We start from the raw sequence: 112,047 nt of genomic DNA, 5'->3' as shown, positions 1-112,047 counted from the left end.
CTACATCAAGCCGAACCAGGCCGGCGACAAGCTGAAGGACGGCTCGCTCGACGCCTTCTTCTTCGTGGGCGGCGCGCCCGCCGGTGCCATCGCCGAACTGGCCTCCAGCGGCGTGGGCATCGAACTGGTGCCGCTGACCGGCGCGCCGGCCGACGCGCTGCGCAAGCAGAACCCGTACTTCGCCGTCGACACCATCGCCGCCAACACCTACAAGGACGTTGCGCAGGTGCAGACCCTGGCCGTCGGCGCCCAGCTGGTGACGAGCGCGAAGATCCCGGCGGAGACCGTCTACGAGATCACCAAGGCCATGTACAGCGAGCAGGCGCAGAAGGCGCTGCAGGCCGGCCATGCCAAGGGCAAGTTCATCACCCGCGAGAACGCCGTGCAGGGCGTCGGCATCCCGTTCCACCCGGGCGCCGAGAAGTTCTACAAGGAAGCCGGCCTGATCAAGTAAGGCCGCCGCGCGTGCACCGGCAACAGGGAGGCCCGCCTCCCTGTTTTCGTTGGGAGGAGGACAAGGCATGACGACGCTGACCGCGCTCGACGAGCGCAAGCTGCTGGAGCTGGAAGAGAAGTTCGACCCGGAGATGCGCTTCCGGCGCACCGTGTCGCCCGCCACCTGGATCGTGGTGGGGCTGCTGATCGCGCTGTCCCTCTTCCACTACTACACCGCGGGCTTCGGCCTGCTGCGCGAGACCACGCACCGCGGCGTGCACATGGCGTTCGTGCTGGGGCTGATCTTCCTCGTCTTCCCGCGCACCAAGACGGCGTACGAGGCCCACCCCGTCGCGCGCTGGTACGCGCCGGGCGCCGTGCCGCTCACCGACTGGCTGCTCGCCCTCGGCTGCGCCGCGAGCGTGCTGTACATCCCGTACGTGTTCGACGACCTCGCGTTCCGCGTCGGCAACCCGAGCACCATGGACGTGGTGATGGGGTCCGTGCTGTTCGTCACGCTGCTCGAGGCGACGCGCCGCTCCATGGGATGGCCGCTGCCGCTGATCGCGATCGGCTTCACCGCGTATGCGCTGGCGGGACCCGTGTTCCCCGGCCTGCTGAAGCACGCGGGCGCCACGTGGTCGCAGATGATCAACCACCAGTACCTCACCAGCCAGGGCATCTACGGCGTGGCGATCGGCGTGGTGGCGACCTACGTCTTCCACTTCGTGCTGTTCGGGGTGATGGCCACGCGCATCGGGCTGGGGCAGCTGTTCCTCGACATCGCCTCCACCGTCGCCGGGCGTTACGCGGGCGGGCCCGCCAAGGTGAGCGTGTTCGGCTCCGCGATGTTCGGCATGCTTTCCGGCTCCTCGGTCGCGAACGCGGTGACCGTCGGCTCGCTGACCATCCCGGCGATGATCCGGGTAGGCTACCGGCGCGAGTTCGCGGGCGCCGTGGAAGCCGCTTCGTCCACGGGCGGGCAGATCACGCCGCCGGTGCTGGGCGCGGCGGCCTTCCTGATGGTGGAGTTCCTCAACGTCTCCTACCAGACGATCATCGCCGCCGCGGTGGTGCCGGCCTTCATGCACTTCTTCGGCGTCTTCATGCAGGTGCACTTCGAGGCCAAGCGCTACGGGCTGCGCGGCCTCACCGCGGAGGAGATGCCGAAGCTGCGCGAGTCGCTGAAGCAGCGCTGGCCGACGCTCATCCCCCTGGTGCTCCTGGTCGGCATCCTCGTGTCGGGCCGCACGCCCTACCTCGCCGCCTTCACCGGCATCAGCTCGTGCGCCATCGTCGGCCTGACCACGCGCGTCGCCGGCAACCGCGCGGCGAACTGGCTGCTCTGCGCCGTGCTGCATGCGCTGCTCGCCGGCATTGCCTTCGTCGACTACGGCAACGCGAGCGAGCAGGTCAAGCTGGGGCTGTTCGCGGCGGCGATCGTGATCGCCATCGCCGGCTGGAAGCTCGCCGGCATCACCGGACGCATCGGCCACGGCGTGCTGGTGGAAGCCCTCGAGACCGGCGCCAAGTACGCGCTGGCCGTCGGCGCCGCCGCGGCCACGGTCGGCATCGTCATCGGCGTGGTCACGCTCACCGGCGTGGGCTTCAAGATCAGCTACATCATCACGGGCTGGGCGCAGGCGATCGCCGGCGGGCTGGCTGCCGTGCTGCCCGCGTTCATGGCCGACACGAAGGCGCTCACCCTCCTGGCGGCCCTCGTGATGACGGGAGTCGTGTGCGTGCTCATGGGCTGCGGCATCCCGACCACGGCCAACTACATCATCATGGTGACGGTCGCGGCCCCCACGCTCGTGCAGCTGGGCGTGCAGCCCCTCGTGGCCCACTTCTTCGTCTTCTACTACGGCGTGCTCGCGGACATCACGCCGCCGGTGGCGCTGGCCGCGTACGCGGCGGCGGGCATGGCGGGCAGCGACCCGTTCAAGACCGGCAACACGGCGTTCCGCCTCGGGATGGCGAAGGCGCTGGTGCCCTTCGTCTTCGTCTTCTCGCCCTCGCTGCTGCTCGTGGCGAAGGGCTTCACCTGGGCGGACTTCGCCATCACCTTCACCGGCTGCGTGCTGGGCATCGTGGTGCTCGCCGCGGCGCTCAGCCGCTTCATGCTGGTCGAGCTGAGGCGGTGGGAGCAGCTGCTGTGCCTCGCCTCGGCGCTGCTGCTGATCGCTCCCGGGCTGTGGGTCACGCTCGCCGGCGCGGGCCTCGTCGTCCCCGTCCTCGTGCGGCAGTTCGCTGCGCGCAGGCGTGCCGTGGCTCTCCCCGCGGCCGAGCTGGATGTCAGATACCGCTGACCTCGCGTGACGCACCCCACTGGCAGAGTCCCGACGGGCCTCCGTCCATACTCCCTGCGTTGCGTCACACAAGCACAGCGAAGCAGTACAGGGAAAAGAAGAAGATGAGCGAAACGAAAACGGCATCCATGCTGCAGCGGGTCCCCGTCATCCTGGCGGTCACCGCGCAGTCCTACGGCCTGGAGTTGCGGGCCGGCGGATCGCGCAGGCCCCATGCCGCCGGAGAACGCCACCGCCATGCAGGGCACAAGGACGGCGACAAGCCGTCCGCGCAGAGATAACGCGAAGAACGTCTCCAGGGAGTGGAAAGCCGCCGCAAGGCGGCTTTCCTATTTGTGCTGGCGCCGCTCGCGGGCGCGGCGCACCTGGCGGCTCTCGCCGGCGCGCTTCGCCGCCTCTTCCTTCTCGCGGCGCTTCTCGCGCCACTTGCGCCCGAGGACGCGCGCCGCCGTGAAGGTGATGGCACAGCTCACGACGAGGACGAGGATGCTGGCGAAATCGGTCGGCATGGCAGCGGCAAAAAGGAAAGCCCGCCGGGAGGCGGGCCTGTTTGGCGGAGCGAGAGGGATTCGAACCCTCGATGCAGGTTTTGGCCCGCATACTCCCTTAGCAGGGGAGCACCTTCGGCCTCTCGGTCATCGCTCCGAAGGCTGGGATGATACCCGAAGCCGGCTCGACGGGAGCCGGCCGGCCGGGTTTTTTCCTTACTTCTGGTCCAGGTCGAAGGCGCGGTGCAGCGCGCGCACCGCGAGCTCCATGTACTTCTCGTCGATCACGACGGAGGTCTTGATCTCGCTGGTGGAGATCATCTGGATGTTGATGCCCTCTTCCGACAGCGCGCGGAACATCTTGGCCGCGATGCCCACGTGGCTGCGCATGCCGATGCCGACGATGGACACCTTGCAGATGCGCGTGTCGCCCTCGATGCGGTCGGTGCCCAGCGCGGGCAGCACCTTGGTCTTGAGCACGTCCTGCGCGCGCGCATAGTCGTTGCGGTGCACGGTGAAGCTGAAGTCCGTCTTGCCGTCGTGCGAGACGTTCTGGATGATCACGTCCACCTCGATGTTGGCGTCGGCCACGGCGCCCAGGATCTGGAACGCGATGCCGGGGCGGTCGGGCACGCCCAGGATGGAGATCTTGGCTTCGTCGCGGTTGAACGCAATGCCGGAGACAACGGCTTGTTCCATTTTCTCGTCTTCCTCAAAAGTGATCAGCGTGCCGGAGACCGCTTCCTCCTCGATGGGGATGTCCCACGGGGTGAAGCTGGAGAGCACGCGCATCGGGACGTGGTACTTGCCCGCGAATTCGACCGAACGGATCTGCAGGACCTTGGACCCCATGGAGGCCATTTCCAGCATTTCCTCGAAGCTCACCGTCTGCAGGCGGCGCGCTTCCGGCACCACGCGCGGGTCGGTGGTGTACACGCCGTCCACGTCGGTGTAGATCAGGCACTCGGCGGCCTTCAGCGCCGCGGCCACGGCCACCGCGGAGGTGTCGCTGCCGCCGCGGCCGAGCGTCGTGATGTGGCCCAGGTCGTCGATGCCCTGGAAGCCCGTGATGATCACCACCTTGCCCGCGTCGAGGTCCTTGCGCACGCGCACGTCGTCGATCGATTCGATGCGGGCCTTGGTGTACGCGCTGTTGGTGCGCACGGGCACCTGCCAGCCTGCGTAGCTGACGGCGGGCACGCCTTCGGCCTGCAGCGCCAGCGCGAGCAGGCCCACGGAGACCTGTTCGCCGGTGGAGGCCAGCATGTCCAGCTCGCGCAGCACGGCGTCGTCCGGCTTGGCGGGCTGCAGCTCCTTGGCGAGGCCCAGCAGGCGGTTGGTCTCGCCGCTCATGGCGCTGGGCACCACGACCATCTGGTGGCCGGCGCGAGCCCACTTGGCGACGCGCTTGGCGACGTTGCGGATGCGCTCGGTCGAGCCCATCGACGTGCCGCCGTACTTGTGAACGATCAATGCCATCGGAACGGGGGGTGGGTTGGGGCCGCTTGCGGCGGCCGGAGGCGGAAAGGTCCGCGGGGGGCGGACCTGTGACGCGCAGAACCTAGGGATTATACCGACGGGCGTGAAGGGGGTTCCATCGCTGGGGCGCGCTGCGCGCAACCCAGCCTACGGGGCCGCGCGGCGCGAAGGAGGATGCCGACACGTTCGTAGGCTGGGTTGCGCGCAGCGCACCCCAGCAAGTCAAGCGGATTCGTCGCGATACGCCAGCCGCTCCCCGCTCCTCTCCACGAACCCGCCCCCCACCTTGATCCGGATCTTGTGCCCGCGGGTCCTGCAGTCCGCCACCTGGTCCAGCAACTCCTCGAGCTGCGCCGCGCTCGCCTGCGCCTGGTGGGCGCTGCGCAGCCAGTGCCGCAGCACGTTGCCCTGGCGCGCGCGCGGCAGCACCTGCAGCGCCGTCAACGCCGGCGTACCGCCCATGCGCGCCAGGTCTTCCACCGCCACGCTTTCCAGCAGTTCCTGCGCCTGTGCCGCGTGGCGCGACGTGCGCGCGAAAGTCTCGCGGTACTGCGGGAAGCATTCCTCCAGCGCCGGCAGCACCACGCGCCGGATGCGGTTGCGGGTGAAGGAGGTGTCCGTGTTCGTCGGGTCCTCCACCACCAGCACGCCCTGCTCCGCGATCCACTCGCGGATGGCGCGCGCGGACAGCGCCAGCAGCGGCCGCACGAACACCATGCCTTCGCGCTGGAACACCGGCGGCATCGCGGCCAGCCCCGGCAGCCCGGCGCCACGGCTCAATGCGAGCAGCAGCGTCTCGACCTGGTCGTCCGCGTGCTGCCCGAGCAGCACCGCCTTCAGTTCCGCATCGCGTGCCGCGCGGGCGAGCGCCTGGTAGCGGGCGTTGCGTGCCGCGTCTTCCGGGCTTTCGCCCAGGGCGTTGCGCGCATGCACGCGCCGCACGTGCAAGGGGATGCCGAGTTCGGCGCACACATGCTTGCAGTGCTGCTCGAAGGCGTCCGCCGCCTCCTGCAGCCCGTGGTGCACGTGGATGGCCTGCACCTGCCCCGGCCAGCGCGCGGCCGCGGCGAGGAGCAGGACGGTGGAATCGGCGCCGCCGCTGAAGGCGACGGCGAGGGGCAGGGGCAACTCCAGGCCGGCGAGCGCGGCGACGGCGGGGTTGCCCGCGGGATCAGCTGGCTTCAGCCTTGGTGTCTGAGAAGCGGCCATAGCTTTGCAGCCGCTCGTAGCGCCGCTCGAGGAGCTCGCGCACCTTGAGGTCGCTCACCTGGCGCCAGGCGTCGTTGAGCGCGCGCTTGAGGAAGGCAGCCATCTGCTTGTGGTCGCGGTGGCCGCCGCCGACCGGCTCGTTCACGATCTTGTCGACGAGGCCCAGCGCCTTCAGGCGGTGCGCCGTGATGCCCATGGCATCGGCCGCGTCCTGCGCCTTCTCGGAGGTCTTCCAGAGGATCGACGCGCAGCCCTCGGGGGAGATCACCGAATAGATCGAGTACTGCAGCATCAGCACCTGGTCGGCCACCGAGATCGCCAGCGCGCCGCCGGAGCCGCCCTCGCCGATGATGGTGGTGATGATCGGCACCTCGAGCTGCGCCATCTCGTAGATGTTGCGGCCGATGGCCTCGGACTGGCCGCGCTCCTCGGCGTCGATGCCGGGATAGGCGCCGGGCGTGTCGACGAAGGTGAAGACCGGCAGCTTGAACTTCTCCGCCGTCTTCATCAGGCGCAGCGCCTTGCGGTAGCCCTCGGGGCGGCTCATGCCGAAGTTGCGCGCGGCGCGCTCCTTCGTATCGCGGCCCTTCTGGTGGCCCAGGACCACGCAGGCGTTGCCGTTGAAGCGGGCGAGGCCGCCGACGATGGACTGGTCGTCCGCGAAGTGGCGGTCGCCATGCATCTCGACGAAATCCGTGAAGATTTCGTTGATGTAGTCCATGGTGTACGGCCGCTCCGGGTGCCGGGCGATCTTGGTGATCTGCCACGGCGTGAGCTGGCTGTAGATGTCCTTCGTGAGCTGCTGGCTCTTCTTGCCGAGCTGCTCGATCTCCTCGGAGATGTCGACGGCGGACTCGGTCTGTACGTAGCGCAGCTCCTCGATCTTCGTTTCCAGCTCCGCGATGGGCTGCTCGAAGTCCAGGAAGGTTCGTTTCGCCAAGGTTGCTCCTCTGAAGTGGCCGCCCGCGTTGGTCTGGCTCGTCAGTAGGCGACGGGCAGCGGGTCGAGCGACCGCCAAATATACCAAGTCGCCACCGAGCAATAGGGGTTCCAGGCGGCCGCGACCTCCCGTGCGTCGCTTCGGGACACCGGATCGCCGGAAAAGTAGTTCTTGCTGATGCCGGTGATGAGGCCCACGTCGTCCAGCGGCAGCACGTTCGGCCGCATGAGGTGGAAGATCAGGAACATCTCCGCGGTCCAGCGGCCGATGCCGCGGATGCCCACGAGCTCCGCGATGATGTCCTCGTCGCCCATCTCGCGCCAGGCGTCCACGTGGATGGCGCCCGAGTCGAAGTGCAGGGCCAGGTCCACGAGGTATTCGATCTTGCGCGCGGACAGGCCCGCGCCGCGCATGTCGTCCACCTTGAGCTTCAGCACGTTGGCCGGCGTCATGCGCTTGGGCAGCGCGGCGAAGCGGTCCCACACGCTCTGGGCGGCCTTCACCGAGATCTGCTGGCCGACGATGCTGCGCGCGAGCGTCGTGAAGGCGTCGCCGCGCGACTGCAGGCAGGCCTCGCCGAACTGCGGGATGAGGCGCTTCATGACGCGGTCGCGCCGGGTCAGGTACTTGCAGGCCTCGTCCCAATACTCCGGGGTGACCAGTTGGACCACGCCATCCGTCACTGCTTGGCTTCCCAAGTCGTTCCGGAGGGGGAGTCTTTCAGCACGATGCCCTGTTCGAGAAGCTCCTTGCGGATGCGGTCCGCCTCGGCGAAGTCCTTCGCCTGCTTGGCGGCGGCGCGGGCGTCGATCCGCGCCTGGATGGTGGCGTCGTCCAGCGTCGCACCCGCGCGCAGGAAGGCCTTGGGGTCGCCCTGCAGGATGCCCAGCGTGCCGCCCAGCGCCTTGAGCAGGCCGGCGCGTTCGGCCGACTTCGTGCGGTTCACTTCCGCCGCCAGGTCGAACAGCACCGCGACCGCTTCGGGCGTGCCGAAGTCGTTGTCCATCGCGGCCCGGAAGCGCGCCGCGTGCGGCTCCTTCCAGTCCACCTGCACGTCCGCCGGCGGCACGGCGTCGAGCGCCGTGTAGAGGCGCTTGAGCGCGCCGCGCGCGTCCTCGAGGTGCACGTCGCTGTAGTTCAGGGGGCTGCGGTAGTGCGCGCGGACGATGAAGAACCGGATCGTCTCGGCGTCGAACTGCTTCAGCACCTCGCGGATGGTGAAGAAGTTGCCCAGCGACTTCGACATCTTCTCGTTGTCGATGTTGACGAAGCCGTTGTGCATCCACACCTTCGCGAGCGGCACGCCGTTGGCGCCCTCGCTCTGCGCGATCTCGTTCTCGTGGTGCGGGAACTGCAGGTCGGCGCCGCCGCCGTGGATGTCGAAGGTGTCCCCGAGCAGCGCGCAGGACATCGCGGAGCACTCGATGTGCCAGCCGGGGCGGCCGCGCCCGTAGGCGCTGTCCCATTGCGCGTCCGCCGGTTCGTCCGCCTTGGCGGCCTTCCACAGCACGAAGTCGAGCGGGTCCTCCTTGCCTTCGAGGACGGCCACGCGTTCGCCCGCATGCAGTTCGTCGAGGGACTTGCCCGAGAGCTTGCCGTAGCCGGGGAAGCGGCGCACCGCGTAGTTCACGTCGCCGCCCGCGCGGTAGGCGAGGCCCTTGTCTTCGAGCTTGCGGACGATGTCCAGCATCTGGGGCACGTAGTCGGTGGCGCGGGGTTCGTGGGTGGCCCGGGCGATGCCCAGGGCGTCGAAGTCCCGGTACATCTCGGCGATCATGCGGTCGGTGAGGGAGCGCACAGTCTCCCCGTTTTCGACGGACCTGCGAATGATCTTGTCCTCGATGTCCGTGATGTTTCGCACGAAGGTCACGCGGTGGCCCGACGCCTCCAGCCAGCGTCGCACCACATCGAAGGAGACGTAGGCGCGCGCGTGCCCCACGTGGCACAGGTCGTAGACGGTGATGCCGCACACGTACATCCGGACGTGCCCCGGCTCGATCGGGGAAAAGTCCTCCAGAGCACGCGTGAGCGTGTTGTAGATGCGCTGGCTCATTGAAATCGGTGGGTGCGCCGCCGGCGCTGCGGCCGCGGGCAAGGTGTTGTTCTGAGGCGAGGACATGCGCCGTGGCGCGGCCCCACGGCTACAATCGGCCCGCAGTATATAGCCCCGTCCGGGCGCATTGTCGTAAGCGTTGGAACAAGAGGCCTCATGAAGCTCGCCCGCACCCGCATCCCGAAATCACTGGGTCTCGCCGTCCTCACCGCCGCCCTGCTGGCGGGCGGCGCCGCCCGCGCCGACGAGTACGCCGACGTGAACCAGCTGATGCGCACCGGGAAGCTGACGGAGGCGCTCACCAAGGCGGACCAGTACCTGGCCGGCAAGCCCAAGGACCCGCAGATGCGCTTCCTCAAGGGCGTGGTGCTCACCGAGGCGGGCCGCACCAACGAAGCGATCACCACGTTCCAGAAGCTCACCGAAGACTACCCCGAGCTGCCGGAACCCTACAACAACCTCGCCGTGCTGTACGCGGGCCAGGCGCAGTTCGACAAGGCGCGCGCCGCCCTCGAGATGGCGATCCGCACGAATCCCAGCTACGCCACGGCGCACGAGAACCTCGGCGACGTCTACGCCAAGCTCGCGAGCCAGGCGTACAGCCGCGCGCTGCAGCTGGACGCGGGCAACACCGCGGTGCAACCGAAGCTGGCGCTGATCCGCGACCTGTTCTCCACCGGCGGCCGCAACGTCGCCGTCAACACGCGCCCCGGCACGGCGGTGGCCGCCGCACCGGCGCCCGCGCCTGCAGCGGCGCCCGCGGCGCGCCCGGCCGCTCCGGCGCCCGCGCCCGCCGTCGCAGCCGCACCGGCTCCTGCGCCGGCGCCGGCGCCGGCGCTGGCCGCGCGCCCGGCCACTCCCACTCCCGCACCCGCACCGGCACCCGCGCCCGCAGCCGCTCCGGCCCCTGCGCCGGCGGTGACCGCCGCAGCCCCCGCTGCCGCTCCCCGCGCCGCTGCACCGGCCCCCGCGCCCGCGGCGGCACCGTCCGCCTCCGGCAACGCCGACGTCGAGGCCGCCGTGCGCGCCTGGGCGAACGCGTGGGCCGCCAAGGACATGACCGCCTACCTCGCCGCCTACGGCAAGGAGTTCGACCCGCCCGGCAAGCAGTCGCGCGCCGCCTGGGAATCGGAGCGCCGCGCGCGCATCGTCGGCAAGAGCAAGATCAGCGTGCAGATCAGCGACCTGTCGGTCACGGTCAACGGCAACAAGGCGACCGCGAAGTTCCACCAGGCCTACAGCGCCGACGCGCTGAAGGTGAACAGCCGCAAGACGCTCGACCTCGTGAAGACGGGCGACCGCTGGGCGATCGTGCGGGAGAGCACCGGCGCCTGACGGCGTCGATGCAAGGACTGGCGAAGGTTGTGCAGTTGAACCTCACCCACGGCTTCCTCCCGGCTTCCCGTTTCGTCGCGGCCCTGTGCTGCGCAGCCACCCTCCTCGCCCCCGCCGTGGCCGCCGGCAACGGCAAGCACGCCCCCGCGCGCAAGGCGGCGGCCGCCACGCCGCGCGACGGCGAGGCCGAGGGCCGGCTGATCGAGATCTACAAGCTCATCGGCCAGGCCCAGAGCCGCGCGGCGCTGCACAAGGCCGAAGCCCTGGTGCGCGACCATCCCAACTTCGCCCTCGCCCAGCTGGTGTACGGCGACCTGCTCACCACGCAGACGCGCCCGCTGAAAGCGTTCGGCGACGTGCCGGACGGCACCCTGCCCGCCGGCGCGCAGGCCCTGTCCGAGCTGCGCGAGGAATCGCAGCTGCGCATGCGCGCGCTGCGCGAGCGGCCACCGGCTGGCGCCATCCCCGCGCAGTTCCTGCAGCTGTCGCCCAAGAACCGGCACGCGATCGCCATCGACTCTTCGCGCGCGCGCCTGTACCTGTTCCAGAACGGCCCCGAGGGCCTGAAGCTGATCGCCGACTACTACATCTCGGTCGGCAAGTCGGGCATCGAGAAGGTCGCCGAGGGCGACCTGCGCACCCCGCTCGGCGTCTACTTCATCACCAGCAACCTCGACCCGAAGTCGCTCAAGGACTTCTACGGCGTCGGCGCGCTGCCCATCAACTACCCCAACCCGTACGACGCCCGCCGCGGCAAGACGGGGCGCGGCATCTGGCTGCATGGCACGCCGCCCGACCAGTTCTCGCGCGCCCCCAAGGCCACGGACGGCTGCGTGGTGCTGGCGAACCCCGACCTGGACCGCATCATCAAGACCGTGGAAGTGCGCACGACGCCCGTCGTGATCGCTCCCACGCTGCGCTGGGTGCCGCCGTCCAGCGTGCAGGCCGAGAACCGCCATTTCAACGACGTGCTCCAGGCGTGGCGCAATGCCAAGGCCAGCGGCGACATCAACCGCCTGATGGCCTTCTACACGCCGGACTTCAAGGTCGACGGCAAGTCCATCGCCGAATTCGCGCCCGTGATGAAGGTGGAGCTCAGCAAGATGCGCGGCAAGGACATCGAGCTGAAGGACCTCTCGCTCCTGCGCTGGAGCGACAGCGCGGACACCATGGTGGTAACCTTCGGCGAGGTCGCCACCGGCGCCCGCACCGGCCCCGTCAAGCGCCAGTACTGGGTGCGCCAGGGGCCGCAATGGAAGATCTTTTTCGAAGGAGTGATCGGTTGATGCTGTCCGTGACGCGCCGCCTGGCTGCCGCCACCATCCTGATCGGCTGCCTGGCGGGAAGCGCCTGGTCTGCCGATGCCCCCAAGGTCAAGCTGGTCACCAGTGCGGGTGACATCGTCGTCGAGGTCTATCCCGACAAGGCGCCGAAGACGGCGGAGAACTTCCTGCAGTACGTGCGCGACAGGCACTACGACGGCACGATCTTCCACCGCGTGATCAACGGCTTCATGATCCAGGGCGGCGGCATGGACGCGAAGATGGTCGAGAAGAAGACCCGCGCCCCCGTCGCGCACGAAGGCCGCGACGCCTACGCCAAGGGCCTGCGCAACGAGGTCGGCACGATCGCCATGGCGCGCACGAGCGACCCGAACTCGGCCACGTCCCAGTTCTTCATCAACGTCGCGGACAACACCCGCACGCTCGATCCCCCGGGCCCCAACGCGCCCGGCTACACCGTGTTCGGCCGCGTCGTGAGCGGCATGGACGTGGTGAACAAGATCAAGGCGGTGCCCACGGGCAGCGCCGGAATGCACGGCGACGTGCCGCTCACCCCGGTGGTGATCCAGTCGGCGACGATCGTCCAGTAAGAGAGGCTCTCCCCATGAATCCCAAGGTCGAACTGCACATCGCGGGCGAAGGCGTCATCACGCTGGAGCTGGACGAACAGAAGGCGCCGAAGACTGTCGCCAACTTCCTGAACTACGTGAAGAAGGGCCACTACGACGGCACCATCTTCCACCGCGTCATCGACGGCTTCATGATCCAGGGCGGCGGCTTCGCCCCCGGCATGAGCCAGAAGCCCACCGACGCGCCGATCGAGAACGAGGCCAACAACGGCCTGAAGAACGACCGCTACACCGTCGCCATGGCGCGCACGTCCGCGCCCCACTCCGCCTCCGCGCAGTTCTTCATCAACGTCGCCGACAACGAGTTCCTGAACCACAAGTCGCCCACGCCGCAAGGCTGGGGCTACGCCGTGTTCGGCAAGGTCGTCTCCGGCCAGGACGTGGTGGACCGCCTCAAGGGCGTGCAGACCGGCAACCGCGGCGGCCACGGCGACGTGCCGAAGACGGACGTCGTGATCGAAAAGGCAGTGGTCGTCTGAGCGCGGTGGCCCTCCCCGCGGCGCAGGAACTGCGCGCCGCCCCGGGGTGGCGCTGCGTCGAACTCATCTCCGACCTGCACCTGCAGGCGGCCGAACCCGCGACCTTCGAAGCCTGGCGGCGCTACATGGGCGCCGTGCAGGCCGATGCCTTGTTCATCCTCGGCGACCTGTTCGAGGCGTGGGTGGGCGACGACGCCGCGGCGGAGCCCGGCTTCGAGCGCGAGTGCGCGCAGGTGCTGCGCGCCACGGCGGCGCGCCTGCCGGTCTTCTTCCTCGCGGGCAACCGCGACTTCCTCGTCGGCAGCGGGCTCGCGCAGTCGACCGGCTTCACGCTGCTGGCCGATCCCACCGTCTTCGTGTTCGGCGCGCAGCGCTGGCTGCTGTCGCACGGCGACGCGCTCTGCATCGGCGACACCGAGTACCTCGCGTTCCGCGCGCAGGTGCGCGACCCGGCGTGGCAGCAGGGCTTCCTGGCGCAGCCGCTCGCGCGGCGGCAGCAGGTCGCGCGCGGCATGCGCACGGAGAGCGAGCAGCTGAAACGCACCGGCCGCGACTATGCGGACGTGGACACCGCCACGGCCCTGGCCTGGCTCGATGCCGCGGGTGCGCCCGTGCTCGTGCACGGGCACACGCACAAGCCGGCGGAGCACGCCCTCGATGCGACGCACCGCCGCATCGTCCTGAGCGACTGGGACGCGGCCGCCACGCCGCCCCGCCTCGAAGCGCTGCGCCTGCACGCGGACGGCCGCAGCGAGCGCATCGCCCTCGCCTGATGTGGGGCTGGCTCAAGCGCAGCCGCGCGCCGGAACTGCCGGAGCCGCTGTGGCGCGCGACGCTGGCGCGCTATCCCTTCCTCGCCGAGCGTCCTGACGACGAGGTCGCGGGCCTGCGCACGATGGCCGCGCAGTTCCTGGGCCGGAAGGAATTCCACGGTGCCGGCGGACTGGAGATCACCGACGAGATCGCGCTCGCGATCGCGGCGCAGGCGGTGCTGCCCGTGCTGCACCTGGGCCTGGGCTGGTACGACGATTTCGTGACGATCGTCGTGCATCCCGACGAGGTCGTGGCCCGGCGCAGCCAGGTCGACGAGACCGGCGTGGTGCACGACTGGGACGAGGTGCTCGCCGGCGAGACCATGGAGGGCGGGCCGGTCATGCTGAACTGGCACGACGTGGCGCACGCCGGCGCGACCGCCGATACCGGCTTCAACGTGGTGATCCACGAGTTCGTCCACAAGATCGACCTGCGCGACGGGGCGCCCGACGGCTGCCCGCCCATGCCTTCGCGCGCTGCGCGCGAAGGCTGGCTGGGCGTGCTGCAGCCGCAGTACGAACGCTTCGTGGAGCAGGTGAAGATCGCCGAGCGCTTCGGCGGAGAGATGCCCTGGCTCGACGACTACGGCGCGACGGCGATCGACGAGTTCTTCGCGGTGGCGTGCGAGGCGTATTTCGTGAACCGGGGGAGGTTCGCGCAGGAGTTTGCGGAGTTGACGGCGCTGTTCGACGGGTTTTTCCTGGCGAAGCGCTGAAAGCTGGGGTTCGCCTGCGGCGAAACCCAGCCTACGGGCGGGTTCCAAGCCGCGGCCCGGTGGTGCGCACGTGCGTAGGCTAGGTTGCGCGAAGCGCCCCGTAGGCTGGGTTGCGCGAAGCGCACCCCGGCGTTCCCCTCACCGCCGCAACAAATTCTTCAACGCGTTCTGCAACCTGCGCGCCGCCCCCGCGTCGTACCCACTCGCCAGCACCTTCCCCACGTCCGCGCCCCAGGTCTCCTGCGGGCCCGGCTCGTGGCGCTTGGTGAGCAGCTGCAGTTGCATCTGGCGCCGCGCGGCGATCTGCTCCGCGGGCGTCGGCACGTCGGCGGCGATCTCCAGGCGCAGCAGCGCCTCGGACGCATCGCCCGACGGCCCCTGCCCCAGGGCCTGCACCCAGCCCTGGCGCACCTGCGGGTTCACGACCTTGCCCAGCTCCTGGTGGCTGGGCACCTGCTCGCCCGAACGCTGCTCCCACGCGGTCATCAACTGCGTGAGCGCCTCGCCGTGCGCCTGCGCGGCGAGCTTGCGCAGCGCCTGCTGCGCATGGTCCAGCGCGTCGCGCTGCGCGCGGAAGGCGGCGTCGCCCAGGCGCGGCCCGCGGTCTTCGCGGCGATCGTCGCGGTCGCGGCCGAAGCCACCCCGGCGGTCGTCCCGCGCATCGCGGCCACCCGGTCCCGGGCGGCGGCTGTCGCCGAACTTGCCGCGGCCGGCGGGCACCTGCGTCTCCGGCCGCTTCTGGCCGGGGCGGTCGTCGCCGCGCCGCGCGATGACGGGTTTCGGCGCAGCCTTCGCGGGCGCGGCGGGTGCCGCGGCCGCAGCCTCGCCTTCCCCCTCGCCCCCGGCGGGTGCAGCCGCAGCTTCGGTCTCCGTGGCTTCGGCCGCGGGTGCCGCGGCGGCTTCCGGCGCCGCGGCAGCAGGGGCCGCCGCGGCCTGCGCGTCATCGCGCGCCTTGAGGGCCTGCTCCAGCGCAGCCATCGCCGAGCGGATCTTCTGCGCATCGCCGCTGGCGGTCGCTTCTTCCACCGAACGCGATGCGTCCAGCACCGCGCGGTCGCGCGCGCTCATGGACGCGGCGGCCTTCTCGCGCTCCTGCGTCTTGCGGTTGAAGGCTTCGTCGATCGGCTTGCGGAACGCGTCCCACAGCTTCTGTTCCTGCTTGCGGTCCAGCGGCACGGACTGCGCCTCGGCCTGCCAGCGTTGCTGCAGCGACTTGACCGCGTCGATGCGCAGCATCGGCGCTTCGCCGAGCGCCTTCGCTTCCTCGATCAGCGCGTTGCGGCGCTCGATGCTTGCCTTCTGCGCGCGGTCCAGGGGCGCGGCGGCCTGGCCGATCGCTTCCTTCCACTGCGGCTGCAGTTCGGCGAACGCCTTCTCGCTCAGGTGCCCCGCCTCGCGCCAGCGGTCGGAGAACTGGTGCAGCGCGCGGTTGAACGACTTCCAGTCGCCGTTGGGCGCATCCGCGTGCGCGGCGGCCCAGGCTTTCACTTCCTCGATCAGCCCCACGCGCGCGGCACGGTGTTCGGCCGCCTCGGTCTTGACCTTGTCCAGCCACTCCTGCACCACCTTGTAGGCTTCGTTGCAGGCTTCGTCGAAACGCTTCCACAGCGCGTGGTTCGGCGGGCCGCCCTGGTCCACCTGCTTCCACTGCTCGCGCAGGCTGCGCAGCGTCTCCTGCATCTTGCGGCCGCCGTAGCGCGGCTTGCGCGCGGGGGGCGGCTCGGGCGCGGCGGCGGGCGACACGGCCTCCGCTTCGGCGGTCGCGGCCGCATCGGTGTTCGCGGTGGCCGCAGCCGGCGGCGTGGCGGGCGCCACGGGTTCGAACAGCGCTTCGGCCTTGGCGACGAGTTCCTGGCGCAACTGGTCGGCGCGCCAGCGTTGCCAGCCTTCCAGTTCGGTGGCGGCCGCGAGCGCGGCATGGGCGTGCTGCTCCAGCTTGTCGTCGACCAGCTTGCCGTGTTCCTTCAGCGCATTGCGCAGCGCGTTGGCCGCGCCCGCACTCGCCTTGCCGTGGCCCTGCGCGACCTCCTGCTCCACTTTCGAGAGCGCGTCCTGCACGGCCTGGTTGGCTTTCGCACGGACTTCCGGGTCGACCTTCGGCTTCGCGGCCTTCGGCGTGGGCGCCGCTTCCGGCGGCAGGCCGCGGGCCTGGCGCAGTTCGTCGGCCCACACGGGCACCGGCGGCAGCGGCGCGGTCGCATCCGTCGCGGCGGCACTCGCCTGCGCCAGCGCGCTCTGGAAGGCGTCCCACACCACCTGCAGCTGGCCGCGCGATGCGTCCAGCAGCGGCGGGAACTTCGCGTCCACGCTCGCCCAGTTCGGGTCGTCCAGCAGGCCCTGCGCCTGGGACTGCCACTGCGGCACGTCGGCGCGCAGCGCCTCCGCGGCGGCTTCCGCGTCCTTCCAGGACTTCGTGGACAGGACCTCGATGCGCTGCGCGAGCAGCACTGCCGCCTCGCGCTGCACCTGCACGCGGGTCTGCAGGTCCTCGATGCCCTTGACGCGGTCGGCGAGCTGCGTCTTCACGCCGGCGAGCGGCTCGCGACTGAGGGGGGCGCCGGCCTTCGCGGCGTCGCGCTGCCAAGCCATCGCATCGGCGATGTTCAACCGGGGCTGGGCGAGCAGCTGGCGCGCCTTCTCGGCCCACTCCGCCGCGATCGCCTCCTGCCCCTTGGCGCGCTTGATCTCGTCGAGCTTCTCGCGCAGCAGGCGGGCGGCGCCCTTGTCGCGGGCGCTCAGCTCGCGGAACACCTCCTGCATCTGCTCGGCGCTCGGGTCGCGGGCCAGCCAGTCGCGCACGCGCGCGGCGCGCTCGCCGGAGGTCGGCGCGGAAAAGGCACCCCCGGTCAGCGTGTCCAGCGCCTGGGTGTCGTGGGTCTTCAAGGTGCTCACTGCGGATTCGTTCGTTGGAATGCAAAACCCCCGGCGATGGGGGCAAGGTGCGTATTCTCGCCGCGATTGAAACACGCCGGGCGCGGGTGTTGGATCGCAAAGGGGAGGCGCCAATGAGAAAGCCCGGCCAGGAGCCTGAAGCTGCCTGCCGGGCTGGACGGACCGACCCGATGTCGCTGCCGTCTGGGTCCGCAACGCAGGCCTGGTGCCCGCATTGCGCCGGAAGCAAAGATTGCTTCCAAGAGGGGCCGGGGCTACCACGGATGTGGCCCTACCGGCTGATGCCCGATTCCTCGGGCCCCACCAAGTTAGACGAGGCCGGCGTCCTTTTCCAATGCGCCTTTTCAATAGGGCTCCGGCGCCCCATTGCCACGCGCTGGACCGTGGTGCGGCCAGCCCGTCCGTCCGCCCGGCTTTCCTGACAGGCGGCGGGGCGCCGGCGGGGAGCCCGACGAGCGGCGGCCGAGCTCCTGATCGCGACGGGGCGCTACAGTTTTGGAAGCACCGGCGCCGTGTCAGCCAGCGCCTGACAGCGGCCGACGCCGACTGCCTACGGAACTCGCGGCTGGCTCAGCCCTAAAGTGGAGCCCGTCTTACAACCTGTATAGAATAAGGCTTGAACGAAACATCCTTGACCTGGCATTAGGCGGCTTCCTAGAATCCGCCCCGTTCCCGGACCTGCCGTCCGGGATTGACCAGAACCCGCTGCCGAACCCGGCGAGTCGGATGGCGTGACAGGCCCCAGCAGGACCGGGCCTCCGCACCGACAGCGTACCAATCCAAACGAGGCAACGACGGTGACGTGCCCCCGAGGGCGCAACCCCGCAGAGCCCCGCGTAGAAAGGAAGTGCTATGACAGCGTTAGGAAAACTGGCCCAGGGCGTGCAGACCTTCGTCTGCGATGTCGCCCAAGGGTTCTTCGAGATCACGCACAACGGCTTCGCAGTGGTGGGGCTGGCGGTGGTGTTCTCCATCCTGACCCTCCTCGCCCGGCCCGACCTCCGTCAGGCCGGGGAATCGCAACTCATGTCCTGGCTGCATGCGCGCCAGGTGCAGGCGCTCGGCGTCGTGCCGGAGCTCGATGCCATCGACCGGGCCACGGCCCTGAACCCGAAGGACCTGCCCAAGCAGCAGGCCGCCGTCGCGTATTGGCTCAGCAAGAAGTACCGGGTCGCCCCGGAGCCCCTGAGCGCCCTGGTGGCCGAAGCCTACGAAGTGGGCGAGCGCACCCGCATCGACCCGCTGCTGCTGCTGTCGGTGATGGCCATCGAGTCCAGCTTCAACCCGTTCGCCCAGAGTCCCGTGGGCGCGCAGGGCCTGATGCAGGTCATGACCGGCATCCACAGCGACAAGTACGAGAACTTCGGCGGCAAGCTCGCCGCCTTCGACCCGGTCACCAACCTCCGCGTCGGGGCCAAGGTGCTGCAGGAGTGCATCCAGCGCGCCGGCTCGGTCGAGGCGGGCCTGAAGTTCTACGTCGGCGCCGCGCTCCACCCGGACGACGGCGGCTACGGCGGCAAGGTGCTCGCCGAGTACGCCCGCCTGAAGGAAGTGGCCACGGGCAAGGCGGTGCCGCTGCTGCCCCCGCAGCCGCTGCGCACGGTCGCGCCGATCGAGACGCCCCCGGCGACCAAGATCGAGGAACCGGCCCCGGCGGTCTGATCCGCCCCTGCGTTAAACTCTCCGTCGTACGCGACTGGCGATAGGCGCCCCGGCCCCAGCGGCCCGGGCGCTGACGTGGATTCTCGAACCACTGGGGAGCGTACCGTGCATGTGCGCGCAAGCGGCCACTGGCCGCTGCGGTCATCCTGACCGCGACGGCGTGCACATGCGCGTTCAGCCGTTCGCCTGGGCAGCCCTTGTCAGAGCACAGGGACCACGCAGGACTGCCATGTACGACCGCAACATCCTCATCGAACAGACCGACCCCGAACTCTGGGCCGCCATCCAGGCCGAGAACCGCCGCCAGGAAGAGCACATCGAGCTGATCGCGAGCGAGAACTACGCCTCGCCCGCCGTCATGGCCGCCCAGGGCACCCAGCTGACCAACAAGTACGCCGAGGGCTATCCCGGCAAGCGCTACTACGGCGGCTGCGAGAACGTCGACGTCGCCGAGCAGCTGGCCATCGACCGCATCAAGCAGCTGTTCGGGGCCGCCGCCGCCAACGTCCAGCCGCACTCCGGCGCCCAGGCCAACGAGGCGGTGTTCCTCGCCTTCCTGAAGCCCGGCGACACCATCATGGGCATGAGCCTGGCCGAAGGCGGCCACCTCACCCACGGCATGCCGCTGAACATGTCCGGCAAGTGGTTCAACGTGGTGAGCTACGGCCTGAACAAGGAAGAAGCCATCGACTACGACGCGATGGAACGCAAGGCGCACGAGCACAAGCCGAAGCTGATCATCGCCGGCGCCTCCGCCTATTCCCTGCGCATCGACTTCGCCCGCTTCGCCAAGGTCGCGAAGGACGTCGGCGCCATCTTCATGGTGGACATGGCCCACTACGCCGGCCTGATCGCCGCGGGCGTGTACCCCAACCCGGTGCCGCACGCCGACGTGGTGACCTCCACCACGCACAAGAGCCTGCGCGGCCCGCGCGGCGGCTTCATCCTGATGAAGCCCGAGCACGAAAAGGCGATCAACAGCGCCATCTTCCCCGGCCTGCAGGGCGGCCCGCTGATGCACGTGATCGCCGCCAAGGCGGTGGCCTTCAAGGAGGCGCTGTCGCCCGAGTTCAAGGCCTACCAGCAGCAGGTGGTGAAGAACGCCCAGGTCGTGGCCGAGACGCTGACGAAGCGCGGCCTGCGCATCGTGAGCGGCGGCACCGAGAGCCACGTCATGCTGGTGGACCTGCGTTCCAAGGGCATCACGGGCAAGGAAGCCGAAGCCGTGCTGGGCGACGCCCACATGACCATCAACAAGAACGCGATCCCCAACGACCCCGAGAAGCCGATGGTCACCAGCGGCGTGCGCATCGGCACGCCGGCGATGACCACCCGCGGCTTCAAGGAGGAAGAGGCGCGGATCACGGCCAACCTGGTCGCGGACGTCCTGGACAACCCGCGCGACGCGGCCAACATCGCGAAGGTGCGCGAGCAGGTGAATGCCCTGACGCGCCGCTTCCCGGTCTACAAGTAAGCCGGCGATGAAGTGCCCCTTCTGCGGCCACGGCGACACCCAGGTGGTGGAGACGCGCATGGCCGAGGACGGGGACTTCATCCGCCGCCGGCGCCAGTGCGCGCACTGCGAGAAGCGCTTCACCACCTACGAGCGGCCGGACGTGACGTTCCCCGCGGTGGTGAAGAAGGACGGCCGGCGCATCGAGTACGACCGCGCGAAGCTGCTCGGCTCGTTCAACCTCGCGCTGCGCAAGCGGCCCGTCAGCACCGACCAGATCGACAGCGCCGTGGAGCGCATCGAGGAGAAGCTGCTGAACCTCGGCGTGCGCGAGATCCCCAGCTCGCGCATCGGCGAGCTCGTCATGCGCGAGCTGAAGAAGCTGGACAAGGTCGCCTACGTCCGCTTCGCGAGCGTCTACCGCAGCTTCGAGGACATCGACGAATTCAGGACGGTGATCGACGAGATCCGGCGGTGACCCCGCTGCGCCTCAGCCGCAGCTGAGCACCTTGAGCCGCCGGATGTCCGCGCGGCCCCCGCTCGAAACGACGATCTGGCGCCCGCCGCCCTCCTCCGCGAAGCGGCGGCACACGGTGAGCGTCCCCGCCTGCATCGCCCCGGTGCCCGTGCGCGAGGCGGCCTGCCCCACGAAAGTGAAGGACCGCGCGACCGGCGCATTGCCCGTCAGCACCACGTCCCGGTCGAGCGCCTGGGTCTGCTGGATCAGGGTCTCGTTCGCTTCGTGCGCGCCATTGGCGTTGTTGTCCTGGAAGATGATCCAGCCCTGGTCCCACCCGCCCGTGTCGGCGCAGGTGGTGCCGTTGGCGGACTTGCACATGACCACCCGCCCGCCGCGTTTCACCGCCTCGCTGCGCGCGAGGCGCAGGCTTTCGAGGAAGCCGCGCGCGATGGTGGAGAGCTGCGCCGACGCGTGCAGCCGCGCCAGTGATGGCACCGCGACCGAAAGCAGGACGGACGCGACGCACAGCGTCACGAGCAGTTCGAGGAGGGTGAAGGCGCGGGCACCGTGCATGGCACGGCAATGTAGGCACCCCGCGCGGCGGCGGGCCGTGAATACGGACCCGCGCCGGGTGACAAAGTGGCTCGGGCGAGCCTCAGGCCATTACTTCCAGCACTGCGCGTCGCTGAAGCCGCCGCCCTCGCGGGTCTTCATGCCCGTGTGCGTCAGCACGAGGGTGCCGCAGTCGTTGTCGGTCCACATGGGCAGCGCCTTGAGCGTGTAGCCGCTGCCGCCGCCGGTCAGTTCCACGGTGATCTCGTACGCCATGTCGCCGTTCTGGGGCGAGCGCTTCAGCCGGTCCGGCAGGCTGGCCTCGTACTTGTTCTTGGCGGAGTAGTTCCGCTCCATGTACTGCGAAGCCTCGAGCAGCGTGGCGCGGGCGTCCGCCCGCTTGCCCCGCGCGATGTGCTTCGTGTACGAGGGCAACGCGACCGCCGCGATGATCCCGACGATCGCCACCACGATCATCAGCTCGATCAGCGTGAAGCCGCCGGCCCTCCCTTGCAGTCTCTTCATGGCTTGTCCTCTCAACGGATCGGCGGGTTGACGATGCGGCGCCAGACGCGGTCCTTGGCGGTGTGCGGCTTCTCTTCCGGCTTGTCGCAGTCCACCGTGCACTCTTCCTTGAACTTCTTCTGCCACTTGATGAAGCGGCCTCCGGTGGTGTTCTGGATGCTGAAGCGCGTTTCCTCGGTGCAATCCCCGTCCTTGCAGGTCTTGACCGTGTTCCTGCTGCGGAGCACCGCGTCGATACCGTCCGCGCTGGTCGCGTAGCCGGCCACGTCGCAGTTGTCCGAGCTGTCGATCTTGCCGTCGCCGTTCGTGTCCAGGATGCACTGCGTCGGGCTCAGGCCCGTCTCGAGCGGGAAGATCAGGTTCACGCCGCGGCCCGTCGCCTGCTCGCACTCGGCCACGTTCTGCGCCGGCGCGATCAGGCTGAAGAACGCCAGTTCGTCGGCGATGGTCTGCGGTGCATAGGACACCCTCAGCCCGCTGTAGCCCGCGACCGTGAGGTCGATCGACCAGCCCTTGTACGTGGTGTTCTTCCAGTCGACCGCGGTGCCGTTCAGGTCGAAGTAGGTCGAGTTGTCCGCGCCGGTGACGACCGCGATCGTGCGCGCCACCAGGTTGCTCTTGGTGAGGGTGGTACCGGAAACGTCCGAGGTCTTCAGGCGCAGGCCGTAGAGCGCCTGCAGCTGCGAGGAATCGGCGTCGCCGACGGTGAGCAGGCGCCCGGTGCCGAAGATCACCCAGTCACCGTCGGCATGCGCCGTGACGATCGGCGGTTGCACGATCGGCTGGTTGCTCGGCGTCGTGAACAGCGGCTTGCCGCTGTTCGACACCTCGAACTTGCCGCTGGACTTGTTCCAGTTGATCTTCCACAGGTTGCCGCGCAGGTCGCCCGCGAAGAGCGACTCGATCTGGCCGAAGCTGTTGCGCTTGAGCGTGACGCCGCCCAGGCCGTTCTTGGTCGCGGCGTCGACCTCCAGCTTGGTGACGGCGCCGTCCTGCAGGCCGACGACGAACAGGGTCGCCTTGGTCGTGTTGTTGTCCACGTAGCCGTTGCCGAAGAGCGCAACCCACTTGCCCGTGGTGCTGCCGTCGTCCACCACGCCCACTTCGATCGGGGTGGTGATGTAGCCCAGTTCGGGATGCGCGTCGGAGGACACCTCCCAGCGCACGGTGGAAGCGCCGAGCGTGTTCGGGTCGGTCACGTCGAGCGCGAACACGGCCCGGCCGCCGGCGCCGAGCGCGCCGAGGAGGTAGTTGCGCCAGCTGGGCACCCCGGCACCGGGCGCCCGGACATAGGCGTCCCGCTCGGACAGCGCGCCGTCCACGAAGAACTGGTGGTACTTGGTCGGGCCGCCGTAGTCCTGGTCGGTCAGGGTGCCGAGGTTCGGGTACACCGCACGCGGCACGTAGGCGAACACTTCGGTGCCGTCGGTCGCGGGCGTCGCGCCCTTGGAATCCACGAAGCCGTGCAGCATGCCGCCGTTGCCGCCCACGTACAGCACGCCGGTGCGGGCCGCCTTCTGTTCCTGGAAGGTCGCGTAGGCGGTGCCGATGTTCGGCAGCTTGGAATACGGCTCGACGATGCCGTCCTTGGCGAACACCGGCGTGGAGTTCACGATGTCCGCGATGACGGCGTCACGCTTGCGGTAGGTACCGCTGGTCGTGCCTTCGTTGCTGCGGTCGCCGCGGATGAAGTTGACGAGCGTCTGGGAGCCCTTGGCCCCCATGGCCGTCTTGCTCGCGGTGGTCAGCGCCGCCCAGTCGAAGGCCACGCCCTTGGGCGACGCCAGGCCGCTGTCCCAGGTGAAGATCTTGCGGTTCTGCCACGCCGGCAGGTGCTCGCTCGCGGACCAGAGCTTGGCGCCGGTCTGGCCGTTCGCATCGAGCTGATACGCGTCCACGTCGCCCGACCACACGCCCGTGCGGTACTTCGGAATGTACTTGCGGTTGCCGTCTTCCAGCACGGTGGCAGCGGCGGCCACGCCGGCTTCCTTCAATTCGCGTTCGACCGCGCTGTTCAGCGACGTGCGGATCGCATCCGCCAGTTCCGACGCGTTCGTCGCGCTGAAGTACTGGCCGCGCGAGTTCACGGCGGCGTGCCACAGGTCGTCGATCTTGTCGTCCGTCCAGGCCTTGGTGCCGTCGGACAGCTTGGGCAGGTCGGTCGCCGGATCGAGCTTGCCCTTCACGCCGAAGCCCACGGTGAAGTTCACCATGTGCTGCCAGTAGGCCGGGTTGTCGGCGGTCGGCAGGACCTTGTTGTCCAGGTCGGGCCGCAGGTCGCGCTTCCAGAAGTGCATGGCGACGTCGGCCAGCATCACATCGCTGTTGCTGTCCTGGTAGGGACGCGTGGGCAGGTACTGGTAGCCGTTGGGCGCGATGATCGTGCCCTTCGTGTTGTCGCTGTTGCCGACGCCGGACGGCGGATCCTGGTCGTTCCAGTAGCCGTCCGTCACGAACACGTTGTAGGCGCGGCGGCAGGTCTTGTGCGGCCCGCTGGTGGTGCTGCCGGGGTTGTCGCCCCAGGGCCCGGCGTTGTCCGAGCGGCTGTAGTACTCGCCGACGCCGTACATGGCGTTGCGCAGCGGCGTGCCGCCCGACACGCTCATGCTGCGCATCCAGGTGAAGAGGCCGGTCTTGGTCGTGCCGTCGAAAGGCCGCACGCCCTTCTCCACGATCGAAGTCGCCTTGCCGTCGACGGTGGTCGAGCCCTTCTTGATGTCACCCCAGCCCACGCGCAGGCGCTTCTCGTCGAAGCTCTGGAAGGCTTCCGGCACGCCGGCCTGCGCGGCGTGCAGGCGAGAGCGGTGGTACTGGTACCAGTTGGCGAAGTTCTGCTTTTCCTGCGCCAGCGTGCAGGTGGTGCCGCAGTCCGTCCGCGCCGGGTAGCTGTCCTTGCCCCAGGTGATCGAAGGCGAGCCGTTCAGGTTGTACAGCGTGTAATTGCTGCTGGTGGCGGGATTCAGGTACGCGCCGGCGTTGTCCTTCTTGAGCCGGTAGAAGATGCCCGGGTTGAACGGCCGCTGGCTCGTGTCGAAACACTCGTTGTTCCGGCCAGCCGTCGTGTCCGCCGTAGAGTTGCACCACTCGGCCTCGTCGTTGGCACCGCGCGGTGACTTCTTGGTGAACGTGGTGCTCAGGTTCAGCGTGGGCGTCGAGTTCAGCGGGTTCGTGCGGACCGCCGTATAGGTCGCGTCCGCCATCCGGGTCCCGTCCTCCTTGATCCACGGCAGGTAGCGCACTTCCGGGTTGTAGTAGACCTTGTTGAGGTCCGGGGACCGCATCTGCTTCTGGAACACGCTCTCGTTAGTGAGGTCCGCCGGGACGATGCCCGTCCAGGTGTTGTTGTTCCCCATGCGCGGGTCGTCCGGGTGCATCACCAGCGTGTACGAGGGAAACTCCACCGTGTACGAGCCGACCTTGAACGTTCCTTCCGGCAGGAACTGGAAGGCCATCGACCCCGACTCGTCCATCGTAAGGACGATGTTCGGGATCGTGCTGCCCCCTTCGCGGCTGGTCAATGGCTTCTGCGCCGGCGCCTCCTGGGCCTGCGCCGCGAATGGCAGCCCTGCCGCCAGGCAGGCTGCCAGCAGCACGCCGGCGGCGCCCGTCATGCGCCTGGTCCCGTCGACGTTCTTCCTTGTTTTCATTGGATCTCTCCGGTCAACTAGTTGAACGCTGATGTGGACTGCAGCCACACCACCGAACCTGCTGTCGTCTTGCCATCGGCGTCCGCCGCGTAGTCGGGGCTGAAGCCGCGCGCCGTCACCACCACCGCGACGCTCGTGCCATCCGCGAGCTTCTGCTTCTCGGCCATGCACTGGGGCGCCACGCTCGGCGAGAAGGAGCTGTCGGTGTTCTTGAACTGCTCGTTGGGCACGATCACGCGCGCCGGCGTGCCACCCACCCAGCTGGTCGTCGTTTCCCATTTCGTGGCGGCGCCGTAGTCGATCGTCGCGATCTGGTCGTCCTGAAGCTTGGCCACCCGGCTGACCGAGGGCAGCGCCATCTGCTGCTCGCAGTACCGCAGCGCGGCTTCCGCGTACTGCTGCGCGAGCGCCTCGGAACGCATGTTGTTGATGACCTTCTCGGACGAGATGGCCGACCGCATGGCGGCCGCCGCCGTCAGGCCGATGATCACCAGCATCACCATGGTGATGATCAGGGACACGCCGCGCTGCGCGCGGGCCAGGGGGGTGTGGGCTGGGACTCGCATGTTCAGAACGCCGTCTTGTTGCGCAGGGCGACCGTCGAATAGAACGCGCGCCGCAGCCTGCCGTCGGCGGAGGCCACCTCCGCGCCGGAACAGTCGATGTACTTGTTGTCGTCTTCCGCGGCGAGCAGCTTCTCCGAACTGCGCATCAGCAGGCAGATCCGCACGGCCACCACGGTGCCCCAGTCGCCGCCGACGAGCTGGTCGGGCGCGACGTAGCGCACCGGCCGGCGGGGGTTGGCCGCATCGGCCTGGCCCAGCGAGATCCGCATGGCCTCCACGTTCTCGATCAGCGGCTGGCCGTCCTCGCCGGGCGCGGCGCACTTGAGCTCCGGGCGGCCGGTGGTGCCGCTCGTGTCGACGTAATACCGGTTGCTGACGAAGCGGTAGTTGTAGACCGGAGGGCCGACGGTCGTCATCGCGATCGCCTCGGACCCGAGGCAGTTGGTCGGGACGTTCGCCGCGTTCAGGACGGCGTTGGCGTTGGTTCCCTGGTAGTTGACGACCAGGGCATGGGTCGCGGTGCTCACGCTCGGGCCGGCCGCGGTGCAGGTGACCCCGTCCTCCTTGGACCCGGACAGCGCCACCTTGGGGTTCACCATGGGCGTCGCGCACGCGAACATGGGACGACCGCTGTAGATCTTGGTGAACGTCGTGGCCGCGGCGTCGATCTTGGTCGGCTCCGAGTACCCCGCCATCTGCAGGTCCCGCGCGAGCAGGTTGAAGGCGAGCTGGGCGTCCTCGCCCATCTGGCCCAGGGCGGTCTGGCGGGCGCTGGTCGCGCCCGTGCTGGTGTAGTTGACGACGATGGCGCCCACGACCACCAGGCCGATGACCATGGACACCAGCAGCTCGATCAGCGAGACGCCGCGCTGGGAACGGAAAGTCTTCATCGTGGCGCCCCTCACAGCTTCACCCGGAAATACATGCAGCGCACCCCGTCCTCGCTGTCGACGCCCAGGTCGTTCGGGCATTCCTTGGCCACCTCCTTGGACTCGCCCGTCGCCAGCGTCGGGTCGCGCCAGGCCAGCCAGAGGTCGAAGGCGCCGAGCACGGCCGCGTCCCTCTGCAGGAACACGGACCCTTCCGGCAGGAGCTTGCGCGCGGCCTGCTGCCATTCGTACAGGTCCATGGCCGCGATCTCGGCCACGCTGCAGGTGTCCGCCGCGGCCTGGCAGGTCTTGGCCGGCAGGGTCGGCGCCGTCGCCTGCGAGGAGAAGCTCCCCAGGAACTCGTAGGCCGTCACGTTGCCGTCCACGATGTTGGCGCGGGCGCGCTCCGCGATGTCCTGCGCCAGCTGCGTCGCCGTCGCCCGGTACTGGGACATCTTCGTGTAGCGCACCGAAGACGCGGTGAGGCCGGCGAACGCCAGCAGGCCCAGCGACGCGATCAGGATCGCCACCAGCACCTCGATCAGGCTCGCGCCGCGCAGCGTGGACCGGCGCGCGGGCTGCCGCACCGGGCGGCGCAGGTTCATGGGGCTCAGCATGCCGTCGCTCCCGGTTCGCGCAGGGTCAGGCGGCCCTGGCTGGAGATGCACATCAGGCGGGTGGTTCCCGGCTTGCTGGACGCGAGCGGGGTGACCATCCAAGTGTCATTGATCCCGACCCCCAGCCCGTTCGGGCGGAAAGTCAATGCAGCCTTGGTCGTGGACGGATCGGTGTTCCCCATGGACTGGATCCCGGACACTTCCTGGTGCACCCGCAGGATCGTGTCCCCGGCGCCGTCGATCGCGCCGTTGCCGTTGAGGTCCAGGAAGACGACCCAACCGGTGTGCCAGCTGCCCGCCGCCGCGCACGTGGACGCGTCCGTGGACCGGCAGACCGTCACGTAGTTGGAGCGCTTCACCGCTTCCGAGCGCGCCAGGCGCAGGTCGGAAGCGACGTCCGACGCCGCCGCCTGGACGGCGCGCTTGGCCAGCAGCACGGAGAACGAGGGGATCACGAGCATCGAGAGGATGCCCATGACCGCCAGCGTGACGAGCAGCTCGATCAGGGTGAGACCGCGGCTGTTTGATTTCATAATGGCCGCAAGTATCGGAGGCAGGTGGCGGACCTCTCCACGGGCCTGCGACCGGCGGCAGGCGTCCCTTGACGAGTGGGCATGGCTCATGCATGTGCGCGCTGGACCTTGTCGCCACTGCCGACAGACGAACACGGAACGACGACCAACGCAATGACCCGGAAGATGGAGCTCGCCCTGCAGCACGCGCGCAAGGCCGTGGGCATCAGCGAGCCGAACCCGCGGGTGGGCTGCGTGCTCGAGGACGCCGCGGGGCGCATCCTCGGCGAAGGCCACACGCAGGAAGCAGGCGGCCCGCACGCCGAGATCGCCGCGCTGCAGGACGCTGCCCGGCGCGGCAACCCTGTCGCAGGCGCGACCGCCTACGTGACGCTCGAGCCCTGCTCCCACCACGGCCGCACCGGGCCCTGCTGCGATGCGCTGGTGGCTGCCGGCATCGCCCGGGTGGTCGCCTCGGCGCAGGATCCCAATCCGCTCGTGGCCGGCCAGGGCTTCGCACGGCTGCGCGCCGCCGGCGTCGCGGTGGAGGTCGGCCCTGGCGCCGAGGCCACGCGGGAACTGAACATCGGCTTCTTCAGCCGCATGGTGCGCGGCACGCCATGGGTGCGCATGAAGGTCGCCGCGTCGCTCGACGGGCAGACGGCGCTCGCGGACGGGCAGAGCCAGTGGATCACGGCCGAGGCGGCACGCGCCGATGGGCATGCCTGGCGTGCCCGCGCGGGGGCCATCCTGACCGGCATCGGCACGGTGCTGGAGGACGACCCGCGGCTGGACGTGCGCCTGGCGCCGGTCGGCAGACAGCCGCCGCTGGTGGTCGTCGACAGCCGACTGCAGACGCCCGCCGATGCCGCCCTGTTCGCCGTGCCGGGGCGCCCGGTCTGGATCTATGCCGCGGCACGCGAGCCGGAGGCACAGCAGCGGCTGGAGGCCCGCGGCGCCACGGTCACCCACTTGCCGGGCGCCGGCGGGAAGGTCGACCTCGCCGCCCTGCTGAAGGACCTGGGCGGCCGCGGCGTCAACGAACTGCACGTGGAGTCCGGCTTCAAGCTCAACGGCTCCCTGCTGCGCGAAGGCCTGGTCGACGAGTTCCTGGTCTACCTCGCCCCCAGGCTGCTCGGGGCCGGCCGGGGCATGGTGAACATCGGTCCGCTGGCTGGCCTGGACGACGCCGTGCCGCTGGAGTTCACCGACGTGCAACGGGTGGGCGTGGACCTGCGGGTCGTCGCGCGCATCCCCGGACGCGACCGCTTCTAGGTTCTTTGCGGGAGCGCAGGGAGGGCGGGGTCCCGAACCTGCGGCAAAGCAGAGGGACTCTGCGTGCTGGCAGGGAGGCGTCCGCCGTACCTGTCAAAATGCGCGGATGTTCACCGGCATCATCACCGGCGTCGGGCGTATCGCCGCCATCGACGACCTCGGCTCTTCCCGGCAGCACGGCAAGCGCCTCACCGTGAGCGCCCCGGCCGGCTACCTGGACGACGTCGGGCTCGGGGACAGCATCGCCCTCAACGGCGCCTGCATGACGGTGACCTCCATGGACGCCAACGCCAGCCGCTTCACCATCGACATCTCCGCCGAGTCCCTGGACAAGACGGCCGGCCTGGACCGCCCCGGCGCCGTGAACCTGGAAAAGGCCTTGCGCCCGCAGGACCGGCTCGGCGGCCACCTCGTCTCCGGCCACGTCGACGGCGTCGGCACCGTGCTGAAGATGGAGGCCGTGGGCGAAAGCTGGGAGCTGCGCATCCTGGCCCCGCAGGCGCTGGGCAAGTACCTCGCCTACAAGGGCTCCATCACCGTCAATGGCGTGAGCCTCACCGTCAACGCGGTGGCCGACACGCGCGAAGGCACCGAACTGAGCATCAACCTCATCCCCCATACCGTGCAGAACACGGCGCTGCACGCCCTCCAGCCCGGCACCCGGGTCAACCTGGAGATCGACCTGATCGCCCGTTACGTCGAGCGCATGCTGAGCGCCGGAAAGACCATTGCATGAACGCGCGCGCACCGCTGCAGCCGGTGGCCATTTCGCCGGTCGAGGAGATCGTGGCCGAGATGAAGGCCGGCCGTATCGTCATCCTCGTCGATGAGGAAGACCGCGAGAACGAGGGCGACCTCGTGCTCGCCGCCGACCACGTGAGCCCCGAGGCCATCAACTTCATGGCCCGGTTCGGGCGCGGCCTCATCTGCCTGACGCTTACGCGCGACCGCTGCGAGCGGCTGCAGCTGCCGCCGATGGTCGCCCGCAACGGCACGAAGATGGGCACGGCCTTCACCGTCTCGATCGAGGCGGCCGAAGGCGTCACGACGGGCATCTCCGCCGCGGACCGCGCCCGCACCGTGCAGGCCGCGGTCGCGCGCAACGCGCAGGCCGAAGACCTCGTGCAGCCCGGGCACATCTTCCCTCTGCAGGCCGTGGACGGCGGCGTGCTGATGCGCGCCGGCCATACGGAAGCCGGCTGCGACCTGGCCGCCATGGCGGGCCTGACGCCCGCCGCCGTGATCTGCGAGATCATGAAGGACGACGGCACGATGGCCCGGCTGCCGGACCTGCAGCTGTTCGCCGCCGAACACGGGCTGAAGATCGGCACCATCGCCGACCTGATCCACTACCGCAGCCGCAACGAGAGCCTCGTCGAGAAGGTCGGCGAGCGGCCGCTGGTCACCGCCTACGGCGAGTTCATGGTCCATGCCTGGCGCGACAAGCCCAGCCAGGGCCTGCACCTCGCGCTCGTCAAGGGCGAGTGGCAGCCGACGCAGGACGTCCCCGTGCGCGTGCACGAGCCGCTGTCGGTGCTCGACGCCCTGGAAGTGAACCGCGGCATGCATTCCTGGAGCCTCGACGCGAGCCTCAAGCACATCGCCGACACCGGCTTCGGCGTCGCCGTGCTCCTCAACTGCGGCGAGACCGCCGACCAGCTCTTCGCGCAGTTCGAAGGCACCGCGCGAGCCTCGCACGCGCCGGAGCGCGGCCGCATGGACCTGCGCACCTACGGCGTCGGCGCCCAGATCCTGCGCGAGCTGGGCGTGCAGAAGATGAACGTGATGGGCACGCCGCGCCGGCTGCCCAGCATGGCCGGCTACGGCCTCGAGATCGCGGGCTATACCCCGCGATCCAACGCATAACAACAAAGGACTTTCATGTTTGGTGCAGACAAGGGCAAGGCCGATCGCCTGGACGGCAAGGACCTCGTCATCGGCATCGTGCAGGCCCGCTTCAACCAGGACGTGACGAACACGCTGGCGCAGGCCTGCCGCGAGGAGCTGCTGGCGCACGGCGTCGCCGAGAAGGACATCGAGCACGTGCTGGTGCCCGGCGCGCTGGAAGTACCGGTGGCCCTGCAGGCGATGGCGGAAAAAGGCGGCTACGACGCGCTGGTCGCGCTCGGCTGCATCATCCGCGGCGAGACCTACCACTTCGAGCTGGTCGCCAACGAATCGGCCGCCGGCGTGACGCGCGTGGCGCTGGACTACCAGCTGCCCATCGCGAACGCGATCCTCACCACCGAGGACATGGCGCAGGCCGTGGCGCGCCAGGTGGACAAGGGCCGCGATGCGGCGCAGGTCGCCATCGAGATGGCCAACCTGCTGGAGGACATCGGGTGAGCACCGAACCGCGCAAGTCCTCGACCAAGCCGCCCCGCAGCCGCGCCCGCGAGTTCGCCGTGCAGGCGCTGTACCAGCACCTCGTGGGCCGCCAGGATGCCGAGTCCATCGACCAGTTCACCCGCGGGCTCTCGGGCTTCCACAAGGCGGACGCCGTCCACTACGACGCCCTGCTCCACGGCTGCATCCGCGAGTCGGCGGAGCTCGACGCCCTGATCGTGCCGCTGCTCGATCGCAAGCTGGAGGAGATCTCCCCGATCGAGCACGCCGTGATGTGGATCGGCGCCTACGAGTTCCTGCACGCGCCCGACGTGCCCTGGCGCGTGGTGCTCAACGAATGCATCGAGCTCGCCAAGGAGTTCGGCGGCACCGACGGCCACAAGTACGTCAACGGCGTGCTGAACGGCCTGGCGCCCAAGCTGCGCTCGGTGGAAGTCGAGGCGGACCGCGCCGCCGGCAAGGCCAGGCCCTGATGAAGATCGCGCGGCGCGCCGAACGCATCGAGCCGTTCTACGTGATGGAGGTCGGCAAGGCCGCCTCGCAGCTCGCGCGCGAGTACGCGGGCAGCGACCGGCCGATGATCTTCCTCAACATCGGCGAGCCGGACTTCACCGCCCCGCCGCTGGTGCAGGACGCGGCGGCGCGCGCCATCCGCGACGGCCGCACGCAGTACACGCACGCACTCGGCCTCGACCGCCTGCGCGAACGCATCAGCGGCTGGTATGCCCAGCGCTTCGGCGTCGACGTGCCCGCGCGCCGCATCGTCGTGACGGCGGGCGCCTCCGCGGCGCTGCAGCTGGCGTGCCTCGCGCTGATCGAGGCCGGCGACGAGATCCTGATGCCGGACCCCAGCTACCCCTGCAACCGCCACTTCGTGAGCGCGGCGGAAGGCGATGCGGTGCTGATCCCGACCACGGCCGAAGAGCGGTACCAGCTCAGCGCCGCCAAGGTGCAGGAGCACTGGGGTCCGAAGACGCGGGGCGTGCTGCTCGCCTCGCCGTCCAATCCCACGGGCACCTCGATCCACCCGGACGAACTGCGGCGCATCCACGCCTTCGTGCAGGCGCAGGGCGGCATCACGCTGCTGGACGAGATCTACCTGGGCCTGTCGTACGAAGACACCTTCGGCCACACGGCGCTCGCCATCGACGACCAGGTGGTGAGCATCAACAGCTTCTCCAAGTACTTCAACATGACCGGCTGGCGCCTCGGCTGGCTGGTCGTGCCCGAGGTGCTGGTGCCGGCGCTGGAGCGGCTCGCGCAGAACCTCTTCATCTGCCCGAGCACGGTGGCGCAGTACGCGGCGCTCGCCTGCTTCGAGGACGAGAGCATCGCGGAATACGAGCGGCGCCGCGCCGAATTCAAGGCGCGCCGCGACTGGTTCGTGCCGCAGCTGCAGGAGATGGGGCTGCAGGTGCCGGTGATGCCCGACGGCGCGTTCTATGCGTGGGCGGACTGCGGCGACGCGGCCCGCCGGCTCGGCGTGCAGGGCAGCTGGGACTTCGCCTTCGAGGTGATGAAGAAGGCCCACGTGGCGATCACGCCCGGCCGGGACTTCGGCCAGGCCGAGACCAGCCGCTTCGTGCGCTTCTCGACCGCCAACTCGATGCAGCAGCTGCAGGAAGCCGCCGCGCGGCTGAAGGGCCTGTTGCAATGACGCAGCATCCGGTCTTTACGTGGCCGGTCCGCGTCTACTGGGAAGACACCGACGCCGGCGGCATCGTCTTCTACGCGAACTACCTGAAGTTCTTCGAGCGCGCGCGCACCGAGTGGCTGCGCTCGCTGGGCGTGGCGCAAGGCACGCTGAAGGAAGAAGGCGGCGGGATGTTCGTGGTCAGCGAGACGTCCGTGCGCCATCTCGCCCCCGCGCGCCTGGACGATGAACTTCTTGTTACGGCCCAGCTCGAAGCCAGTGGACGCGCGTCTCTCATAATTGCCCAGGAAGCACGGCGGGGTGGCACCCTGCTGGCGGTTGGGACGATCCGCATCGGGTGGGTCGACGCGGCAACGCTGCGGCCGGGACGCATCCCGGACGCGATCCTTGCAGTGCTGAAAAACAAAGAGGCATGAACCAGGACCTTTCGATCCTCCAGCTGGTGCTCGGAGCCAGCTTCGTCGTGCAGCTCGTGATGCTGCTCCTGCTCGTCGTCTCCGTGACCAGCTGGGCGGCCATCTTCGGCAAGCTGTTCGCGCTGCGCCGCGTGAAGTCGCTCAACGATGACTTCGAGCGCGAGTTCTGGTCCGGCACCAGCCTCAACGACCTGTTCTCCTCGGCGGCGCAGAACGCCAAGATGGCAGGGCCCATGGAACGCATCTTCGCCTCCGGCATGCGCGAATACCAGAAGCTGCGCGAGCGCCGCATCGGCGACGCCGGCACGCTGCTGGATGGCGCGCGCCGCGCCATGCGCGCGAGCTTCCAGCGCGAGATGGACGCGGTGGAGACGCACCTGTCCTTCCTGGCCTCGGTGGGCTCGGTGTCGCCTTACGTGGGCCTGTTCGGCACCGTGTGGGGCATCATGCATGCCTTCACCGGCCTGGGCGCGCTGCAGCAGGTGACGCTCGCGACCGTCGCGCCCGGCATCGCGGAAGCGCTGGTCGCCACCGCGCTCGGCCTGTTCGCCGCCATCCCCGCGGTCGTCGCGTACAACCGCTTCGCGCGCGACATCGACCGGGTGGCGATCCGCATGGAGACCTTCATCGAGGAGTTCTCCAACATCCTGCAGCGCAACCTGGGCGCCCTGAGCGCCACGCCCTCCGGGCACTAGGCCATGCCGCACGTCGCACACCGCGGACGCGGGCGCCGCACGATGAACGAGATCAACATGGTCCCGTTCATCGACGTGATGCTGGTGCTGCTGATCATCTTCATGGTGACGGCGCCGCTGATCACGCCCAGCCTCATCGACCTGCCCACCGTGGGCAAGGCCGCCCGCCAGCCGGACAAGGTGGTGCAGGTGATCGTGGGCAAGGACGAACGCCTGGAGCTGAAGAACGGCGACAAGACGCAGGGAATGACCTTGCAGCAGATCGCGCCGGCCGTCCTGCAGGCGCAGAGCGGCCACCCGCCCGGCAGCGTGGCGGTGGTGATCAGCGCGGACCGCAACGTGAAGTACGAGGCCGTGGTGCAGGTGATGGACACGCTGCAGAAGGCGGGCGTGCAGCGCGTCGGCCTCTCGGTGCAGACCACCCGTTAGGTCCCCATGGACGCTTCCGCCGACCGTCCCGAGTTCGCGCCGCCGCCCGAGCGCAGCATGCTGCGCGGCTTCGCGCTGGCGGTGCTCGCGCACGCGCTGCTGATCGCCGGCCTCACCCACGGGCTGCGCTGGCAGCGCGACGCGCAGGATGCGGCGGTGGAAGCGGAGCTCTGGTCCGCCCTCCCGCAGCAGGCCGCGCCCAAGGAAGTGGTCCCCCCCGCCCCCCCTCCTCCGCCGCCGGTGGTGAAGGCACCTCCCGCTCCCGAGCCCCCGGTGAAGAGCCAGGCCGACATCGCGCTGGAGCGCGAGAAGCAGAAGCGCCTGGAGCAGCAGAAGCGCGAAGCGGAGCTGGAGAAGCAGCGCGCGCTCGCCGAGGCGAAGAAGAAGCGCGAGGAAGAACTCGCGAAGCAGAAGAAGCTGGAGCAGCAGAAGCTGCTGGCCGAGGCGAAGAAGAAGGAAGAAGAGAAGAAGCGCAGGCAGCAGGAGCAGGAGGCGCGCGAGGCGGAGCGCGTCGCGAAGCAGCGCGAGGAGAACCTCAAGCGGATCCAGGGCATGGCCGGCGGCACGGGCGCGCCCACGTCGCAAGGCACGGCGGCGCGTTCCGCGGGCCCCTCCGAGAGCTGGGCCGGCCGCGTGCAGGCGCGCGTGCGGCCCAACATCGTGTTCACCGAGGCGGTGACCGGCAACCCGAAGGCGGAGGTCGAAGTGCGCACCTCGCCGGACGGCACCATCGTCGGCAAGCGCCTCGTGCGCTCCAGCGGCGTGAAGTCGTGGGACGACGCGGTGCTGCGCGCGCTGGACAAGACCGAAGTGCTGCCGCGCGACATCGACGGGCGCGTGCCCTCTCCCGTCGTCATCGAATTCCGCCCCCGCGGCTGACCGCCGGTCCGCGATGCGCGGACACGCCTGTTGCACACGGCTTAGCCCCGATTCCCCATGCCGTTCTAAGCAGCGCGCTTACCGGAGCGCGCAACAGCGCATCCGCGAAGGCCAGTCTGCTACCAAATGTGTAGCCCTGTTTGCAACCGCCCGTAAGTTGCCGCAGCCCTAGCCGATTCCCTCTAGTCATCCGCAAGCACCGTTCGTGACACTCGCGCAGCGCGGTCCCCGCGCGGGAGGGAGTCACAACAATGAAGCGTCGTCACCTGCTGGCGCAGGGGCTCGGCATCGCTGCCGCCACCCTGGCCTCGCCGGCCGCCATCCGCACGGCTCTTGCCGCTGCCCCCATCGTGGTCGGCCAGTCCGCCGCGCTCACCGGCCCGCAGGCCGGGTTCGGTACCGCCATGCGCGACGGCATCCTCGCCGCGCTGCTGCACGCCAACCGCAACGGCGGCATCGACGGGCGCAACCTGCAGCTCATGTCGCTCGACGACCAGGGCGACAAGGCGAAGACGGAAGCCAACGTCGAACTGCTCACGGGCAACCCCAAGGTGCTCGCGCTCACCGGGTTCACCACGCGTCCCTGCTCCGAGGCGGGCGCGGTGCTCGCGGCGAAGGAGGGCATCGCGCTCGTCGGCGCGTTCTCCGGCACGCCGCTGCTCTATGGCGACAAGGCCGCCACGACCTTCACCACGCGCGCCAGCTACGAGCGCGAGATGGACGCGATCGTGCAGCACTACCGCCTGCTGGGCCTCACCCGCTTCGGCTTCCTGCACCTGGAAGACGCGCGGGCCACCAACGTGCCGCTGCTGGAGAAGATCCTCGCCAAGCACGGGGGCCAGCTGACGGTGACCGCGGGCGTCGACCGCAAGGGCCCGGGCCTGAACGCCGCCGCCATCAAGACGCTGGAGAGGAACCAGCCCGAGGTGCTGATCGCGCTCGCCAACAACGCACCCCTGACCAGCCTGATGCGCGAGTACGCGCCGCGCACCCTGGTGCTGCCCAAGGTGGTGATCTCCTTCGTGGACCGCGAGAAGATGCTCGCGGACCTGGGCAAGGACGCCGCCGGCGTCGGCTTCAGCGTGGTGGTGCCCGAGTACACCCGCGAGAAGTACTGGGTGGTGCGCGAGTTCGTCGCGCTGGCGAAGGAGATGAAGGTGGCGGTCACGCCGGTGTCGCTCGAGGGCTTCATCACCGGCCTGGCGCTCGCCGAAGGCATGCGCAACGCCCGCAGCGAAACCCGGGCTTCCATCATCGAAGGCATGGGCCGCGTCGGCGGCCTGGACCTGGGCTACACCAACATGCGCTTCAGCCGCAGCGAGCGCACCGGTTCGCGTTTCGTGGACCTGTCGCTGGCGTCGCGCACCGCGGGAATCGTCTAGAGGAACGAAGGGAGAAGAATGGCCATCCGCCACACCCCCATCACGCCCGCGCTGGGCGCCACCATCGAAGGCGTGGACCTCGCGGAGATCACCCCCGCCGAATTCCGGCAGGTGCACGAGATCTGGAAGAAGCACCACGTCGTGGTGCTGCGCGGCCAGCGCCTCACGAACGCGCAGTTCGAGCGCTTCTCCGCCATGATCGGCGAGCTCGACCCGCCGCCCAATCAGGGCGCGGGCCGCAAGAGCGTGCCGGGCTACCCCAACCTGTACGTCGTCTCCAACCGGAAGAACGCGCAAGGCGAGCCCATCGGCGCGCTGGGCGACGGCGAGGCGTCCTGGCACACGGACATGTCCTACCTGGAGCGGCCGCCGCTCGCGTCCATGCTGTGGTCGGTGGAGCTCCCCAGCACCGGCGGCGATACGTGGTTCGCCAGCATGCCCGCGGCCCTGCGCGCGATGCCCGCGGACCTGGTGGCGCGCGTGCGCCGCCTGGCGATCAAGCATGACGGCACCTACGACAGCGGCGGCAACCTGCGCAAGGGCATGGTCGCCAACGACGACCCGCGCGAGTCCGTCGGCACGCTGCATCCCATCGTGATCGTGCAGCCCGAGACCGGCGAACACACGCTGTACCTCGGGCGCCGCCGCAATGCGTGGATCGCGGGGCTGCCGGTCGACGAATCGGAGCGCCTGCTGAACATCATCTGGAGCTACGCCACGATGCCGGAGATCACGCTGCGCCACCAGTGGAAGCTCGGCGACGTGGTGCTCTGGAACAACCTCACCACCATGCACCGGCGCGACGCCTTCCCGGCCGACGAAGTGCGCACGCTGCACCGCTCCCAGATCAAGGGCAAGTACGTCCTTGCCTCGCCCATCCAGCAGGAGGCCGCATGATCACCCGCCGCACCTTCACCCAGGGACTCGTCGCTTCGTCCGTGGCCGCCGTTCCGGCGGTCCGCGCCGACGACTACCCGTCCAAACCGATCCGCCTGGTGGTCGGCCTCGCGCCCGGCGGCATCGCCGACCAGACCGCTCGCATCATCGCGCCCCGCCTCGGCGAGGTGCTGGGGCAGTCCGTGGTGGTGGAGAACCGCACCGGCGCGGGCGGCGCGATCGCGACCAGGATGGTGGCGAGCAGCGCCCCCGACGGCTACACGCTGCTGGTCGCGTTCGACGGCACGCACGTCACCATCCCGGCCGCCAACCCGGGGGTCGGCTTCGATCCCATCGCGGACTTCGCGCCGATCGCGAAGGTCGTGGATTCGCCGGTGCTGATCACGGCGCACCCCAGCTTCCCGGGACGCGACTTCGCCGACCTCGTGCGCGTGGCGCAGGAAACGCTGCGCTCCGGCAAGGGCACCATCGACTTCGGCACGGCGGGCGTCGGCAGCACCGGCCACCTCACGATGGAGTTGCTGAAGCTGCGGCTGAACTTCTACGCCGTGCACATCCCGTACCGCGGCGGCGGCGACGCGCGCGCGCAGGTGCTCGGTCGCCAGATCCCCTTGATGCTCGCCGCCGTGCCGACCACCTCCGGCGACATCCGTGCCGGCACGCTCAAGGGGATCGCGGTGACGAGCGCGAAGCGTTCGCCTGCGCTGCCGAACGTGCCGGCCCTCTCCGAGCTCCCCTTCCCCGAGCTGAAGGGACTGGACGTGAACTCCTGGGTCGGCCTCGTCGCGCCGGGGAAGACACCCGCGCCGGTGGTGGCCAGGATCGATGCGGCGGTGAAGGAGGTGCTCGCCTCCGAGGAGGTGCAGAAGCGCCTGCTCAACTCCGGCTCGACGCCGGTGCGCAGTTCGCCCGAGATCTTCGCGCGCCAGATCGCGGCGGACTTCGGGCAGTGGAAGCGGGTGATCGCCGAATCGAAGCTGCGGCTGGAGGCATGAGGCGCGCGCGCAACCGGGTTCGCAACAAGACGTAAATAACAGGCCGCCCCGGGCCGCGCCCCCTTTCCAAGGCCGAAACCTTTCAACACACTGAATCCAACGTGGCCGTGCAGGTGCTGGGAGCGCCGCGGCACGAGAAGGGGGCGGAACATGGGCAACAAGTGGCTCGTTCCTGGCGTCGCGGCGATGCTCGCCGCGACCGCATTCGCGCAGCAGTCCGCGCCACCGTCCACCGCACCGCTGCGCGTGCTGGTGAATCCCGGGGACAGCAGCGAACAGTCCCGCGTGGCGCTCTACACCGCCTGGAAGTCCGTGCTCGAACAGGCCCTGCGCCGGCACGCGCCCAACGGCATGCAGGTCGTGCTCTCGGCCGACGCCACGGCGGACCTCGGCGCCACCCGCGCGAAGATCCATGACGTCTACGTTGCGCCCGCGCACGTCGTGGGCAGCGCGGTGCGCTACGGGTACGCGCCGGTCCTGGGCATGGACAAGCCGGTGCAGGCCGTGCTCGTGGTGCCCAGGGACAGCTCCATCACGAACCTGGCGCAGGCCCAGGGCAAGCGGCTCGGCCTGCCGCTGCAGGACAGCGTGGTCACCTACCTCGTACGCGGCGAAGTCAACGCCGCCAACACCACGATCAAGCGCCACTTCGCCGACGTGTACGACACGCGCTACCAGGACGCCCTGCTGCCCTGCCTGAAGCTGCTGCGCTGCGACGTGGTGGGCGTGGAGAAAGGCGTGTTCGACCGCTGGGTGGCCGCGGGCGAGCCGGTGCGCGCGATCATGGAGTCGAAGCCGGTGCCGAACCTCACGGTCGTCATCAAGGACACCCTGCGCCCCGGCGCCGAGAGCCTGCAGGCGGCCCTGGCCGAATCGGCGGGGCTCGCGCAGCTGCTGCGCGGCGAGAACGCGAAGGCCACCACGCACACCATCGACGACTTCAAGTACGTCTCCACGCTCGGCTACTTCACGCCGCGCGCGCTCGCCGGCGCCACCGTCGTGGACGCGAAGGCCGTCGCGCAGCTCCTGCAGTCCGGCGCGACCTACGTGGACACGCGCAACGACGTGGAGTTCAAGGCCGGCCACGTGCCGGGCGCCATCCTCGTGCCGTACCACGAGAAGAGCCACAAGGACGCCGACTTCGACGCGAAGCTGGACCAGTTCGACGTGGCGAAGCTCGGGCCGGACAAGAACGCACCGCTCGTGCTCGCCTGCAACGGGCCGGAGTGCTGGAAAAGCTTCAAGGCTTCCACCGCGGCCGTAAAGGCTGGCTACACCAGGGTGCACTGGTTCCGCGGCGGCTTCCCGGAGTGGCGCAGCTCCGGCATGAAGTTCGACGCGGCCGCCGCGCAGTGACGTCCCCTTTCCCCGGAGGAGCATGCAATGAACAGCGATCGACCCACCGACCTCTCGCGCCGCGGCCTGCTGGCCGGCAGCGCCACCGCGCTGGCCGCCGCCAGCCTCGGCGGACGCGCCCTGGCGCAGGCCCCCGCTGCCGCGCCCCCGCGCCCCGCGCTGCCCCCTTACGTGGCGTGGAAGGATGCGGAGCACGTGATCGTGCACACCGGGACGACGATCGAGACCAAGCGCAGCGCCTTCGGCACCAGCATCATCACGCCGGCGGAACGCCTCTACATCCGCAACAACCTGCCGGCGCCCGACGTGTCCATCGTCGCGAACCGCGATGCCTGGGTGCTGTCCGTGGAAGGCGTGCGCCAGCCCCGCATGCTCACGGTGGCCGACCTCAGGACGATGGGCCTGGAGACGGTGGCCGCGGTGCTGCAATGCTCCGGCAACGGCCGCGGCTACTTCGCGAGCAAGCCGAGCGGCACCAAGTGGCAGGTCGGCGCCGCCGGCTGCGTGATCTGGAGCGGCGTGCCGGTGCGCAACGTCGTGGCGGCGCTCGGCGGCGTCGACGGCGCTGCGCGCTTCATGACCGGCACGGGCGGCGAGACGCTGCCCGCGGGCGTGGACCCGAAGAGCGTGATGGTGGAGCGTTCCGTGCCGCTGAAGGCGATGGAAGACGCGCTGCTCGCCTGGGAAATGAACGGCGAGCCGGTGCCGCACGCGCACGGCGGGCCGCTGCGGCTGGTGGTGCCGGGCTACAGCGGCGTCAACAACATCAAGTACGTGAAGCGGCTCGCGTTCACGGCCGACGAAAGCGATGCGGCCATCCAGCGCACCGGCTACCGCATCTCTCCCCCCGGCCAGAAGCACCAGCCCACCGAGCCCTCGGTGTGGGAGATGGAGCTCAAGTCGTGGATCAACGGCCCCGCGCCGGAAACGGGGCCGGTGAAGGCCGGCTGGGTGCAGGTGCACGGCGTCGCGATGGGCGCGACGCGCAACCTGCGCCGCGTGGACGTCTCCATCGACGGCGGCCAGACCTGGCGCGAGGCGCGCTTCGTCGGCCCCGACCTGGGCCGCTTCGCCTGGCGCCAGTTCGTGCTGCCGGTGCGCCTGGAGCCGGGCCAGTACCTGCTCGCTTCGCGCGCGCAGGACACGCAGTTCAACTGGCAGGCGGAAAGCACGCCGGACAACAGCGGCGGCTACCTGAACAGCGGCTGGCGCGCGCACGCGATCCCGCTGGTGGTGGTGTGATGCTGCGCCTGGCCGTCGCGCTGTCGGTGCTCGCCGCCGCCTCCGCGGCAGCGGCCGACGAGGACGGCCGCAAGCTGTTCACGAGCGTGACGCCGGCGTGCGCGTTGTGCCACACCCTGAAGGACGCGGGCGCGACGGGCGCGATCGGGCCGTCGCTGGATGAACTGAAGCCGGACGCGGCGCGCGTGCGGCAGGCGCTGAAGACGGGCATCGGGCAGATGCCGGCGTTCACGCAGTTGAGCGCGGAGCAGGTGGAGGCGCTGGCGAAGTACGTGGAGCAGGCGACGCGGTGAACGCTGGGGTTCGCTGGCGCGAAACCCAGCCTACGAGCTCTACGAAGACGCATGCACCGGCCGTAGGCTGGGTTTCGCGAAGCGAACCCCAGCGTTTCAGCTCACGCCTCGTAAACGATCTGCGCCAGCCCCTCGTGCGCCTGCGCCATCCAGCTCGCCAGCGCCGCATCCGTCGGATAGAACTTCGCCTGCTCCCCCAGCTGCAGTTCCGCCGTCGCCGTCTCCCGCTGCACCAGCAGCCGCACCGGCAGCCCGCGCAGCAGCTCGCCCTGCTCCGTCATTTCCTTCTTCGGCGGGAAGTCGCGCACCAGCCGGCCGATGTCGGGCGCGGTGCCGTTGACCGCCACCTTCAGGTACTTGCCGAAGCGGCAGCGCGCCGTCGCCAGGTCCCAGATCTGCTGCACGTTCAGGCGGAAGCCGCCCGAGAAGCGGTCCGGCTGCAGGCGGGCCTGCACGACGATCAGCTCGTCGTCCTTGAACCAGGCGCGGTGCGGGCTGAACACCGACTCGTCGGCCGCGGCCTCGATCACGTCGGTCTTGTCGTCCAGCTTGAACAGCGCCAGCTTGCCACGCTGCCCGTTGATGACGCGCATGTCCGTGACGATGCCGGCCAGCAGCAGCGGCTCGCGCGTGTCCACCAGTTCGTCGATGCGGCGCTTGCAGAAGCGGCGCACCTCGCGCTCCACCTCGTCGAAGAGGTGGCCTGACAGGTAGAAGCCGATCGCGGTCTTCTCCTGCGACAGGCGCTCCTTCACGCCCCAGGGCGTGACCTCCACCAGGTCCGGCTCCTGCGTGCTCGCCGCGTGCGAGTCGCCCATGTCGAACAGGCCGCCCTGGTTGGCGTTGGCTTCCGTCGTGGCGGCGAACTCGAAGGCCCGGTCGATGGTGGCGACCAGCGCGGCGCGGTTCATCTGCAGCGAATCGAAGGCGCCGGCCTTGATCAGCGCTTCCACCGTGCGCTTGTTGATGCGCGTGCGGTCCACGCGGCAGCAGAAGTCGTACAGGCTCTTGAACGGCCCGCCCTCTTCGCGCGCGGCGACGATCGCCTCGACGGCGGACTGGCCCGTGCCCTTCACCGCGCCCAGGCCGTAGCGGATGGCCTTGTTGGAGATCGGCTCGAAGCGGTAGGTGCCGCGGTTGATGTCCGGCGCCTCGAAGGTCATGCCGAAGTTCTTGACCGCATCCTCGAACAACACCTTCAGCTTGTCGGTGTTGTCCATTTCGATCGTCATGTTGGCGCAGTAGAACTCCGCCGTGTAGTGCACCTTCAGCCAGCCCGTGTGGTAGGCCAGCAGGGAGTAGGCGGCGGCGTGCGACTTGTTGAAGCCGTAGCCCGCGAACTTCTCCATCAGGTCGAAGATCTCGTCGGCCTTGTCCTGCGAGATGCCGTGCGTCTTGGCCGCGCCTTCGCGGAAGCGCTCCCGGTGCATGGCCATCTCCTCGGCCTTCTTCTTGCCCATCGCGCGGCGCAGCAGGTCGGCGCCGCCGAGCGAGTAGCCGCCCAGGATCTGCGCCGTCTGCATCACCTGCTCCTGGTAGACCATGATCCCGTAGGTCTCGCTGAGCATGTCCGCCACGGCCGGATGCGGATAGTCCACGTCCTCGCGCCCGTGCTTGCGGGCCACGAACGAGGGAATCAGGTCCATCGGGCCCGGCCGGTACAGCGCGTTCAGCGCGATCAGGTCTTCCAGGCGCGTCGGACGGGCATCGCGCAACATGCCTTGCATGCCGCGGGATTCGAACTGGAACACCGCTTCCGTCTTGCCGTCGGAGAAGAGGCGGTAGGTGGGCGCGTCGTCCAGCGCGATGTTCTCGAAGGCGAAGCCTTCCTGGCCCGGATGGCGCTTGACGATGAACTGGCGCGCGAGCTCCAGGATGGTCAGCGTGGCGAGGCCCAGGAAGTCGAACTTCACCAGGCCGGCCGCTTCCACGTCGTCCTTGTCGTACTGGCTCACCGCGGAGTCGCTGCCCGGCTGCTGGTACAGCGGCGTGAAGTCGGTGAGCTTGCCCGGCGCGATCAGCACGCCGCCCGCGTGCATGCCGATGTTGCGGGTCATGCCTTCGAGCTTCTGCGCCAGGTCCAGCAGCGTCTTGACCTCGTCCTCGCGCTCGTAGCGCTCCTTGAGCATGGGCTCCTGCTCCAGTGCGTCGGCGATCGTGATGTGCGTGCCGGGCTTGTTCGGGATCAGCTTGCTGATGCCGTCGCAGAAGGTGTAGCTCATGTCCAGCACGCGGCCCACGTCGCGCACCGCGGCGCGCGCGGCCATCGTGCCGAAGGTGGCGATCTGCGACACCGCATCGCGCCCGTACTTGTCCTTCACGTACTCGATGACGCGGTCGCGGTTGCCCTGGCAGAAGTCGATGTCGAAGTCGGGCATGGACACCCGCTCCGGGTTCAGGAAGCGCTCGAACAGCAGGTTGTACTGCAGCGGGTCGAGGTCCGTGATCTTGAGCGCGTAGGCGACGAGCGAGCCGGCGCCGGAGCCCCGGCCCGGGCCCACCGGGCAGCCGTTGTTCTTGGCCCAGTTGATGAAGTCGCCCACGATCAGGAAGTAGCCGGGGAAGCCCATCTTCAGGATGGTGCCGAGCTCGAACTCGAGGCGCTCCACGTAGCGGGGGCGCTGCTTCTCGCGCTCCTCCTCGCCGGGGAACAGGTGGACCAGCCGCTCCTTGAGGCCCTCGTGCGAGGCGTACCGGAAGTACTCGTCGATCGGCATGCCGTTCGGCGTGGGGAAGTTGGGCAGGCGCGGCTTGCCCAGCTCCAGCACCAGGTTGCAGCGGCGCGCGATCTCCAGGGTGTTGGCCACGGCGGACGGCAGGTCCGCGAACAGCTCCACCATCTGCGCCGTCGACTTGAAGTACTGCTCGCGCGTGAACTTGCGCACGCGGCGCGGGTTGCCGAGGATCTCGCCTTCGGAGATGCACACGCGCGCTTCGTGCGCCTCGTAGTCGTCTTCCTTGGTGAACTGCACCGGGTGGGTGGCCACCACGGGCAGGTTCAGGCGGGCGGCGAGTTGCACGGCCGCGGCGACGTGCGTCTCGTCCTCCGGACGGCCGGCGCGCTGCAGCTCGATGTAGAAGCGGTGCGGGAACAGGCCCGCGAGTTGCAGGGCCACGTCGGACGCCCGGCTCTCGTCGCCCTGCAGCAAGGCCTGGCCGACGGGGCCCGCCTGGGCGCCGGAGAGCAGCAGCAGGCCTTCGCCCAGCTCCTGCAGCCATTCCAGCTTCGCGACGGCCTGGGCGCGGACGACGTTCCTGGTCCAGGCCCGCGCCAGGATCTCGCAGAGGTTCAGGTAGCCGCGATGGCTCTGCACCAGCAGCACCATGCGGGAGATGGCGTTCGCGTCCGGCGGCAGGCCCTGCACCATCAGCTCGCAGCCCACCACGGGCTTCAGGCCGGCGCCGCGCGCCTCCTTGTAGAACTTGATGGCCCCGAACAGGTTGTTCAGGTCCGAGATGCCCAGCGCCGGTTGACCATCGGCGCCGGCGGCCTTCACGATCTCGTCGATGCGGTTGGTGCCGTCGACGACGGAGAATTCGGTGTGGAGGCGCAGGTGCACGAACATGGTTCGATTGTAGGAAACCGGCCCCCCTTGACATCCCGCCAGAATCCCTGCCCGTGAACAAAGTCCTCAACGTCTCCGCCTACCTCTTCGTGCCCCTGCCGGAGGCCGCCGCCCTGCGGGAACCCATGCTCGCGCGGGCCAAGGCCCTGGACCTGAAGGGCACGATCCTGCTGGCGGAGGAAGGCATCAACCTGTTCCTGGCGGGCGATGCCGAGGCGGTGCGCGGCTTCCTGGCGGGGCTCCGGGCGGACCCGCGCCTGGCGCCGCTGCAGGCGAAGGAGAGCTGGTCCGAGACCGTGCCGTTCGCCCGCATGCTGGTGAAGCACAAGCGGGAGATCATCCGCATGGACCACCCGGCGATCCAGCCGCACGCCGGCCGCGCGCCGGCGGTGGATGCGCCCACGCTGAAGCGCTGGCTGGACCAGGGGCACGACGACGCGGGACGGCCGGTGGTGATGCTCGATACGCGCAATGCGTTCGAGGTGGATTACGGGACGTTCGAAGGAGCGCTCGACTGGCGGCTGGGGAAGTTCAGCGAGTTCCCGGACGCGTTGCGCGAGCACGCACCGGAGCTGGAGGGGAAGACCGTGGTGAGCTTCTGCACCGGTGGCATCCGCTGCGAGAAGGCGGCGCTGGTGATGCGGGAGGCAGGGCTGGAGCACGTGCTGCAGCTGGAAGGCGGCATCCTGAAGTACTTCGAGGAGACCGGCGGGGCGCACTTCGAAGGGACGTGCTTCGTGTTCGATGAGCGCGAAGCACTGGAACCGACGCTGAAGCCCCGGAAGCTCGAAACGCCCGGCTCGTAGGCTGGGTTTCGCGCCAGCGAACCCCAGCGCCCCTCGGCGCATCGCTGGGGCCGGCTACGCCGAACCCAGCCTACGGGAGCCGCGACCCCGCCTCCGCGGGAGCTATGACCGCGGTTCCGGCGGCGTGAACCGCGTCGGCGGCAGCGGAATGAACTCGCTGTCCCCCGGCACCGTCCCCATGCGCATCGCCTCCCAGTCCTCGCTCGCGCGCAGGATGCGGTCCTTGCGGCTGGAGACGAAGTTCCACCACATGTGGCGCGGCGCATCGAGCGGCGTGCCGCCCACCACCACGAGCCGGGCCCCCGCGGGCGTCGACAGCAGCACGGGCGCGCCCGGTCGCAGCACCGCCATCTGCCGCTCCGGCAGCGGCTCGCCATCGAGCAGCAGCGCGCCTTCCACGGCATAGACCGCCTGCTCCGGCGCGATCGCGGGCAGCTCCATGCGGCCGCCGGCGGGCAGCCAGACGTCGAGGTACAGCGTGGGGGACAGCGCCGGCACCGGCGAGCGCACGCCGAACGCCTCGCCCACCAGCACGCGCACGCGCGCATCGCCGACGCTGCGCTCCGGGATCGCGTCCGCGGGCGTGTGCGAGAACGCGGGCTCCGTCTCCTCGTGCTCCAGCGGCAGCGCCGTCCACAGCTGCAGCCCGTGGTTGACGAAGCGCACGTCGCGCAGGTGGTCCGGCCGGCGCTCCGAATGCACGATGCCGCGGCCGGACGTCATCCAGTTGATCGCCCCCGGCTCGATCAGCTGCTCGGTGCCCAGGCTGTCCCTGTGCATCATCGCGCCGTCGAACAGGTAGGTGACGGTCGCCAGGCCGATGTGCGGGTGCGGCCGCACGTCGTGGTTGGCGCCCGGGAGTTCCTCGGCGGGGCCGAAGTGGTCGAAGAAGATGAAGGGCCCCACGTTGCGCTGCCGCGCGTGCGGCAGGATGCGCCGCACGACGAAGCCGCCGCCCAGGTCCTTCTCGTGTCCGTCGAGCTGCTGCTGGATCATGGAGGCATTCTCATTGAAATCTCTTGAATGCTGTCATCAAACGCGCAGGACGCGGCGCAGCCGCGGCGCTCCTAGAGTGCTTGCGTCCGTCCACCACAGAGAAAGAACCCCATGGCAAAGATCCTGGTCCTGTACCACAGCATGTACGGCCACATCGAGACGATGGCCAACGCCGTCGCGAAAGGCGCGCGCGAAGTCGCCGGCGCGCAGGTCGAGGTCAAGCGCGTCCCCGAGACGATGCCCGAGGAGGCCTTCAAGGCCGCCGGCGGCAAGACCAACCAGGCCGCGCCCATCGCGCAGCCGGCCGAGCTGGCCGACTACGACGCGGTCATCTTCGGCACCGGCACCCGCTTCGGCAACATGACCGGCCAGATGCGGAACTTCCTGGACCAGACCGGCGGCCTGTGGATGAAGGGCTCGCTCGTCGGCAAGGTCGGCTCCGTGTTCTGCTCGAGCGCCACGCAGCACGGCGGCCAGGAAAGCACGATCCTGACCTTCATCCCCACGCTCCTGCACCACGGCATGGTGGTGGTGGGCCTGCCGTATGCCGAGCAGCGCCAGATGGGCCTGGACGAGATCAAGGGCGGCAGCCCCTACGGCGCCTCCACCATCGCAGGCGGCCAGGGCGAACGCCAGCCGAGCGAGCAGGAGCTCGGCATGGCCGCGTTCCAGGGCAGGCACGTCGCGACGATCGCGACGAAGTTGTTCGGCTGAGGAAGACCTGAACGCAGAGGTCGCAGAGAAAACGCAGAGGTCGCAGAGAAATCCTCTTCCTCTGCGACCTCTGCGAACCTTTGCGTCCTCTGCGTTCTATTGCTTGTTCATCAGCAACGCTTGAACCGCGAGGCGATCTCCGCGATCCGCTCGCCGAACAGGCGCGCGGTTTCGAGATCCCCCGCCGCCATCGCGTCCGCGCCCGCGTCCGCGGGCGACTGCGACATCGCGCCGCTGTACGACACCAGGTAGTTGGTGTCGTCGCGCTTCGCGCCCCGGGTGTTGCTGGGCATCAGGCCCTGGCTCACCCAGATCATCGAGTGCTGCATGGCCAGCGTGAACAGCGTCAGCAGCGTGCCTTGCTTGTCCCCGCTCATGCCCGCGCTGTTGGTGAAGCCCGCGGCGATCTTGTCCTTCCAGGCCTGGGCGTACCACGGCTTCGAGGAAGCATCGGCGAACTTCTTGAACTGCCAGCTCACGTTGCCCATGTAGGTGGGCGTGCCGAACACGATGGCATCCGCCGCGGCCAGCTGTTCCCAGCCGCCCGCGGGCAGGTTGCCATCGGCATCGATCGCGAGCAGGCGGGCGCCTGCACCGTTGGCCACCGCCTGCGCGAGGCGCTGCGTGTGGCCGTAGCCGGAGTGGTAGACGACGACGATATCGGGCATGCGCCGAGCTTAACCTCGGCGGCGGCCGTCCAGGCTCAGTCGGCCCGCGCCGAACGCAGCCAGCACCAGCAGGCCACCGGTGATCGCGATGTTCTTGTCGAAGTTGATCTTCTGCATCGCCTGCTGCGCTTCCGGCATCGCCCAGTAGTTGTGGAAGAAGAACGCCGCCACGATGGTGAACAGCGCCAGCGCCAGCGCCGACCAGCGCGTCTTGAAGCCGACGAGGATCATGATGCCGCCGACGAGCTCGATCAGCAGGCCGATGGCCACGCCGACCTGCGGCATCGGCAGCCCGGCGGCCGTCGCATAGCCCACCGTGCCCGCGAAGCCGGCGATCTTGCCGAAGCCGGCCGGGATGAACAGGTAGGCGAGCAGGATGCGCCCGACCAGGGCAAGCGTGTCCTGCAGGGTATCCGTCGTGCCGGCGACAGGGGTGGTGGCGTAGGTGGTAGTGGCCATGCGAGGTCCTCCTTGGGGTTGAAAAAAGCTTGCGGGATCAGTGTTCGGACAGGTCGAACACCAGCACTTCGGCGTCCTTGCCGTCGGCCAGCCGCAGTTGCGACTCGCCTTGCAGCTTGGCGGCATCGCCGGCTTCGAGCTTCGTGCCGTTGACGGACAGCTGTCCGCGCACGAGGTGAACGTAGACCGGGCGATGCGTGTCGAGGGCCAGCGTCGCCTGCTCGGCGCCGTCGAAGAGGCCGGCGTACACGCGCGCATCGGCGTGGATCAGCACGGAGCCCTCCGCGGCGTCGGGCGAAGCGACGAGGCGCAGCTTGCCGCGCTTTTCCTCGTCGGCGAAGGCCTTCTGCTCGTACCCCGGTTCGATGCCCGTGACGTTGGGCTCGATCCAGATCTGCAGGAAGTGCGTCGTGCGGTCCTTGGCGTGGTTGAACTCGCTGTGCATCACGCCGCGGCCCGCGCTCATGCGCTGCACCTCGCCCGGCGGGATGCCCTTGACGTTGCCCAGCGTGTCCTTGTGCGCGAGCTCGCCCGACAGCACGTAGCTGATGATTTCCATGTCGCGGTGGCCGTGCGTGCCGAAGCCGGTGCCCGGGGCGATGCGGTCCTCGTTGATCACGCGCAGGTTGCCGAAGCCCATGTGCTCGGGGTCGTAGTAGCCGGCGAAGGAAAAGCTGTGGAACGACTTCAGCCAGCCGTGGTCGGCATAGCCGCGCTCCTGGGACTTGCGAAGAGTGATCATGGTCAATTCCTTTGAATGAATAGAAATGTAGGCGCCGCCGGCCGCTTCGACGACCGGCCGGGTTTGATGGCATCATTCAAACGGTTTGAACGATGAACTGCCTCCATGCCCGCCCCGCGTGACGTCCTGACCCCCGATGCGCTCGGCGTCGTGCAGGCGGTGGCCGACCACGGCAGCTTCGCCGCGGCGGCGCGCGAGCTGGGGCTGGTGCCCAGCGCCGTCACCTACCGCATCCGCCAGCTCGAGGACGCGCTGGACGTGCTGCTGTTCGACCGCAGCTCGCGCCAGGCGCGCCTCACGGCCGCCGGCAACGAGCTGCTGTGCGCGGGCCAGCAGTTGCTGCAGGACATCGACGCAATGGCCAACCGCGTGAAGCGCGTGGCCACGGGCTGGGAGGCCGAGTTCACCATCGCGGTCGACAGCGCCCTCTCCTGTTCCACCGTGATGGAGCTGGCCGAGGGCTTCTACGCGCTGCAGCCCACCACGCGCCTGCGCATCCGGGAGGAGGCGCTTGCCGGCACCCTGGAGGCGCTCACCTCCGGCCGCGCGGACCTGGCGCTGGGGGTGGTCGTGGAGCCCGGCACCACGCCGGGCGTGCAGAGCCACGAACTGGGCGACCTGCTGTTCGTCTACTGCGTCGCGCCGCACCATCCGCTCGCGAAGGCGGAGCAGCCGATCCCCGACGAAGTGCTCGTGAAGCACCGCGCGGTGGCCGTGTCGGACTCCACGCAGCAGCGCGGCCAGGCCATCACCATGTCGCTGCTGTCGGGACAGGACGTGTTCACGGTGGGGACCATGCGTGCCAAGCTCGATGCGCAGCTGCGCGGGCTGGGCGGCGGCTTCCTGCCGGAGCCGCTAGTGCGCCCTTACCTCGAAAGCGGGCGGCTGGTGCAGCGCGACGTGCAGCGCGCGAGCCGCCGCACGGTGCGCCTGGCATACGCGTGGCGCAGCGCCGGCAACCTGGGCCCGGGCCGCGCGCTGCAGTGGTGGCTGGCGCAGCTCGAAAGCGCCACGACCCGCTCCGCGCTGATGGAGCGTCACCGGTCCGCCTGAATGGCCTACCGCGGGAGATTCGCGCCCTCGCCCACCGGGCCGCTGCATGCCGGCTCGCTCGTCGCCGCGCTCGCGAGCTGGCTCGATGCGCGTGCGCACCGCGGGACCTGGCTGGTGCGCATCGAGGACGTGGACCATCCGCGCTGCGTGCCGGGCGCCGACGAGGAGATCCTGCGGCAGCTCGCGGCGTGCGGGTTGCTGCCCGACGAGCCGCCGGTGTGGCAATCGCGGCGCGAGGCGCTGTACCAGGCGGACCTGGACCGGCTGGTGGCGCAGGGGCACGCGTATGCCTGTGCCTGCTCGCGCAAGGACATCGCCCTCGCGCTCATGGCACAGGGCCGCGCGCGCGAACGCAATGCGGAGCTCGTGTACCCCGGCACCTGCCGCGGCGGCCTGCACGGCAAGCCGCCGCGGGCCTGGCGCTTCCACGTGCCGGAAGGCACCGTGGCCTGGACCGACCGGCGCGTCGGCGTGCACCTGCAGGACGTCGCACGCGAGGTCGGCGACTTCGTGCTGAAGCGCGCGGACGGCCTCTTCGCCTACCAGCTCGCCGTCGTCGTCGACGACGCCGCGCAAGGCATCACGCACGTCGTGCGCGGCGAAGACCTCGTCGACAACACGCCGCGCCAGCTGCTGCTGCAACGCGCGCTGGCCTACCCGCAGCCCGCCTACCTGCACGCGCCGCTGGTGATGGGGCCGAACCAGGAGAAGCTGTCGAAGCAGAACGGGGCGGCGCCGGTGGATCTGCGCGAGCCGCGGGCGGCGGTGAAGCAGGCTTTGTCCGTGCTGGGCCTCGCGTGCGAAGGCGAAGGGCTCCACGCGCTCTTGGGGTCCGCAACGCGTGCCTGGGCTGCGCGGTACCCGTAGGTACCTGTAGGCTGGGTTGCCGAAGGCACCCCAGCGTTCCCGGCGCCCGAAGCTGGGGTGCCTTCGGCAACCCAGCCTACCTGCCCGGCACGCCGGCCGCCTTCGGGGACAATCGCGCCATGAGCGACGACCAGACCCCGCCCGAGAGCGTGGCGCATCCCCGCGGCATCCGCAGCTACGTGCTGCGCACCGGCCGCACGACCACCGGCCAGGCCAAGGCCATCGAGACGCTGGGCCCGCAGTACCTCGTGCCCTACCAGCCACAGCCCGTGGACCTGTCCACCCTGTTCGGCCGCGACGCGCCCACCGTGCTGGAGATCGGCTTCGGCATGGGCGAGGCCACCGCGCACATCGCGGGCGTGCTGCCCGGGAAGAACTTCCTGTGCTGCGAGGTGCACACGCCGGGCGTCGGCGCGCTGCTCAAGCGCATCGGCGACCAGGGCCTCACCAACATCCGCATCGTGCAGCACGACGCGGTGGAAGTGCTGGAGCACATGCTGGTGCCAGGCTCGCTCGCGGGCGTGCACATCTTCTTTCCCGACCCCTGGCACAAGGCGCGCCACAACAAGCGCCGCCTCGTGCAGCCGCCCTTCGTGGCGAAGCTGGTGACGCGACTCGCGCCCGGCGGCTACGTCCACTGCGCGACGGACTGGCAGCCGTATGCGGAGCAGATGCTGGAGGTGCTGTCGGCGGAGCCGGCGCTGAAGAACACCGCGTCAGGCTACGCGGAGAAGCCCGCGTACCGCCCGCTCACGAAGTTCGAGAACCGCGGCGTGCGGCTCGGGCACGGCGTGTGGGACGTGGTGTTCGAGAAGCGCTAGGCCTTGATCTCGCGCGCGCTGATCTGGTACTTGAAGTCGTCCGGCGCGTAGGAGTCGAAGCGCCCCTGCTGGTCTTCGGCCACCGGGTACATCAGGAAGCCCAGCTTGCCCATGCGCGCGCCGGGCAGCGCCACGTCGTGCGCCATGTTGTAGCCGACCCAGTTGCCTTCCCAGCCGCCGTACAGCGCCTTGTAGACGGGCGCGACCACTGGGTCGTTCACCGTCTTGATCCAGGTCGGCGTCTCCTGGCGCATCACCTTCGCGACGTCCGCCGGGTCCATGGCCACCCAGCCGTGCGCACGCAGGAAGACCTCCGCGCGGCAGTGCTGCGCGCCCTTGAGGCTGGCGGAGTTGCTGCCCAACTCCTTGTAGCCGAAGGCGGAGGGCGCGAGGCGCACGCCATACACGTCGCGCGCCGGCACGCCCACGGAGCGGCACAGGCCGACGAACAGCGCGTTGATGTCGGCGCACTTGCCGCCCAGGTTGCCGGTCTCCAGCATCGTCTTGATGTCGCCTTCGCCGCAACCGCGCACCTGCGGCTCGCGCCAGGCATTGCCCACCACCCAGTCGTAGATGCGGCGGACCTTGTCCTCGTCGGACTTCGCATCGCCGACAGCCTTCGATGCGGTGTCGCGCACGATGCCGTCGGTGGGGATCAGGCTCGTGGGACGCAGCCAGTGGGCGCGCGTGGCGGCGTCCATGCCGGCGGGCATCCTGCGCTGCCAGTCGGTGGCGCGGCTCTGCGTCTGCACGCGCGTGGTGAGCTCCACGTAGGGCTGCTGGATGCCGGCATCGAAGTCCACTAGCAGGATGCCCGCGCCGTCCTGGCCGTCGCTCACGCGCGTGGCCTTGCCGTTGGTGGCGAAGCTGCTCTCGCCGACGCGCTGCCAGTCGCTGTCGATCGACGGGATCGGCAGCCACACGCGGGTGGCGCCCTGCGACATGTTCACGTCGACGCGCTTCGTGAGGTCGAAGGTGCGCCACGTCCCGGGCTGCGGGGCGAAGCGTCGCTCCTGCGCCAGCGCGGCGAGCGGGGAGGCGACGAAACCGCCGGCGGCGGCGAGCTGGAGGAAATGGCGGCGGGAGGTCTGCATGGCGGGGATTATTCCCTTACCGCCAAAGCCCTTCCACCAGCTTGCCTGCTTCGGCCGTCGTCCAGTCGTACTCGCCCACCAGGCGCCAGCGCGCCACGCCCTGGGCGTCGAAGCCGATGGTCGTGGGGAACACCTTCACGCCCCAGGCTTGCGCGCCTGCTCCCATGGGATCCAGCAGGACGGGTACGGTCCAGTTGGAATTGCGCACGTGGCGCTGCACGGCGACGGCGCGCTCCTTGAAGTTCACCGCCTGCAGGACGAGCTTGTCGCTGTAGAACTCCGCCATCTGCTGCAGGAGCGGCATCTCGGTGCGGCAGGGGACGCACCAGGTGGCCCAGAAGTTGACGACGGTCGGTTTGCCGGCGAGGGGGACGGGGGTGGACTTGCCGTCGAAGTCGAGCGCCTGGATGGCGGGCAGCTTCGTGCCCGGGGGGAGGTGTTCGAGCCTGGATTGGGCGCGGGCGGGAAGCGCCAACGCGCCGGCTGCGGCGATGAGGAACTGGCGCCGTGGGTGCCCCTCACCCCTGCCCTCTCCCCGCGGGGGAGAGGGAGGAACAGCCGAAGGCGGAGGCATCACACGCGGTCCGCGACCCATTGCTGCACGGATTCGAGGGCAACGGGGAGCTTGCTGGCGTCGGTGCCGCCGGCCATGGCCATGTCGGGCTTGCCGCCGCCCTTGCCGCCGACCTGCTGTGCCACGAAGTTCACCAGCTCGCCGGCCTTCACCTTGCCCATGCGGTCGGCAGTCACGCCGGCGGCCAGTTGCACCTTGGCGCCGTCGACGCTCGCCAGCACGATGGCGGCAGACTTGAGCTTGTCCTTCAGCTTGTCCATGGTGTCGCGCAGCGCCTTCGCGTCCGCGCCTTCCAGGCGCGCGGCCAACACCTTGGTGCCCTTCACGTCGATCGCCTGGGCCACGAGCTCGTCGCCTTGCGAGGAGGCCAGCTTGCCTTTCAGCTGCGCGACTTCCTTTTCCAGCGAACGCACCTGCTCGAGCACCTGCCCGATGCGGGCCTGCAGCTCCGGCGCCGGCGTCTTGAGCGCGCTGGCGGCGCTCTGCACGGTGCTTTCCAGGTCCTGCAGGTAGGCCAGCGCATTCGCGCCGGTCACCGCTTCCACGCGCCGCACGCCCGCGGCCACGCCGGACTCGCTCACGATCTTGAACAGGCCGATGTCACCCGTGCGCTGCACGTGCGTGCCGCCGCACAGCTCGCGCGAGCTGCCGATGTCCAGCACCCGCACGGTCTCGCCGTACTTCTCGCCGAACAGCATCATGGCGCCGGTCTTCTGCGCCGACTCGATGTCCATCACGCGCGCCTGCGTCTGCTGGTTCGCCAGGATCTCGGCGTTCACGCGCTTCTCGATTTCGCGGACCTGGTCCCCGGTGACCGGCGCGTTGTGCGTGAAGTCGAAGCGGGTCTTGTCCGCGTCGACCAGCGAGCCCTTCTGCTGCACGTGGCCGCCCAGCACTTCGCGCAGCGCCTTGTGCATCAGGTGCGTGACGCTGTGGTTGCGCATGGTGGCCTGGCGCAGCTCCATGTTCACGGAGGCTTTCACCGCGTCGCCGACCTTCAGCGTGCCTTGCGTCTGCACGCCGTGGTGGCCATACACGTCGGCCTTGATCTTCTGCGTGTCCTCCACGCCGAACTGCACGCCTTCGGCCGCCAGGATGCCGCTGTCGCCGACCTGGCCGCCGCTCTCGGCGTAGAAGGGGGTGCGGTCCAGGACCACGATGCCGGGCTCGCCCTCTTCGAGCTGCTGCACCGGCGTGCCGTCCTTGTAGAGCGCCACGACCTTCGCGGCGTCCTCCAGGCTCTGGTACCCCGTGAAGACGTTGCCCGCGCCGCCGTACTCCAGCGCGCGGTCCATCCTGAACTTGCCCGCGGCGCGGCCGGCGGCCTTCTGCTTCTCCATCGCGGCGTTGAAGCCCGCCTCGTCGACGCTCACGCCGCGCTCGCGGCAGACGTCCGCCGACAGGTCCAGCGGGAAGCCGTAGGTGTCGTGCAGCTTGAAGGCGACGTCGCCGGGCAGCACCTTCTGGCCGCCGGCCAGCGCCGCATCCAGGATCTCCATGCCGTTGGCGAGCGTCTCGTAGAAGCGCTCTTCCTCGGCCTTCAGCACTTCCATCACGCGCTTTTCCGAAGCCTTGAGGTTCGGATAGGCGTCGCCCATCAACTTGACGAGCGTCGGCACGAGCTTGTGGAAGAACGGCGTCTTCTGGCCCAGCTTGTAGCCGTGGCGGATGGCGCGGCGGATGATGCGGCGCTGCACGTAGCCGCGGCCTTCGTTCGACGGGATCACGCCGTCGGTGACCAGGAAGGACGTGGCGCGGATGTGGTCGGCGATCACGCGCAGCGACGGGTTCGCCAGGTCCCGGGTGTGCGTTTCCTTCGCGGCCGCGGCGATCAGCGCCTGGAAGATGTCGATCTCGTAGTTGCTGTGCACGTGCTGCAGGATCGCGGCCAGGCGCTCCAGGCCCATGCCGGTGTCCACGCAGGGCGCGGGCAGCGGCTTGACCGAGCCGTCCGGCTGCATGTCGAACTGCATGAACACGTGGTTCCAGATCTCGATGTAGCGGTCGCCGTCCGCGTCCGGGCTGCCCGGGGGGCCGCCGGGGATGTGCGGGCCGTGGTCGTAGAAGATCTCCGAGCACGGGCCGCAGGGGCCGGTGTCGGCCATCATCCAGAAGTTGTCGCTGGCGTACTTCGCGCCCTTGTTGTCGCCGATGCGCACGACGCGCTCGGGCGGCAGGCCGATGTCCTTCGTCCAGATGTCGTAGGCCTCGTCGTCGTCGATGTAGACGGTGGCCCAGAGCTTTTCCTTGGGCAGCTGGTAGACCTCGGTCAGCAGCTGCCAGCCCCACTTGAGCGAGTCGCGCTTGAAGTAGTCGCCGAACGACCAGTTCCCCAGCATCTCGAAGAAGGTGTGGTGGCGGGCGGTGTAACCCACGTTCTCCAGGTCGTTGTGCTTGCCGCCGGCGCGCAGGCAGGCCTGCACGGACGCCGCGCGCACGTACGGGCGCTTGTCGGTGCCGAGGAACACGTCCTTGAACTGCACCATGCCCGAGTTGGTGAACATCAGCGTCGGGTCGTTGGCCGGCACCAGCGGGCTGGAGGCCACCACCGTGTGCCCCCGGTCCTTGAAGAAGTCCAGGAAGGTCTGGCGGATGTCGGCGACGGTGAATTTCGGAGTGGTCATGGGCGGTCCAACTGAACCTTTGATTATAGGTTTCGCCCCCCGGCCGAGCCGCGCCGCCCCGGAATGCCCGCTGCGACGCGCCGCCATGTTCGGGAATCGTTCGCGTGGTGCTGCTGGTGGCGTGCCAGGGTTGCTGCGCGAGTGCTGGTGCCTGTCGGTGGGGTTCGCCGTCGCTCACCTGCCGCGGCTTCGCCGCGCCACCCTACAGGAGAGCGCATGGCCGGACCCGTAGGGTGGCCGGCGGGACGCCGGGACGGTGAGCGACAGCGAACCCCACCGTCCCTACCGCAAGCCGGCCAGGTACGCCGCCATGTCCCGCGCATCCCTTTCGCTCACCCCCATCTCCGGCATCGCGGTCCCCGGCTTGACCTGCTGCGTGTGCATCAGCCAGCGCATCATGTTGTCCGGCGTGTTGGGCAGCTTGCCCGCGATGAACTGCCGGCTCCCGATCGCCGCGAGCGGCGGCCCCACGTACACCTGCGCGCCCACGACGCCGGGGATCACGTGGCAGGCATTGCAGGCGTGCTGGTAGAGCGCCGTGCGGCCCCGTTCGCGGTCGCCGGGCACCGTGGCCAGCGTCACCGGCGGCGCCGGCGGGCGGTCCGACCCCGCGCCGCACGCGGGCGGGGACGGGGCCCGGCGCATCCAGTCCGCGTACGCGGGCGCGCCGAGTTCGGGCAGGCGCTGCATGAAGGCCACCAGCTCCCACAGTTCGTCCTCGCGCAGCCGGAACTCCCACGCCGGCATGCCGCTCATGCGGATGCCGTGCCGCGTCACCCAGTACAGCTCGCGCGCGCGCCAGTGCCGCCGGGCATCCACCAGGGGCCCGGGCACGGGCTGCATGCCCTTGCCGATGTCGTCCGGCGCGACGCCGGGCGCCCCGTGGCACTGCACGCACTTGTCGCGGAAGCATGCTGCCCCGCGCAGCGCCATGGTGTCGTCGGCCAGCGGCGGCTCGGCGATGTCGCGCGCGCGCAGCCGCACCGAGTGGCGCATCGCCTTCTCCAGCACGCCGTAGGTCACCGGCCAGTGCTCCTGCGTCGCCGCCACGTCGTAGAGCCCGCCCAGCACCACCGCGGCGCCCACGGCCGCGCCGCCGGCGGCGAGCACGGCGGTGGTCGCGGCCGCGACGAGGAGAGTCCGCCGTTTTTCTTGCATGAGGCGCGATTCTGGGCCCCACGGCGCGCGGCGGGGGGCCCAGAATGGGCCATGCCGACGCTCCGCCCCGCCGCACTGTCCACGCTCGTGCTGGCAGTCCTGCTGGCAGCGGCCCCGGCGGCGGCGGACCCGGTCGAGCGCGGGCGCGCGCTGCTGGTGCAGTACCGCTGCGGCAGCTGCCACACCATTCCCGGCGTGCCCGTCTCGCGCGGGCAGGTCGCCCCGCCGCTGACGGCCTGGGGCCAGCGCAGCTACATCGCCGGCCGCCTGCCCAACCGCCCCGACGTGCTGGCGCGCTGGATCGTCGCGCCGCAATCGCTCGTGCCCGGCACCTGGATGCCCAGCATGGGCGTGTCGCCCGCCGAGGCCGAGGCCATGGCGGCCTACCTCTTCAGTCTGGAGTGACGTGGGCGGCGTGATGGAGGCCGCCGGGGAGGCGGCGCGCGCGATCCAGACCGTCGGCTGGGTGCTGTTCACCGGCGCTGGCGTGCTCTTCGCCTTCGTGATGGCGCTGCTGCTCCTGGCCTGGCGCCGCCCCGCGCGCACCGTGCGGGCCCGCTGGTGGATCGTCGGCGGGGGACTCGTCCTTCCCGGTGTCGTGCTGGCCGCGCTGTACGCCTGGACCCTCCCGATGACGCCCGCGTGGAAACCGGTGCCGCCGCCCAACGCCGTCGTCGTCGGCGTGACGGGCTTCATGTGGTGGTGGGACGTGCGCTACCGCGATCCGGCCACCGGCGCCGAGGTGCGCACCGCGAACGAGATCCGCGTTCCCGTGGGCAAGCCCGTCTACCTGGCACTCGACAGCGCCGACGCGATCCACAGCTTCTGGGTGCCGCAGCTCGCGGGCAAGATCGACATGCTGCCCGGGCGACTGCAGCACCTGCTGCTGGTGGCCGAGCGTCCCGGCACCTACCGCGGCCAGTGCGCGGAGTTCTGCGGCCAGCAGCATGCCCGCATGGCGCTGCACGTCGTGGCCGAACCGCCGGAGGTGTTCGATGCCTGGCTGCGTGCGCAGGCAGCCCCCGCCGCCGCGACCGCGAGCCCGCGGCAGGCCGCAGGACGCACCGCCTTCTTCGCCAACCGCTGCGATGCCTGCCACACCGTGCGCGGCACCGGTGCGGCGGGACGCCTCGGCCCGGACCTCACGCACGTCGGCAGCCGCCTCTACCTCGCGGCCGGCACCTTGCCCAACACGCCCGAGGGGCGGCGCGCCTGGATCGCGCAGGTGCAGCACCACAAGAGCGGCGCCCGCATGCCGTCGTACGAGCGGCTGGGGGATGAACAACTGGACGCCATCGCCGACTGGCTGGGAGCGCTGCGGTGAGCGGGGAACAGGACCTCCCCAACGACCTGCCCCGGCCCGACGGCGAACTCGAGGCGTTGCAGCGCGCCTGGAGGCGGCCGACGGGCTGGCGGCGCCTCACCGCCGTCAACAACAACCAGATCGGCGTCTGGTACCTCGCCACCGCGCTCGCCTTCTTCGTCGGCGCCGGGGTCCTGGCCCTGGTGATGCGCACGCAGCTCGCCCTGCCCGGAAGCACGCTCGTCGGCGCCGGCACCTACAACCAGCTCTTCACCATGCACGGCACGGTGATGATGTTCCTGTTCGCCGTGCCCGCGGTGGAGGCGGTCGCGGTCTGGCTGCTGCCCAACATGCTGGGCGCGCGCGACCTGCCCTTCCCGCGGCTGTCCGCCTACGCCTTCTGGGCCTACGCGATCGGCGGCTTCGCCTTCTTCTGCACGGTGCTGTTCGGCGCCTCGCCCGACGGCGGCTGGTTCATGTACCCGCCGCTCACGAGCAAGGAGATCTCGCCCGGCATCGGCGCCGACTGGTGGCTGCTGGGCATCGGCTTCATCGAGATCTCCGCCATCGCCGGTGCCATCGAGCTGATCGTGGGCGTGCTGTTCACGCGCGCGCCGGGCATGCGCCTGAAGGACATGCCCTTGTTCGCCTGGGCCATGCTCGTCACCGGCCTGATGATCGTGTTCGCGTTCCCGGCCATCATCGCGGGCACCATCCTGCTGGAGCTGGAACGGGCGCTCGACTGGCCCTTCTTCATCCCCGCGCGCGGCGGCGACCCGCTGCTGTGGCAGCACCTGTTCTGGTTCTTCGGCCACCCCGAGGTCTACATCATCTTCCTCCCCGCGGCCGGCATGGTGTCGATGCTCGTGCCCGCGATGGCGCGCACGCCGCTGGTGGGCCACGGCGCCGCGGCCTGGGCGCTGGTCGGCGTGGGCGCGGTGAGCTTCCTGCTCTGGATCCACCACATGTTCAGCGCGGGCCTGGGGCCGCTGGCGCTCTACCTGACGTCCGCCGCGAGCTTCGCGGTCGCGATCCCGAGCGCCGTGCAGGTGTTCGCCTGGATCGCCACCTTCTGGCGCGGCCGCGTGGGCACCGAAACGCCCACGCTGTTCCTGCTCGGCTTCCACTTCATCTTCGTGCTCGGCGGCCTCACGGGCGTGATGGTCGCGGTGGTGCCGTTCGACTGGCAGGTGCACGACAGCTACTTCATCGTGGCCCACCTGCACTACGTATTGATCGGCGGCATGGTGTTCCCGCTGTTCGCCGGCCTCCATTACTGGGCGCCGCTGCTCAAGGGGCACCGCCTGCCGGAGCGCGCCGGGCGCTGGAGCTGCGCCTTGATGTTCGTCGGCTTCAATCTCGCCTTCTTCCCCATGCACATCGCCGGGCTCGCCGGCATGCCGCGGCGCGTCTACACGTACGAAGCGGGGCTCGGCTGGACGGCGTGGAACGCACTGGCCACGGCCGGTGCCTACGTCTTCGCCGCCGGGGCGCTGCTCACGCTGGTGAACGTGGTTCGCACCGTGCTGCGCGAGGACCGTCCCCAAGGTGACCCGTGGCAGGCGCCTTCGCTCGAATGGCTGCAGCAGGAGGACTACGGCACGCGCAGCATCCCGCAGGTGGCGTCGCGCTATCCGCTGTGGGACCGGCCGACGCTCGCGGAAGAGGTGGTCGCGGGCCGCCACTGGCTGCCGGGCACCGTGTTCGGCGGGCGCGAAACGCTGGTGACGAGCGTGCTGCAGGGCGAACTGCGCAGCCTGTTCCGCATCGCGGGGGACGGCTGGCTGCATTTCCTCGCGGCCGTGGGCACGGCGGGCTTCTTCCTGCTGCTCACCGTGGAGCAGGTGGCGCTGGCGACCGCGAGCGGCCTGTTCGCGATCGCCTGCATCCTGGGCTGGACCTGGCAGCTCGACCGGCCACCGCCCGCGGCCACCGCGGAAGTCGGCCGGGGCGTGGTGGTCCCCGCGCTCGCGCGCGGCCGCGCATCGCCCTCGTGGTGGGGCGCCATCATCCTGGTCGCGGTCGACGCCACCATCTACGCTTCGCTCGCGTTCTCGCACGTGCACGTGAGCATGAAGCTCGACGTGTGTCCGCCGCCGGGCGCGAGCGTCCCCGCCGGTGGCGCCGTCGGTGCCGTCGCGGCGCTGCTCGCCTCCTCCGCGCTGCTGGCGTGGGCCACGCGGCGCGTCGGCCGGCCCGGGCAGCGCCTGCTGTGCGCCGCGGTCGTGCTGGCGACCGCGAGCTTCCTCGCCGCCTTCGGCATCGACCTCGCGTCGCACCTGCAGGTGGGACTCGCGCCGCGGAACCATGCCTGGAGCGCCACCGTCGCCGCGCTGCTGGCCTGGCAGGGCCTGCACGTCTTCGTGCTGCTGCTGATGGGCGCTTACCTCGTGGCCCGGTCGTTCGCGGGGCGGCTGCGGCCGGACGCGCGGGCCACGCTCGACAACTGCGCCGTGTTCTGGCACTACGCCGTCGTGCAGGGCATCGCCACCGTGCTGCTGGTGCGCCTGCTGCCGCAGTGGATGGGCGGCTGAGCCGCGGCGGCGCAATTCGCGGCGTTGGCCTACGGCCCCCGATCCTGCGTGGACGACACTGCCGGGATGAACACCACGTCCCCTCCCCTGCTCGCCGCCCTGGCCGCGCTCGCCGTGCTCACCGCCTGCGCATCCGGCGGCGTGATCGCGCAATCGGCCGTGCCGGGCGTGGGCCCCTCGCCCCAGTTGCCGGAACCGGAGAAGCGGTGGCTGCCCCGGGTCAACATCGCGCCTGCCGAGGGCTGGCCCGAAGGCGCGATGCCGCGCGCGCCCGCCGGCTTCCGCGTGACGGCGCTCGCGCGCGGCCTGCAGCATCCGCGCTGGGTGTACACCCTGCCCAACGGCGACGTGCTGGTGGCCGAGAGCAACAAGCCCGCGCCGAAGGAAGGCTCGAGGAACGTGCACGCCGAAGGCATCCGCGGCAAGGTGATGGGCTGGGTGATGAAGCGCGCCGGCGCCGGCGTGCCGAGCGCGGACCGGATCACGCTGCTGCGCGATGCCGACGGCGACGGCGTCGCCGAGGTGCGCACGGTGCTCCTGTCCGGACTGACCTCCCCCTTCGGCATGGCGCTGGTGGGCAACGAGCTGTTCATCGCCAACGCGGACGCGATCGTGAAGGTGCCGTACCAGCCGGGCCAGACCACGATCCAGGCGACGCCCGTGAAAGTGACCGACCTGCCCTCCGGCGCCAACCACCACTGGACCAAGAACATCCTCGCCAGCGCCGACGGCAGCAAGCTGTACGCGACGGTCGGCTCCAACAGCAACGTCGGCGACAACGGCATGGACTCGGAGCAAGGTCGTGCCGCCATCTGGGAAGTGGACCGCGCGAGCGGCAGCAAGCGCCTGTACGCGACGGGCCTGCGCAACCCCAACGGGCTGGCCTGGGAACCGCAGACGAAGTCGCTGTGGGTGGTGGTCAACGAGCGGGACGAACTGGGCGACAACCTGGTGCCCGACTACCTCACCTCCGTCCGCGAGGGCGGCTTCTACGGCTGGCCCTACAGCTACTGGGGCGCGCACGTGGACGCGCGCGTGCAGCCGCCGCGCCCGGACCTCGTCGCCACCGCCATCGTCCCCGACTACGGCCTCGGCTCGCACGTGGCGCCGCTGGGCCTCGCGTTCTCGGATGCCCGCATGCCTTCCAACTACGCGAGCGGCGCCTTCATCGGCCAGCACGGCTCCTGGAACCGCAAGTCCCTGGCCGGCTACAACGTCGTCTTCGTGCCGTTCGCCAACGGCAAGCCAGCCGGGCCCGCCGTGGAATTCCTCGGCGGCTTCCTGACGGAGAACGGGCGCGCGATGGGCCGCCCGGTCGGCGTGGCCCTCGACGGCAAGGGCGCGCTCCTGGTCGCGGACGACGTCGGGAACACGGTCTGGCGCGTGGCTGCAGTGCGCTGAGCGGGCGCGCTACGATGGGGCTCGCACGAAGGGAGCCCGCCATCACCTCTTCCCCGGCACCCAGGCCTGCCGCCTTCCCGGTCGGCATCGCCGATGCGCGCGGCGCAGTGCGGCTCGCCGTGGCCGGCATCCACGGCGTGACGCGCATCGCGCAAGGCCTGCACGGCAGCATCGCGGGACTGGCGCCGCCGCTCGGCCGGCGGCGCGAGAGGCCGGTGGGCGGCCTCTCCGGCTTCGTCTACGACGCGGTGCGCGCGGGCAGCAGCGTCGTGGGATCGACGCTCGATGCGGTCCTCGCCGGCCTGCAGGCGCTGCCCGCGGGCGCCGGGCCGGCCGCGCAGGAATCGCCGGCCCGGCGTGCCTTCCTCTCCGCCCTGAACGGCGTCGTCGGCGACTACCTCGTCCGCACGGGCAACCCGCTCGCGGTGGAAATGGAGTTCGTCGTGCGCGGGCCCGCCCTGCCCCGCGTGCTGCTGCTGGTGCATGGGCTCTGCATGGACGACCTCGGGTGGCAGCGCAAGGGGCACGACCACGGCGCGGCGCTGGCCGCCGCGCTGGGCTGCACGCCGGTCTACGTCCGCTACAACTCGGGGCGGCACGTGTCCGAGAACGCGGCGGAACTCTCGGACCAACTCGATGCACTGCTGGGCCGGTGGCCGGTACCGGTGGAGAGCCTCGCCATCGTCGGCCTCAGCATGGGCGGACTCGTCGCCCGCAGCGCCGTGCGCCAGGGGCGCGACGCCGGTGCCGCGTGGCCACGCCACCTGCGCAAGATGGTCTTCCTCGGCACGCCGCACGAAGGCGCGGCCCTGGAGCGCGGCGGCAACTGGCTGCACGCGGTGCTGGGCGCCAGCCCCTACCTGGCGCCGTTCACCCGCCTGGGGAGCGTGCGCAGCGACGGCATCACCGACCTGCGGCACGGCAACCTCCTGCCCGGCGACTGGCAGGGCGGCCGCTACCGGCACGCGGACACCCGCACGCCCGTGTCCCTGCCGCGCGGCGTGCGCTGCTACGCCGTGGCGGGCGCGCTCGGCGGCGGCGGTGCGGACCAGTCGATCGGCGACGGCCTGGTCAGCGTCGACAGCGCACTGGGCCGCCACCCGCGTCCCAGCCACGACCTGCGCCTGCCCGCTTCGCGCACCTGGGTCGCACGCGGCGTGCACCACCTGGACCTGCTCTCCGACCCCGGGGTGTACGCGCGGCTGCTGCGCTGGCTGCGCTGAAGGCGCCCGGCCCGGTGACTCAGCCGTAATCCCATCGTCCTACAACAAGCGGTTCAGCCCTCCGACTTGGGACCGTCAAGCTGCGCGGGACAGTGTGAGGAAGTTAACAACTTCCACGATTGGAGATCCCCATGCCCGTCCAGGTCACTGAATGGAGCGATGCCATGTTCACATCGCTCGCGGCAGCGATGGCCCTGCTGTTCTCGGCCATCCCCAAGATCATCGGATTCGTGCTGATCATCGCGGCGGGGTGGTTCATCGCCTCGCTGATCGACCGGGCGCTGGCGGCGATCCTGCGGTCCATCCGCTTCAACCACTTCGCCGAGCGCGCCGGCCTCACCGACTTCGTGCAGAAGATGGGGATGAACACCGATCCGGCCGGCATGGTCGGCATCGTCGTGAAGTGGTTCGTGCGCCTGATCGCGCTGGTGGTCGCCTTCGACGCGCTGGGTCTCCCCGCCGTTTCCGAAGTGCTGCGCCAGCTGCTGCTGTGGCTGCCCAACGTGGTCGTCGCGCTCGTGGTGCTCGTCATCGGCGGCCTGGCCGCGCGTGGCCTGAGCAACGTGGTGCGCGGTGCCGCTGCGGAAGCGGGCCTGTCCAACACCAACTTCCTCGCCAAGGCGGCGGCGGTGGTGGTGTGGGCCTTCGCGATCGTGGTCGCGGTGAACCAGCTGGGCATCGCCACCGAGCTCGTGAACACGCTCTTCATGGCGGTGGTCGGCGCCCTGGCCCTGGGCCTGGGCCTCGCCTTCGGCCTGGGCGGCCGCGAGACGGCGCAGGAGATCCTGCGCAAGTGGTACGCCAAGGCCCAGGAGAACTCCGGCCAGATGAAGGAACTCGCCGAGAACGTGGGCGACCGCGTGCGCTCCGAGGACCCGGACCTCGGCCCCGGCCACTGGCCCACGGGCGGCTACCCGCAAGGCGGCGGCTCGCAAGGCGGCACGCCGATGCCGGCGGACCGCAAGCACGACCTCGAGGGTGGCTGATCTCGCTTGCGGCGCGCAGCGCCTGTAGGGTGGGGCGGCGAACGCCGCCGCCGGTGAGCGACCGCGAACCCCACCGCAAAGGGCCCCACCGGGGCCCTCTTCCTTGCCACACTCCCCGCATGCCCCTCAGCCCCGTGATCCAGAGCCTCCTGGACACCGACCTCTACAAGTTCACGATGTGGCAGCCCATGCTGCATCGCCATCCGCAGGCGCAGGCGGTCTACCGCTTCGTGCTGCGCAACCAGCCCGAATACCCGCTGGCCGAACTGGTGGACGCAGTGAACGCGCAGCTCGACCACCTCTGCGGCCTCTGCTTCCGCCGCGACGAGCTCGACTTCCTGGCGAGCCTGCGCTTCATCAAGCCGGACTTCGTCGACTTCCTGCGCATCTTCCGTTTCCAGCGTGACTTCATCGCGGCCCGCGCGGAAGGCGACACGCTGCACATCGAAGCGCGCGGGCCGCAGGTGCACGTGATGGGCTTCGAGATCTTCGTGCTCGCGATCGTCAACGAGCTGTACTTCCGCCGCTTCGACCAGGAGGCGGCGCGCGAGGAAGGTCGGCGCCGCCTCGACGCCAAGATCGCGCAGCTGCGCGCCTTCGCGCAGGAGCCGCCGCTCGCGCATCCCTTCGAGTTCTTCGACTTCGGTGTGCGCCGGCGCTTCGGCCGCGACTGGCAGCGCGAGGTGGTGGCCACGCTCGCGCGCGAACTGCCGGATTTCTTCAAGGGGACGTCGAACGTGCTGCTGGCGCGGGACCTCGGGCTGGTGCCGATCGGCACCATGGGCCACGAGTACCTGCAGACCTTCCAGGCGCTGGGCGTGCGGCTGCGCGACTTCCAGCGCGCCGCGCTGGAGGAATGGGTGCAGGAATACCGCGGCGACCTCGGCATCGCGCTCACCGACACGGTGGGCATGGACGCCTTCCTGGCCGACTTCGACCTGTACTTCGCGAAGCTGTTCGAGGGGCTGCGCCACGACTCCGGCGACCCGTTCGCCTGGGGCGAGAAAGCGCTGGCGCACTATGCCGGGCTGCGCATCAACGCGCACGACAAGCGCCTGGTGTTCTCCGACAGCCTGGACGTGCCCAAGGCGCTGGCGCTGTACCGCCACTTCGGCGACCGCGTGGACATGGGCTTCGGCATCGGCACCAACCTCACCAACGACGTCGGGCTGAAGCCCTTGAACATCGTGATGAAGCTCGTGGAGGCCAACGGCCAGCCGGTGGCGAAGCTCTCCGACGCGCCGGGGAAGACGCTCGCAACGGACGCAACCTTCCTGGCCTACCTGCGGCAGGTGTTCGGGGTGGCGAGCCAGGCGCAGCGGACGGCCTGACGCCCCCGCCCGCGCAAGCGGGCCACCCCGCCAGGGCGCGCGTGCTGCTATCGTCGCGCCCATGGCCGGCAGTGCTTCCTCGCGTTCGGTGCAGTTCGGGATCGGGCTCGCCCGCGCCTTCGGTGGCGCGGTGATCTTCGGGCTGCCGCTGCTCATGACCATGGAGATGTGGTCGCTCGGTGCGGTGGTGCCGGCCTGGAAGCTGGCCGTCCTGCTGGTCGCGTTCCTGCCGGTGCTGGTCCTGCTGTCCTGGCATGCCGGCTTCGAGCCGACCTTCAGCTGGCGCGACGACGTGGTCGATGCGCTGGTGGCGTATGCGGTGGGCTGGGTGTCCTCCGCGGTGGTGCTGTGCCTGTTCGGCGTCGTCACGCGCCAGGACGCGCCGGGCGTGGTGCTGGGCGCGATCACGCTGCAGGCCGTGCCCGCCAGCATAGGCGCGCTGCTGTCGCAGACGCAGCTCGGCGAGCGGCAGGCCGAGCCCGCGCGCGGCCCCGGCCCGCGTTATGCCAGCGAGGTCTTCATCATGGGCGTCGGCGCGCTGTTCCTCGCGTTCAACGTCGCCCCGACCGAGGAGATGCAGAGGATCGCCGAGCTGCTGCCACGCTGGGGCGCGGTGGTGCTGCTGCTCGTGTCGGTCGCGCTCATGCACGCGTTCGTCTACAGCGTCGCGTTCCGCGGCGCCGCGGAGCATCGCGAGGACACGTCCTTCCACAGCCTGTTCCTGCGCTACACGCTGGTGGGCTATGCGCTGGTCCTGCTGCTCAGTGCCTGGATGCTGTGGTCCTTCGGCCGCCTGGACGGCGTGCCGGCGGGCGCCGCCTTGCGGATGGTGGTCGTGCTCGGGTTCCCCGCCGCCGTCGGCGCAGCCGCGGCGCGGCTCATTCTGTGAGGGCGCGATGGGGAATCCAGATCGCAACGGGGCACGCGGGGACGACCGCGATGCGAAGCAGCAGGGCGAGGCGCCGCCGACGGTCTGGGAATGGATCGTCGCCGCGATCGGTGCCGTGCTGGTCGCCGGCACCCTCGTGTTCCTGGTGGCGGACGCCTTGCGCGGCGGCGAGGGGCCGCCGGACCCGGTCGCGGAAGTCGTCGCCGTCACCGCGCAGGAGCACAGATTCCACGTGCGCGTCCGCGTGCGCAACCGCGGCCCCGCCGCTGCGGAGAACCTGCGCCTGGCCGGCACGCTGAGCGAGGGTGGCCGCGTCGTCGAGCGGGCGGACACCGAATTCGCCTATGTCCCGCCGGGCTCCTCGCGCGAAGCCGGCCTGTTCTTCACGCACGATCCGGCCCACGCACGGCTGGAGCTCTCGCTGCACAGCTACCAGGCACCCTGACCGGGTGCGCCGGTCAGTTGGCCGACGGACGATCCGACTTGCGCTCGCGCCCCAGGTGCTCGCGCACCCGGTCGGCGTCGTCGCCGACCGCGGCAACGGCTTCCTTGACGCGTTTCTCGCTCACGTTGAAGTGGCGCGCCCAAGCGCACACGGCGTAGTCGTAGCTGATGTCGATGCGTTCCTGGCGGGCGGAACGTTGGCGGTTCTGCGAGGGGACCATCGTTGTCTTCTCTCCGAAAACGGCGATGCTAGGGAAGGACGTGATCCGGTGGTGTAGGACGCGATGCATGCGCATCGGCGGTGGGGTTCGCTTCGCTCACCTTCCGGCGCAGGCGCGCCGCCACCCTACGAAGAAAGCAAGCATCGCCGCCTGCCTCATCCGTGCAACATCCACACCAGCGCCGTCCCCCCGATCGAGATCAGCACGTGCCCGAACGCCACCGTGCTGGAGTACCCGATCACCGCCACCGGGCTCTCCGACCGCTCCTGCACCGCAGCCAGGCCCGCCGTCATCGTCTGCGCACCGGCCAATGCACCGAGCAGCAGCAGCGGATTCAATCCGAGCACGTAGCGCCCGACGAACAAGCCGGTGACCAATGGAACCAGCGTCACCACCACGCCGCCGAAGAACACCGACACGCCCACCTCCCGCAGGGCCTGCAGGAACACCGGCCCCGCCTTGAACCCGATCATCGCCACGAAGCCCGCCAGCCCCACCGATTTCATCAGGTCGATCGCGTCGTCGCCCAGCAGCGCGAAGTTGGGCCGCACCGAATTGCGCCAGCCCACCGCCAGCCCCACCAGCAGCGTGGCCACGCTCGCCCCCAGCGCGATGCGCACGTCGCCCACGTGGAAAGCCAGCACCAGCCCCAGCAGCGCCCCGATGAAGATCGCGAGGCCGAGAGAGACGTAGTCGGTGCCACGGCTTTGCAGCACGTCGCCGAGCGCCGCCGCCACGCGGCGCACCGCCGGCTCCAGGCCGTGCAGCGTGAGCAGGTCGCCGCGGTAGATGCGCGTGCCGCGCGCGATGGGAATGCGCTCGTTGCCGCGCCGGATCTCCCGCAGGAAAACGCCGCGGAACTGCTCCTCGGCGCCCGCGATCTCCTCCAGCGTGCGGCCCGAGAACTCCTTGTTCGTCAGCACCACGTCGAAGGTCGCCGAAGGCACGTCCAGCAGCTCGCGGTCGAACACCTCGCGGCGGCGGTCGCCCACGCTGCGCAGCAGCGCCTCCTGCCGCCCGATCGCGCCGACCACGTCATCGGCCTGCAGCACGAGGTCGGAGCGCACGGGCACGATCTCGCCGCCCCGGCGCACGCGCTCGATGAAAATGCGCTCGTTCGCCAGCGCGTTCTCCGCCTGCGCGATGGTCTTGCCCACCGCGGGCCCGCCGGGCGCGATCTCGTACGCGCGCAGCTCGAACATGTGCCACGCGGAACTCACGCCGCGCGCTTCCCGCTCCAGGCCCATCTCCTGTTCGAGCTTCAGCGCCTCGGCCTTCATGTCGATGCGCAGCAGCCACGGCCCCACGTGCGAGCAGAAGAGGATCAGCCCCACGGTACCGAACAGGTAGCAAAGGGCGTCCGCCACCGGGATCTGCGTGACGAGCCGCTGCTTCTCGGCTTCCGCGATGGGCAGGCTGCGGATGGCCTCGCTCGCCGTCCCGATCACCGGCGACTCGGTCAGGCCGCCGGACATCATGCCGGCCGCATAGCCCACCTCCAGCTGCAGCACGCGCGCCATCGCGTACGCGGTCAGCAAGCCCGCGGCCGGGATGATGGTGCCCACCGCCACCCATCGCCAGCCCCCCTCGCGCACGCCACGCACGAAGCCGGGCCCCGCGGAATAGCCGATGCCGTACATGAACAGCAGGAACAGCAGCGACTTCGCCGTGTCCGAGACCGGCACGTGGAAGAAATAGCCGATCAGCACGCCCGCGAGCAGCGAGCCGGTGACCGGGCCGATGCCCACGCCGCGGATCTTCCAGCTGCCGATCCAGTAACCCAGGCCGATGGCCAGGAAGGTGGGCACCTCGGGGTTCTTCTCGAAAAAGGGCGCGAGCCATTCCATGTCGTCCTCCTCCTTCCGTCCAAGCGAAAACGCCGGGTGCAACCGCGAACGGCCGCCCCGGCGTTTCCCGAACCCACCGCCCTACTGCGCGAGCACCATCGCGAAGTAGCCGAAGATCGTCAGCAGGATGCCGCTGACGGCATACGCCACCGGGAAGCCGATCCACGGCACGGTGCTGTTGATCTCCTTCGCGGCCTCGCGGCACGGGCCGGAGTGCGAGCGCGCACCGGCCACGCCGCCCATCAGCACGGCGGGGTTGATCTTGAACACGTGGTAGCCGATCGCCCAGACCACGAAGGGCGGGATCGTGCAGGCGATGAAGCCGACGACGAAGATCTTCAGCGCCAGCACGCCCGTGAGCTGCGCCAGCAGCGAGTTGCCGGCGTTGATGCCCACGATGGCGACGAACACCACGAGGCCCAGGTCCTCCAGGATGTTGCGCGCGGCATTGGGCGTGTTGCCGAAGAAGCGCAGCCGCGACTGCAGCGAGGAGATGATCACGCCGGAGACCAGCAGGCCGCCCGCGTTGCCGAGGCCCACGCTGGCGCCGAACGCCGGGAAGGAGATCGCGCCGATCAGCAGGCCGAGGATCATGCCCACGGACAGCGTCAGCAGGTCGGTGGCCGTGCTGGGCGTCGCGAAGCGGCCCAGGAGCTCGGCCGCGCGCTTCACGGCGCCCTGCACGCCGGCGATGAAGATCACGTCCATGCGCTGCAGCTCGGTGTCGGTGCCCACCGGGATGGGCACGCCGGCGCGCTCGATGCGCGTGACCTGCAGCTGGCCGGCGAGCTCGCCGCGGCTGAAGGAGCCGAGCGTGCGGCCCACGGCATCCTTGTTCGTCAGCAGCACTTCCGCCTGGGCCAGCGGGATGTTCAGCACCTGGCGGTCGTCGACTTCGGGGCCGATGATGCCGAGGTTGGCCGTCATGTCGCCGCGCGTTCCGGCCAGCGCCACCACGTCGCCGGACATCACCTTCAGCGTCGGGTCGCTGCCCAGGATCTCCTGGCCGCGCCGCACGTTGATCACCCGGTATTCCGGGTACTGGTCGCGGAAGTCCTGGATGCTCTTGCCGCTCCACTGCGCGTTCTCGAGCTTGTAGGCCCGCACGGCGAAAGGACGGTAGCCGCTGAGGCCCACGTCGTCCACGTTGCGCACGCCGTGCTCGCGCTCGTACTCCGCCGCGGCCGCCCTGGCGTCCAGCCCCCACCACTTGGGCAGGTACTTGCAGATCAGGATGATGCCGACCGTGCCCCAGATGTAGCTGATGCCGTAGGAGAGCGCGATCATCGCGGAGACCTGCTCCGGCGTCGTGCCCGCCGCGAGCTTCACCGCGCCCTGCGTCACGGCCTGCTCCGCGGAGCCGATGGCCGCGGACATGGTCTGCGAACCCGCGAGCAGCCCGCCGGCGGCGCCGGGCGGCAGCTCCAGCATCTTGGCGCCGATCACGCAGAGGCCGAGGCCCAGCACCGAGGCGATGAACGCCAGCAGCGTGAACGTCAGCCCGTCGCCCTTCAGGCTGTTCACGAACGAAGGCCCGACCCGCAGCCCCACGCCGTACATGAACAGGTAGTAGAAGAGGCTCTTGGCGAAGTTGTTCAGCTCCAGCTTGACGCCGTAGACCGAGGCCCACGTGGACATGCCGCAGCCGATGATGATGGCCGCGGCCACCATGCCCAGCCCGTAGCCCTTGAAGCTGAAGCGCCCGACCCAGACGGCCAGCCCCACCGCGATGAACAAGAGGGCGAACGGGTTGTCCGCCATCCATTGGAACAACGATTGCATCTCAATCTCCTCTGGAATGTCGGCTCTACAGGTCGGCCGGCGACGACTTCTTGCCCCTCTTGCCCAGCGACTCCGGCTTCAGCAGCTTCAGCCCGAGCGACGCGTCGTAGCCGTGGATCTCCTTCACGTCCAGCTTGCGCATGAAGGTGATGGTGTCCGCCTCGATCACCTGCCCCGGCACCATGATCGGGAAGCCGGGCGGGTACGGGATGACGAAGTTCGCGGACACCAGCGGCGGGCCGTTGCGGATGCGCTCGTCGATCTGCGGATCGTTCAGCTTGATGTGGTCGCAGTCCTCGCCGCGGTAGGCGGTGAAGAAGGCGGCGCGCATGTGGCCCTGGGAGGTGCCGGCCTCGACGTTGTCGCGGAAGGCGTCGTGGAAGCGGCTGAAGTTGGGCAGGTCCGGCACGTCCTCCATCAGCGACTTGACGCGTGCGGCGAAAGCCTCGCGCTCCACCGGCTCGGCCTCCTTCAGGCGCTGGTCCACGTCGCGCGCCACGTCCGCCAGCACCTTCAGCAGGTGGGCGATGTCGCTGCGCGTGTTGTTGATGTTGGTCTGCACCAGGATCGAGTTGCGCGACGTCTTGTTGATCTGCACGTCGTACTTGCTCGCGAGCAGGCCCTTGAACTGCGTGCCGTCGAAGCCCGCGCGGCCGGTGACGATGGTCAGGCGGGTCGGGTCCAGGGCGAACTCGTCCTCGTGCCACGCGTCCACCACCTTGTTCCAGGAGGCACCGTTGCGGCCGTAGTCCTCGACGCCCGAGGCGCGGAACTCCCTGGGCACCATCTCGCCCGGCGTGAGGATGCGGAAGTACTTGGAGATCAGCGGGTGGTTGTTCACCTGGCGCCGCAGGTCCAGCGCGAGGTCGATCGCCGACATGACCAGCTCGTAGCCTTCCAGCTCCATCTGGCGGCGGGCGAGGTCCAGCGACGCGATGATCTGCTGGTTGGGCGACGTCGACGTGTGCGTGTAGAAGGCCTCGTGGAACTGCTCCTCGATCTCGTGGAAGTCCTGGTCCTTCACGAAGATCATGGACCCCTGGCGCAGCGCCGACATCGACTTGTGCGTGGAGTTGGCCTGGTAGACGCGGATGCGCGCCTTCTCCGGGTCGGGCAGCAGGCGCGTCTCGAGCAGCGCGGGGTTGCCGGCGTCCAGGTCCGCGCCCACCTTGCCGCCCATGGACTTCTTCCACTCCGCGTATTCGGCGCGGTAGGCCTCGGACGCGAACTTCTCCTCCAGCGCCGCGGCCGCGCCCATGGCGGTGCGAACCCGGTGGAAGGGCGAGAAGCGCGCGAAGCCGAACCACGCCTCGTCCCACAGGAAGATCAGGTCCGGCTTGATGGCCAGGCATTCCTCCATGACGCGGCGGCAGTTGTACATGTGCCCGTCGAACGTGCAGTTGGTCAGGTCCAGCATGCGGACCTTGTCCAGGTTGCCCTCTGCCTTCAGCGTGAGCAGCGCCTGCTTGATGGTGCGCAGCGGCACGGCGCCGTACATGGAGTACTCCACCATCGGGAAGGCTTCCACGTACAGCGGCTGCGAGCCGGCCAGCACCAGGCCGTAGTGGTGCGACTTGTGGCAGTTGCGGTCGATGAGCACGATGTCACCGGGCCGGCACACCGCCTGCACGATGATCTTGTTCGATGTGGACGTGCCGTTGGTGCCGAAGAAAACCTTGTCGGCCCCGAAGGCGCGCGCCGCCTTGTCCTGCGCTTCCTTGATGTTGCCCGCCGGGTCCAGCAGGCTGTCGAGGCCGCCGGTGGTGGCGGACGACTCGGCCAGGAACAGGTTGGCGCCGTAGAACTGGCCCATGTCCTTGATCCAGTTCGACTTGAAGATCGACTTGCCGCGCGCCACGGGCAGCGCGTGGAAGGTGCCGATCGGCCGCGCCGCGTACTTCTTGAGGTTGTCGAAGAAGGGCGTGGCGTAGCGCTCCTGCACGCCGGCCATGATGCTCAGGTGCAGCTCCATCAGCTCCTCGATCTCGTAGAAGACGCGGCGCACCAGGCGGCTCTGCTCGCTGGTGGCGGCCTCCTCCACGCCGCGCTCGCTCACGAGGTAGATGTCCAGCTCGGGGCGGACCTTCTTGATCGCCGAGGCGAGCTGCAGGCCATAGGCGCTGGGCATGCCGTCGTCGGAAATCTTCACGTGCCGGCGGATCAGCTCGCCCAGCTCGGACAGGGCGTGGCGCGACTTGTACTGGAAGCCGTCGTAGATCACGACGGCCTGCAGGTTGGTGTTGACGATGACCGCCACCATGGCGTCCTCGAAGCTCGAGGCCTGCACGGGCTCGTAGGTGAACGGGTCCTCGGGCCGGCGCAGCTTGCGCAGCTCGCGCTGCGAGCTGTTCGTGCGGGAGGCCTCGGGCGCCACGGTGAGCAGCTCGAAGTAGGGCTTGTAGGTGCCGTCGACGAGGCCCGGCGGCAGGCGGTCGGCGAGGCTGGTCTCCGTTTCCTCCTCGAGCACCCAGGCGGAGGGGTCGCGCCGGTAGGCGCCGGAGAAGATGGTGCTCTTCATGCGGTGCACCGCGCCCGCGAACGCAGCGCCGTCGCCGCCGGCGAGCAGGTCGCGCAGCGAATGCATCAGCGCCGGGCCGGGGTAGGCCCAGAAGTGCTCCAGCGGCTCCATGCCATCGAGCAGCGTGCGGATCTCGCCGAGCAGCTTGTCGCTGCTGCCGCCGCGGCCCGCGCCGTAGGCCTCCGCGCAGGCCTCGAGCCGGCTCCAGCGGTCGCGGCGGGCGTCCGTCGCGGAGAAGAAATCGGCGAGGGTCAGCTCGCTGGGCTTGTCGGCGGCTCTTTCCTTGGCCATGGGGGTCCTCCGGGCAAATGGGAAGGGACTGCTACTGCAGGGTGCGGGCAGACTACGCTTCGGCCCGTGGCGCGCCCATAGGGCTTAGGGGCAACCCGGCTGCCCCGCCGCCGGTAGGCACAAAGGGCAATTCCGCGGCCCCGGCGCGTGGGGCACGCTTCCGGCTGCATTACTTCCCGAAAGCGGAGCACCTCATGAACCTGCGACGCGCCCTCGCCTGGCCGGCGCTGCTTTCGCCCCTGGCGGCGCACGCCTCGTTCCTGTCCGGGGAAGCCCTGGATTCGGCGGCCAACGTCCTGTCCTGGGTCATCATCTTCATCGTCCCGGCCATCGCGATCGCGGCCTTCTGGATCGTGCACGTGATGCCGGAGAAGATCGCGGAGAAGCGCCACCATCCGCAGAAGGACTCCATCCACGTGCTGTGCCTGCTGTCGCTGTTCTTCGGCGGCATGCTGTGGCCTTTCGCGTGGCTGTGGGCCTACTCGCGGCCCATCGCCCACCGCGCGGTCTACGGCACCGACAAGCACGAGGACTACTACCTGGAGCTCGGCAACCTGGCCGTCGCCGGCAAGCTGCCGCCGGAGCAGGTCGCGCAACTGCGCATCGAGCTGGCCGCCATGGCCGCCAAGGGCCCGCTGCCGCCCGAGCTCCAGCGGCTGACGGAGCGCCTGGAGACGCTGCCGGCCGCGCGCTCGCAGCCCGTGCTGGCCGCCGTCGACCCGCCCCGGGCCGAAGCGGTGGCGGGAGGAGCACGGTAATGGAAGTCCTGCTGCTCGCGATCTACTCGTTCTTCGTCTGGCTGATCTTCTTCAAGTTCAAGTGGCTGCCGTGGAACACGGCCTCCATGGTCATCGTGGTCACCATCCCGGTGGTGGGCCTCACCGCGCTGATCCTGGCCCTCAACGTCTTCGCGCCTTCGTCGCATGACGTCCGGGTGATCAAGTACGTCGCGAACATCTCCTCGCAGGTGCGCGGGCGGGTGATCGAGGTGGCGGACGGCAACAAGCCCTTGCGCAAGGGCGACGTCCTGTACCGCGTCGACCCCACCCCCTACCAGCTGCAGGTGAATGCGCTGGAAGCGCAGCTCGCCAATACGGTGGGCAGCAGCCGCGAGCTGGAGGAGCAGCTGGCGGGCTCCGTGGCGCAGGTTTCGTCCTCGCGGTCGGCCATCGACCAGGCGGCGGCGCGCGTCGCGCAGGCGGGCGCCGAGCTGGAACTGGCCACGCGGCGCGCGGCGCAGAACCGCGAGCTGGTGGCGAAGGGCGCGGGCAACCGCTTCGACCTGGAGCAGGCGGAGACCAACCTTCGCAATGCGCAGAGCGCGCTCGATAGCGCCCGCAGCGCCGAGGCGCAGGCCCGCAGCGCGTGGGGCCAGGCCCTCGCCGGCGAGCGCCAGATCCGCCAGCGCATGGGGGCGAAGTCCGGCGGCGAGTGGGCGCAGATCGCGCAGACGCGCGCACAGCTGGAACAGGCGAAGTGGGAGCTGGCGCAGACCGTCGCCTATGCGCCCGCGAACGGCACGCCCGTGAACGTGCAGCTGCGCCCTGGCGCGATGGTGGCCGTGCTGGCCAACACGCCGTCGCTCTCCTTCGTGGAAGACGAGTTCACGGTCGTTGCGCTCTACGACCAGAACGAGCTCACGCAGGTGAAGCCGGGCGACGAGGCCGAGATCGTGCTGGAGACCCTGCCGGGCGAGATCATCAAGGCGAAGGTGGACTCCATCATCTGGGCGCAGGGCCAGGGCCAGTCCGTCAACAGCGTCGCACTGCCGCAGACCGGCGCGGCCGGGCCGCCTCCGGCGCGCTTCCCCGTCAAGCTGACCGTGGACCCCAAGTTCCGCGACGTCTTCTTCGCAGCCGGCGCGCGGGGCAACGCGGCGATCTACACGGAGAGCGGCGAGATGATCCACATCATCCGCAAGGTGATCCTGCGGATCAACACCAAGATCAACTACCTCATCCTGAAGCTGCACTGATGCGCCGCCTGCCCCTCGCCCTCGCGTGCGCGGCCCTCGCCGGCGGCTGCGCGCTCAAGACGCCGCCGGATGCCGGGCAGATCCGGTCCCAGGCGCTGCCGAACACGCAGGTGCCGGGGCAGTGGACCGGCGGGCCGACGGCGCCCGGCCCGGTGACGAATGGCTGGGTGACGCAGTTCCAGGACCCGCAGCTCGAACGGCTGATCGCCGAAGCGGTGGCCTACAACCCCGACCTGCAGATCGCCGCCGCGCGCGTGGAAGCCGCGGAGGCGAGCGCGCGTGCCGCGGGGGCCGCCCTCTATCCGACGGTGAACCTCGCGGGGCATGGGGGCGGCAAGGCGGGCGGGGACGGGAGCGGCGTCTCAGGCATCGGCTTGTTCGCGAGCTGGGAGCTGGACTTGTGGGGGCGCGTTCGCGCTTCCCGTGCGGCGGCAACGGCGACCTACGAAGCAACGGCGCTCGATGCCGTGTACGCGCGCGAGTCGATCGCGGCCCTGGTGGCCAAGAGCTGGTTCATGGCGCGCGAGGCCGCGGTGCAGCGGGCGATTGCAGGGGACATGATCCAGTCGTCGCAGGCGCTGGTGGACCTCTCGCGCGAGCGCGTGCGCGTGGGCAAGTCCGACGAGCTGGAAGTCAGCCAGGCCGAGGCAAGCGCGCTCTCGTACCGCGACGTGCAACTGCAGGCGGAGATCGCGCGGTTGAATGCGTTGCGGGCGATCGAGATCCTGGCGGGGCGGTATCCGTCCGGCTCGGTGGATCCGGGCGTGACGCTGCCAGCGCTGCCGGGGCCGGTGCCGGCGGGGTTGCCGTCGGAGCTGCTGGAGCGGCGGCCGGACGTGCGGGCTGCCGAACGCCGGATTGCCGCTGCTTTCTATCGGACCGAGCAGGCGAAGGCTGCGCGGTTGCCGGCGATCTCGCTGACGGCGAGCGTGAGTTCGATCAGCAGCGACATTTTCCTGATGAAGGAGCGCGACAACCCGGTCTGGAGCGTCGGGGCGACGCTGCTGGCGCCGATCTTCAATGCGGGGGCGTTGCAGGCGCAGGTGGATGCGCGGAGCGCGGAGCAGAAGGCGGCGATCGCCGACTACGGCCGGATCGGCTCACGGGCGTTCGGGGAAGTGGAAGGGGCGCTGTCGCAGTCGTTCACGCTGGACTCCCGTGCCGACGTGCTGACGCGCGCCGTCCGCGCGAACGAATCGGCCCTGGGCTTTGCCCGGACGCGATACGACGTGGGCAGCGGAGACTTGCGCGGGGTGCAGAACCAGCAGCTGGCGCTGCATGCGGCGCGGGCTACGCTGGCGAGGGTGCAGGGGGAGAGGTTGATCCAGCGGGTGAACCTGCACCTGGCGCTGGGGGGTGGGTTCGCCCCGTAGTCGTCATTCCCGCGAAGGCGGGAACCCAGGGCTTCCCAGACTTTCCGCGACAGCGGGAATGCCCCGTATTTCAGAGGCTTCCGAAGGGATCTGGAGCGGGCGATGGGAATCGAACCCACGTCTTGAGCTTGGGAAGCTCAGGTCCTGCCATTGAACGACGCCCGCGGTTCAGGGGCGGATTCTAGCCGGTTCCACCTCGAGAACTACGAGCGATGCGCGATTTGGGCGCCCACCTCCGTGCTGAAGCGCGCCACAGCTGCAGATAGCAACATTTGGGGATGACGCTAGACGCACCAAGCGGCTAGCGTCGGCCTCTCACTCCAGGCACGGCGAAATGGCACCACGGAGCAGATCCCAGAGCAAGCCACCGGACCCCAACCCGGCTGCGGGGTTCAGTTTGGACATCCTCCGGCTCGTGACGATCATTCCCCAGATTCGGGGGCCAATCCAACTCGCCGGGTTCCTCTTCTCGGTTTTTTCTGCAGCTCTGATCCAAGCTGTCAATCCCAACAACGTGCAATCTCTCGTTGTAGTGGGGGCGATCTCGGTAGCGCTTATTTCCATTCCCCTTTTGTATCGCCCCGAGATTCTCTCTATCTTCAAGCCGAATCATCGGCCAGTCGTGGTGCTTGCCACTTTGCTGATCCTCCTGATCTCATTCGGAGGGCTTGCAGCCGTGACCTACAAGAGTGTCATTCTGACCCCCAAGGGTGCTCGGTTCGACACCAGCCTGTCGGATGAAAAGGTGACAGTGTTAGGGCCACGTCCGGATGGAAAGTACCGCGTACAAATCATCTGGAATCTTTTCCCCATTTCGAGGTCGGCCGACGAATCGGCAAGTGTATTTATCGGAATGGCGGTCCTCCACGATGACGATCTCGTGAAGGCCGCCGGCATAGGTCAGTCAACGCAGCGCTCTTGCCAGGAAGTGGAGAGTTGTCTTGGCTACAGGGTGTTTACCGAATACGGGAAGTCGCCCCTGCTCGTCAAAGGCGGCACCAGCGGAACCATGTTGACAACAGTCATCGACATCCCTAGGCGGCCCAAACGCCTGCGCATCTGGTGGGAGTTCTATCAGCGTGAGGGGATGACCGAGGGAGAGAAGTGTGTAGTTGACCATGAGACCCCAGGTGTCCAGGACGGAATTCCTCCCCTCGCCATCTACCGGGGCCAAGATCGAACTGAGTGCTATCGGTCCTACGGGCAGCGCGTCATAGAACTTTGAAGGAGACATTGAACATGGCGGCCTATCGTCTTCAGCTCACAGCAGCCCTGCTTCTGACTGTTTGGTACTCATCTGCCAATGCCGTGTGCGGGCTGGCGAGTGACATCGGCGCAGGTGGCGGCAATAGTGGCGGGGGAAGTGGCGGAAAGACCATCAAGATCGGTCACGTTGCCCCGCTCTCCGGACCGCAGGCTCACTATGGCAAGGACAACGAGAATGGTGTCCGCATGGCCATCGAGGATCTCAACGGACAAGGGATCTCAATTGGTAGTGAGAAGGTCAGATTCGAAATCCAAGCGGAAGACGACGCCGCCGACCCGAAGCAGGGTACAGCGGCCGCGCAAAAGCTGTGTGACGCCAAGGTGGCCGGCGTGGTGGGTCACCTGAACTCCGGCACCACGATCCCAGCGTCCAAGGTCTATCACGACTGCGGCATCCCGCACGTCACCGGCGCAGCAACGAACCCGGCGCTGACCAAGCCTGGCTATGACACCACCTATCGAATCATTGCCAACGACAACGCGTTGGGCGCTGCGCTGGCACTCTACGCCGCAGACAGGCTGAAGCTGAAGAAGGTCGCGATCATTGACGACCGCACCGCCTACGGCCAAGGCGTCGCCGAAGTGTTCAAGAAGACCGCCGTGTCCAAAGGCATGCAAGTCGTCGACGAGCAGTTCACCAATGACAAGGCGACAGACTTCATGGCTATCCTAACCGCCGTAAAGTCTAAGAATCCCGATGCGATCTTCTATGGCGGGATGGATCCGCAGGCCGGGCCGATGCTGCGCCAGATGGAGCAACTCGGCATGACCAACATCAAGTACTTTGGCGGGGACGGCATCTGCACCTCCGAGATCGCCAAGCTGTCTGCCGGCGCCAAGACTCTGAATAACGTAGTCTGTGCCGAGGGCGGCGCCTCCATTGCCAAAATGCCGCGCGGCGAGACCTGGAAGAAGCGCTATGACGCCAAGTACCCGGGCCAGTTTCAAGTGTACAGTCCGTACACCTACGACGCCACGCTCGTGCTGGTCGACGCCATGAAGCGCGCTGGCTCTGCCGATCCGAAGAAGTACATCCGCTTCCTACAGAACACCAATTGCACGGGTGTCACCGCGCAAATTTCGTTTGAGAAAACCGGTGAGCTCAAGAACGCGGCGACCACCCTATACCAGTACAAGGACGGAAAGAAGCAACCACTCTAAGGCACGCTCCACTTGGCGGATATGGGTACGATGCAAGAAGTCGCCCGTTCGCGATCAGCATCGCGCTGGCGCGCCCCAGAGGCACTTCGTTTCCGGCACTGATGCCCCAGCCCGCTACGCCGCTCGTGTTGGACGGCCTCCATGGCAAAACGTCAGCCGTTTCGCCCGTAGTGAAAAGATGTACTCCGTCGCGCGTCTCTAGAATTCGAGCGGCCGCTGTAGTACACGAGCCATGCCCCAACCCACCGAAACCGGCCACGACCTCCCGCCGGTCCCCGGCTCCCCCGACGAGCCCACCCGCATCCCCCTCGCCATCGAAGACTGGCTCACCGTCATCGTGATGGCGCTGCTGGCGCTCATCACCTTCGCCAACGTCATCGCCCGGTACTTCACCTCCCAGTCCTTCGCCTGGACCGAGGAGTTCTCGATCTTCCTGATGATCGTGCTGGCCATGGTGGCGGGGTCGGCCGCCGTGGCGCGCAACGCGAACATCCGCATCGAGTTCTTCGCCGACAGCGGCTCGCCCGCGCGGCAGCGGGCGCTGGCGCGGTTCGGGGCGCTGATGGTGTTCGTGCTGTTCGCGCTGATGGCGGTGCTGTCCGGACGCACGCTGTACGACGATATCCGCTTCGGCGAGACCTCGCCCGGCATCGGCGTGCCGCAGTGGTGGTACACGGTGTGGCTGCCGGTGCTGTCGGTCGCCATCGCCGGGCGCGCGCTGGGCCTGTTCTTCCGCCGCGGGCGGCAGCCATGATCGCGACGCTGCTGTTCGTGGCCTTCCTGGCCATGCTGCTGCTGGGCGTGCCGATCGGCGCCGCGCTCGGACTGGCCGGCGCCGCCTGTATCGCGCTCGCGAACCTCGACACGCAGTGGTACGGCCTGCTCGCCGTGCCGCAGAACTTCTACGCGGGCCTGGGCAAGTACCCGCTGCTCGCCATCCCCATGTTCGTGCTGGTCGGCTCGATCTTCGACCGCTCCGGCGTGGCGCTGCGGCTGGTGAACTTCGCCATCGCGATCGTCGGGCGCGGGCCGGGCATGCTGCCGCTGGTGGCGATCGCGGTCGCGATGTTCCTGGGCGGCATCTCGGGGTCGGGGCCGGCCAACGCCGCCGCGGTGGGCGCGGTGATGATCGCGGCGATGTCGCGCGCGGGCTACCCGGCCTCGTATTCGGCCAGCGTGGTCGGCGCCGCGGCCGCCACCGACATCCTGATCCCGCCCTCGGTGGCGTTCATCGTCTACTCGGTGCTGGTGCCGGGCGCGTCGGTCCCCGCGCTGTTCGCAGCCGGCATGATCCCCGGCGTGCTCGCCGGCATCGCACTGATGGTGCCCGCGGTGTGGATGGCGCGCCGCCACGGCATGGGGAAGGCGGAAGCCGACCTGCCTCGCCCGCCCTTCTGGCGCAGCCTTCGCGACGCGAGCTGGGGGCTGATCGCGCCCGTGCTGATCCTGGGCGGCATGCGCGCCGGCTGGTTCACGCCGACGGAGGCCGCGGTCGTCGCGGTGTTCTACGGGCTCTTCGTGGGCATGGTGATCCACCGCACGATCCAGGTCCGCGACCTCTTCACCATCCTGCGCGAGTCGGGCGAGCTGTCGGCGGTGATCCTGCTGGTGGTGTCGCTGGCGGGCATCTTCGCGTACTCGCTGTCGACGCTGGGCGTGATCGATCCGGTGACGAAGGCGATCGTGAATTCCGGGCTGGGCGAGTACGGCGTGCTGGCGCTGTTGATCCTGATGCTGGTGACCGTCGGCATGTTCCTCGACGGCGTGTCGATCTTCCTCATCTTCGTGCCGCTGCTGCTGCCGATCGTCCAGTACTACAAGTGGGACCCGGTGTGGTTCGGGGTGATCCTGACGTTGAAGGTGGCGCTGGGGCAGTTCACGCCGCCGCTGGCGGTGAACCTGATGGTGTCGTGCCGGATCGCTGGGGTGCCGATGGAGAGCACCGTGCGGTGGGTCGGGTGGATGCTGGCGAGCATGGCATTCGTGATGGTGCTCGTGATTGCGTTCCCGTCGCTCGCCACGTGGTTGCCGCGCGTATTGGGGTATTGATGGGTGATCGCTGGGGTTCGCGTTCGCGAAACCCAGCCTACGGGCCGTGCGAGGCCCAACATGGTTTTTTTCTGAAGGAGACGTTTCGATGAAGTTCCGCCGCACCCTGCTCGGGTTGGCCATGGCCGCTACGGCGCTCGCGTTCACGCAAGGCGCGATCGCGCAGTCCAACTACAAGGCCGAATACAAGATGTCGCTGGTGCTGGGCCCGCCCACGCCGTGGGGCATGTCCGGCAAGATCTGGGCCGACCTGGTGAAGGAGCGGACGCAGGGCCGCATCAACATCAAGCTGTACCCCGGCGTCTCGCTGATCCAGGGCGACCAGACGCGCGAGTTCAGCGCGCTGCGCCAGGGCGTGATCGACATGGCCGTGGGCTCCACGATCAACTGGTCGCCGCAGATCAAGGAACTGAACCTGTTCTCGCTGCCCTTCCTGACGCCCGACTACGCCGGCCTCGACGCGCTGACGCAGGGCGACGTGGGCAAGAAGATCTTCGCGGCGGTGGACAAGGCGGGCGCGATGCCGCTGGCCTGGTCCGAGAACGGCTTCCGCGAGCTGACGAACAGCAAGAAGGCGATCCGCACGCCGGTAGACCTCAAGGGCATGAAGATCCGCGTGGTCGGCTCGCCCCTGTTCTCCGACACGTTCACCGCCCTCGGCGCCAACCCCACGCAAATGAGCTGGGCCGACGCGCAGCCCGCGCTGGCCAGCGGCGCCGTGGACGGCCAGGAGAACCCGATGTACCTGTACACCATGCTGAAGATGCATACGGTGGGCCAGAAGTACATCACCACCTGGGGCTACATGGCCGACCCGCTGATCTACGTCGTCAACAAGGACGTGTGGAACTCGTGGACGCCCGCCGATCGCGAGATCGTGAAGCAGGCCGCCATCGACGCGGGCAAGCAGGGCATCGCCCTCTCGCGCAAGGGCCTCGTCGAAGCCGACAAGCCGCTGATGAAGGAAGCCGCCGCCAACGGCGCGACCGTCGTCAACCTGACCGCCGCCGAGCGCGAAGCCTTCGTGAAGGCCACGCGCCCCGTGTACGCGAAGTGGAAGAACACGATCGGCGCCGACCTCGTGAACGCGGCGGAAAAGGCGATCGCGGGCAGCCGCAAGTAAAGCCCGGGCCGCTCTCCTGCGCGGCTTTCCACGGGTGGGGGACTGGGCGTATCCTGTGATCCGCCCGTTCCCCCGTGGAGGCCGCATGAGGGCACCCGTGCTTCTTTCCAACCTGGCCAGCCTCTGCGCGCTGGCCGCCTGCGCGACGACGCCGGACCCGGTGGTCGTCCCGCTCGCTCCCGCGCCGTCCAACGCGGGGAGCTTCGCGCAAGCCACCCTGCTCCCCGCGCCCGATGGCACGCGCATGACCGTCTTCTTCACGGCGGCGGGGCCGCAGCCCACGTCGCCGCTGCACGTCTACACGTACCTGTACGAAGGCCGCTGCGAGGCGCTGCCGCAGCAGCCCGCGCGCGCGCTCAACGACAACGTGCTGGTGCGCACCGCCAACGGCGACATCGCGCAGTCGCGCCGCGGTGCGTTCATGCTGTCGCATGCGGTGCCGCTGCCGCTGGCGGAGCTGGCGGACGGTCGCTACGCGCTCGTGCTGCGCTCGTCACCTGCCGACGGTGGCGGGCTGCTGTATTGCGGCGAACTGCGGGGTCTCGCATGATGCGCCGGCGCCAGGCGATGCCCGCCGCCCTGCTCCTGCTGGCGGGGTGCGCTTCGCTGCCGGGCCGCGAGCCGCCCGTGGTGCAGGTCGCCGACCTGCAGGCGGCGGACGGCGAAGGCATGGAGTTGCGCTTCCTGTGCGTGCTGCGCGTGCAGAACCCGAACGAGGCGCCGCTGGACTTCCGCGGCGTGGTGATCGACCTGCAGGTGCGCGGCAGCGCTTTCGCGAGCGGCGTGGCGGACCTCGCGGGCACGGTGCCGCCTTTCGGCGAAGTGCTCGTCACCGTTCCGGTGACCGCGTCGGCCGTGAACCTCGCGCGGCTGGCGATCGGGCTCTTCATGGGCGAGGAGCGGCCGCGGGTCGATTACCACCTGCGCGGCCGCATCGGCAGCGCGCGGTTCGAGTCGCGTGGCGAGCTCACGCTGCCTGGGTGGCCGGGGAGCGGGGGGATGCGCAGCTGAGGCGGGCGCGCGCCGGAAACCTGGGCCCGCGGAACGCGGGAAACCTGGGCCCGCGGAACGCGGGAAACCTGCGCCCGCGGAACGCGGGAAACCTGCGCCCGCGGAACGCGGGAAACACGTAGGGTGGCCGGCGGCACGCCGGGAAGGTGAGCGCAGCGAACCCCACCGATCGATGCGCGTGCGTCACCGCTGCTCGGTGGGGTTCGCTGTCGCTCACCGTCCGCGGCTTCGCCGCGCCACCCTACGGTCTCCGGTTCCGTCGCGCCATCCGGCAAGGCCCAGGAGATTCCCCACGCGCGCCAGCATCAGTCCATGCGCAGGTCCGCGCGCAACGCCTGCACGAGTTCCTCCGGCGTCGCCACGAACTTCAGGAACGCGAGCTCGTCGCGCCGCACGGTGCGGCGGGCGACCATGTCGTCCAGGCGTGCGTCGAGCGCTTTCCAGTACCTGGCGCGGTCGCCGAAGAAGTAGACGGGCACGGGCAGCACCTGGCGGCTCTTGATCATCTCGACGACCTGGTAGATCTCCCATTCCGTGCCGGTTCCGCCGGGGGTGAACACCATCGCCGCGGAGTGCTTGATCATCGCCGCCTCGCGTGCGGCGACGCTGGAGAAGATGAGGCCGTGGGTGACGTGCGCATTCAGCGCCTTGGTGGGGTCGCCGCCGTAAGGACGCTGGGGCGTGGGCGTGGGCGTGCGGTCGTAGTAGGTGGTGTAGCCGACGCTGGGCGCACCCGCTTCGGCGGCACCGCGGTTGGCGGCATCCATGAGGCCGGGGCCGGCCCCGGTCATGACGGGGACGGTGCGGCCATAACGAGCGCCCCACTGGTGGGCGAAGCTGCGAACCGCGGCGTAGATCGGGTCGTCGTTCTCGCCGATGCGCGAGCTGCCGAAGATCGTGACGTAGCCGCGCGGGAAGCTGCGTGCCTGGATGGCGTCGCTGCAGGCGAAGTCGCGCGCGAAGTCCTCGGGCTTCAGCAAGTTCTCCACGCCCAGGTAGGGCGCGACGTAGAGGCCATTCGGGACGCTGGCGACGACGGGGCAGCTGTCCGCGGCCATGCGCCCGGCGGGCATGGCGCAGGCGGAGAGCAGCGCGGCGGTCGCCAGCAGCAGCGGCAGTCGGAGGGCGATGGTCTGGTTCATGGCGGGCGCTCCCATCAAGAAGCGTGCCACTGTAGGGGATCAATGGAAATCGCGCGAGCTGCGCTGCCGCCCCAGCCGGCCGAGCAAGGGCGTGAGGTCCTCCAGCTGCTCGGCGATGACGTGGCGCACCTGGCCGCCGCTGTCCACGTCCCGCTGCCAGATGCCGCGCACGGCCATCAGCCTGGATTGCAGCAGCGCGTCGCGCTGGCGTTCGCGCACGTGCTTCCACACGATCACGTTCACCGGGCCGGTCTCGTCCTCGATCGTGACGAAGATGGTTCCGTTGGCCGTCTGCGGCTGCTGGCGCACCGTCACGATGCCGCAGGCGCCCACGCGGCGGTTGTGGGGCAGGTCGTGCAGTTCCTGCGCGCTCAGGAGCTTCATGCGCGCGAGACGATTGCGCAGCAGGGCCACAGGGTGGCGACGCAGCGTGAAGCCCATCGAGGCGTAGTCGAAGTAGATCTCCTCGCCTTCGCGCGCGGCTTCGAGCAGCAGGGGCTGTTCGTTGACGGGGGCGGATTGCAGCAAGGCCGGCGCCCTCCTCTGCGCCGCGGCTTCCCACACCTGCTGTCGGCGATGGCCAGCGAGGGACTTCAGGGCATCGGCGGCGGCGAGGGCGTTGAGGTCCTGCACGTCGAGTTGCGCGCGCAAGGCCATGTCTTCGACGGAAGTGAACGCTTGATCGTTGCGCGCGGCGACGATGCGGCGACCGGCAGCTTCACCGAGGGAGCCGACGAGGCGCAGACCCAAGCGCACGGGCGGCCGCCCCTGGGGGTCCAAATTGGGGTCAGATTCCAATTTCGTTCCGAAATTGGAATCTGACCCCAATTTGGAGTCCCAATCCGAGAAGCAGGCATCCGGCTCCAGCACCACCACCCCATGCCGCTGCGCATCCTGGATCAACTGCGACGGTGCATAGAAGCCCATGGGCTGCGAGTTGAGCATCGCGGCGAGGAAGCATTCGGGCTCGTGGCATTTGAGCCAGCTCGAGTCGTAGGCGAGCAGCGCGAAGCTGTACGCGTGGCTTTCGGGGAAGCCGTATTCGCCGAAGCCGAGGATCTGCTTGAAGATGCCCTCGGCGAACGCGCGGCGGTAGCCCTTGGCGAGCATGCCGTCGATCAGGCGGTCCTGGAACTTGTGAACGCCGCCGTGCCGCTTCCACGCCGCCATCGAGCGGCGCAGTTGATCCGCCTCGTCGGCGGAGAAGCCGGCGGCGATCATCGAGATCTGCATCACCTGCTCCTGGAAGATGGGGATCCCGAGCGTGCGCTCCAGCGCCGGCTTCAACGCTTCGCTTTCGTATTCGATCGCTTCGCCGCGCGACAGGCGCTCGCGCGCCTTCAGGTAAGGATGGATCATCCCGCCCTGGATCGGCCCCGGCCGCACGATGGCCACCTCGATCACCAGGTCGTAGAAGACCTGCGGCTTCAGCCGCGGCAGCATGGACATCTGCGCACGGCTCTCGATCTGGAAGACGCCCACGGTGTCGGCGCGGCAGATCATGTCGTAGGTGGCCTGGTCCTTGTCCGGGATGTCGGTCAACCGGAAGGGCACGCCGCGCCGGATGCTCACCAGGTCCAGGCAGCGCCGGATGGCCGTGAGCATGCCCAGGGCCAGCACGTCCACCTTCAGCAGCCCCATCTCCTCCAGGTCGTCCTTGTCCCACTGGATCACGGAGCGGTCCTTCATCGCCGCGTTCTCCACGGGCACGAGCCGAGTGAGCTTCCCTTGCGTGAGCACGAAGCCCCCCACGTGCTGCGAGAGATGACGAGGGAACCCCATCAACTCCTCCGTCAGCTCCATCCACAAGGCGACCGCCTTCTCCGGCACCTCCTCCTGCAGCGAAGCCGCGAGCTCGCCCACCTTCTGCACGCGCACGCCGCGTTCGTCGAACCAGAAATGGTCCTTGGCGAAGGCATCGACCAGCGTCTCCGGAATGTCCAGAGCCTTGCCGACGTCGCGGATCGCGGAGCGCGCACGGTAGCTCGCCACCACCGCGGCGATCGCGGAGCGGTCCCTGCCGTACTTGGCATAGATGTACTGGATGACCTCTTCGCGCCGCTCGTGCTCGAAGTCGACGTCGATGTCGGGCGGCTCCTTGCGCTCGCGGCTGATGAAGCGCTCGAACAGCAGGTCCGACCGCGCCGGGTCCACCGCCGTGATCCCCAGGCAGTAGCACACCGCGGAGTTCGCGGCCGAGCCCCGCCCCTGGCACAGGATGCCCAGGGATCGCGCGTGCCGCACGATGTCGTGCACCGTGAGGAAGAACATCTCGTAGGCGCAGTCGGAGATCAGGTCCAGCTCGCGCACGAGCTGGCGGCGCACCCGCCACGGCACGCCTTCCGGATACCTCGAACGCGCGCCTTCGATCGTGAAGCGGCGCAAGGCCTGCCGCGGCGTCAGCCCCGCGGGCACCGCCTCCAGCGGGTACTGGTACTTGATCTCCTCCAGGCTGAAGGTGCAGCGGTCCGCAACTTCCAGGGTGCGCTCCAGCAACTCGGGCGGGTATTGCGAAGCCAGCCGCATGCGATGGCGCAAATGCTGCTCCGCATTCGCCTGCAAGGCGAAGCCGCACTCCGGCACCGACTTGCCCAGGCGCACTGCCGTGATCACGTCCTGCAGGGGCTTGCGCGAGCGCGCATGCATGTGCACGTCGCCCGCAGCCACGAGCGGAACGCCGGTCGCTTCGCTCGCCCGCTGCAGGTCGTGCAGCCACAGGTCGTCCGATCCATCGAGCAGCAGTTCGGCGGCCAGCCAGAGATGGCCCTGGAAATGGCGCGCGCCCCAGTCCAGCCGTTCGCAAATGTCCTGCAGCGGCAGCCCGTGCCGCGGCGCGATCAGCACCTCGCAACCCTCGAGCAGCGAGAAGTTGCTGGACTCCCGCGTGCAGACGTACTCGCCCTTGCCGGCGATGCGGCGCGCGGCCGTGATGAACTCGCAAAGATTCCCCCACCCCGTGGCATGGCGCGCGAGCGCCACCAGGCGGAAGCCGTCCAGCGCGAACTCCGCCCCGAGCAGCAGCTTCAGGTTCAGCTTCTTCGCTTCGGCGTAGGCGCGCACGACGCCAGCGACGGAACATTCATCCGTGATCGCCAGGGCGGAATATCCCAGCTCGTGCGCGCGCTGCACCAGCTCCTGCGGATGCGAGGCACCCCGCTGGAAGGAGAAGTTGGAGAGGCAATGCAGCTCCGCGTAATCGGGCAGCCAGGACATGCCTTGCCTTCACGCGTAGATGCCGTGCAGGAACCACTGGGCGTGTTCCTGTTCGGCGGAAAGGCGTTCGCGGTAGATCCACAGCAGCCCCGCCTTCTCGCTGCGGGCGATGAAGTAGTCGCGCACCACGGGCGCCTCGACGTCGGAGTTCCACCAGCTGGTCTCGATGCGCCGCGCGCGCGTGAGCAGCTGCAGCGGTCCCTGGTACCAGGGTTGGTCGCCTTTCACCTGCAGGCGCAGCGGTTCGGTCAGCAGCCAGGACGGGAAGAGCACGTCCTCCGCCTTTCCCTCCCCGGGCGCAGGCTCCTGCGCGGACAAGGCCGGTACCCATTCCTGCATGGACTCGGGCCTGTGGTCCTGCCGCGGCTGCACGATCGTCACGTTCTTCGCGCCGAGACGCACGCTGAGGCGCTCCACCAGTTCGTGCAGTCGCTCGCCCTGCTTCTGGTCTTCGGGCAGCAGGCTCGTCGTGCGACCGCCCCAGGGCACCGTCTCCAGCGTGCGCAGGCGCAGGTGGTTGGCGGGGGCCGAGATCGTCGTGCGCGTGAGCCGCTCGGAAGCCAGCCTGCGCAGGTGGCGCATGTCCTGCGTGGGCTGCGCGGTGCGCAGCTCCACCTTCTCCGTCGACGGCAAGGGCTTGCCGTCGATGCGGCGCAGGTCCAGCGTCCATTCCAGTTCGAGCGCGAGCACGCCGAGGTTGCGGGCCTGCAGCCAGGCTTGCAGGCGATGCAGCAGGTGCGAACTGGCCTGCAGCAACTCCGGTGCGGAGGTGGCGAGTTCCGGCAGCTCCTGGTTCTCGTCGAAGACGGCAGGCAGCGAGAGCCATTCGTAGCGCTCGGGCTTGTCGCCCCAGGCGCGGTCCAGCGCATCGAGCAGTTCGCTGCCGAACCTGCGCGCGACACCGGCGCGCGGGAGCTCGCGCAATTCACCCAGCGTGGTGACGCCGACGCGCTCCAGTGTGTCGAGGTGGGCCTGGGCCGCCGTGAACGTCGCAAGCGGCAAGCCCCAGGGCACGGCGAGCGGCATGCTCTGCCCGCCGCGTTGCAGCCGCAGCAGGGACAAGGCCATCAGGGAGGTCGGGCCCGCGGCCCAGGGCATGGTCTCCAGCCCGCTCGCGCGCAAGAGCCGGCGCAGCAGGCGCTTGCGCCCGCCGAACAGCCGCTCCGAAGCGCCCACTTCCAGGAGCAGGGCTTCGTCGACGCAAGCGACGCGGGGGGTGAACTGCAACGCTCGCCAGCCCCACGCCTTCGCATCGTCATGCGGCAAGGGTTGCAGGGCGATCCAGTACATGCGATCCGGTGGGAAGGGGCTGCAGCAGCGGGCGGCGGTTCTGCCGCGCCCCCAGCAGGGAGGACAACATCTGCGGCTGGGCGCGCAACACCAGCGGCTCCAGCAAGGGCGGGCCGCGCCTCTTGAGGACCAGCACCTCCAGGGTTTCGGTGCCTTGCACCAGCAGGCGCAGGCGCGCGGGCGACGACTGCTCGCGCGCGGAGAGCGGCCGGAACACGACCAGCAGCTTCTGACCGGCTTGCGCGCAGAGGTGCAGCCGGCGCAGTTCCTCCGCCCGCGCACGCGGCACCCATGCCAGCACCGCGCTCACATCCGCGCAGCGCAAGGCCTGCTCCGCGGCCCAGAGCCTTGATGCGGGGCGCTCCGCATGGACGCACATCAGGCGCTCAGGGGCAATGCCCTGCGCGCGCAGGCTGGGCCCGAAAGGCTGGTAAGGTGGATGCACCAGCACGGCGGGATCGCGTCCCGCGATGGCTGCGGCCACCCCCGCTCCCAGCAATTGCCAGACATGCTGCTGCGCTTCGCCCTGCAGCACCTCGACCAGGCTGCCCAGGGGCCAGCCGCGTCCCGGCAGTTGCGCATCGAGCGCAGGATGGCCGGTGGGCACGGTGGTTTCCTGGGCCTGCGCCAGTTCCCTGCCGCGCCACACGTGGGGCAGGTCGGGAGCGGGGAGCGGTCTGGCAGCCATGGCAGAAGTACTGGTTGTTTATACAGTATCTTTCCCGCCGCTGGAAAGCATTCCGCCCTGTCCGACCCCCGGGCGTGGCGATTCCGTTAAAACTCCCGGTCCGCCACCGCATGGGGCGGCCGCCCTGGAGACCTCGTTGTACCGGCTCTTCGAAAAACTGATCCACCCTTATCCCGAGGAGGTCCCGCGGGACCTGCCGAAGAACTTCTTTTCCTTCGTCTGGGCCTGCACCGTCGGGCTGCGCGGGTACCTGGTGGTGCTCGCCATCCTGAGCGCCGCCATCTCAGCCTGGGAAGCCTGGCTCTTCGCCATCCTCGGCCACGTGGTGGACTGGCTGACCAACACCCCGCGCGACATGCTGTGGCAGCAGGAGCGCGGGACCTTGTATGCCTTCGCGCTGCTGCTGTTCTCCAGCGTGGCGCTGGTCGGCTTCCACACTTTCCTCAAGCACCAGGCGCTGGCCATCAACTTCCCGCTGCGCCTGCGCTGGAACTTCCACCGCATGATGCTGGGGCAGAGCCTCTCGTTCTACTCCGACGAGTTCGCGGGCCGCATCACCACCAAGGTGATGCAGACGGCGCTGGCCGTGCGCGAGATGCTGTTCACCGTGATCGAGGTGGTGATCGCCATCGGCGTCTACTTCATCACCATCCTGGCGCTGGCCGGCAGCTTCGACAAGCAGCTGATGCTGCCTTTCGCCATCTGGCTCGCCTGCTATGCGGCGTCGTGCATCTACTTCGTGCCGCGGCTCGCGCGCATCGGCAAGGCGCAGGCGGATGCGCGGGCGATGATGACGGGGCGCATCACCGACGCGTACACCAACATCTCCACGGTGAAGCTCTTCTCGCACACGCACCGCGAGGCCGGCTTCGCGCGGCAGGCGATGACGGAGTTCATGAACACGGGCTACCGGCAGATGCGGCTGGTGAGCGGGTTCGAGATCGTCAACCACACGCTGGTGGTGTCGCTGATCGTGGGCGCCTCGGGGTTCGCCGTGTGGCTGTGGACGCAGGGGCAGGTGGGCGTCGGCGCAGTGGCGGCAGTCACGGCCATGACCTTGCGCGTGAGCGGCATGTCGCACTGGATCATGTGGGAGATGGCGTCGCTGTTCGAGAACATCGGCACCATCCAGGACGGCATCGGCACCCTGACCCGCCCGCGGCAGGTGCTGGACGCGCCGGACGCCAGGCCGCTGGAAGTGTCGCGCGGCGAAGTGCGCTTCGAGGACGTGCGCTTCGGCTACGGCAAGCCGCAGCCGGTGATCTCGGACTTCGACCTGGTGATCCGTCCCGGCGAGAAGGTGGGGCTGATCGGGCGCTCCGGCGCCGGCAAGTCGACGCTGGTGAACCTGCTGCTGCGCTTCTACGACATCGAAGGCGGCCGCATCCTCATCGACGGGCAGGACATTGCCCATGTCACGCAGGACAGCCTGCGCGCCAGCATCGGCATGGTCACGCAGGACACGTCGCTGCTGCACCGCTCGGTGCACGACAACATCAGCTACGGGCGGCCCACTGCAAGCGAAGAGGATCTGGTGCAGGCCGCGAAGCGCGCACAGGCGCACGAGTTCATCCAGAAGCTCACGGATCCGCAGGGCCGCGCCGGCTACGAAGCGCACGTCGGCGAACGCGGCGTGAAGCTCTCGGGCGGCCAGCGCCAGCGCATCGCCATCGCGCGCGTGATGCTCAAGGACGCGCCCATCCTGCTGCTGGACGAAGCCACGAGCGCGCTCGATTCCGAAGTGGAAGCGGCGATCCAGGCGAGCCTGCAGGAGCTGATGCAGGGCAAGACGGTGATCGCGATCGCGCACCGGCTGTCCACCATCGCAGCACTGGACCGGCTGGTCGTGATGGACCAGGGCCGCATCGTGGAGCAAGGCACGCACCGCGAGCTGCTGGCACAGGGCGGCCTGTACGCCAGCCTGTGGGCGCACCAGAGCGGCGGCTTCCTGGGCGAGTCGACGGACGAGGAGGAGCCGGCGCATGCCTAGGCGCTTGAAGCCCGCCGACTTCCTGGGCAACGCGCCCGACATGGCACGCACGCTGATCGGCGCCGTGCTGCTGGTGGACGGCGTGGGCGGCCGCATCGTGGAGACGGAGGCCTACGACCGCGAGGATCCGGCGTCGCACAGCCACTCCGGCCCCACGCCGCGCAACAAGGCGATGTTCGGGCCGCCCGGGCGTGCGTACGTGTACCGCTCGTACGGCATCCACTGGTGCCTGAATTTCGTGTGCCGCGAAGAAGGGCATGGCGCGGGAGTGCTGATCCGCGCGATCGAGCCCCTGGAGGGAATCGCCGTGATGTGCGAGCGCCGGGGGATGCACGACGTGCGTCTCCTCTGCTCGGGCCCCGGCCGCGTGGGCCAGGCGCTGGCGATCGTGCACGACTACAACGGCCACCGCCTGGACCAGAAGCCCTTCGAGGTGCATGCGGCGGATCGTGCGTACGACATCGTCGTGGGCCCGCGCATCGGCATCAGCAAGGCCGCGGACGTGCCCTGGCGGTTCGGCCTCGCGGGCTCGCCTTTCGTGAGTCGACGTTTTCCGGCGAAGGCGGATATCATCCGCGCATGAACACGCAACGAGCCCTCCCCGCCGCGCGCGCGGACGCGCTCGCCTGCTGCCCGCCTCCTCCTTCCGCACCTCCGCCGCGCGCCTGAGCGCCGGCCCCTCCCCCTTTTCGTCATTGGCGGGTTGACCCGCGTAGGCTGGGTTTCGCGCCAACGAACCCCAGCATGTCGGCGCATCGCTGGGGTGCGCTCACGCGCAACCCAGCCTACCTTCCGAGGTGTGGACCATGGAATTCCTCTCCCGCGGCGCGGCGTCCTTCGCCCCGACCGCCCTCTTCGTGCTGCTGTGGAGCAGCGGCGCGATCTTCTCCAAGTCGGGCCTGGCGCAGGCCAGCTCCGTCGTCTTCCTCGCCTTGCGCTTCGGCCTGGCGCTGGCGGTCATCTCCCTGATCGCGTGGAAACGCGGACGATGGTTGCCGCGAGTAGGTACCGCGCGGCAGGTGGCGCTCACGGGTGCGGTGCTGGTGGCCGGCTACTCGCTGTTCTACCTGCAGGCGCTGGATGCCGGCGTCACGCCGGGCCTGCTCGCCACGCTGCTCGGGTTGCAGCCGGTGCTGACCTTGCTGCTCACGGAAAGGCCGCTGCAGGCGCGGCGGCTTGGCGGGCTCGCCCTGGCCCTCGCGGGCGTCACGCTCGTCGTGCTCGACAGCCTGCTGCTCGCGCGGCTCGCTCCCGCTGGCCTGCTGTTCGCCTTTGCCGCCCTTGCCTGCATCACGGCGGGCACGCTGATGCAGAAGCGGCTGCAGCAAGCGCCTCTCGACGTGCTGCCGCTGCAATACGCGGTGGCCTGTACCGTGTTCGCGCTGCTGCTGCTCGTTTCCCCGTTGCGGGTGGAATGGTCGGCGGAACTGGCCGTCTCCGTCGGCTGGCTCGGCCTGGTCATCTCCGTCGCGGCCACGCTGCTGCTCTACCGGCTGCTGCAGGCCGGCAACCTCGTGGACGTGACGAGCCTGTTCTACCTCGTGCCGGCGGGCACCGCGGTGCTGGACTGGCTGCTGCTCGGCAACGCGATGGCGCCGGCTGCCCTGTGCGGCACTGCGGCGATCCTGGCCGGGGTGATCATCGTGACGAGGTCCTGTAGGGTGGCCGGCGGCACGCCGGGAAGGTGAACGAAGTGAACCCCACCGATGTGCGCGCGCACGGGCCGCACGGTGGGGTTCGCTGGCGCTCACCGGCCGCGGCTGCGCCGCGCCACCCTGCAAGGCCGGGATGCGACTCAGGGTTTCAGCGCTGCACCGAAACGCGGTCGCCGCGCTGGATGATGGTCATCGGCGGGTTGCGCATCTCGGTGATGATGGTCTCGTCCTTCGGCGCGGGGCCGGCGCCCATCGCGGTGGTGTTCACGGACGAAGCACGGGCGAGCGCCGTGTCGGCCGGGATCACGCTGAAGGTCGGGATGTCGGCGCGGGCGGCCGCGCCGGGCGGCACCAGCACGATGTCGCCCGCCACCACGGTGTGCGGGAGGTTCTGCCGCATCGCCGTGTCGCGGTCCGTCAGCAGGGGCGCGGAGCTGGACGGCGACAGCTGCCGGCCGGTGCGCTCCATGCGGATCGTGTTCACCGGGACCATCGGGCCGGTGGGACGCGCGACCTGCGCGATGTTGACCGGGGAGCAGCTTGCGCCCTGGTCGAAGACGAGGCTGTGTCCGGCGGGAAAGCGCTCGGCGACCGCCTGGTGCAAGGGCAGGCTCATGTCGACCGGTGCATCCACGCCACGGTAGACAACACGGTTGTTGCCGTCGTACACGGTGTAGCAGGCCATGGCATTCGCACCCGCCAGCAGCAGCCCGCACAGAACTCCCAGTTTGTATTTCATGACGTGCCCTTCCACCGTCCAGGACGGCGCAATGTTCGATGGCGGGATGATGAGCACCCGGCCGTGCATAGTGCGCAGGCGGAGCCAGTCATCCGGTGTCAGCGGCCTTCCCGCGCCGCTAGCGGACGTTACCAGCGCGCGGGGGAATCGCCCGGGCGCTCCGACGGTCGGCTCCAGGCCGCGGGCGTGCGGCCGAGCTGGGCGGCGTGCCGCGGCGCCCGCAAGGCACCCCAGGCCGAGGGGCTGGTCTCGCAGAACGGCTCCAGGTCCGGCGGCGTGACGGAGAGGCCGCCAGGCACGCGCCCGAGCTGGCGCAGCCAGTGGCCGGTCTGGGCCAGCGAGACCTCCACGTGCCAGCTGCCGCCTTCCCGCTGCTGGCGGTGGAGCGCCGCGGCGGCACCGAAGGCGATCAGGTAGCCCGTCGCCTCGTCCAGGATCTGCATGGGCAGCGCGCGAGGCTTGGCCGGCACGCCGGCAGCTTCCGCTTCGGCGGCATTGAAGCCGGTGGCCGTCTGCACGAGGGAGTCGAAGCCGCGGCGGTCACGCCACGGGCCTTGCGTGCCATACGCGGAGAGCGACACGGCGACGATGCCTGGCCGGCGCCGTGCCAGCGCTTCGGGGCCAAAGCCGAGCGAGGCGAGGCCGCCGGGGCGGTAGCCTTGCACGAAGACGTGCGCGGTCTCCAGCAGCATGTCGAGCGTGGCACGGCCGGCGTCGGTGCGCAGGTCCACCAGCGCCGAGCGCTTGCCGCGGCTGGTGTCGGCGATCGCTTCGATGTTGGGCAGGTGCGGCGCGTTCACGAGCATCACGTCGGCCCCGTAAGCCGCCAGCGCGCGGCCGCCGACCGGGCCGGCGAGGATGCGCGTGAGGTCGAGCACGCGCACGCCGGCCAGCGGGCGGTCGTGTTCGTGGAGGTCCGCGAGCCGGCGCGGCGGCGCGTCGCCGATGCGCGTGAGCGTGAAGAGCGGCTGCGCGGCGATCGCGCGGCCCTGCCCGGTGGCGTCCCATGCGGCGAAGCTGCGCAGCGCGGTGGCGACGAGCCCGGCTTCGGCGGCAGCGGTTTCGAAGGCGACGGCGTCCCATCCCAGCATCGCCGCTTCGGCGGCCGGCCGGTCGGCCGTGGCGGGATCGAGGCCGAGCAGGCGCAAGGCGCCTTCGCGGTGGTGCGCGAAGTTGGCGTGCACGCGCACCCAGCCGTCGCGCGTGCGGTAGAGGCCGGAGAACTTGTCCCAGAGCTCGGGCACCCGGCCGTCGATGCTGAACCAGGCGAGGCATTCGGCCGCGGCGTGGGTGGCGTCCACCGTGACCGACTGGCGCGGGGTGCCGCGCAGGTGGCCGAGTTCGCAAGCGGCCAGGGCGGCCGCAGCGATGGTGGTTTGCGCGGCGGTCGCCACGCGGAAGGAGGACGGGTAGACGGGGTCGGTGCCGGGGAGGTGGGCAAACGACAGCGCCTCGGCAGGGAGGCCTGCGAGGCGCCAGAGATGGGAGAGCGCTTCGCGCGCGGTGGGGATCACTTCGTTCACCTGCCGGCGCTGGCGCGCCGCCACCCTACGACGCCTTGGTAGGGTGGCGCGGCGCAGCCGCGGACGGTGAGCGCAGCGAACCCCACCGATCGGACCTCACTTCAGCAGCTTCACGCCCGTCTTGGCCTGCACGAAGTCGAACGTCACTTCCGGCGCGAGCTCCACGACCTTCAGCCCTTGCGGCGTCACGTCGAACACCCCCAGGTCCGTGATCACCCGGTCCACCACGGCCACGCCGGTCAGCGGCAGCGTGCACTCGGGCAGGATCTTCAGGTCCTCGGTGCCGTCCTTCTTCTTCGCCACGTGCTCCATCAGCACGATCACGCGCGGCACGCCGGCCACGAGGTCCATGGCGCCGCCCATGCCCTTGACCATCTTGCCCGGGATCATCCAGTTGGCGAGGTCGCCCTTCTCGCTCACCTGCATGGCGCCGAGGATCGACAGGTTGATCTTGCCGCCGCGGATCATCGCGAAGCTGTCGTGGCTGCCGAAGATCGACGAGCCCTTGATCGTGGTGACGGTCTGCTTGCCGGCGTTGATCAGGTCGGCGTCGACTTCGTCCTCGTAGGGGAAGGGGCCGATGCCCAGCATGCCGTTCTCGCTCTGCAGCCACACCTCGATGTGGTCCGGCACGTGGTTCGCCACCAGCGTGGGAATGCCGATGCCGAGGTTCACGTAGAAGCCGTCCTGCAGCTCCTTGGCCGCGCGCGCGGCCATCTGGTCTTGGGTCCAGGCCATGTTCTTGCTCCTTACTTGCGCGGGCGGGTGGTCATCTTCTCGATGCGCTTTTCCGGCGTCGGGTTGTGCACGATGCGGTGCACGTAGATGCCGGGCAGGTGCACGTCGTCCGGGGCGAGCTCGCCCGTCGCCACGATCTTCTCCACCTCGACGATGCACACCTTGCCGGCCATGGCGGCCGCGGGGTTGAAGTTGCGCGCCGTCAGGTTGAAGCGCAGGTTGCCGCTCCTGTCCGCCACGTCGGCCTTCACCAGCGCCACGTCGGGCACCAGCGAACGCTCCATCACGTAGGTCTCGCCGTCGAACTCGCGCAGCTCCTTGCCCTCCGCGACGATCGTGCCGACGCCCGTCTTCGTGAAGAAGGCGGGAATGCCGGCGCCGCCGGCGCGCAGCTTCTCGGCCAGCGTGCCCTGGGGCGTGAATTCCAGCTCCAGCTCGCCCGCCAGGTACTGGCGCTCGAACTCCTTGTTCTCGCCGACGTACGAGGAGATCATCTTCCTGATCTGCCGCGTCTCCAGCAGCTTGCCGAGGCCGAAGCCGTCGACGCCCGCGTTGTTGGAGATGACCGTCAGGTCCTTCACGCCGCTGGCCTTCAGCGCCTCGATCAGCGCCTCGGGAATGCCGCAGAGGCCGAAGCCGCCGACAGCCATGAGCTGCCCGCTCTTGACGACGCCGTCGAGCGCCGCCGCCGCATTGGGATAGATCTTGTTCACACCGCTCTCCTGCTGGAAGGGCCTTCATGAGGGGACGGCCCGGCTGCGCGTTACGATACTACCTACGATGCTACGTAGTACTCCCTAGAGGATCACCCCATGGACGTCGATTACCGGCTCGCCTTCGAGCTTGCGCCCGTGGGCCTGTGCGTCTCGCGCAACCGCGTCATTGTGGACTGCAATGCCCAGCTTTGCGAGATGTTCGGCTGGTCCCGCGAGCTGCTCAAAGGCCAGTCCTTCCTCGTGCTCTACCCGAGCGCGGAGGAATACGAGCGCCTCGGCCAGCGCATGATCCCGATCCTGAACGCGAAGGGCCGCTACGCGGACGACCGCATCATGAAGCGCGCCAGCGGCGAGGTGTTCTGGTGCCACGTGACCGGGCGCGCGCTGAACCGCGCATCGCCGCACGAAGCCGGCATCTGGGCCTTCGAGGACCTGAGCGCCCAGCGGCCCGTGAAGGCGGAACTCACGCCGCGCGAGCGCGAGGTCGCCGCGCGCCTGCTGGAAGGCCTCACCTCCAAGGAAATCGGCAAGACGCTGGAGATCAGCCACCGCACGGTGGAGATCTACCGCGCGCGCCTCATGCGCAAGTACCGCGCCAACACCACCGCGGACCTCGTGCACAAGCTGATGGCCGGCTGAGGCCGCGCATCAGAACTCGTCGAGCAGCTGCGCGCGGCGCTGCGCGTACCACTGCAGCAGGCAGGCCTTGTCCTGGCAGCGGGCATCGCGTTGCGCGAGCGCCTGCGCGTCGCGCTGCTGCATCCCGCCGCGGTCGCGCGTGACGCTCGCGGCCTGGGCGCGCAGGCGCTCGATGTCGTGTTCCAGCTGCGCGAGCTCCGGGTCGGAGCGCACCAGCTCGGGCGCGGAACCCCGCCGGGGTGCCGCGGTGGGCGCAGCGCCCATGGTGGCGGTGGAAGGCTCCTGCACGCGTGCCGTGGTTTCGTTGAGCGGCGCTGCCGTGCGAAGCGCCGCGTGCAGCGTTTCCGGCGCCTGCAGGGCAGCGAGCCTTTGTTCGGCCAGGCGCGTCTTGGAGGCATTGCGTCCCAGCGCGGTCGCATACGTGCCGGCGCTCTGCGAGAACAAGGTGGACGCGCGCTGCAGCAGGCCCTCGCGCGTGGCTTCCAGGTCCTCGCGCGCGGCGAGGAGGACGTAGTGCTGGCCGAGCTGCGACTTCACGTCCGCGAGCGGCGTCGACGCGGGGCCGCTGGACTTCTCGGCGATGTGGCAGGCGGCGAGCAAGGCGACTTCGGCATCACGCAGGCGGCCCTCGCCCGTGGCTTCCTTCGCGACGGCGAGGAAGGCGGACGCATCGGCGTGGTTCGCATTGGCCAGCACGGGCTCGAGGGTGAAGCGCCCGTCGGCGTCGTCGCTCGCGTTGGCCAGGGCCTGCGCGGGACAGCTGCTCGCGAGCGTCACCGGCTGCGCGACGATGGGCACCGGTTCGGCCGGCGCCGGGGGAGCCGCCGCGACGTGGAAGCCGCGCGCTTCCGGCGGGGCCCCGGGGGACGACCACTTCACATAGGCAGTCACGGCCAGGGCCGCCGCCATCGCTCCGGCCGCGAACAGGGCCGCGCTGCGCCATTGCTTGTCCATGCGCCACCATACGGCCCGACGCGGCAGCACGGTGGCCGGCGTCACAACTTGCGCCAGCGGTCACATCCAGCGACCGCAACGCTGAGGCAGCCTACTTCGCGTCGATCACTTCCGCGGCGGTGCGGAAGGCATCCAGCGCCGCCGGGAAGCCGCAGTAGACGCTCGCGTGCAGGAAGATCTCCTGCAGCTCCGCCGGCGTCACGCCGTTGTTCAGCGCACCGCGCACGTGGATCTTGAGCTCGTGCATCTTGCCGAGGCCGACCAGCATGGCGACCGTGACGATGCTGCGCGTCTTCAGGTCCAGGCCGGGCCGCTGCCAGGTGTTGCCCCAGGCGTGCTTGGTCACGAGTTCCTGCAGCGGCGCCGTGAAGTCGGTGACCTTGGAGAGGGATGCATCGACGTAGGCGTCGCCGAGGACCTGCCGGCGGGTCTTGAGGCCGGCCTGGGTTTCGGGATCGTTGGAGAGTTGCAGCATGGGGGCTCCGGCGAGGGGGAAGGCGCGAGCATACGCTGGCGCGCCGCCACCCTATGGCAGCGGCTTGTAGGGTGGCGCGGCGAAGCCGCGGCAGTTGAGCGAACGCGAACCCCACCGACCGGGCGTCAGCCCGCGTACCCCATCGCCACGTGCGACAACACCACCGCGATCCCTCCCGCGCCGATCGCGACCCCAAGCACTTTCCTGATCGCCTTCATCCCTTCACCCCCAATTTCCTCGCCACCTCCGCCCCGTACCGCGGATCCGCCTTCGCGAAATGCCCCAGCTGCCGCTCCCGGATCTCCTGCGGCACGCCGCGCATGGCGTTCGCAATGTTGGTCGTGAGCCGGTCCTGCGCGTCCGCGGTCATCAGGCGGAACAGGTTGCCCGCCTGCGTGAAGTCGTCGTCGTGTCCCCGCGGGTCGTAGCGGCCCGCGACGCCTTCGAGGGCCCAGCCCGGATCGCCGTGGCCGAAGCCGCGCGCATCGGTGCCGAACGCATTCACGTTGTCGTAGTTCGCCACCGCCCCGCCGTTGTCGACCGTCATCGCGCCGTCCCGCTGCTGGTGGTGGAAGGGGCAGCGCGGACGGTTCACGGGCAGGTGCTGGTGGTTGGTGCCCACGCGGTACAGCTGCGCGTCGTGGTACGCGAAGAGGCGGCCTTGCAGCATCCTGTCCGGCGAGTAGCCCAGGCCCGGCACCACGTTCGCGGGAGAGAAGGCGGCCTGCTCCACCTCGGCGTGGTAGTTCTCCGGGTTCAGGTTCAGCTCCAGCACGCCCACGGGCAGGCGCGGGAAGTCCTTGTGGGGCCAGACCTTGGTCAGGTCGAAGGCGTTCCAGCCGGTGCGCTTCTCCCATTCCACGCGCTGCACGTCGGTCATCACCTGGATGGACACGTCCCAGCGCGGGAAGTCGCCGCGATCGATGGCCTGGTACAGGTCGCGCTGCGCGTAGTCCGGGTCCTCGCCGGCGATGCGCACGGCCTGGTCCGCCGTGAGGTTGCGGATGCCCTGCTGCGTCTTGAAGTGCCACTTCACCCACACGCGCTCGCCGTCGGCGCTGATCATGCTGAAGGTGTGGCTGCCGAAGCCGTCCATGTGGCGATAGCCGTCGGGCGTGCCGCGGTCGGAGAAGAGCATCGTCACCTGGTGCAGCGACTCGGGCGCGCGGCTCCAGAAGTCCCACATCATCGTGGGCGACTTCATGTTGGTCTGCGGATCGCGCTTCTGCGTGTGGACGAAGTCGGGGAACTTGATCGGGTCCTTGATGAAGAACATGGGCGTGTTGTTGCCCGCCAGGTCCCAGTTGCCCTCTTCCGTGTAGAAGCGCACGGCGAAGCCGCGCGGGTCGCGCTCGGTGTCGGCCGAGCCCTTCTCGCCGCCGACCGTGGAGAAGCGGACGAAGGTGTCGGTCTCCTTGCCGATGCGGTCGAACAGCTTCGCCTTCGTGTACTGCGTGATGTCGTGCGTGACGGTGAAGGTGCCGTACGCGCCGGAGCCCTTGGCGTGCACCACGCGCTCGGGGATGCGCTCGCGGTTGAAGTGCTGCAGCTTCTCGATCAGGTGGAAGTCCTGCAGCAGGATCGGCCCGCGCGGGCCGGCGGTGAGGCTGTTCTGGTTGTCGGCGACCGGGATCCCGGAAGCGGTGGTGAGACGGGGCGGCTGGCGCATCGGAATGCCTTTCGTTTGCAGTGCGGGCAGTGTGATTTCCGCTGCAAAATAAATAAAGGCAATTGCCTTTATGGCGGCGATAGGAAGTAGCCCCAGGCAGGCGCGGCGGCTATCCTCGCCCGATGACCCGCTACCCCATGCCCGAACTCAAGGACCTGCCCGAGGACATGCGCCAGCGCATCCTGGAGGTGCAGGAAAAGAGCGGCTTCGTGCCGAACGTCTTCCTCGCGCTCGCGCGCCGGCCCGCGGAGTGGCGGGCCTTCTTCGCGTACCACGACGCGCTGATGCTGAAGGAGACGGGGTCGCTGACCAAGGGCGAGCGCGAGATGATCGTCACGGCGACCAGCGCGGCCAACCAGTGCCTCTACTGCGTGGTGGCGCACGGCGCCATCCTGCGCATCTACGAGAAGAAGCCGCTGGTGGCCGACCAGGTGGCGGTGAACTACCGCAAGGCCGACATCACGCCGCGCCAGCGCGCGATGCTGGATTTCGCGATGAAGGTCTGCCTGCGCTCGCACGAGATCGCGGACGCCGACTTCGCGGCCCTGCACCCGCACGGCTTCGACGACGAGGACATCTGGGACATCGCGGCGATCACGGCCTTCTTCGGCCTGTCGAACCGGATGGCGAGCTTCTCGGACATGATGCCGAATGCGGAGTTCTACCTGATGGGGCGGGTGCCGCGGGAGAAGAAGTAGGCTGGGTTGCGCGAAGCGCACCCCAGCGATCCGCGCGCGACAAGAAGGCTGGGGTGCCCTCCGGGCAACCCAGCCTACGGGCGCGCATGCACCCGCGCACTCACTCGCCGAACCTCCCCTCCACCCCCACCGCCATCCCCCAATCCACCGGCACCACGCCCTCCCGCACGTACCGGTGAAAACTCGAATGCGGCCAGTCCGCCGCCCGCTGCACCCATCCATGCTTCACCGGGTTGAAGTGGATGTAGTCGACGTGCTTCCCGAGATCCTCCTCGTCACGGACCTGGTGTTCCCAGAAGCGCCGCTGCCAAAGTGAACGTTCGGCGTCCCCCCGCCGGCGCCCCGCGGACGCATCCAGCAATCGCCGTGACAGGAGCTCCCGTGTGAACCGCCGCTTGATCAGCATCCAGCGCACGGAGAAATCCGCGTCGCCTTCGGGCAGGGTCCACAGGGCATGAAGGTGGTCCGGCAACACCACCATCGCGTCGATGCGGAAAGGGTGCCGCGCCTTCGCCGCGGCGACGGAGGCACGCAGCACATCGACGTGGTCGACCAGCCAGCGCGCGCCGCGATCCTGCAGGACGACGGTGAAGAAGTACGTGGCGCCGGCGGCGTTGGCGCGGATGTAGTGGCGCATGCCGGTGCAACGCGGCATGGCGGGCGCGGGATGTCGTCAGTTTGTGGGAGGGCGGCCAGCAGGCTGGGTTGCGCGAAGTCGGCGTCGGCTGGTTGCGTGAAGTCGGCGTCGGCTGGTTGCGCGAAGGTGACGTCGGCTGTTGCGCGGAGGCGGCGTAGGCTGGGTTGCGCGTAGCGCACCCCAGCGTTCACGGCGGCGGCAAAAAAGCTGGGGTGCCCTGCGGGCAACCCAGCCTACGGCCGTTTCGCGCAAGCGCCCGACGACCTCTCCACCACCTATTCGACCAGCGCCCGGAACCACTCCGGCATCGCCACCGACTTCTGCTTCGGGAAGTCCACCCACACCGTCGTCGCGCCGCCCGAGGCGTAGACCACGCCGGGGTCGTCCACACGCTCGATCGTCGCCCAGCTCTCGAAGCTGCTGCGGCCCGGGTCGCTGGCGTACATCTTCACGACGATGTCGCCCGGGTACTCCAGCTGCTTGTGGAAGTTGCAGAACGCGTTGACGATCAGCGGCCCCTCGCCTTGCGGGTTGGGCGGGCAGCCGACCTTCTCCATCCAGTCGATGCGCGCGATCTCGAGGTACCGGAAGTACAGCGTGTTGTTCACGTGGCCCATGGCATCCATGTCGCCCCAGCGGAGGGGGATCTGCAGCGTGTGGACCAGCTTCTTGCGTTCGGGGAGTTCGAGCTTCATCGGTGGGCGTGGATGGCGGCCAGGATGCCGAGGGTGAAGAGGACGACCGCCGCGGCCTGCGCGGGCGTGGGCCAGCGGCCGTCCCAGGCGAAAGAATAAGCGAGCGCGAACAGCGTCTCGCTCACGATCAGCTGGCCGCACAGGCTGGCGGACAGGCGCCGGCTCGCCACGTTCCAGAGGATGGTGGCCAGCCACGCGGAACCCGCGCCCGTGGCGAGCGCCAGCACGGCGAACAGTCCCAGGTCGGGCTGCGCGCGCAGTTGCGACGCGTCGGAGCCGGCCACCAGCCACAGCAGGATCGCCCCGGCGCCGGTGGCGAGGCCCAGCCAGTTCGCCCAGTCGGTGACGCGCACTTCCGGATGGCGCTTCAACCACGCGGAATTCAGCAGCGCGAAGGCCGTCCAGCTCGCCAGCGAGGCGGCGGCGAACAGCAGCCCGCGCACGTAGTGCTCTCCATGCGCGCCACCGGCAGCGCCGCGCGGCGACAGCGCCATCAGGGCGAGCCCGGCTGCCGTGAGCACGATGCCCGGCACCAGCGCGCCCCAGCGCAGGTGCCCCGGCTTGCCCAGCAGCATCACCCAGATCGGGATGGTGCCGATGATGAGGGTCGGCACCTCCGTGCCCGCATCGCGGATCGCGAGCACGAGCAGCAGGTAGTAGCCGGTGAAGCCGAGGAGGCTGAGGCCGATGGCGGACAACGCCTGCGAAGCATTCGGCAGCGGCCGGCGCGCCGTCACGCCCACCAGGACGGCGACCGCCCCGTATGCCACGAAGCGGCCCGACGCGAGGTCGACGGCGCTGAAGCCGCTGACCATCCGCGGTGCGACGAACACGAGCCCCCACAGGGCGCCGGCACCGACGCCGGCCAGCACGCCCGTCAGCATGCGCCCGAGGCGGGCCGCCTCACAGGCTGAGGCCGTCGTCGGCGGAGATCACCGCGCCGTTGATGAAGTGGCTGCGGTCGGACGCGAGCATCAGCAGCGCCGAGTCCAGGTCTTCCGGCTTGCCGACGCGCTTGCGCGGCAGCATCTGCACCAGCTTCTGGCCCTGCTCCGTCTGCCAGTGGTGGTGGTTGATCTCCGTGTCGATGTAGCCGGGGCACAGCGCATTGACGTTGATGCCGAAGCGGCCCCACTCCAGCGCGAAGGCCTTGGTCATGTGCACCACCGCGGCCTTGCTCATCGCATACACGCCGATCTGCGGCAGCACCCGCAGGCCCGCGGCCGAGGCGATGTTGATGATGTGCCCGCCCGTGAAGGTGCCGGGCGCCGCGCCGCGGGCCCGGGCCAGCATGCGCTTGCCCACTTCCTGCGCGACGAAGAACGCGCCGCGCACGTTGGTGTCGAAGACGTAGTCGAAGTCTTCCTCGCCCACGTCCTGGATGCGCTGCGTGGTGCTCACGCCCGAGTTGTTGACGAGGATGTCGATCGAGCCCATCTCGGTCTCGGCATGCGCCACGGCGGCCTTGATGCTCTCGACGCTCGTGACGTCCAGGCCCACGACGTGCGCGTCGCCGCCCTCGCCCTCGATCTGGGCACGCAGGTCCTTCAGCTTCTCGATGCGGCGCGCCGCCAGCACCACCGCCGCGCCGGAGCGGGCCAGCGTGCGTGCGAACTGCGCGCCCAGGCCGCTCGATGCGCCCGTAACGAAGGCGACACGGCCGGACAAGTCGATGCTGTAAGCCACTGGGAGTCCTCTCTAGAATGAATAGCACGATCGTTCGCTGCGAGCGAAGCGCGCCGGTAGAATGCACGAGCCTCCGCGGCGGCGTACCGCGCGTGCGCTCGAACCATTATCGACGAGACCCCCATGACCCAAGAAGAAATCCTGGCCCAGTTCGGACCGCGCGAAGCGATGGAATACGACGTGGTCGTCGTCGGCGGCGGCCCCGCCGGGTTGGCCACCGCGATCCACCTCAAACAGCTTGCGGCCGGAGAGGGCAAGGAAATCTCGGTGGTGGTGCTCGAGAAGGGCTCGGAGCCGGGCGCGCACATCCTGTCCGGCGCCATCGTGGACCCGAAGGCGTTGACGGAACTCATCCCCGACTGGAAGGAAAAGGGCGCGCCGCTGAACGTGCCCGTCACCGAGGACATCTTCCTGTTCCTCGGCGAGAAGGGCGCCACGCGCGTGCCCAACTTCCTGCTGCCGCCCAACTTCGGCAACCACGGCAACTACATCGTGAGCCTCGCCAACGTGGTGCGCTGGCTCGCGCAGCAGGCCGAGGAACTGGGCGTGGAGATCTTCCCCGGCTTCCCCGCGGCCGAAGTCCTCTACAACGAGGACGGCTCCGTCAAGGGCGTCGCCACCGGCAACATGGGCGTGGGCAAGGACGGCGAGCCGACCGAGAACTTCCAGCTCGGGATGGAACTGCACGCCAAGTACACGGTCTTCGCCGAAGGCGCGCGCGGCCACCTGGGCCGCCAGCTCATCTCGCGCTTCAAGCTCGATGAGGGTCGCGACCCGCAGAGCTATTCCATCGGCATCAAGGAAGTGTGGGAAATCGATCCGTCCCGCCACCAGCCCGGCCTCGCCCTGCACAGCGCGGGCTGGCCGCTCGACGAGATGACCTACGGCGGTTCATTCCTGTACCACATGGAGAACAACCAGGTCGCGATCGGCTTCGTGGTGGGCCTCGACTACGCCAACCCCTACCTCTCGCCCTTCGAGGAGTTCCAGCGCTTCAAGACGCACCCGAACATCCGCTGGTACTTCGACGGCGGCACGGCCAAGCGCCTGGGCTACGGCGCCCGCGCGCTGACGGTGGGCGGCATCCTGTCGCTGCCGAAGACGGTGTTCCCGGGCGGCGCGCTCGTTGGCGACGACGCCGGCTACCTGAACGCCTCGCGCATCAAGGGCAGCCACGCCGCGATCAAGACCGGCATGCTGGCGGCGCGCGCCGCATTCGACGCGGTCCAGGCGGGACGGCAGCACGACGAACTCACCGCGTACCCGGAAGCCTTCGAGAAGTCCTGGCTGTTCACGGAGCTGAACAAGGCGCGCAACTTCAAGCAATGGTTCAAGAAGGGCCGCTCGGTGGCGACCTTCATGACGGGCATCGAGCAGTTCCTGCTGCGCGGGAGCATCCCGTGGACGCTGCACCGCGAGCGCCCGGACCACACCTACCTGAAGCCGGCGGCGGAGTGCAAGCCCATCGTGTACCCGAAGCCGGACGGCAAGCTGACCTTCGACCGGCTGTCTTCGGTGTTCATCTCGAACACGAACCATGCCGAGGACCAGCCGGCGCACCTGACGCTGAAGGATCCCTCGGTGCCGGTGGACGTCAACCTGCACAAGTTTGCGGGCCCCGAGAGCCGCTACTGCCCCGCCGCGGTGTACGAGTTCGTGCAGGAAGACGGCAAGGAGCGGCTGCAGATCAACGCGCAGAACTGCGTGCACTGCAAGACCTGCGACATCAAGGACCCGACGCAGAACATCGTGTGGGTCACGCCCGAGGGCGGCGGCGGGCCGAATTACACGAACATGTAGCGGCGAGGCGCTGGGGTGCGCTTCGCGCAACCCAGCCTACGGACATCGCGGGTTCGCGGCCGACTGCCCCTGGTACGCTGGGGTGCGCTTCGCGCAACCCAGCCTACGAACATCGCGGAATCGCGGCCGACTGCCCCTGGTACGCTGGGGTGCGCTTCGCGCAACCCAGCCTACGAACATCGCGGAATCGCGGCGGACTGCCCCTGGTAGGCTGGGTTGCGCGAAGCGCACCCCAGCGAATCCTGACGCATGCTGACGCTGCGCGTCGGTAGAACTCCGGTGGTAAGACCAGTCCACGGTGCGGCATGATGGGTCGTCGAAGACCCATACCTCCAGGAGACCCCATGAAGTACACGAAGCTCTTCACCGTGCTGGCCGCGGGCCTGCTCGCCAGCTCGCTGGCGTCCGCCCAGACCACGATGAAGATCAGCATCTCCACCGCCCAGAACTCTCACCAGGGCGTGGCGATCGACACCTTCGCGAAGGAAGTCGAGAAGCGCACCAACGGCCGCTACAAGGTCCAGACCTTCTACAACGGCTCGCTGGGCGGCGAGCGCGAGTCGATCGAGGCGGTGCAGCTCGGCACGCAGGAGCTGGCTTTCAGCTCCACCGGCCCGGTGCCCAACTTCGTGCCCGAGACCAAGATCCTGGACGTGCCCTTCCTGTTCCGCGACAAGGCGCACGCCCGCGCCGTGCTGGACGGCCCGATCGGCCAGGAGCTGCTGACCAAGTTCGACGCCAAGGGCTTCAAGGCGCTGGCGTGGGCCGAGAACGGCTTCCGCCACATGACCAACAGCAAGCGCGACGTGAAGGCGCCCGAGGACCTCAAGGGCCTGAAGATGCGCACCATGGAGAACCCGGTGCACATCGCCGCCTACAAGGGCTTCGGCATCATCACCACGCCCATGGCCTTCCCCGAAGTGTTCACCGCCCTGCAGCAGGGCACGGTGGACGGCCAGGAGAACCCGCTGTCGGTGATCATCTCCGCCAAGTTCGACCAGGTGCAGAAGCACCTGTCGCTGACCGGCCACGTCTACTCGCCCTGCATCTTCGTGATGAACAAGGGCGCGTTCGACAAGCTGTCCGCCGCGGACAAGACGGCCTTCCTGGAGGCCGCCAAGGTCGCCACCGCCGCCAACCGCGCGCGCGTGGACGAGGACGACGCCAAGGGCGTGGCCGACCTGCGCGCCAAGGGCATGACCGTGATCGACAACGTCGACAAGGCCAAGTTCGTGCAGGCCCTGGCGCCGGTGAACGCCGAGTTCGAGAAGCAGTTCGGCAAGGCGAACCTGGAACGCATCCGCAACTTCAAGTGACATGCGTCGCGGCGCTGCGCGCCGCATCGCATGTCATCCCGGCGCAGGCCGGGATCCATGAGGCGGCCGATGGGGGCGCCTCATGGATTGCGGGTCGAGCCCGCCATGACATGCAGGAAGGCCCGCCCCGTGCGGGCCTTTTCGCGAGGGGAAACAGAAACGTGAAAGAAACCTTCCTGCGCATCGAGCGCTTCACCAGCAGCCTGGCCATGGCGGGCGCCTGCCTCATGCTGGTGATCGCCAGCGCGCTCGGCATGTTCCAGATCGTCACCCGCTTCGTGCTGGAGCAGCCGGCGGAGTGGAGCGAGATCCTGATCCGGCTGTCGCTGATCTGGATGGTGTTCCTCGGCATCCCCCTCGCCTTCCGCCAGGGCGCGATGGTGAGCGTCGACGTGGTGTACCGCACGGTGCCCCCGAAGGCACGCCGCGTGCTGGACTGGATGGTCGCCCTCGCTTCGCTGATCCTGGTCGGCGTGATCCTCTGGTGGGGCTGGGACTACGCCGTGCGCGGCAAGGTGCAGTCCATGGCCGGACTGGAATCGATCTCCATGTTCTGGGGCTACCTCGCCCTGCCGGTGGGGGCCCTGTTCTCCATCCTCGGCGTCATCGGCAACCTCCTCGACCCGCAGCGCCACGAACTGGAGACCGCGCAATGACCACCGCCATGCTCGCCACCATGGTGCTGTGCTTCGCGCTCAGCGTCTCGGTGGCCGTCTCGATCGGCCTGTCCGCCCTCGTCGGCATGCAGGCCAGCAACGCGCACATGCTCATCTCCGTCAAGGAGATGTTCAACGCGATCAACAAGTTTCCGCTCGCGGCGATCCCTTTCTTCATCCTCGCGGGCAACCTGATGGAGACCGGCGGCATCTCGCGCCGGCTCGTCGAATTTGCCAAGAGCATCGTCGGCGGCGTGCAGGGCGGCCTGCCCATGACCTGCGTGCTCACCTGCATGATCTTCGCGGCGGTGTCGGGCTCCTCGGTGGCCACCACCTTCGCGATCGGCGCCATCCTGATCCCGGCGCTGATCAAGCACGGCTACCCCACGAGCTACGCGGCGGCGCTGCAGGCGACGTCGGCGGAACTGGGCGTGATCATCCCGCCTTCCATCCCGATGATCCTGTACGGCGTGAGCGCCGAAGTCTCCATCGGCGAGCTGTTCATCGCCGGCTTCGGCCCCGGCATCCTGATCGGCGGCGCGCTGATGCTGTTCGTGTGGATCTGGTGCAAGTGGAAGGGCTGGGGCAAGGACGACGGCGACGGCCGACTGCCGTTCGGCCGCGCCTTCCTGCAGGCCGGGTGGGCGCTGCTGATGCCCGTGATCATCCTGGGCGGCATCTACGGCGGCGTGTTCACGCCGACGGAGGCCTCCGCGGTGGCGGTGTTCTATGCGCTCGTCGTGGGCGTCTTCGTGTACCGCGAGATCAGGCTGACGGACCTGTACGCGATACTGCGCAAGTCGGTGATCTCGTCGGCCGTGATCATGTTCATCATCGCCAACGCGGGGCTGTTCGCCTTCCTGATCACGCGCGCCGGCGTGCCGGAGGCGATCGGCCGCTACCTGGAGAGCGTGCTGCAGAGCCCTGCGATGTTCCTGCTGGGCGTGAACCTGGCGCTGTTCGTCATCGGCATGTTCATCGAGACCAGCGCGTCCATCATCGTGCTGGCGCCCATCCTCGCGCCGGTGGCGCAGCACTTCGGCATCGACCCGGTGCACTTCGGCCTGATCATGGTGGTGAACCTGGCGCTGGGCATGATCACGCCGCCCTTCGGCGTGAACCTCTTCGCCGCCTGCACGGTGGCGAAGATCTCGCTGGACCGCATCATCACGCAGCTGATCCCCTTCGTGCTGGTGGTGCTGGCGTGCCTGATGGTGATCACGTACGTGCCGCAGCTGTCGCTGGGGCTGCGGGACCTGGTGTACGCGAAGTGACTTGGCGACAGCCAAGTCATCCTGGCGTAGGCCAGGATCAATCAAGCTAGAATCGCGCCGTCAGGAGAGAGTTCCGCCAGGAACCGCCGAAGGCGCAACAACGCTCAGGCACCCAGGACTGACAAGCGCCCCGCAAGGGGCGTCACCTTGCTGGAGAGAGGCCGCACCGTCGAGCTGCGGCCCACCGAAGGAGCAAGCCTCGACGCGAGGTGAATCTCTCAGGTAAAGCGGACAGCACGGGCCCGCCCATCGTGTGTACGATGGCCTTTCGCCCCCGTGGAGTCGCCGTGTCCGCCGCCGAACAAGAGCTACAGAAGACACCCTTGCATGCCCTGCACCTGGAACTCGGTGCGCGCATGGTCCCCTTCGCCGGCTACAGCATGCCGGTCCAGTACCCCGCCGGCCTGATCGCCGAACACCGCCAGACGCGCGAGAGCGCCGGCCTGTTCGACGTGTCGCACATGGGCCAGCTGCGGCTGTCCGGTCCCGATGCCGCGGCGGCTTTCGAAAGCCTCATGCCCGTGGACGTGGTCGGCCTCGCGCCCGGACGGCAGCGCTACGGCCTGCTGCTCACGGAAGCCGGCACGATCATCGACGACCTCATGTTCGTCAACCGCGGCGACCACCTGTTCGTGATCGTCAACGGCGCCTGCAAGCACGGCGACCTGGCGCACATGCAGGAACGCATCGGCAAGCGCTGCGAGATCGTCCCCATGTTCGACCGCGGCCTGCTCGCGCTGCAAGGCCCCAAGGCCGTGCATGCGCTCAAGGCCGTGATCCCCGGCGTGGAGAAGCTGGTGTTCATGACCGGCTCCGAGTTCCGCTGGAACGGCGCCGACCTGTTCATCACCCGCAGCGGCTACACCGGCGAGGACGGCTTCGAGATCTCGGTGCCGGCCGACCAGGCCGAAGCGCTCGCCCGCGCCCTGCTCGCGCAACATGAGGTGACGCCGGTGGGCCTGGGCGCGCGCAACTCGCTGCGCCTGGAAGCCGGCCTCTGCCTCTACGGCAACGACATCGACACGACGACGACGCCGGTGGAAGCGGCGCTCAACTGGGCCATCCAGAAGGTGCGCCGCACGGGCGGCGAGCGCGCCGGCGGCTTCCCCGGTGCCGACAAGGTGCTGGGCCAGCTCGATGGCACCGTGCCGGTCGAGAAGAAGCGCGTGGGCCTGGTCGCCCAGGAGCGCGTGCCCGTGCGCG

104 protein-coding genes, 2 tRNA genes and 2 riboswitches (2 of these 108 only partly in view) are annotated in these 112,047 nt (G+C 69.2%); of the genes, 62 read left to right on the top strand and 44 right to left on the bottom strand.

Features of this window, described 5'->3' with window-relative positions:
* From H8N03_RS18930 to H8N03_RS18920, 3 genes are all read left to right on the top strand, one after another.
* Positions 1-454 carry the 3' end of a TAXI family TRAP transporter solute-binding subunit gene (locus H8N03_RS18930; RefSeq protein ID WP_187077759.1) on the top strand. 500 nt of this gene lie to the left of the window's left edge, so 454 of the gene's 954 nt are visible here — the last part of the coding sequence; its start codon lies beyond the left edge, outside the window; the stop codon is at positions 452-454.
* 67 nt (positions 455-521) lie between these two features.
* Positions 522-2,744, top strand: coding sequence for a TRAP transporter permease (locus H8N03_RS18925; RefSeq protein ID WP_187077758.1), 2,223 nt, complete (start codon positions 522-524; stop codon positions 2,742-2,744).
* Between the two features lie 104 nt (positions 2,745-2,848).
* Positions 2,849-3,025 (top strand): hypothetical protein, encoded by a 177-nt coding sequence (locus tag H8N03_RS18920; protein ID WP_187077757.1) that lies wholly within the window; start codon positions 2,849-2,851, stop codon positions 3,023-3,025.
* A 48-nt stretch (positions 3,026-3,073) separates the two neighbouring features.
* Here the strand turns inward: H8N03_RS18920 and H8N03_RS18915 are convergent, their stop codons facing one another.
* From H8N03_RS18915 to cysS, 7 genes are all read right to left on the bottom strand, one after another.
* A complete protein-coding gene (locus tag H8N03_RS18915) occupies positions 3,074-3,253 on the bottom strand; it encodes a hypothetical protein (protein ID WP_187077782.1) in 180 nt (59 codons plus the stop codon).
* 42 nt (positions 3,254-3,295) lie between these two features.
* A tRNA-Ser gene (locus H8N03_RS18910) sits at positions 3,296-3,389 on the bottom strand.
* Between the two features lie 59 nt (positions 3,390-3,448).
* Positions 3,449-4,711: an aspartate kinase gene (locus H8N03_RS18905; protein WP_187077756.1), complete on the bottom strand. Its 1,263-nt coding sequence runs from the start codon at positions 4,709-4,711 to the stop codon at positions 3,449-3,451.
* 222 nt (positions 4,712-4,933) lie between these two features.
* Positions 4,934-5,920 carry a tRNA lysidine(34) synthetase TilS gene (gene tilS / locus H8N03_RS18900; RefSeq protein ID WP_187077755.1) on the bottom strand — a complete coding sequence of 329 codons (987 nt, stop codon included), beginning with the start codon at positions 5,918-5,920 and terminating at the stop codon, positions 4,934-4,936.
* Positions 5,883-6,860 (bottom strand): acetyl-CoA carboxylase carboxyltransferase subunit alpha, encoded by a 978-nt coding sequence (locus tag H8N03_RS18895; RefSeq protein WP_187077754.1) that lies wholly within the window; start codon positions 6,858-6,860, stop codon positions 5,883-5,885. The genes tilS and H8N03_RS18895 overlap by 38 nt, the downstream gene beginning before the upstream one ends.
* Positions 6,861-6,901: 41 nt before the next feature.
* Positions 6,902-7,531: a DNA-3-methyladenine glycosylase family protein gene (locus H8N03_RS18890; protein WP_435531673.1), complete on the bottom strand. Its 630-nt coding sequence runs from the start codon at positions 7,529-7,531 to the stop codon at positions 6,902-6,904.
* 8 nt (positions 7,532-7,539) lie between these two features.
* The gene (gene cysS, locus H8N03_RS18885; RefSeq protein WP_187077753.1) at positions 7,540-8,913 is read right to left on the bottom strand and encodes a cysteine--tRNA ligase; all 1,374 of its coding nucleotides are present in this window, start codon (positions 8,911-8,913) and stop codon (positions 7,540-7,542) included.
* Positions 8,914-9,069: 156 nt separating this feature from the next.
* Between cysS and H8N03_RS18880 the strand changes: the two genes are divergently transcribed.
* From H8N03_RS18880 to H8N03_RS18855, 6 genes are read left to right on the top strand one after another with little or no spacing between them, the layout of a single operon-like run.
* Positions 9,070-10,248 carry a nuclear transport factor 2 family protein gene (locus H8N03_RS18880; RefSeq protein WP_187077752.1) on the top strand — a complete coding sequence of 393 codons (1,179 nt, stop codon included), beginning with the start codon at positions 9,070-9,072 and terminating at the stop codon, positions 10,246-10,248.
* Between the two features lie 35 nt (positions 10,249-10,283).
* The gene (locus H8N03_RS18875) at positions 10,284-11,534 is read left to right on the top strand and encodes a L,D-transpeptidase family protein (RefSeq protein ID WP_255428285.1); all 1,251 of its coding nucleotides are present in this window, start codon (positions 10,284-10,286) and stop codon (positions 11,532-11,534) included.
* Positions 11,534-12,121, top strand: a complete 588-nt coding sequence (locus H8N03_RS18870) for a peptidylprolyl isomerase (protein WP_187077750.1) — start codon at positions 11,534-11,536, stop codon at positions 12,119-12,121. The genes H8N03_RS18875 and H8N03_RS18870 overlap by 1 nt, the downstream gene beginning before the upstream one ends.
* 14 nt (positions 12,122-12,135) lie before the next feature.
* Positions 12,136-12,639 (top strand): peptidylprolyl isomerase, encoded by a 504-nt coding sequence (locus tag H8N03_RS18865; RefSeq protein WP_187077749.1) that lies wholly within the window; start codon positions 12,136-12,138, stop codon positions 12,637-12,639.
* A complete protein-coding gene (locus H8N03_RS18860; RefSeq protein ID WP_187077779.1) occupies positions 12,636-13,412 on the top strand; it encodes a UDP-2,3-diacylglucosamine diphosphatase in 777 nt (258 codons plus the stop codon). The genes H8N03_RS18865 and H8N03_RS18860 overlap by 4 nt, the downstream gene beginning before the upstream one ends.
* Positions 13,412-14,167: a M90 family metallopeptidase gene (locus H8N03_RS18855; protein WP_187077748.1), complete on the top strand. Its 756-nt coding sequence runs from the start codon at positions 13,412-13,414 to the stop codon at positions 14,165-14,167. Before H8N03_RS18860 ends, H8N03_RS18855 begins: the two co-directional genes overlap by 1 nt.
* 138 nt (positions 14,168-14,305) lie before the next feature.
* Here the strand turns inward: H8N03_RS18855 and H8N03_RS18850 are convergent, their stop codons facing one another.
* Positions 14,306-17,059: a DUF349 domain-containing protein gene (locus H8N03_RS18850; RefSeq protein WP_354005146.1), complete on the bottom strand. Its 2,754-nt coding sequence runs from the start codon at positions 17,057-17,059 to the stop codon at positions 14,306-14,308.
* A gap of 852 nt (positions 17,060-17,911) precedes the next feature.
* On the opposite strand from H8N03_RS18850, the gene H8N03_RS18845 reads away from it, so the two are divergent.
* From H8N03_RS18845 to nrdR, 3 genes are all read left to right on the top strand, one after another.
* On the top strand, positions 17,912-18,721 hold the full coding sequence (locus H8N03_RS18845) for a lytic transglycosylase domain-containing protein (RefSeq protein ID WP_187077747.1): 810 nt from the start codon (positions 17,912-17,914) through the stop codon (positions 18,719-18,721).
* 229 nt (positions 18,722-18,950) lie between these two features.
* Positions 18,951-20,195, top strand: coding sequence for a serine hydroxymethyltransferase (glyA, locus tag H8N03_RS18840; protein ID WP_187077746.1), 1,245 nt, complete (start codon positions 18,951-18,953; stop codon positions 20,193-20,195).
* Positions 20,196-20,202: 7 nt separating this feature from the next.
* The gene (gene nrdR / locus H8N03_RS18835) at positions 20,203-20,652 is read left to right on the top strand and encodes a transcriptional regulator NrdR (protein WP_187077745.1); all 450 of its coding nucleotides are present in this window, start codon (positions 20,203-20,205) and stop codon (positions 20,650-20,652) included.
* A gap of 12 nt (positions 20,653-20,664) precedes the next feature.
* Here nrdR and H8N03_RS18830 read toward each other — a convergent pair whose 3' ends face one another.
* From H8N03_RS18830 to H8N03_RS18800, 7 genes are all read right to left on the bottom strand, one after another.
* A complete protein-coding gene (locus tag H8N03_RS18830) occupies positions 20,665-21,207 on the bottom strand; it encodes a GspH/FimT family pseudopilin (RefSeq protein ID WP_187077744.1) in 543 nt (180 codons plus the stop codon).
* A gap of 90 nt (positions 21,208-21,297) precedes the next feature.
* A complete protein-coding gene (locus H8N03_RS18825) occupies positions 21,298-21,711 on the bottom strand; it encodes a type IV pilin protein (protein ID WP_187077743.1) in 414 nt (137 codons plus the stop codon).
* A gap of 11 nt (positions 21,712-21,722) precedes the next feature.
* Positions 21,723-25,358: a pilus assembly protein gene (locus H8N03_RS18820; protein WP_187077742.1), complete on the bottom strand. Its 3,636-nt coding sequence runs from the start codon at positions 25,356-25,358 to the stop codon at positions 21,723-21,725.
* 17 nt (positions 25,359-25,375) lie between these two features.
* Entirely contained in the window at positions 25,376-25,924 is a 549-nt protein-coding gene (locus H8N03_RS18815; protein ID WP_187077741.1) for a pilus assembly PilX family protein, read from the bottom strand.
* 2 nt (positions 25,925-25,926) lie between these two features.
* Positions 25,927-26,814 (bottom strand): PilW family protein, encoded by an 888-nt coding sequence (locus tag H8N03_RS18810; RefSeq protein WP_187077740.1) that lies wholly within the window; start codon positions 26,812-26,814, stop codon positions 25,927-25,929.
* Between the two features lie 11 nt (positions 26,815-26,825).
* Positions 26,826-27,398, bottom strand: coding sequence for a type IV pilus modification protein PilV (pilV, locus tag H8N03_RS18805; RefSeq protein WP_187077739.1), 573 nt, complete (start codon positions 27,396-27,398; stop codon positions 26,826-26,828).
* Positions 27,399-27,403: 5 nt separating this feature from the next.
* Positions 27,404-27,943 (bottom strand): GspH/FimT family pseudopilin, encoded by a 540-nt coding sequence (locus tag H8N03_RS18800; RefSeq protein ID WP_187077738.1) that lies wholly within the window; start codon positions 27,941-27,943, stop codon positions 27,404-27,406.
* Between the two features lie 153 nt (positions 27,944-28,096).
* On the opposite strand from H8N03_RS18800, the gene ribD reads away from it, so the two are divergent.
* The 16 genes from ribD (at position 28,097) to sorU (ending at position 41,781) form a co-directional block, all read left to right on the top strand.
* Positions 28,097-29,197, top strand: a complete 1,101-nt coding sequence (gene ribD / locus H8N03_RS18795; RefSeq protein ID WP_187077737.1) for a bifunctional diaminohydroxyphosphoribosylaminopyrimidine deaminase/5-amino-6-(5-phosphoribosylamino)uracil reductase RibD — start codon at positions 28,097-28,099, stop codon at positions 29,195-29,197.
* A 106-nt stretch (positions 29,198-29,303) separates the two neighbouring features.
* Positions 29,304-29,933, top strand: a complete 630-nt coding sequence (locus H8N03_RS18790) for a riboflavin synthase (protein WP_187077736.1) — start codon at positions 29,304-29,306, stop codon at positions 29,931-29,933.
* Entirely contained in the window at positions 29,930-31,063 is a 1,134-nt protein-coding gene (gene ribBA / locus H8N03_RS18785; RefSeq protein WP_187077735.1) for a bifunctional 3,4-dihydroxy-2-butanone-4-phosphate synthase/GTP cyclohydrolase II, read from the top strand. Before H8N03_RS18790 ends, ribBA begins: the two co-directional genes overlap by 4 nt.
* 15 nt (positions 31,064-31,078) lie before the next feature.
* A complete protein-coding gene (gene ribH / locus H8N03_RS18780) occupies positions 31,079-31,543 on the top strand; it encodes a 6,7-dimethyl-8-ribityllumazine synthase (RefSeq protein ID WP_187077734.1) in 465 nt (154 codons plus the stop codon).
* Complete coding sequence (gene nusB, locus H8N03_RS18775) at positions 31,540-32,016, top strand: transcription antitermination factor NusB (protein WP_187077733.1); 477 nt, start codon at positions 31,540-31,542, stop codon at positions 32,014-32,016. The genes ribH and nusB overlap by 4 nt, the downstream gene beginning before the upstream one ends.
* Positions 32,016-33,200, top strand: a complete 1,185-nt coding sequence (locus H8N03_RS18770) for a pyridoxal phosphate-dependent aminotransferase (RefSeq protein WP_187077732.1) — start codon at positions 32,016-32,018, stop codon at positions 33,198-33,200. Before nusB ends, H8N03_RS18770 begins: the two co-directional genes overlap by 1 nt.
* Entirely contained in the window at positions 33,197-33,613 is a 417-nt protein-coding gene (gene ybgC / locus H8N03_RS18765) for a tol-pal system-associated acyl-CoA thioesterase (RefSeq protein WP_187077731.1), read from the top strand. The genes H8N03_RS18770 and ybgC overlap by 4 nt, the downstream gene beginning before the upstream one ends.
* Positions 33,610-34,308 (top strand): protein TolQ, encoded by a 699-nt coding sequence (gene tolQ / locus H8N03_RS18760; protein WP_187077730.1) that lies wholly within the window; start codon positions 33,610-33,612, stop codon positions 34,306-34,308. The genes ybgC and tolQ overlap by 4 nt, the downstream gene beginning before the upstream one ends.
* Positions 34,309-34,311: 3 nt before the next feature.
* A complete protein-coding gene (locus H8N03_RS18755; RefSeq protein WP_187077729.1) occupies positions 34,312-34,737 on the top strand; it encodes an ExbD/TolR family protein in 426 nt (141 codons plus the stop codon).
* Between the two features lie 6 nt (positions 34,738-34,743).
* Complete coding sequence (gene tolA, locus H8N03_RS18750; protein ID WP_187077728.1) at positions 34,744-35,616, top strand: cell envelope integrity protein TolA; 873 nt, start codon at positions 34,744-34,746, stop codon at positions 35,614-35,616.
* 251 nt (positions 35,617-35,867) lie between these two features.
* Positions 35,868-36,998 carry an ABC transporter substrate-binding protein gene (locus tag H8N03_RS18745; RefSeq protein ID WP_187077727.1) on the top strand — a complete coding sequence of 377 codons (1,131 nt, stop codon included), beginning with the start codon at positions 35,868-35,870 and terminating at the stop codon, positions 36,996-36,998.
* 18 nt (positions 36,999-37,016) lie between these two features.
* Positions 37,017-37,895: a TauD/TfdA dioxygenase family protein gene (locus H8N03_RS18740; protein ID WP_187077726.1), complete on the top strand. Its 879-nt coding sequence runs from the start codon at positions 37,017-37,019 to the stop codon at positions 37,893-37,895.
* Positions 37,892-38,890, top strand: a complete 999-nt coding sequence (locus H8N03_RS18735) for a Bug family tripartite tricarboxylate transporter substrate binding protein (RefSeq protein WP_187077725.1) — start codon at positions 37,892-37,894, stop codon at positions 38,888-38,890. Before H8N03_RS18740 ends, H8N03_RS18735 begins: the two co-directional genes overlap by 4 nt.
* 150 nt (positions 38,891-39,040) lie before the next feature.
* Positions 39,041-40,246, top strand: a complete 1,206-nt coding sequence (locus H8N03_RS18730; RefSeq protein ID WP_255428284.1) for a rhodanese-like domain-containing protein — start codon at positions 39,041-39,043, stop codon at positions 40,244-40,246.
* Positions 40,247-40,273: 27 nt separating this feature from the next.
* Complete coding sequence (gene sorT, locus H8N03_RS18725) at positions 40,274-41,488, top strand: SorT family sulfite dehydrogenase catalytic subunit (protein ID WP_187077724.1); 1,215 nt, start codon at positions 40,274-40,276, stop codon at positions 41,486-41,488.
* On the top strand, positions 41,488-41,781 hold the full coding sequence (sorU, locus tag H8N03_RS18720; protein WP_187077723.1) for a SorU family sulfite dehydrogenase c-type cytochrome subunit: 294 nt from the start codon (positions 41,488-41,490) through the stop codon (positions 41,779-41,781). The genes sorT and sorU overlap by 1 nt, the downstream gene beginning before the upstream one ends.
* A 101-nt stretch (positions 41,782-41,882) precedes the next feature.
* Here the strand turns inward: sorU and dnaE are convergent, their stop codons facing one another.
* Entirely contained in the window at positions 41,883-45,347 is a 3,465-nt protein-coding gene (gene dnaE / locus H8N03_RS18715; protein WP_187077722.1) for a DNA polymerase III subunit alpha, read from the bottom strand.
* 53 nt (positions 45,348-45,400) lie between these two features.
* Between dnaE and H8N03_RS18710 the strand changes: the two genes are divergently transcribed.
* Positions 45,401-46,153 carry a sulfurtransferase gene (locus tag H8N03_RS18710; protein WP_187077721.1) on the top strand — a complete coding sequence of 251 codons (753 nt, stop codon included), beginning with the start codon at positions 45,401-45,403 and terminating at the stop codon, positions 46,151-46,153.
* Between the two features lie 102 nt (positions 46,154-46,255).
* On the opposite strand, the gene H8N03_RS18705 is transcribed toward H8N03_RS18710, so the two are convergent.
* A complete protein-coding gene (locus H8N03_RS18705; protein ID WP_187077720.1) occupies positions 46,256-47,149 on the bottom strand; it encodes a pirin family protein in 894 nt (297 codons plus the stop codon).
* Between the two features lie 111 nt (positions 47,150-47,260).
* Here H8N03_RS18705 and wrbA point away from each other — a divergent pair, with 111 nt between their 5' ends.
* Positions 47,261-47,863: an NAD(P)H:quinone oxidoreductase gene (gene wrbA / locus H8N03_RS18700; protein WP_187077719.1), complete on the top strand. Its 603-nt coding sequence runs from the start codon at positions 47,261-47,263 to the stop codon at positions 47,861-47,863.
* Between the two features lie 110 nt (positions 47,864-47,973).
* Here wrbA and H8N03_RS18695 read toward each other — a convergent pair whose 3' ends face one another.
* Genes H8N03_RS18695 through H8N03_RS18685 form a run of 3 tightly spaced genes read right to left on the bottom strand, consistent with a single transcriptional unit; the run spans position 47,974 to position 49,732 of the window.
* Positions 47,974-48,531: a flavodoxin family protein gene (locus H8N03_RS18695; RefSeq protein ID WP_187077718.1), complete on the bottom strand. Its 558-nt coding sequence runs from the start codon at positions 48,529-48,531 to the stop codon at positions 47,974-47,976.
* Positions 48,532-48,540: 9 nt separating this feature from the next.
* Complete coding sequence (locus H8N03_RS18690) at positions 48,541-48,990, bottom strand: DoxX family protein (protein ID WP_187077717.1); 450 nt, start codon at positions 48,988-48,990, stop codon at positions 48,541-48,543.
* Between the two features lie 37 nt (positions 48,991-49,027).
* A complete protein-coding gene (locus H8N03_RS18685; RefSeq protein WP_187077716.1) occupies positions 49,028-49,732 on the bottom strand; it encodes a pirin family protein in 705 nt (234 codons plus the stop codon).
* 105 nt (positions 49,733-49,837) lie between these two features.
* On the opposite strand from H8N03_RS18685, the gene H8N03_RS18680 reads away from it, so the two are divergent.
* From H8N03_RS18680 to trmB, 3 genes are all read left to right on the top strand, one after another.
* Positions 49,838-50,785, top strand: a complete 948-nt coding sequence (locus tag H8N03_RS18680) for a LysR family transcriptional regulator (RefSeq protein WP_187077715.1) — start codon at positions 49,838-49,840, stop codon at positions 50,783-50,785.
* The gene (gene gluQRS, locus H8N03_RS18675) at positions 50,786-51,652 is read left to right on the top strand and encodes a tRNA glutamyl-Q(34) synthetase GluQRS (RefSeq protein WP_187077714.1); all 867 of its coding nucleotides are present in this window, start codon (positions 50,786-50,788) and stop codon (positions 51,650-51,652) included.
* 119 nt (positions 51,653-51,771) lie between these two features.
* Positions 51,772-52,473, top strand: coding sequence for a tRNA (guanosine(46)-N7)-methyltransferase TrmB (trmB, locus tag H8N03_RS18670; protein ID WP_187077713.1), 702 nt, complete (start codon positions 51,772-51,774; stop codon positions 52,471-52,473).
* Here the strand turns inward: trmB and H8N03_RS18665 are convergent.
* The 4 genes from H8N03_RS18665 to H8N03_RS18650 all read right to left on the bottom strand — a co-directional run bounded on the left by H8N03_RS18665 (position 52,470) and on the right by H8N03_RS18650 (position 57,923).
* On the bottom strand, positions 52,470-53,567 hold the full coding sequence (locus H8N03_RS18665; protein WP_187077712.1) for a transglutaminase-like domain-containing protein: 1,098 nt from the start codon (positions 53,565-53,567) through the stop codon (positions 52,470-52,472). The two genes, trmB and H8N03_RS18665, sit on opposite strands and share 4 nt — an antisense overlap.
* Before the next feature lie 16 nt (positions 53,568-53,583).
* Positions 53,584-54,042: a TlpA family protein disulfide reductase gene (locus H8N03_RS18660; protein WP_187077711.1), complete on the bottom strand. Its 459-nt coding sequence runs from the start codon at positions 54,040-54,042 to the stop codon at positions 53,584-53,586.
* A gap of 98 nt (positions 54,043-54,140) precedes the next feature.
* Complete coding sequence (gene alaS / locus H8N03_RS18655) at positions 54,141-56,765, bottom strand: alanine--tRNA ligase (protein WP_187077710.1); 2,625 nt, start codon at positions 56,763-56,765, stop codon at positions 54,141-54,143.
* Positions 56,766-57,047: 282 nt separating this feature from the next.
* Positions 57,048-57,923, bottom strand: coding sequence for a c-type cytochrome (locus H8N03_RS18650; RefSeq protein WP_187077709.1), 876 nt, complete (start codon positions 57,921-57,923; stop codon positions 57,048-57,050).
* A 51-nt stretch (positions 57,924-57,974) separates the two neighbouring features.
* On the opposite strand from H8N03_RS18650, the gene H8N03_RS18645 reads away from it, so the two are divergent.
* The 9 genes from H8N03_RS18645 to H8N03_RS18605 all read left to right on the top strand — a co-directional run bounded on the left by H8N03_RS18645 (position 57,975) and on the right by H8N03_RS18605 (position 68,035).
* On the top strand, positions 57,975-58,328 hold the full coding sequence (locus H8N03_RS18645; RefSeq protein ID WP_187077708.1) for a c-type cytochrome: 354 nt from the start codon (positions 57,975-57,977) through the stop codon (positions 58,326-58,328).
* Position 58,329: 1 nt separating this feature from the next.
* Positions 58,330-59,247 (top strand): cytochrome c oxidase subunit II, encoded by a 918-nt coding sequence (locus tag H8N03_RS18640; protein ID WP_354005145.1) that lies wholly within the window; start codon positions 58,330-58,332, stop codon positions 59,245-59,247.
* A complete protein-coding gene (locus tag H8N03_RS18635; protein ID WP_187077707.1) occupies positions 59,244-61,760 on the top strand; it encodes a cbb3-type cytochrome c oxidase subunit I in 2,517 nt (838 codons plus the stop codon). Before H8N03_RS18640 ends, H8N03_RS18635 begins: the two co-directional genes overlap by 4 nt.
* Before the next feature lie 66 nt (positions 61,761-61,826).
* Positions 61,827-63,161, top strand: a complete 1,335-nt coding sequence (locus tag H8N03_RS18630; protein WP_187077706.1) for a PQQ-dependent sugar dehydrogenase — start codon at positions 61,827-61,829, stop codon at positions 63,159-63,161.
* A gap of 14 nt (positions 63,162-63,175) precedes the next feature.
* On the top strand, positions 63,176-64,384 hold the full coding sequence (locus H8N03_RS18625; protein WP_187077705.1) for a lipase family alpha/beta hydrolase: 1,209 nt from the start codon (positions 63,176-63,178) through the stop codon (positions 64,382-64,384).
* A 164-nt stretch (positions 64,385-64,548) separates the two neighbouring features.
* A complete protein-coding gene (locus H8N03_RS18620; protein WP_255428283.1) occupies positions 64,549-65,370 on the top strand; it encodes a mechanosensitive ion channel family protein in 822 nt (273 codons plus the stop codon).
* Positions 65,371-65,489: 119 nt separating this feature from the next.
* A complete protein-coding gene (pncB, locus tag H8N03_RS18615) occupies positions 65,490-66,701 on the top strand; it encodes a nicotinate phosphoribosyltransferase (RefSeq protein WP_187077703.1) in 1,212 nt (403 codons plus the stop codon).
* 61 nt (positions 66,702-66,762) lie between these two features.
* On the top strand, positions 66,763-67,590 hold the full coding sequence (locus H8N03_RS18610) for a TIGR02587 family membrane protein (RefSeq protein ID WP_187077702.1): 828 nt from the start codon (positions 66,763-66,765) through the stop codon (positions 67,588-67,590).
* Between the two features lie 7 nt (positions 67,591-67,597).
* Positions 67,598-68,035, top strand: coding sequence for a TIGR02588 family protein (locus tag H8N03_RS18605; protein ID WP_187077701.1), 438 nt, complete (start codon positions 67,598-67,600; stop codon positions 68,033-68,035).
* Positions 68,036-68,048: 13 nt separating this feature from the next.
* Here H8N03_RS18605 and H8N03_RS18600 read toward each other — a convergent pair whose 3' ends face one another.
* From H8N03_RS18600 to H8N03_RS18585, 4 genes are all read right to left on the bottom strand, one after another.
* Positions 68,049-68,255, bottom strand: a complete 207-nt coding sequence (locus tag H8N03_RS18600) for a DUF3606 domain-containing protein (RefSeq protein WP_187077700.1) — start codon at positions 68,253-68,255, stop codon at positions 68,049-68,051.
* 155 nt (positions 68,256-68,410) lie between these two features.
* Positions 68,411-70,102, bottom strand: a complete 1,692-nt coding sequence (locus tag H8N03_RS18595; RefSeq protein WP_187077699.1) for an aspartate-alanine antiporter-like transporter — start codon at positions 70,100-70,102, stop codon at positions 68,411-68,413.
* A gap of 81 nt (positions 70,103-70,183) precedes the next feature.
* Positions 70,184-71,884 (bottom strand): aspartate:alanine exchanger family transporter, encoded by a 1,701-nt coding sequence (locus H8N03_RS18590; protein WP_187077698.1) that lies wholly within the window; start codon positions 71,882-71,884, stop codon positions 70,184-70,186.
* Positions 71,885-71,909: 25 nt separating this feature from the next.
* The gene (locus H8N03_RS18585) at positions 71,910-74,693 is read right to left on the bottom strand and encodes an aminotransferase class I/II-fold pyridoxal phosphate-dependent enzyme (RefSeq protein ID WP_187077697.1); all 2,784 of its coding nucleotides are present in this window, start codon (positions 74,691-74,693) and stop codon (positions 71,910-71,912) included.
* Between the two features lie 194 nt (positions 74,694-74,887).
* Between H8N03_RS18585 and H8N03_RS18580 the strand changes: the two genes are divergently transcribed.
* The 3 genes from H8N03_RS18580 to H8N03_RS18570 are packed head-to-tail and all read left to right on the top strand — an operon-like array spanning position 74,888 to position 78,041.
* On the top strand, positions 74,888-75,451 hold the full coding sequence (locus H8N03_RS18580) for a DUF3302 domain-containing protein (RefSeq protein WP_187077696.1): 564 nt from the start codon (positions 74,888-74,890) through the stop codon (positions 75,449-75,451).
* Positions 75,451-76,668 carry an HlyD family secretion protein gene (locus H8N03_RS18575; RefSeq protein ID WP_187077695.1) on the top strand — a complete coding sequence of 406 codons (1,218 nt, stop codon included), beginning with the start codon at positions 75,451-75,453 and terminating at the stop codon, positions 76,666-76,668. Before H8N03_RS18580 ends, H8N03_RS18575 begins: the two co-directional genes overlap by 1 nt.
* Positions 76,668-78,041 carry an efflux transporter outer membrane subunit gene (locus tag H8N03_RS18570; protein WP_187077694.1) on the top strand — a complete coding sequence of 458 codons (1,374 nt, stop codon included), beginning with the start codon at positions 76,668-76,670 and terminating at the stop codon, positions 78,039-78,041. Before H8N03_RS18575 ends, H8N03_RS18570 begins: the two co-directional genes overlap by 1 nt.
* Positions 78,042-78,132: 91 nt before the next feature.
* On the opposite strand, the gene H8N03_RS18565 is transcribed toward H8N03_RS18570, so the two are convergent.
* Positions 78,133-78,206 (bottom strand) — tRNA-Gly (locus tag H8N03_RS18565).
* Between the two features lie 250 nt (positions 78,207-78,456).
* Between H8N03_RS18565 and H8N03_RS18560 the strand changes: the two genes are divergently transcribed.
* The 7 genes from H8N03_RS18560 (at position 78,457) to H8N03_RS18530 (ending at position 84,651) form a co-directional block, all read left to right on the top strand.
* Positions 78,457-79,266 (top strand): hypothetical protein, encoded by an 810-nt coding sequence (locus H8N03_RS18560; protein ID WP_187077693.1) that lies wholly within the window; start codon positions 78,457-78,459, stop codon positions 79,264-79,266.
* 14 nt (positions 79,267-79,280) lie between these two features.
* Positions 79,281-80,468: a branched-chain amino acid ABC transporter substrate-binding protein gene (locus tag H8N03_RS18555; RefSeq protein ID WP_187077692.1), complete on the top strand. Its 1,188-nt coding sequence runs from the start codon at positions 79,281-79,283 to the stop codon at positions 80,466-80,468.
* A gap of 232 nt (positions 80,469-80,700) precedes the next feature.
* Entirely contained in the window at positions 80,701-81,222 is a 522-nt protein-coding gene (locus H8N03_RS18550; protein WP_187077691.1) for a TRAP transporter small permease, read from the top strand.
* Complete coding sequence (locus H8N03_RS18545; protein ID WP_187077690.1) at positions 81,219-82,517, top strand: TRAP transporter large permease; 1,299 nt, start codon at positions 81,219-81,221, stop codon at positions 82,515-82,517. Before H8N03_RS18550 ends, H8N03_RS18545 begins: the two co-directional genes overlap by 4 nt.
* Positions 82,518-82,605: 88 nt before the next feature.
* Positions 82,606-83,640: a DctP family TRAP transporter solute-binding subunit gene (locus H8N03_RS18540; protein ID WP_187077689.1), complete on the top strand. Its 1,035-nt coding sequence runs from the start codon at positions 82,606-82,608 to the stop codon at positions 83,638-83,640.
* 85 nt (positions 83,641-83,725) lie between these two features.
* Positions 83,726-84,190 (top strand): hypothetical protein, encoded by a 465-nt coding sequence (locus tag H8N03_RS18535; protein ID WP_187077688.1) that lies wholly within the window; start codon positions 83,726-83,728, stop codon positions 84,188-84,190.
* Entirely contained in the window at positions 84,187-84,651 is a 465-nt protein-coding gene (locus tag H8N03_RS18530; RefSeq protein ID WP_187077687.1) for an LEA/WHy family protein, read from the top strand. The genes H8N03_RS18535 and H8N03_RS18530 overlap by 4 nt, the downstream gene beginning before the upstream one ends.
* A gap of 305 nt (positions 84,652-84,956) precedes the next feature.
* Here the strand turns inward: H8N03_RS18530 and H8N03_RS18525 are convergent, their stop codons facing one another.
* From H8N03_RS18525 to imuA, 4 genes are read right to left on the bottom strand one after another with little or no spacing between them, the layout of a single operon-like run.
* Entirely contained in the window at positions 84,957-85,793 is an 837-nt protein-coding gene (locus H8N03_RS18525; RefSeq protein WP_187077686.1) for an LOG family protein, read from the bottom strand.
* 39 nt (positions 85,794-85,832) lie between these two features.
* A complete protein-coding gene (locus H8N03_RS18520) occupies positions 85,833-89,006 on the bottom strand; it encodes an error-prone DNA polymerase (RefSeq protein ID WP_187077685.1) in 3,174 nt (1,057 codons plus the stop codon).
* A gap of 9 nt (positions 89,007-89,015) precedes the next feature.
* Positions 89,016-90,296 carry a Y-family DNA polymerase gene (locus tag H8N03_RS18515; RefSeq protein WP_187077684.1) on the bottom strand — a complete coding sequence of 427 codons (1,281 nt, stop codon included), beginning with the start codon at positions 90,294-90,296 and terminating at the stop codon, positions 89,016-89,018.
* Entirely contained in the window at positions 90,262-90,984 is a 723-nt protein-coding gene (gene imuA / locus H8N03_RS18510; RefSeq protein WP_187077683.1) for a translesion DNA synthesis-associated protein ImuA, read from the bottom strand. Before imuA ends, H8N03_RS18515 begins: the two co-directional genes overlap by 35 nt.
* 136 nt (positions 90,985-91,120) lie before the next feature.
* Between imuA and H8N03_RS18505 the strand changes: the two genes are divergently transcribed.
* The 3 genes from H8N03_RS18505 (at position 91,121) to H8N03_RS18495 (ending at position 94,662) form a co-directional block, all read left to right on the top strand.
* On the top strand, positions 91,121-92,974 hold the full coding sequence (locus tag H8N03_RS18505) for an ABC transporter ATP-binding protein (RefSeq protein ID WP_187077682.1): 1,854 nt from the start codon (positions 91,121-91,123) through the stop codon (positions 92,972-92,974).
* Complete coding sequence (locus H8N03_RS18500) at positions 92,967-93,557, top strand: DNA-3-methyladenine glycosylase (RefSeq protein ID WP_187077681.1); 591 nt, start codon at positions 92,967-92,969, stop codon at positions 93,555-93,557. The genes H8N03_RS18505 and H8N03_RS18500 overlap by 8 nt, the downstream gene beginning before the upstream one ends.
* Positions 93,558-93,780: 223 nt before the next feature.
* Entirely contained in the window at positions 93,781-94,662 is an 882-nt protein-coding gene (locus H8N03_RS18495; RefSeq protein ID WP_187077680.1) for a DMT family transporter, read from the top strand.
* 115 nt (positions 94,663-94,777) lie between these two features.
* On the opposite strand, the gene H8N03_RS18490 is transcribed toward H8N03_RS18495, so the two are convergent.
* From H8N03_RS18490 to H8N03_RS18475, 4 genes are all read right to left on the bottom strand, one after another.
* A complete protein-coding gene (locus tag H8N03_RS18490; protein WP_187077679.1) occupies positions 94,778-95,368 on the bottom strand; it encodes a hypothetical protein in 591 nt (196 codons plus the stop codon).
* A gap of 128 nt (positions 95,369-95,496) precedes the next feature.
* Complete coding sequence (locus H8N03_RS18485) at positions 95,497-96,915, bottom strand: CoA transferase (protein ID WP_435531672.1); 1,419 nt, start codon at positions 96,913-96,915, stop codon at positions 95,497-95,499.
* A gap of 72 nt (positions 96,916-96,987) precedes the next feature.
* Positions 96,988-97,629, bottom strand: a complete 642-nt coding sequence (locus tag H8N03_RS18480; RefSeq protein WP_187077678.1) for a CoA transferase subunit B — start codon at positions 97,627-97,629, stop codon at positions 96,988-96,990.
* An 11-nt stretch (positions 97,630-97,640) separates the two neighbouring features.
* Positions 97,641-98,342 (bottom strand): CoA transferase subunit A, encoded by a 702-nt coding sequence (locus tag H8N03_RS18475; protein ID WP_187077677.1) that lies wholly within the window; start codon positions 98,340-98,342, stop codon positions 97,641-97,643.
* A 99-nt stretch (positions 98,343-98,441) separates the two neighbouring features.
* Between H8N03_RS18475 and H8N03_RS18470 the strand changes: the two genes are divergently transcribed.
* Complete coding sequence (locus H8N03_RS18470) at positions 98,442-98,984, top strand: LuxR C-terminal-related transcriptional regulator (RefSeq protein ID WP_187077676.1); 543 nt, start codon at positions 98,442-98,444, stop codon at positions 98,982-98,984.
* Between the two features lie 9 nt (positions 98,985-98,993).
* On the opposite strand, the gene H8N03_RS18465 is transcribed toward H8N03_RS18470, so the two are convergent.
* The 3 genes from H8N03_RS18465 to H8N03_RS18455 form a co-directional block, all read right to left on the bottom strand.
* On the bottom strand, positions 98,994-99,938 hold the full coding sequence (locus H8N03_RS18465) for a lysozyme inhibitor LprI family protein (RefSeq protein ID WP_187077675.1): 945 nt from the start codon (positions 99,936-99,938) through the stop codon (positions 98,994-98,996).
* 91 nt (positions 99,939-100,029) lie between these two features.
* Positions 100,030-100,413, bottom strand: a complete 384-nt coding sequence (locus H8N03_RS18460; protein ID WP_187077674.1) for a carboxymuconolactone decarboxylase family protein — start codon at positions 100,411-100,413, stop codon at positions 100,030-100,032.
* A gap of 214 nt (positions 100,414-100,627) precedes the next feature.
* Positions 100,628-102,082 (bottom strand): catalase, encoded by a 1,455-nt coding sequence (locus H8N03_RS18455; protein WP_187077673.1) that lies wholly within the window; start codon positions 102,080-102,082, stop codon positions 100,628-100,630.
* 122 nt (positions 102,083-102,204) lie between these two features.
* On the opposite strand from H8N03_RS18455, the gene H8N03_RS18450 reads away from it, so the two are divergent.
* Positions 102,205-102,780: a peroxidase-related enzyme gene (locus H8N03_RS18450; protein WP_187077672.1), complete on the top strand. Its 576-nt coding sequence runs from the start codon at positions 102,205-102,207 to the stop codon at positions 102,778-102,780.
* Positions 102,781-102,880: 100 nt separating this feature from the next.
* Here H8N03_RS18450 and H8N03_RS18445 read toward each other — a convergent pair whose 3' ends face one another.
* The 4 genes from H8N03_RS18445 to H8N03_RS18430 form a co-directional block, all read right to left on the bottom strand.
* Positions 102,881-103,417, bottom strand: a complete 537-nt coding sequence (locus H8N03_RS18445) for an REP-associated tyrosine transposase (RefSeq protein ID WP_187077671.1) — start codon at positions 103,415-103,417, stop codon at positions 102,881-102,883.
* A 275-nt stretch (positions 103,418-103,692) separates the two neighbouring features.
* Complete coding sequence (locus tag H8N03_RS18440; RefSeq protein WP_187077670.1) at positions 103,693-104,112, bottom strand: acyl-CoA thioesterase; 420 nt, start codon at positions 104,110-104,112, stop codon at positions 103,693-103,695.
* Positions 104,109-104,996: a DMT family transporter gene (locus H8N03_RS18435; RefSeq protein ID WP_187077669.1), complete on the bottom strand. Its 888-nt coding sequence runs from the start codon at positions 104,994-104,996 to the stop codon at positions 104,109-104,111. Before H8N03_RS18435 ends, H8N03_RS18440 begins: the two co-directional genes overlap by 4 nt.
* Before the next feature lie 19 nt (positions 104,997-105,015).
* Positions 105,016-105,798, bottom strand: a complete 783-nt coding sequence (locus H8N03_RS18430; protein ID WP_187077668.1) for an SDR family oxidoreductase — start codon at positions 105,796-105,798, stop codon at positions 105,016-105,018.
* A gap of 123 nt (positions 105,799-105,921) precedes the next feature.
* Here H8N03_RS18430 and H8N03_RS18425 point away from each other — a divergent pair, with 123 nt between their 5' ends.
* The 5 genes from H8N03_RS18425 to gcvT form a co-directional block, all read left to right on the top strand.
* The gene (locus H8N03_RS18425; protein ID WP_187077667.1) at positions 105,922-107,598 is read left to right on the top strand and encodes an electron transfer flavoprotein-ubiquinone oxidoreductase; all 1,677 of its coding nucleotides are present in this window, start codon (positions 105,922-105,924) and stop codon (positions 107,596-107,598) included.
* 344 nt (positions 107,599-107,942) lie between these two features.
* Positions 107,943-108,914, top strand: coding sequence for a TRAP transporter substrate-binding protein (locus tag H8N03_RS18420; RefSeq protein ID WP_187077666.1), 972 nt, complete (start codon positions 107,943-107,945; stop codon positions 108,912-108,914).
* A 161-nt stretch (positions 108,915-109,075) separates the two neighbouring features.
* Positions 109,076-109,570: a TRAP transporter small permease gene (locus tag H8N03_RS18415; protein ID WP_187077665.1), complete on the top strand. Its 495-nt coding sequence runs from the start codon at positions 109,076-109,078 to the stop codon at positions 109,568-109,570.
* A complete protein-coding gene (locus H8N03_RS18410; protein ID WP_187077664.1) occupies positions 109,567-110,844 on the top strand; it encodes a TRAP transporter large permease in 1,278 nt (425 codons plus the stop codon). The genes H8N03_RS18415 and H8N03_RS18410 overlap by 4 nt, the downstream gene beginning before the upstream one ends.
* Before the next feature lie 51 nt (positions 110,845-110,895).
* Positions 110,896-110,975: riboswitch (glycine riboswitch) on the top strand.
* A gap of 9 nt (positions 110,976-110,984) precedes the next feature.
* Positions 110,985-111,089, top strand: a riboswitch (glycine riboswitch).
* A 15-nt stretch (positions 111,090-111,104) separates the two neighbouring features.
* A protein-coding gene (gene gcvT, locus H8N03_RS18405) for a glycine cleavage system aminomethyltransferase GcvT (protein WP_187077663.1) crosses the window boundary here: on the top strand, positions 111,105-112,047 show its 5' portion. 215 nt of this gene lie beyond the right edge of the window; 943 of the gene's 1,158 nt are visible here — the first part of the coding sequence; its start codon is at positions 111,105-111,107; its stop codon lies off the right edge, out of view.

The organism is Ramlibacter cellulosilyticus (genome assembly GCF_014297465.1).
Classification (GTDB): Bacteria; Pseudomonadota; Gammaproteobacteria; order Burkholderiales; family Burkholderiaceae_C; genus Ramlibacter; species Ramlibacter cellulosilyticus.
The sequence above is the reverse complement of the archived record's forward strand: the minus strand, read 5'-3'. Positions and strand labels throughout refer to the sequence as shown.

Bases quoted from the DNA above. Each gene is read 5' to 3' on its own strand.
- H8N03_RS18925 (WP_187077758.1), top strand. From the start codon at position 522: ATGACGACGCTGACCGCGCTCGACGAGCGCAAGCTGCTGGAGCTGGAA.
- H8N03_RS18920 (WP_187077757.1), top strand. From the start codon at position 2,849: ATGAGCGAAACGAAAACGGCATCCATGCTGCAGCGGGTCCCCGTCATC.
- H8N03_RS18915 (WP_187077782.1), bottom strand. From the start codon at position 3,253: ATGCCGACCGATTTCGCCAGCATCCTCGTCCTCGTCGTGAGCTGTGCC.
- H8N03_RS18905 (WP_187077756.1), bottom strand. From the start codon at position 4,711: ATGGCATTGATCGTTCACAAGTACGGCGGCACGTCGATGGGCTCGACC.
- tilS (WP_187077755.1), bottom strand. From the start codon at position 5,920: ATGGCCGCTTCTCAGACACCAAGGCTGAAGCCAGCTGATCCCGCGGGC.
- cysS (WP_187077753.1), bottom strand. From the start codon at position 8,913: ATGAGCCAGCGCATCTACAACACGCTCACGCGTGCTCTGGAGGACTTT.
- H8N03_RS18880 (WP_187077752.1), top strand. From the start codon at position 9,070: ATGAAGCTCGCCCGCACCCGCATCCCGAAATCACTGGGTCTCGCCGTC.
- H8N03_RS18870 (WP_187077750.1), top strand. From the start codon at position 11,534: ATGCTGTCCGTGACGCGCCGCCTGGCTGCCGCCACCATCCTGATCGGC.
- H8N03_RS18865 (WP_187077749.1), top strand. From the start codon at position 12,136: ATGAATCCCAAGGTCGAACTGCACATCGCGGGCGAAGGCGTCATCACG.
- H8N03_RS18855 (WP_187077748.1), top strand. From the start codon at position 13,412: ATGTGGGGCTGGCTCAAGCGCAGCCGCGCGCCGGAACTGCCGGAGCCG.
- H8N03_RS18845 (WP_187077747.1), top strand. From the start codon at position 17,912: ATGACAGCGTTAGGAAAACTGGCCCAGGGCGTGCAGACCTTCGTCTGC.
- glyA (WP_187077746.1), top strand. From the start codon at position 18,951: ATGTACGACCGCAACATCCTCATCGAACAGACCGACCCCGAACTCTGG.
- nrdR (WP_187077745.1), top strand. From the start codon at position 20,203: ATGAAGTGCCCCTTCTGCGGCCACGGCGACACCCAGGTGGTGGAGACG.
- H8N03_RS18830 (WP_187077744.1), bottom strand. From the start codon at position 21,207: ATGCACGGTGCCCGCGCCTTCACCCTCCTCGAACTGCTCGTGACGCTG.
- H8N03_RS18825 (WP_187077743.1), bottom strand. From the start codon at position 21,711: ATGAAGAGACTGCAAGGGAGGGCCGGCGGCTTCACGCTGATCGAGCTG.
- H8N03_RS18820 (WP_187077742.1), bottom strand. From the start codon at position 25,358: ATGAAAACAAGGAAGAACGTCGACGGGACCAGGCGCATGACGGGCGCC.
- H8N03_RS18815 (WP_187077741.1), bottom strand. From the start codon at position 25,924: ATGCGAGTCCCAGCCCACACCCCCCTGGCCCGCGCGCAGCGCGGCGTG.
- H8N03_RS18810 (WP_187077740.1), bottom strand. From the start codon at position 26,814: ATGAAGACTTTCCGTTCCCAGCGCGGCGTCTCGCTGATCGAGCTGCTG.
- pilV (WP_187077739.1), bottom strand. From the start codon at position 27,398: ATGAACCTGCGCCGCCCGGTGCGGCAGCCCGCGCGCCGGTCCACGCTG.
- H8N03_RS18800 (WP_187077738.1), bottom strand. From the start codon at position 27,943: ATGAAATCAAACAGCCGCGGTCTCACCCTGATCGAGCTGCTCGTCACG.
- ribD (WP_187077737.1), top strand. From the start codon at position 28,097: ATGACCCGGAAGATGGAGCTCGCCCTGCAGCACGCGCGCAAGGCCGTG.
- H8N03_RS18790 (WP_187077736.1), top strand. From the start codon at position 29,304: ATGTTCACCGGCATCATCACCGGCGTCGGGCGTATCGCCGCCATCGAC.
- ribBA (WP_187077735.1), top strand. From the start codon at position 29,930: ATGAACGCGCGCGCACCGCTGCAGCCGGTGGCCATTTCGCCGGTCGAG.
- ribH (WP_187077734.1), top strand. From the start codon at position 31,079: ATGTTTGGTGCAGACAAGGGCAAGGCCGATCGCCTGGACGGCAAGGAC.
- H8N03_RS18770 (WP_187077732.1), top strand. From the start codon at position 32,016: ATGAAGATCGCGCGGCGCGCCGAACGCATCGAGCCGTTCTACGTGATG.
- ybgC (WP_187077731.1), top strand. From the start codon at position 33,197: ATGACGCAGCATCCGGTCTTTACGTGGCCGGTCCGCGTCTACTGGGAA.
- tolQ (WP_187077730.1), top strand. From the start codon at position 33,610: ATGAACCAGGACCTTTCGATCCTCCAGCTGGTGCTCGGAGCCAGCTTC.
- H8N03_RS18755 (WP_187077729.1), top strand. From the start codon at position 34,312: ATGCCGCACGTCGCACACCGCGGACGCGGGCGCCGCACGATGAACGAG.
- tolA (WP_187077728.1), top strand. From the start codon at position 34,744: ATGGACGCTTCCGCCGACCGTCCCGAGTTCGCGCCGCCGCCCGAGCGC.
- H8N03_RS18745 (WP_187077727.1), top strand. From the start codon at position 35,868: ATGAAGCGTCGTCACCTGCTGGCGCAGGGGCTCGGCATCGCTGCCGCC.
- H8N03_RS18740 (WP_187077726.1), top strand. From the start codon at position 37,017: ATGGCCATCCGCCACACCCCCATCACGCCCGCGCTGGGCGCCACCATC.
- H8N03_RS18735 (WP_187077725.1), top strand. From the start codon at position 37,892: ATGATCACCCGCCGCACCTTCACCCAGGGACTCGTCGCTTCGTCCGTG.
- H8N03_RS18730 (WP_255428284.1), top strand. From the start codon at position 39,041: ATGGGCAACAAGTGGCTCGTTCCTGGCGTCGCGGCGATGCTCGCCGCG.
- sorT (WP_187077724.1), top strand. From the start codon at position 40,274: ATGAACAGCGATCGACCCACCGACCTCTCGCGCCGCGGCCTGCTGGCC.
- sorU (WP_187077723.1), top strand. From the start codon at position 41,488: ATGCTGCGCCTGGCCGTCGCGCTGTCGGTGCTCGCCGCCGCCTCCGCG.
- dnaE (WP_187077722.1), bottom strand. From the start codon at position 45,347: ATGTTCGTGCACCTGCGCCTCCACACCGAATTCTCCGTCGTCGACGGC.
- H8N03_RS18705 (WP_187077720.1), bottom strand. From the start codon at position 47,149: ATGATCCAGCAGCAGCTCGACGGACACGAGAAGGACCTGGGCGGCGGC.
- wrbA (WP_187077719.1), top strand. From the start codon at position 47,261: ATGGCAAAGATCCTGGTCCTGTACCACAGCATGTACGGCCACATCGAG.
- H8N03_RS18695 (WP_187077718.1), bottom strand. From the start codon at position 48,531: ATGCCCGATATCGTCGTCGTCTACCACTCCGGCTACGGCCACACGCAG.
- H8N03_RS18690 (WP_187077717.1), bottom strand. From the start codon at position 48,990: ATGGCCACTACCACCTACGCCACCACCCCTGTCGCCGGCACGACGGAT.
- H8N03_RS18685 (WP_187077716.1), bottom strand. From the start codon at position 49,732: ATGATCACTCTTCGCAAGTCCCAGGAGCGCGGCTATGCCGACCACGGC.
- H8N03_RS18680 (WP_187077715.1), top strand. From the start codon at position 49,838: ATGCCCGCCCCGCGTGACGTCCTGACCCCCGATGCGCTCGGCGTCGTG.
- gluQRS (WP_187077714.1), top strand. From the start codon at position 50,786: ATGGCCTACCGCGGGAGATTCGCGCCCTCGCCCACCGGGCCGCTGCAT.
- trmB (WP_187077713.1), top strand. From the start codon at position 51,772: ATGAGCGACGACCAGACCCCGCCCGAGAGCGTGGCGCATCCCCGCGGC.
- H8N03_RS18665 (WP_187077712.1), bottom strand. From the start codon at position 53,567: ATGCAGACCTCCCGCCGCCATTTCCTCCAGCTCGCCGCCGCCGGCGGT.
- alaS (WP_187077710.1), bottom strand. From the start codon at position 56,765: ATGACCACTCCGAAATTCACCGTCGCCGACATCCGCCAGACCTTCCTG.
- H8N03_RS18650 (WP_187077709.1), bottom strand. From the start codon at position 57,923: ATGCAAGAAAAACGGCGGACTCTCCTCGTCGCGGCCGCGACCACCGCC.
- H8N03_RS18645 (WP_187077708.1), top strand. From the start codon at position 57,975: ATGCCGACGCTCCGCCCCGCCGCACTGTCCACGCTCGTGCTGGCAGTC.
- H8N03_RS18630 (WP_187077706.1), top strand. From the start codon at position 61,827: ATGAACACCACGTCCCCTCCCCTGCTCGCCGCCCTGGCCGCGCTCGCC.
- H8N03_RS18625 (WP_187077705.1), top strand. From the start codon at position 63,176: ATGGGGCTCGCACGAAGGGAGCCCGCCATCACCTCTTCCCCGGCACCC.
- H8N03_RS18620 (WP_255428283.1), top strand. From the start codon at position 64,549: ATGTTCACATCGCTCGCGGCAGCGATGGCCCTGCTGTTCTCGGCCATC.
- pncB (WP_187077703.1), top strand. From the start codon at position 65,490: ATGCCCCTCAGCCCCGTGATCCAGAGCCTCCTGGACACCGACCTCTAC.
- H8N03_RS18610 (WP_187077702.1), top strand. From the start codon at position 66,763: ATGGCCGGCAGTGCTTCCTCGCGTTCGGTGCAGTTCGGGATCGGGCTC.
- H8N03_RS18605 (WP_187077701.1), top strand. From the start codon at position 67,598: ATGGGGAATCCAGATCGCAACGGGGCACGCGGGGACGACCGCGATGCG.
- H8N03_RS18600 (WP_187077700.1), bottom strand. From the start codon at position 68,255: ATGGTCCCCTCGCAGAACCGCCAACGTTCCGCCCGCCAGGAACGCATC.
- H8N03_RS18595 (WP_187077699.1), bottom strand. From the start codon at position 70,102: ATGGAATGGCTCGCGCCCTTTTTCGAGAAGAACCCCGAGGTGCCCACC.
- H8N03_RS18590 (WP_187077698.1), bottom strand. From the start codon at position 71,884: ATGCAATCGTTGTTCCAATGGATGGCGGACAACCCGTTCGCCCTCTTG.
- H8N03_RS18585 (WP_187077697.1), bottom strand. From the start codon at position 74,693: ATGGCCAAGGAAAGAGCCGCCGACAAGCCCAGCGAGCTGACCCTCGCC.
- H8N03_RS18580 (WP_187077696.1), top strand. From the start codon at position 74,888: ATGAACCTGCGACGCGCCCTCGCCTGGCCGGCGCTGCTTTCGCCCCTG.
- H8N03_RS18575 (WP_187077695.1), top strand. From the start codon at position 75,451: ATGGAAGTCCTGCTGCTCGCGATCTACTCGTTCTTCGTCTGGCTGATC.
- H8N03_RS18570 (WP_187077694.1), top strand. From the start codon at position 76,668: ATGCGCCGCCTGCCCCTCGCCCTCGCGTGCGCGGCCCTCGCCGGCGGC.
- H8N03_RS18555 (WP_187077692.1), top strand. From the start codon at position 79,281: ATGGCGGCCTATCGTCTTCAGCTCACAGCAGCCCTGCTTCTGACTGTT.
- H8N03_RS18550 (WP_187077691.1), top strand. From the start codon at position 80,701: ATGCCCCAACCCACCGAAACCGGCCACGACCTCCCGCCGGTCCCCGGC.
- H8N03_RS18545 (WP_187077690.1), top strand. From the start codon at position 81,219: ATGATCGCGACGCTGCTGTTCGTGGCCTTCCTGGCCATGCTGCTGCTG.
- H8N03_RS18540 (WP_187077689.1), top strand. From the start codon at position 82,606: ATGAAGTTCCGCCGCACCCTGCTCGGGTTGGCCATGGCCGCTACGGCG.
- H8N03_RS18535 (WP_187077688.1), top strand. From the start codon at position 83,726: ATGAGGGCACCCGTGCTTCTTTCCAACCTGGCCAGCCTCTGCGCGCTG.
- H8N03_RS18530 (WP_187077687.1), top strand. From the start codon at position 84,187: ATGATGCGCCGGCGCCAGGCGATGCCCGCCGCCCTGCTCCTGCTGGCG.
- H8N03_RS18525 (WP_187077686.1), bottom strand. From the start codon at position 85,793: ATGAACCAGACCATCGCCCTCCGACTGCCGCTGCTGCTGGCGACCGCC.
- H8N03_RS18520 (WP_187077685.1), bottom strand. From the start codon at position 89,006: ATGTCCTGGCTGCCCGATTACGCGGAGCTGCATTGCCTCTCCAACTTC.
- H8N03_RS18515 (WP_187077684.1), bottom strand. From the start codon at position 90,296: ATGTACTGGATCGCCCTGCAACCCTTGCCGCATGACGATGCGAAGGCG.
- imuA (WP_187077683.1), bottom strand. From the start codon at position 90,984: ATGGCTGCCAGACCGCTCCCCGCTCCCGACCTGCCCCACGTGTGGCGC.
- H8N03_RS18500 (WP_187077681.1), top strand. From the start codon at position 92,967: ATGCCTAGGCGCTTGAAGCCCGCCGACTTCCTGGGCAACGCGCCCGAC.
- H8N03_RS18495 (WP_187077680.1), top strand. From the start codon at position 93,781: ATGGAATTCCTCTCCCGCGGCGCGGCGTCCTTCGCCCCGACCGCCCTC.
- H8N03_RS18490 (WP_187077679.1), bottom strand. From the start codon at position 95,368: ATGAAATACAAACTGGGAGTTCTGTGCGGGCTGCTGCTGGCGGGTGCG.
- H8N03_RS18480 (WP_187077678.1), bottom strand. From the start codon at position 97,629: ATGGCCTGGACCCAAGACCAGATGGCCGCGCGCGCGGCCAAGGAGCTG.
- H8N03_RS18470 (WP_187077676.1), top strand. From the start codon at position 98,442: ATGGACGTCGATTACCGGCTCGCCTTCGAGCTTGCGCCCGTGGGCCTG.
- H8N03_RS18465 (WP_187077675.1), bottom strand. From the start codon at position 99,938: ATGGACAAGCAATGGCGCAGCGCGGCCCTGTTCGCGGCCGGAGCGATG.
- H8N03_RS18460 (WP_187077674.1), bottom strand. From the start codon at position 100,413: ATGCTGCAACTCTCCAACGATCCCGAAACCCAGGCCGGCCTCAAGACC.
- H8N03_RS18455 (WP_187077673.1), bottom strand. From the start codon at position 102,082: ATGCGCCAGCCGCCCCGTCTCACCACCGCTTCCGGGATCCCGGTCGCC.
- H8N03_RS18450 (WP_187077672.1), top strand. From the start codon at position 102,205: ATGACCCGCTACCCCATGCCCGAACTCAAGGACCTGCCCGAGGACATG.
- H8N03_RS18445 (WP_187077671.1), bottom strand. From the start codon at position 103,417: ATGCGCCACTACATCCGCGCCAACGCCGCCGGCGCCACGTACTTCTTC.
- H8N03_RS18440 (WP_187077670.1), bottom strand. From the start codon at position 104,112: ATGAAGCTCGAACTCCCCGAACGCAAGAAGCTGGTCCACACGCTGCAG.
- H8N03_RS18435 (WP_187077669.1), bottom strand. From the start codon at position 104,996: ATGCTGACGGGCGTGCTGGCCGGCGTCGGTGCCGGCGCCCTGTGGGGG.
- H8N03_RS18425 (WP_187077667.1), top strand. From the start codon at position 105,922: ATGACCCAAGAAGAAATCCTGGCCCAGTTCGGACCGCGCGAAGCGATG.
- H8N03_RS18420 (WP_187077666.1), top strand. From the start codon at position 107,943: ATGAAGTACACGAAGCTCTTCACCGTGCTGGCCGCGGGCCTGCTCGCC.
- H8N03_RS18410 (WP_187077664.1), top strand. From the start codon at position 109,567: ATGACCACCGCCATGCTCGCCACCATGGTGCTGTGCTTCGCGCTCAGC.